At 63.2% G+C, this 115,343-nt stretch carries 81 protein-coding genes and 8 pseudogenes (1 of these 89 running past the window's edge); 31 read left to right on the forward strand and 58 right to left on the reverse strand.

Annotated features, from left to right (window positions below; translation table 11 throughout):
• From AC07PQ_RS00005 to AC07PQ_RS00015, 3 genes and pseudogenes are all read left to right on the forward strand, one after another.
• On the forward strand, positions 1 to 313 hold a 313-nt coding region (locus AC07PQ_RS00005), incomplete at its 5' end, for an N-acetylmuramidase domain-containing protein (protein ID WP_493184845.1).
• Between the two features lie 319 nt (positions 314 to 632).
• On the forward strand, positions 633 to 4,529 hold the full coding sequence (locus AC07PQ_RS00010; RefSeq protein ID WP_493184844.1) for a hypothetical protein: 3,897 nt from the start codon (positions 633 to 635) through the stop codon (positions 4,527 to 4,529).
• A 105-nt stretch (positions 4,530 to 4,634) separates the two neighbouring features.
• Positions 4,635 to 4,682 (forward strand): annotated as a pseudogene (locus AC07PQ_RS00015) (hypothetical protein); the annotation flags it as partial.
• 60 nt (positions 4,683 to 4,742) lie between these two features.
• Here the strand turns inward: AC07PQ_RS00015 and AC07PQ_RS00020 are convergent.
• Positions 4,743 to 5,133, reverse strand: a pseudogene (locus tag AC07PQ_RS00020) (IS5 family transposase); the annotation flags it as partial.
• Positions 5,134 to 5,642: 509 nt separating this feature from the next.
• A complete protein-coding gene (locus AC07PQ_RS00025; RefSeq protein WP_007929051.1) occupies positions 5,643 to 6,590 on the reverse strand; it encodes an ABC transporter substrate-binding protein in 948 nt (315 codons plus the stop codon).
• Positions 6,591 to 6,925: 335 nt separating this feature from the next.
• Between AC07PQ_RS00025 and AC07PQ_RS00030 the strand changes: the two genes are divergently transcribed.
• The 5 genes from AC07PQ_RS00030 (at position 6,926) to AC07PQ_RS00050 (ending at position 10,513) form a co-directional block, all read left to right on the forward strand.
• The gene (locus AC07PQ_RS00030) at positions 6,926 to 7,930 is read left to right on the forward strand and encodes an aliphatic sulfonate ABC transporter substrate-binding protein (protein WP_493184843.1); all 1,005 of its coding nucleotides are present in this window, start codon (positions 6,926 to 6,928) and stop codon (positions 7,928 to 7,930) included.
• A 64-nt stretch (positions 7,931 to 7,994) separates the two neighbouring features.
• The gene (locus AC07PQ_RS00035; protein WP_007929056.1) at positions 7,995 to 8,843 is read left to right on the forward strand and encodes an ABC transporter permease; all 849 of its coding nucleotides are present in this window, start codon (positions 7,995 to 7,997) and stop codon (positions 8,841 to 8,843) included.
• Between the two features lie 18 nt (positions 8,844 to 8,861).
• Positions 8,862 to 9,575, forward strand: coding sequence for an ABC transporter ATP-binding protein (locus AC07PQ_RS00040; protein WP_493184842.1), 714 nt, complete (start codon positions 8,862 to 8,864; stop codon positions 9,573 to 9,575).
• Between the two features lie 132 nt (positions 9,576 to 9,707).
• Positions 9,708 to 9,869: a hypothetical protein gene (locus AC07PQ_RS00045; RefSeq protein ID WP_007929067.1), complete on the forward strand. Its 162-nt coding sequence runs from the start codon at positions 9,708 to 9,710 to the stop codon at positions 9,867 to 9,869.
• Positions 9,870 to 9,922: 53 nt separating this feature from the next.
• Positions 9,923 to 10,513 (forward strand): helix-turn-helix domain-containing protein, encoded by a 591-nt coding sequence (locus tag AC07PQ_RS00050; RefSeq protein WP_371860905.1) that lies wholly within the window; start codon positions 9,923 to 9,925, stop codon positions 10,511 to 10,513.
• Between the two features lie 138 nt (positions 10,514 to 10,651).
• Here AC07PQ_RS00050 and AC07PQ_RS00055 read toward each other — a convergent pair whose 3' ends face one another.
• Positions 10,652 to 11,647 carry an NADP-dependent oxidoreductase gene (locus AC07PQ_RS00055; RefSeq protein ID WP_007929072.1) on the reverse strand — a complete coding sequence of 332 codons (996 nt, stop codon included), beginning with the start codon at positions 11,645 to 11,647 and terminating at the stop codon, positions 10,652 to 10,654.
• Positions 11,644 to 12,600: an SDR family NAD(P)-dependent oxidoreductase gene (locus AC07PQ_RS00060; RefSeq protein ID WP_493184841.1), complete on the reverse strand. Its 957-nt coding sequence runs from the start codon at positions 12,598 to 12,600 to the stop codon at positions 11,644 to 11,646. Before AC07PQ_RS00060 ends, AC07PQ_RS00055 begins: the two co-directional genes overlap by 4 nt.
• Before the next feature lie 123 nt (positions 12,601 to 12,723).
• Between AC07PQ_RS00060 and AC07PQ_RS00065 the strand changes: the two genes are divergently transcribed.
• Complete coding sequence (locus AC07PQ_RS00065) at positions 12,724 to 13,674, forward strand: AraC family transcriptional regulator (protein ID WP_493184840.1); 951 nt, start codon at positions 12,724 to 12,726, stop codon at positions 13,672 to 13,674.
• 59 nt (positions 13,675 to 13,733) lie between these two features.
• Here AC07PQ_RS00065 and AC07PQ_RS00070 read toward each other — a convergent pair whose 3' ends face one another.
• Entirely contained in the window at positions 13,734 to 14,243 is a 510-nt protein-coding gene (locus AC07PQ_RS00070) for a hypothetical protein (protein ID WP_492571343.1), read from the reverse strand.
• Between the two features lie 380 nt (positions 14,244 to 14,623).
• The gene (locus AC07PQ_RS00075) at positions 14,624 to 14,839 is read right to left on the reverse strand and encodes a TOBE domain-containing protein (protein ID WP_009044054.1); all 216 of its coding nucleotides are present in this window, start codon (positions 14,837 to 14,839) and stop codon (positions 14,624 to 14,626) included.
• A 205-nt stretch (positions 14,840 to 15,044) separates the two neighbouring features.
• Between AC07PQ_RS00075 and AC07PQ_RS00080 the strand changes: the two genes are divergently transcribed.
• The 3 genes from AC07PQ_RS00080 (at position 15,045) to pvrR (ending at position 20,014) form a co-directional block, all read left to right on the forward strand.
• Positions 15,045 to 15,866 carry an aldo/keto reductase gene (locus tag AC07PQ_RS00080; protein WP_007929086.1) on the forward strand — a complete coding sequence of 274 codons (822 nt, stop codon included), beginning with the start codon at positions 15,045 to 15,047 and terminating at the stop codon, positions 15,864 to 15,866.
• A gap of 148 nt (positions 15,867 to 16,014) precedes the next feature.
• Positions 16,015 to 18,837 (forward strand): response regulator, encoded by a 2,823-nt coding sequence (locus tag AC07PQ_RS00085; protein ID WP_493184839.1) that lies wholly within the window; start codon positions 16,015 to 16,017, stop codon positions 18,835 to 18,837.
• 34 nt (positions 18,838 to 18,871) lie between these two features.
• A complete protein-coding gene (gene pvrR / locus AC07PQ_RS00090) occupies positions 18,872 to 20,014 on the forward strand; it encodes a response regulator cyclic di-GMP phosphodiesterase PvrR (protein ID WP_495072383.1) in 1,143 nt (380 codons plus the stop codon).
• Positions 20,015 to 20,038: 24 nt separating this feature from the next.
• Here pvrR and AC07PQ_RS00095 read toward each other — a convergent pair whose 3' ends face one another.
• Positions 20,039 to 20,320, reverse strand: coding sequence for a hypothetical protein (locus AC07PQ_RS00095; RefSeq protein WP_238543445.1), 282 nt, complete (start codon positions 20,318 to 20,320; stop codon positions 20,039 to 20,041).
• Between AC07PQ_RS00095 and AC07PQ_RS00100 the strand changes: the two genes are divergently transcribed.
• The 3 genes from AC07PQ_RS00100 to AC07PQ_RS00110 all read left to right on the forward strand — a co-directional run bounded on the left by AC07PQ_RS00100 (position 20,300) and on the right by AC07PQ_RS00110 (position 24,513).
• Entirely contained in the window at positions 20,300 to 23,338 is a 3,039-nt protein-coding gene (locus AC07PQ_RS00100) for a hybrid sensor histidine kinase/response regulator (protein ID WP_493184837.1), read from the forward strand. The genes AC07PQ_RS00095 and AC07PQ_RS00100 overlap by 21 nt on opposite strands.
• Positions 23,339 to 23,412: 74 nt before the next feature.
• Positions 23,413 to 24,060: a response regulator gene (locus AC07PQ_RS00105; protein ID WP_007929094.1), complete on the forward strand. Its 648-nt coding sequence runs from the start codon at positions 23,413 to 23,415 to the stop codon at positions 24,058 to 24,060.
• 39 nt (positions 24,061 to 24,099) lie between these two features.
• The gene (locus AC07PQ_RS00110) at positions 24,100 to 24,513 is read left to right on the forward strand and encodes a TIGR03067 domain-containing protein (RefSeq protein ID WP_493184836.1); all 414 of its coding nucleotides are present in this window, start codon (positions 24,100 to 24,102) and stop codon (positions 24,511 to 24,513) included.
• A gap of 25 nt (positions 24,514 to 24,538) precedes the next feature.
• Here AC07PQ_RS00110 and AC07PQ_RS00115 read toward each other — a convergent pair whose 3' ends face one another.
• Positions 24,539 to 25,165, reverse strand: a complete 627-nt coding sequence (locus tag AC07PQ_RS00115; RefSeq protein WP_493184835.1) for a TetR/AcrR family transcriptional regulator — start codon at positions 25,163 to 25,165, stop codon at positions 24,539 to 24,541.
• A 72-nt stretch (positions 25,166 to 25,237) separates the two neighbouring features.
• Here AC07PQ_RS00115 and AC07PQ_RS00120 point away from each other — a divergent pair, with 72 nt between their 5' ends.
• Positions 25,238 to 26,446 (forward strand): serine hydrolase domain-containing protein, encoded by a 1,209-nt coding sequence (locus AC07PQ_RS00120; protein WP_493184834.1) that lies wholly within the window; start codon positions 25,238 to 25,240, stop codon positions 26,444 to 26,446.
• On the opposite strand, the gene AC07PQ_RS00125 is transcribed toward AC07PQ_RS00120, so the two are convergent.
• Positions 26,431 to 28,719 (reverse strand): ATP-dependent DNA helicase, encoded by a 2,289-nt coding sequence (locus AC07PQ_RS00125; RefSeq protein ID WP_493184833.1) that lies wholly within the window; start codon positions 28,717 to 28,719, stop codon positions 26,431 to 26,433. The two genes, AC07PQ_RS00120 and AC07PQ_RS00125, sit on opposite strands and share 16 nt — an antisense overlap.
• Complete coding sequence (locus AC07PQ_RS00130) at positions 28,716 to 30,368, reverse strand: VRR-NUC domain-containing protein (protein ID WP_493184832.1); 1,653 nt, start codon at positions 30,366 to 30,368, stop codon at positions 28,716 to 28,718. The genes AC07PQ_RS00125 and AC07PQ_RS00130 overlap by 4 nt, the downstream gene beginning before the upstream one ends.
• Before the next feature lie 218 nt (positions 30,369 to 30,586).
• Here AC07PQ_RS00130 and AC07PQ_RS00135 point away from each other — a divergent pair, with 218 nt between their 5' ends.
• Positions 30,587 to 30,811 (forward strand): YgdI/YgdR family lipoprotein, encoded by a 225-nt coding sequence (locus AC07PQ_RS00135; protein ID WP_493184831.1) that lies wholly within the window; start codon positions 30,587 to 30,589, stop codon positions 30,809 to 30,811.
• A 20-nt stretch (positions 30,812 to 30,831) separates the two neighbouring features.
• On the opposite strand, the gene AC07PQ_RS00140 is transcribed toward AC07PQ_RS00135, so the two are convergent.
• The 12 genes from AC07PQ_RS00140 to AC07PQ_RS00195 form a co-directional block, all read right to left on the reverse strand.
• Positions 30,832 to 31,224: a hypothetical protein gene (locus AC07PQ_RS00140; protein WP_493184830.1), complete on the reverse strand. Its 393-nt coding sequence runs from the start codon at positions 31,222 to 31,224 to the stop codon at positions 30,832 to 30,834.
• Positions 31,225 to 31,535: 311 nt separating this feature from the next.
• The gene (locus AC07PQ_RS00145) at positions 31,536 to 33,389 is read right to left on the reverse strand and encodes a polyurethane esterase (RefSeq protein WP_007922769.1); all 1,854 of its coding nucleotides are present in this window, start codon (positions 33,387 to 33,389) and stop codon (positions 31,536 to 31,538) included.
• A gap of 107 nt (positions 33,390 to 33,496) precedes the next feature.
• The gene (locus tag AC07PQ_RS00150; protein WP_493184829.1) at positions 33,497 to 35,197 is read right to left on the reverse strand and encodes a polyurethane esterase; all 1,701 of its coding nucleotides are present in this window, start codon (positions 35,195 to 35,197) and stop codon (positions 33,497 to 33,499) included.
• A 37-nt stretch (positions 35,198 to 35,234) separates the two neighbouring features.
• On the reverse strand, positions 35,235 to 38,318 hold the full coding sequence (locus AC07PQ_RS00155; RefSeq protein ID WP_493184828.1) for an autotransporter domain-containing protein: 3,084 nt from the start codon (positions 38,316 to 38,318) through the stop codon (positions 35,235 to 35,237).
• Positions 38,319 to 38,515: 197 nt separating this feature from the next.
• The gene (gene eprS / locus AC07PQ_RS00160) at positions 38,516 to 41,503 is read right to left on the reverse strand and encodes an autotransporter serine peptidase EprS (protein WP_493184827.1); all 2,988 of its coding nucleotides are present in this window, start codon (positions 41,501 to 41,503) and stop codon (positions 38,516 to 38,518) included.
• Positions 41,504 to 41,575: 72 nt separating this feature from the next.
• A complete protein-coding gene (locus AC07PQ_RS00165; RefSeq protein WP_277588719.1) occupies positions 41,576 to 42,931 on the reverse strand; it encodes a TolC family outer membrane protein in 1,356 nt (451 codons plus the stop codon).
• 2 nt (positions 42,932 to 42,933) lie between these two features.
• On the reverse strand, positions 42,934 to 44,250 hold the full coding sequence (locus tag AC07PQ_RS00170; RefSeq protein ID WP_492571372.1) for an HlyD family type I secretion periplasmic adaptor subunit: 1,317 nt from the start codon (positions 44,248 to 44,250) through the stop codon (positions 42,934 to 42,936).
• A gap of 14 nt (positions 44,251 to 44,264) precedes the next feature.
• Positions 44,265 to 46,076, reverse strand: coding sequence for a type I secretion system permease/ATPase (locus AC07PQ_RS00175; protein ID WP_007922779.1), 1,812 nt, complete (start codon positions 46,074 to 46,076; stop codon positions 44,265 to 44,267).
• Between the two features lie 240 nt (positions 46,077 to 46,316).
• On the reverse strand, positions 46,317 to 46,700 hold the full coding sequence (locus AC07PQ_RS00180) for an AprI/Inh family metalloprotease inhibitor (RefSeq protein ID WP_493184826.1): 384 nt from the start codon (positions 46,698 to 46,700) through the stop codon (positions 46,317 to 46,319).
• A 105-nt stretch (positions 46,701 to 46,805) separates the two neighbouring features.
• The gene (locus tag AC07PQ_RS00185; RefSeq protein WP_007922785.1) at positions 46,806 to 48,254 is read right to left on the reverse strand and encodes a serralysin family metalloprotease; all 1,449 of its coding nucleotides are present in this window, start codon (positions 48,252 to 48,254) and stop codon (positions 46,806 to 46,808) included.
• A 296-nt stretch (positions 48,255 to 48,550) separates the two neighbouring features.
• The gene (locus AC07PQ_RS00190) at positions 48,551 to 49,654 is read right to left on the reverse strand and encodes a DmpA family aminopeptidase (protein WP_007922786.1); all 1,104 of its coding nucleotides are present in this window, start codon (positions 49,652 to 49,654) and stop codon (positions 48,551 to 48,553) included.
• A gap of 9 nt (positions 49,655 to 49,663) precedes the next feature.
• Entirely contained in the window at positions 49,664 to 51,019 is a 1,356-nt protein-coding gene (locus tag AC07PQ_RS00195) for an APC family permease (RefSeq protein ID WP_493184825.1), read from the reverse strand.
• Positions 51,020 to 51,250: 231 nt separating this feature from the next.
• Between AC07PQ_RS00195 and AC07PQ_RS00200 the strand changes: the two genes are divergently transcribed.
• Positions 51,251 to 52,054 (forward strand): response regulator transcription factor, encoded by an 804-nt coding sequence (locus AC07PQ_RS00200; RefSeq protein WP_007922792.1) that lies wholly within the window; start codon positions 51,251 to 51,253, stop codon positions 52,052 to 52,054.
• A 56-nt stretch (positions 52,055 to 52,110) separates the two neighbouring features.
• Here the strand turns inward: AC07PQ_RS00200 and feaR are convergent, their stop codons facing one another.
• The 4 genes from feaR to AC07PQ_RS00220 form a co-directional block, all read right to left on the reverse strand.
• Positions 52,111 to 53,049: a transcriptional regulator FeaR gene (gene feaR, locus AC07PQ_RS00205; protein WP_493184824.1), complete on the reverse strand. Its 939-nt coding sequence runs from the start codon at positions 53,047 to 53,049 to the stop codon at positions 52,111 to 52,113.
• A gap of 148 nt (positions 53,050 to 53,197) precedes the next feature.
• Positions 53,198 to 53,791 carry a DUF3156 family protein gene (locus AC07PQ_RS00210; RefSeq protein ID WP_493184823.1) on the reverse strand — a complete coding sequence of 198 codons (594 nt, stop codon included), beginning with the start codon at positions 53,789 to 53,791 and terminating at the stop codon, positions 53,198 to 53,200.
• Complete coding sequence (locus AC07PQ_RS00215; RefSeq protein ID WP_053261378.1) at positions 53,757 to 55,286, reverse strand: APC family permease; 1,530 nt, start codon at positions 55,284 to 55,286, stop codon at positions 53,757 to 53,759. The genes AC07PQ_RS00210 and AC07PQ_RS00215 overlap by 35 nt, the downstream gene beginning before the upstream one ends.
• A gap of 216 nt (positions 55,287 to 55,502) precedes the next feature.
• Positions 55,503 to 56,990 carry an aldehyde dehydrogenase family protein gene (locus tag AC07PQ_RS00220; RefSeq protein WP_007923743.1) on the reverse strand — a complete coding sequence of 496 codons (1,488 nt, stop codon included), beginning with the start codon at positions 56,988 to 56,990 and terminating at the stop codon, positions 55,503 to 55,505.
• 435 nt (positions 56,991 to 57,425) lie between these two features.
• Here AC07PQ_RS00220 and AC07PQ_RS00225 point away from each other — a divergent pair, with 435 nt between their 5' ends.
• The 6 genes from AC07PQ_RS00225 (at position 57,426) to AC07PQ_RS00250 (ending at position 64,576) form a co-directional block, all read left to right on the forward strand.
• Complete coding sequence (locus AC07PQ_RS00225; protein ID WP_493184822.1) at positions 57,426 to 58,757, forward strand: aspartate aminotransferase family protein; 1,332 nt, start codon at positions 57,426 to 57,428, stop codon at positions 58,755 to 58,757.
• Positions 58,758 to 59,180: 423 nt separating this feature from the next.
• On the forward strand, positions 59,181 to 59,858 hold the full coding sequence (locus AC07PQ_RS00230) for a helix-turn-helix transcriptional regulator (RefSeq protein ID WP_493184821.1): 678 nt from the start codon (positions 59,181 to 59,183) through the stop codon (positions 59,856 to 59,858).
• 90 nt (positions 59,859 to 59,948) lie between these two features.
• The gene (locus AC07PQ_RS00235; RefSeq protein ID WP_493184820.1) at positions 59,949 to 60,764 is read left to right on the forward strand and encodes a molybdenum cofactor biosynthesis F family protein; all 816 of its coding nucleotides are present in this window, start codon (positions 59,949 to 59,951) and stop codon (positions 60,762 to 60,764) included.
• A 222-nt stretch (positions 60,765 to 60,986) separates the two neighbouring features.
• Positions 60,987 to 62,369 carry an aspartate aminotransferase family protein gene (locus tag AC07PQ_RS00240; protein WP_493184819.1) on the forward strand — a complete coding sequence of 461 codons (1,383 nt, stop codon included), beginning with the start codon at positions 60,987 to 60,989 and terminating at the stop codon, positions 62,367 to 62,369.
• The gene (locus AC07PQ_RS00245; protein WP_493184818.1) at positions 62,366 to 63,130 is read left to right on the forward strand and encodes an SDR family oxidoreductase; all 765 of its coding nucleotides are present in this window, start codon (positions 62,366 to 62,368) and stop codon (positions 63,128 to 63,130) included. Before AC07PQ_RS00240 ends, AC07PQ_RS00245 begins: the two co-directional genes overlap by 4 nt.
• A gap of 243 nt (positions 63,131 to 63,373) precedes the next feature.
• Entirely contained in the window at positions 63,374 to 64,576 is a 1,203-nt protein-coding gene (locus tag AC07PQ_RS00250) for an MFS transporter (RefSeq protein WP_493184817.1), read from the forward strand.
• A gap of 67 nt (positions 64,577 to 64,643) precedes the next feature.
• Here the strand turns inward: AC07PQ_RS00250 and AC07PQ_RS00255 are convergent, their stop codons facing one another.
• The 8 genes and pseudogenes from AC07PQ_RS00255 to AC07PQ_RS00290 all read right to left on the reverse strand — a co-directional run bounded on the left by AC07PQ_RS00255 (position 64,644) and on the right by AC07PQ_RS00290 (position 80,845).
• The gene (locus AC07PQ_RS00255; RefSeq protein WP_493184816.1) at positions 64,644 to 65,540 is read right to left on the reverse strand and encodes a hypothetical protein; all 897 of its coding nucleotides are present in this window, start codon (positions 65,538 to 65,540) and stop codon (positions 64,644 to 64,646) included.
• 52 nt (positions 65,541 to 65,592) lie between these two features.
• A complete protein-coding gene (locus tag AC07PQ_RS00260; RefSeq protein ID WP_495072384.1) occupies positions 65,593 to 70,371 on the reverse strand; it encodes a YadA-like family protein in 4,779 nt (1,592 codons plus the stop codon).
• Positions 70,372 to 70,386: 15 nt separating this feature from the next.
• A pseudogene (locus tag AC07PQ_RS00265) lies at positions 70,387 to 70,491 on the reverse strand (hypothetical protein); the annotation flags it as partial.
• A gap of 228 nt (positions 70,492 to 70,719) precedes the next feature.
• Positions 70,720 to 73,509, reverse strand: a pseudogene (locus AC07PQ_RS00270) (ESPR-type extended signal peptide-containing protein); the annotation flags it as partial.
• A 316-nt stretch (positions 73,510 to 73,825) separates the two neighbouring features.
• Positions 73,826 to 75,031: an EAL domain-containing response regulator gene (locus tag AC07PQ_RS00275; RefSeq protein WP_493184815.1), complete on the reverse strand. Its 1,206-nt coding sequence runs from the start codon at positions 75,029 to 75,031 to the stop codon at positions 73,826 to 73,828.
• Positions 75,032 to 75,142: 111 nt separating this feature from the next.
• A complete protein-coding gene (locus AC07PQ_RS00280; protein ID WP_493184814.1) occupies positions 75,143 to 78,823 on the reverse strand; it encodes a transporter substrate-binding domain-containing protein in 3,681 nt (1,226 codons plus the stop codon).
• Positions 78,824 to 79,450: a response regulator gene (locus tag AC07PQ_RS00285; protein WP_493184813.1), complete on the reverse strand. Its 627-nt coding sequence runs from the start codon at positions 79,448 to 79,450 to the stop codon at positions 78,824 to 78,826.
• A gap of 153 nt (positions 79,451 to 79,603) precedes the next feature.
• The gene (locus tag AC07PQ_RS00290; RefSeq protein WP_493184812.1) at positions 79,604 to 80,845 is read right to left on the reverse strand and encodes an EAL domain-containing response regulator; all 1,242 of its coding nucleotides are present in this window, start codon (positions 80,843 to 80,845) and stop codon (positions 79,604 to 79,606) included.
• A gap of 522 nt (positions 80,846 to 81,367) precedes the next feature.
• Here AC07PQ_RS00290 and AC07PQ_RS00295 point away from each other — a divergent pair.
• Together AC07PQ_RS00295 and AC07PQ_RS00300 are read left to right on the forward strand one after the other, a co-directional pair.
• Positions 81,368 to 81,622 (forward strand): annotated as a pseudogene (locus tag AC07PQ_RS00295) (amidase); the annotation flags it as partial.
• Between the two features lie 338 nt (positions 81,623 to 81,960).
• Positions 81,961 to 82,170 (forward strand): annotated as a pseudogene (locus tag AC07PQ_RS00300) (Tn3 family transposase); the annotation flags it as partial.
• Here the strand turns inward: AC07PQ_RS00300 and AC07PQ_RS00305 are convergent.
• The 10 genes and pseudogenes from AC07PQ_RS00305 to AC07PQ_RS00350 all read right to left on the reverse strand — a co-directional run bounded on the left by AC07PQ_RS00305 (position 82,167) and on the right by AC07PQ_RS00350 (position 92,570).
• The gene (locus tag AC07PQ_RS00305; RefSeq protein WP_493184811.1) at positions 82,167 to 82,706 is read right to left on the reverse strand and encodes a flavin reductase family protein; all 540 of its coding nucleotides are present in this window, start codon (positions 82,704 to 82,706) and stop codon (positions 82,167 to 82,169) included. The pseudogene AC07PQ_RS00300 and the gene AC07PQ_RS00305 overlap by 4 nt on opposite strands.
• A 24-nt stretch (positions 82,707 to 82,730) precedes the next feature.
• Positions 82,731 to 83,966 carry a cation:proton antiporter gene (locus AC07PQ_RS00310; protein WP_493184810.1) on the reverse strand — a complete coding sequence of 412 codons (1,236 nt, stop codon included), beginning with the start codon at positions 83,964 to 83,966 and terminating at the stop codon, positions 82,731 to 82,733.
• Complete coding sequence (locus AC07PQ_RS00315; protein WP_493184809.1) at positions 83,963 to 84,121, reverse strand: flavin reductase; 159 nt, start codon at positions 84,119 to 84,121, stop codon at positions 83,963 to 83,965. The genes AC07PQ_RS00310 and AC07PQ_RS00315 overlap by 4 nt, the downstream gene beginning before the upstream one ends.
• Positions 84,121 to 85,212, reverse strand: coding sequence for an aminopyrrolnitrin oxygenase PrnD (gene prnD / locus AC07PQ_RS00320; protein ID WP_101338135.1), 1,092 nt, complete (start codon positions 85,210 to 85,212; stop codon positions 84,121 to 84,123). The genes AC07PQ_RS00315 and prnD overlap by 1 nt, the downstream gene beginning before the upstream one ends.
• Before the next feature lie 7 nt (positions 85,213 to 85,219).
• On the reverse strand, positions 85,220 to 86,923 hold the full coding sequence (gene prnC / locus AC07PQ_RS00325) for a monodechloroaminopyrrolnitrin halogenase PrnC (RefSeq protein WP_493184808.1): 1,704 nt from the start codon (positions 86,921 to 86,923) through the stop codon (positions 85,220 to 85,222).
• Positions 86,924 to 86,965: 42 nt separating this feature from the next.
• Positions 86,966 to 88,051 carry a monodechloroaminopyrrolnitrin synthase PrnB gene (gene prnB / locus AC07PQ_RS00330; RefSeq protein WP_493184807.1) on the reverse strand — a complete coding sequence of 362 codons (1,086 nt, stop codon included), beginning with the start codon at positions 88,049 to 88,051 and terminating at the stop codon, positions 86,966 to 86,968.
• Entirely contained in the window at positions 88,051 to 89,667 is a 1,617-nt protein-coding gene (gene prnA / locus AC07PQ_RS00335; RefSeq protein ID WP_493184806.1) for a tryptophan 7-halogenase PrnA, read from the reverse strand. The genes prnB and prnA overlap by 1 nt, the downstream gene beginning before the upstream one ends.
• A gap of 495 nt (positions 89,668 to 90,162) precedes the next feature.
• Positions 90,163 to 90,249, reverse strand: a pseudogene (locus tag AC07PQ_RS00340) (cupin domain-containing protein); the annotation flags it as partial.
• Positions 90,250 to 90,296: 47 nt separating this feature from the next.
• The gene (locus AC07PQ_RS00345; protein ID WP_493184805.1) at positions 90,297 to 91,703 is read right to left on the reverse strand and encodes an NAD(P)/FAD-dependent oxidoreductase; all 1,407 of its coding nucleotides are present in this window, start codon (positions 91,701 to 91,703) and stop codon (positions 90,297 to 90,299) included.
• A gap of 51 nt (positions 91,704 to 91,754) precedes the next feature.
• Positions 91,755 to 92,570: a helix-turn-helix domain-containing protein gene (locus AC07PQ_RS00350; RefSeq protein ID WP_493184804.1), complete on the reverse strand. Its 816-nt coding sequence runs from the start codon at positions 92,568 to 92,570 to the stop codon at positions 91,755 to 91,757.
• A gap of 287 nt (positions 92,571 to 92,857) precedes the next feature.
• Between AC07PQ_RS00350 and AC07PQ_RS00355 the strand changes: the two genes are divergently transcribed.
• Positions 92,858 to 93,127: a DUF1652 domain-containing protein gene (locus tag AC07PQ_RS00355; RefSeq protein ID WP_007924808.1), complete on the forward strand. Its 270-nt coding sequence runs from the start codon at positions 92,858 to 92,860 to the stop codon at positions 93,125 to 93,127.
• A gap of 84 nt (positions 93,128 to 93,211) precedes the next feature.
• Here the strand turns inward: AC07PQ_RS00355 and AC07PQ_RS00360 are convergent, their stop codons facing one another.
• A complete protein-coding gene (locus AC07PQ_RS00360; RefSeq protein ID WP_493184803.1) occupies positions 93,212 to 95,671 on the reverse strand; it encodes a UvrD-helicase domain-containing protein in 2,460 nt (819 codons plus the stop codon).
• Positions 95,672 to 95,948: 277 nt separating this feature from the next.
• Between AC07PQ_RS00360 and AC07PQ_RS00365 the strand changes: the two genes are divergently transcribed.
• Positions 95,949 to 96,644, forward strand: a complete 696-nt coding sequence (locus tag AC07PQ_RS00365; RefSeq protein WP_493184802.1) for a pirin family protein — start codon at positions 95,949 to 95,951, stop codon at positions 96,642 to 96,644.
• 212 nt (positions 96,645 to 96,856) lie between these two features.
• Here AC07PQ_RS00365 and pgm read toward each other — a convergent pair whose 3' ends face one another.
• The gene (pgm, locus tag AC07PQ_RS00370; RefSeq protein ID WP_009044098.1) at positions 96,857 to 98,500 is read right to left on the reverse strand and encodes a phosphoglucomutase (alpha-D-glucose-1,6-bisphosphate-dependent); all 1,644 of its coding nucleotides are present in this window, start codon (positions 98,498 to 98,500) and stop codon (positions 96,857 to 96,859) included.
• 238 nt (positions 98,501 to 98,738) lie between these two features.
• The gene (locus AC07PQ_RS00375; RefSeq protein WP_007924812.1) at positions 98,739 to 99,761 is read right to left on the reverse strand and encodes a zinc-dependent alcohol dehydrogenase family protein; all 1,023 of its coding nucleotides are present in this window, start codon (positions 99,759 to 99,761) and stop codon (positions 98,739 to 98,741) included.
• A 270-nt stretch (positions 99,762 to 100,031) separates the two neighbouring features.
• Between AC07PQ_RS00375 and AC07PQ_RS00380 the strand changes: the two genes are divergently transcribed.
• Complete coding sequence (locus AC07PQ_RS00380; RefSeq protein ID WP_493184801.1) at positions 100,032 to 100,946, forward strand: LysR family transcriptional regulator; 915 nt, start codon at positions 100,032 to 100,034, stop codon at positions 100,944 to 100,946.
• A 208-nt stretch (positions 100,947 to 101,154) separates the two neighbouring features.
• Here the strand turns inward: AC07PQ_RS00380 and AC07PQ_RS00385 are convergent, their stop codons facing one another.
• The 3 genes from AC07PQ_RS00385 to AC07PQ_RS00395 are packed head-to-tail and all read right to left on the reverse strand — an operon-like array spanning position 101,155 to position 105,261.
• Positions 101,155 to 102,495, reverse strand: coding sequence for an MFS transporter (locus AC07PQ_RS00385; protein ID WP_493184800.1), 1,341 nt, complete (start codon positions 102,493 to 102,495; stop codon positions 101,155 to 101,157).
• Between the two features lie 43 nt (positions 102,496 to 102,538).
• Complete coding sequence (locus AC07PQ_RS00390; protein ID WP_493184799.1) at positions 102,539 to 104,080, reverse strand: class I adenylate-forming enzyme family protein; 1,542 nt, start codon at positions 104,078 to 104,080, stop codon at positions 102,539 to 102,541.
• 2 nt (positions 104,081 to 104,082) lie between these two features.
• On the reverse strand, positions 104,083 to 105,261 hold the full coding sequence (locus AC07PQ_RS00395; RefSeq protein WP_493184798.1) for an acetyl-CoA acetyltransferase: 1,179 nt from the start codon (positions 105,259 to 105,261) through the stop codon (positions 104,083 to 104,085).
• 148 nt (positions 105,262 to 105,409) lie between these two features.
• Here AC07PQ_RS00395 and AC07PQ_RS00400 point away from each other — a divergent pair, with 148 nt between their 5' ends.
• Positions 105,410 to 105,982 carry a LuxR C-terminal-related transcriptional regulator gene (locus AC07PQ_RS00400; protein WP_007924818.1) on the forward strand — a complete coding sequence of 191 codons (573 nt, stop codon included), beginning with the start codon at positions 105,410 to 105,412 and terminating at the stop codon, positions 105,980 to 105,982.
• A 4-nt stretch (positions 105,983 to 105,986) separates the two neighbouring features.
• Here the strand turns inward: AC07PQ_RS00400 and AC07PQ_RS00405 are convergent, their stop codons facing one another.
• From AC07PQ_RS00405 to AC07PQ_RS00415, 3 genes and pseudogenes are all read right to left on the reverse strand, one after another.
• Positions 105,987 to 106,127, reverse strand: a complete 141-nt coding sequence (locus tag AC07PQ_RS00405; RefSeq protein WP_157173148.1) for a hypothetical protein — start codon at positions 106,125 to 106,127, stop codon at positions 105,987 to 105,989.
• Between the two features lie 139 nt (positions 106,128 to 106,266).
• Positions 106,267 to 107,277, reverse strand: a pseudogene (locus AC07PQ_RS00410) (chitinase); the annotation flags it as partial.
• Between the two features lie 37 nt (positions 107,278 to 107,314).
• The gene (locus AC07PQ_RS00415) at positions 107,315 to 107,950 is read right to left on the reverse strand and encodes a lytic polysaccharide monooxygenase auxiliary activity family 9 protein (RefSeq protein WP_007924820.1); all 636 of its coding nucleotides are present in this window, start codon (positions 107,948 to 107,950) and stop codon (positions 107,315 to 107,317) included.
• A 351-nt stretch (positions 107,951 to 108,301) separates the two neighbouring features.
• Here AC07PQ_RS00415 and AC07PQ_RS00420 point away from each other — a divergent pair, with 351 nt between their 5' ends.
• Positions 108,302 to 109,213, forward strand: a complete 912-nt coding sequence (locus AC07PQ_RS00420) for a LysR substrate-binding domain-containing protein (protein WP_007924821.1) — start codon at positions 108,302 to 108,304, stop codon at positions 109,211 to 109,213.
• Between the two features lie 238 nt (positions 109,214 to 109,451).
• Here the strand turns inward: AC07PQ_RS00420 and AC07PQ_RS00425 are convergent, their stop codons facing one another.
• The 5 genes in view from AC07PQ_RS00425 to argE are tightly spaced (at most 57 nt apart) and all read right to left on the reverse strand, a layout consistent with a single transcriptional unit that may run on beyond the window.
• A complete protein-coding gene (locus AC07PQ_RS00425; RefSeq protein WP_493184797.1) occupies positions 109,452 to 110,492 on the reverse strand; it encodes an ABC transporter substrate-binding protein in 1,041 nt (346 codons plus the stop codon).
• A gap of 53 nt (positions 110,493 to 110,545) precedes the next feature.
• Positions 110,546 to 111,928, reverse strand: coding sequence for an aspartate aminotransferase family protein (locus AC07PQ_RS00430; protein ID WP_101338148.1), 1,383 nt, complete (start codon positions 111,926 to 111,928; stop codon positions 110,546 to 110,548).
• Positions 111,925 to 113,361: an APC family permease gene (locus tag AC07PQ_RS00435; RefSeq protein ID WP_007924825.1), complete on the reverse strand. Its 1,437-nt coding sequence runs from the start codon at positions 113,359 to 113,361 to the stop codon at positions 111,925 to 111,927. The genes AC07PQ_RS00430 and AC07PQ_RS00435 overlap by 4 nt, the downstream gene beginning before the upstream one ends.
• 57 nt (positions 113,362 to 113,418) lie before the next feature.
• Positions 113,419 to 114,912, reverse strand: a complete 1,494-nt coding sequence (locus tag AC07PQ_RS00440) for an aldehyde dehydrogenase (protein ID WP_493184796.1) — start codon at positions 114,910 to 114,912, stop codon at positions 113,419 to 113,421.
• Between the two features lie 33 nt (positions 114,913 to 114,945).
• Positions 114,946 to 115,343, reverse strand: the end of a protein-coding gene (gene argE / locus AC07PQ_RS00445; protein ID WP_493184795.1) for an acetylornithine deacetylase. 763 nt of this gene lie beyond the right edge of the window; only the last 398 of its 1,161 coding nucleotides appear in the window; its start codon lies beyond the right edge, outside the window — the gene reads right to left on this strand; its stop codon occupies positions 114,946 to 114,948.

Raw genomic sequence — 115,343 nt, forward strand, 5'->3', positions numbered from 1 at the left:
CGCGGGTTGCTCATGGCACCTCCTGATTGGCCTCAGTTTAAGGCAAAGAGGTGTCTACGAAACCCGGGGCGATTCAGGCTTCAACTATCCCACATGCGGCTTTTCGACAGTGCGCGACTTCGCCGAAGCACATCGTGCAGGAGCAGATGAACAGCTGGCGGCATTCGTGCAGTTCATCGATCGGCCTCCGTTCCGCGACGCGTTGAGGACGAAGGACTGGGCCGTTTTTGCAGCTGCCTACAACGGACCCGATTACGCAAAGAATCAATACGACATACGGCTGGCCACTGCTTATTCGCAGCACTGCAGATAAGTGGCCTCTGTGTACTGGGGCTCAGACGGCTGCACGCCCTCGCATTATTAGTGCATTGGACATGGGCTTCTTCATCGACCTCTGAACGGTGTTCGTCGAGGACCGCATCAATCATGCGGAAAGAGAGTTGTAACGAGTGGGCACGGTAAGTACACCCCAGAAGTAGGCGTACGGATCATGGTAGGCAGGCTCTGTGATTGAAGGTGATGTAACACTTTGATCTTTTCGCCTGCACGCTAGATTGCCGAAGCAACATTATGACGGCCACGGACGGGTGACGCAAAGTCCATTGGCTCTTGCGAAAACAAGGAGAAATATCATGGCATTTGGTATCACGGCGACAGTCACTGTGGCGGAAATGGTGGCCGCAGACCTGGGTTTCGTATTTATTGATGGTGGTGAAAGTGCGGCAGTGACAGCAGGGAAAATTAGTTTTGGCATCGTGAAATCCGAAGGCACGGATGCCGCTAAAACATGGGGTATTGGCCCAGCAATGGAGGGCCTAGAGTTGGCTAACGCGATAACGGATGCCCCGTCAGCCGTCAACTACAACAACGTGAGTTATGTTTTCACCCAGAGCGGGGGAATACTCCAGTATTCTACCTGCAGTGGGAGCGGCTGGTCCGCAAGCACGACGTTGGTTCAGTCTGGCCTCTGCCTCACCGATACACCAGAACCCACCAGATTCACCCCAGAGTTCGGGCCCTCCGCAGTCGTGTTCAACGATCTGTTGTATGTCTTCTACCAGGGCACGCCTCTCGGGAGCACCACCACCGGGCTCTATTACAGTGTGTTCAATGGAACAACCTGGTCTGACGCCATTCAGGTTGATAATGTGGGTATTTCCTGTTCGCCATGCGCCGTCGTGTTCAACTACCAGCTCTACGTGTTCCACCAGGGCGGGGGTAATAATGGACAACTGTGTTACAGCGTGTTCAATGGCGCCAGCTGGGCGGCCGACAAGCAGGTAGCGGGCGTTGGTATGTCTGTTTCGCCGGCCGCCGCGGTGTACAACGGCGAGCTGTATGTCCTGTACCAGGGCAGTGGTAACGATGGGCAACTGTGGTACAGCACGTATAACGGAAACTGGAGCAGCTCCAATAACACCGACAGCAGTGGGGGCATTAGTGCCGAGCCATGCGCCATCGTGTACGACGGTGAACTGCTTGTGCTCCATCAGGGCTCTGGAAACTCTCGGAATATCTATGTCAACGCTTTCAATGGCAGCAGTTGGGTCGGCGACACCCAAATGGCCCCGATAAGGATCTCAAACTCCCCCGCCCCCGTCATTTTCAACGATGAACTGTATTGCTTCTGGCAAGGCCCAGGATCAAATGGACAACTGCAATATAGTGGAAGTGATAGCAGCAACTGGATGCCAACTACGACGCTGAGTGGCGCCCAAATGTCGTGCAGCCCGAGCGCCACGGAATTCAACAATCAGCTGTATTGCATGTATCAGGGCTCGTGGCAAAGCGGCTACCTTTACCAAAGTGTTGGCACTGTCCAATCGACCTGGTCTTCGCCAAGCACCGCAAGCCCGATTAGCCTGTCCGCGTCACCTTCTGTGGTCGCCGTCTCCGACACGCTGCTTTACTCCTTCTTCCAGCAGGAGGGGCAGCTCTGCTATACCACCTGTACCAGCACCAATGCGTGGACATCGCCCTACCTTGTCGGGTGGTCGTCATCGGCCACCCAGCTCAACACCATCGGCCTCATGTACACCCCCTCGACCGTCATGTTCACACCGAGCGGGGCCACCTCGGCCCAGCTCTACATCTTTTACCAGACCGCCGATAACACCGTCTCCGGACAGCTTTGGTATGTGATCTTCGATACCGCCACGGGAACCTGTTCGCCCCCGATTCAGGTAGCCAACGTTAGCCTGTCGTACTCACCTTCGGCAGTTGTTTTCAATAAGCAGCTCTACGTCTTTTACCAAGGCGGCGCGGGTGGGCAGGGCAATAGCGGGCTGTACTATGACTGTCTGTCGACTGCAGGAGCCTGGTCCGGCAGCCAACAAGTCCCCGGCGTTGGAATTGCATACTCGCCGGCGCCTGTCGTCTACAACAATCAGCTCTACGTCTTCCACCAGGGCGAAGGAGGCGGACAACCCGACAATGACCTTTTCTACGACTGCCTGTCGAGCGCTGGCACTTGGTCTGGCGACACCCAGGTTTCTTGGGTCAACCTCTCGTACTCACCATCGGCCGTCTTCTGCGGCAATCAGATCCTTGTCTGCTACCAAGGCGAAGCAAATGGTCAACCCGATGGCTGCACTTACATCGCATCGTTGACAAGCTCCGGGGGTACCTCGCTTGAGGGCTACGTCGATATAGTACCTGCGACCCCCCCGGTCATGAATGGGCCAGGGACGGCAGCCGCGCCCATTACCTATGCACCCGCGGTCGCTGTGTGCAACGACAATCTCTATATCCTGCACCAAGGGGGCGGTGCTAGTGGCCAGCTCTGGTTCAACGTGATGAACAGCACCAGCTGGAGCGGTGCTACCCAAGTGAATCCGCAGGTACTGTCGGCATCGCCGTGTGCGGTGAACTTCGGCAATGTGATCTACAGCTTCTACAATCAAGGTGGTCAACTGTGGTGTAACGGCAACGCCGGTGGGGCGGCCACCTGGTTGCCTGAAACCCAGATCCCCGGTGTCATGCTCTCCGGGACACCGTCCGCGGTCGTGTTCAATAACGAGATCTACGTTTTCTACCAGGGGGCCAGCAATAACGGGCAGCTCTGCTACGTGACCTACAATCCGAGCACGAGCAGTTGGGCCTCGCCAGTCTGGATAAACTCTGCGGGCGAAGTACTGATGGAAAACTCGCCGTCCGCGGTGGTTTTCAACAATGTACTGTACGTCTTCTATCAGGGTGTTGGCGTAAGTTGGTGCTACAACACCTGCAGTGACGGGTCGACGTGGGGCGGGCAGGTCCAACCGTCCATTGGTGGAGGGGAGGCTTCACCGTCTGCCGTCGTGTACAACAATCAGCTCTATCTCTTCTACCAGGGCGGAGATGACTGGGGGGTGTATTACAATATATTCGATGGGAGCAGTTGGACTCCTGACGCCCCTATACCAGACTATCCCGTCATCTCCGCTTCGCCGTCAGCCGCGGTCTATGCAGGTGAGCTTTATGTCTTTTACCAGACCTCGGCTAATAGTGGCGGGCTCGACTACTCCGTGCTTAACGGAAGTACTTGGAGCTCAACCCTTGAGGTGATGCCCACTGGCTCCATGTCCGGATCGCCGGCGGCGGTCCTACTCAACAACTACGCCCTTTGGGTCTTGTATGAGGGCCCTGGCAATAACGGCGAGCTGTGCTACGTAGCCTACAACGGCCAACTCAGCTGGAGCACGCAACACCAGGTGGTCCCCGCCGTCTCCTCAACCTATTACTCCGGTCAGAATGCCATTCTGTCGTGGTGTCCGAATCTGTTGGTCTCGGACAACCTCCTCTATGTATTCATGCCCGCATCGAAAGAGGCAGATGTCCCCTACTACCTGTGGTCTGCCGACGGAAGCAGTTGGAGCACCCTGTACAAGGTCCCCGGTACGGGCATTTGGGATTCCCCATCGGCCGTCGTGTTTAATAACACGATCTACCTCTTCCACACGGGCACCAGTGGCACCTCATCCGGCACTGACAGTCAGCTTTGGTGCAACAGCGCGCCCTGCAACCCTGCCGGCCCACTGACCTGGTCCGGCGACAAGCAACTTGTGAACGGGGCCACAGGGCAAGCTATGGGGCTGATGGCTAACCAGTCACCTTCTGCGGTGGTGTTTAACAACAACATCTATTGCTTCTTCGCGTCACCGAACAATACGCTCAGCTATGTCATATTTAATGGCAGCAGCTACAGCCCAGGCATTAATTATATTATTCCCAGTTCGGGCTCAAACGAGATAGCGAGTTCGAGTCCGGCGGCGATCGTTTACAACAACCAGCTTTACGTCTTCTTCCAGGGCGTTGGTCGTAATAGCCAGCCGGATGGGCAACTTCTGTACGTTACCTCCTCTAACGGATCTAGCTGGTCTGGTGTCCAACAAGCTGGGTACCTGCAAGCGGCGACCGGACTCTCCGTTTGGAATATCCTGTCGACTCAGGTTCAGTCCTTGATCCCTCCAGTGATGACGAACCTCAAGGGCCAAGGCCCCGTTGATGACAAGGATATTTTTGGACCAAACCTGTTTCCAGCGCCTTGATGAAACAGAACTCCTCGATAGATAGAGAATGCATCTATCGAGGCGTTTTTCATGACCGACAAACGCAGAACATTCAACGACAGCTTCAAGCTGGAAGTCATGAGGATGATCAAGGACAAGGGCCTGGGCGTTTCACAGGTTTGTCGTGATCTTGATATTGGTGATACGGCCGTTCGGTGCTGGGGACAACAGTACAAAGCCGAGCAGTTAGGGCTCCTTCAGCCATCCGAACATACGCTCGATAATATTGCGCCGCCGGTATTTGGGCCGATCAAACAACCTGGGCAAACCCGGTCGAGGCTTTCGCTTCATGCTTCGCAACGGGATCACTGGCTGCATCCGATAACGATCGCAGTAACGGCGCAAGGCCAATGCGTCATAACCCTTGTCAGCCAGCAGCCATCGACAGCGTGCAGGGACGGCCGCGCAGGCTTGAAATGCAAGCCTCATCCAGCAGCGGCTGGGCATACGCGATATCGCTGACCTGCCCGCCTGAAAGTAGGAAGTGCAAAGGCACGCCATTGGCATCGCACAGCATGTGAATCTTGGTCATCAGGCCGCCCCGACTGCGTCCGAGCGCGTGGTCTTGCGGCTCTTCAGGCCCTCTTTATATCTTCTATCAAGGCGGCAGCAATGACGGTGCGCTTTGGTATGTAACCTCGACTAATCCGTCCAACTCACAAAGTTGGTCTTCACCCATCAAAACTCCTGGAGTGAGCATTGCTCAATCGCCATCCGTGGCAACTGTTGGTAACCAGATTTACGTTTCGTACCAAGGTGCCGGCACCAACTCCGGGCAGTTCTATTATATAACTTCGTCCGATGGACACACCTGGAGCGCTCCAACGCAAGTCACAAGCCCGAACCCTCAGTTTTCTGGCAGCCCTGTAGCGGCGATTGCATTGATACCAGATGCTTTGGCCGTGCCCTTCCTGCAGTAAGGGAAGCTCCGAGAAGGTCAACCCGGCCATATCCTGTCTAGGGAAACTCCGAATAGGCCGGCTACGGGTATCCGATTGACGACCTCATCGCTTTATAGGTTGCTCTTGGACGTGTGTCACCAGAAACCAGGGGCTTTCCCTGGTTTCTGCGTTTTACAGACGAACTTCGCCTTCACTGGCTCAGCGCCTGGGTAAAGGAGCGGTCGACCACCGTGGCAGTGGCCAGCGGCGCCGGCAGCGCCTTGACCTTGAACAGGAAGTCCGCGGTGCTTTGCAGGTCGGCGGCGGCCTGCGGGTCCACCGGGCCGACGCTCATGTGCGCCTGGCGCAACCAATGGCGCGAGACGTTCGGGTCGAGGTTGGCCTTTTTCGCCCACAGGTCGGCGTACTGGTCGGTGTGGCTGTCGACCCAGGCACGGGCCAGCTTCAGGCGGCCGAGGAAGTCGGCGATGGCTTCACGCTTGCTGTCGATGGCCGGGGTCGAGGCGGCGATGGCGCTGAGACCGGGCATCAGGTTCTTCGCGGTGAGGATCGGCCGCGCGCCGGAGAACAGGATCTGCTGCGAGATATAGGGTTCCCACACCGGGAAGGCGTCGATGCTGCCCTGGGGCAAGGCCGCGGCAGCGTCGATCGGCATCAGCTTGATGAACTCGACATGGTCCTCCGGCAGGCCAGCCTGCTCCAGGGCGCGCAGGGTCAGTTGCTGGCTCCAGGCGCCGGGCCAGTAGGCGACCTTCTTGCCCTTGAGGTCGGCGATGGTCTGCACCGGCGAGTCCTTGGGCACCAGCAAGGCGATGGTGTCCGGGTTCTGCCGCGAGACGCCGATCAGCTTCACCGGCGCCTGTTTCGCGGCGAGGAACAGAAAGCCCGAATCGCCGAGAAAGCCCAGGTCCAGGGCGCCTGTGTTCAGCGCTTCTGCCAGGGGCGCAGCGGCCTGGAAGTGTTTCCAGTCGACCTGGTAGGGCGCGCCTTCGAGCACTCCCGAGGCCTCCACCGAGGCTCGCACGTTGTAGTAGTTCTGGTCGCCGACATGCAGCACCAGCGGCTCGGCGGCCTGGGCCAGGGGCGCCGCGAACAGGGTGCTGAAGAGCAGACGGCGCAAGCGTCGGGAGAGCGTCATGGGAAATTCCTGGATGATTGGAAAAGCGGATTTTCTAGAACATAACGCTCTTAGAATCCGATTTTGAAATTCTGTTAATGCATAAGCTCATAGCCGCTCTGGCATCCGCAACCGGGGCTGTTGGCGGAGAAACAGCGCGGCAACAGACTGTCGGCCAGGCAACATCGCCAGAGGCTTTTTTCCTGTTGGAACACCTTGCAACCGCCCTTCCCCAGCTATGGCATAGAGCCTGCAATATTCCTTTCCGACAGGATTTATTCCTGCCTTCCGCGACTTTTGAAATAAGGAGCGGAAATAACAACATTGCCCTCTCGCCGCCTTGTCCGGAGCCATCCATGAAACCCGTCTTGCGCTTCCCCCTGGCCCGCGCCAGATACCTGTTCAGCGCCTGCGCCCTTGCACTGTTCCTGAGTTCGAGCCTGCAACCCCTGGCCCAGGCCGCGGAAAACCCGCCGGCCGAAGTGCACCTGGACTACGCCTATTACTCGCCGGTCAGCCTGGTGCTCAAGCACTTCGGCTTTCTCGAAAAGGCCCTGCCCCAGACCAAGGTCGGCTGGGTCCTCAGCCAGGGCAGCAACCGCTCCCTGGAATACCTCAACAGCGGCGGCGTCGACTTCGCCTCCTCCGCCAGCCTGGCGGCGGTGCTGAGCCGGGCCAACGGCAGCCCGATCAAGTCGGTGTATGTCTACAGCCGCGCCGAGTGGACCGCCCTGGTGGTGCGCAAGGATTCGCCGTACCAGACCGTCGCCGACCTCAAGGGCAAGAAGATCGCCGCCACCAAGGGCACCGATCCCTACCTGTTCACCCTGCGCAGCCTGCAACAGGCCGGGCTGAAAAAAGACGATGTGGAACTGGTGCACCTGCAGCACCCGGACGGTCGCACCGCCCTGGAGAAAGGCGACGTCGACGCCTGGGCCGGCCTCGATCCGCATATGGCGGCCAGCGAAGTACAGGCCGGGTCGCGCCTGCTGTACCGCAACACTGCTTTCAACAGCTACGGCGTGCTCAGCGTCACCGAGCAGTACGCCAAGGAGCATCCGCAGACCATCGCCAGCGTGCTCGCCGCCTATGAGCAAGCCCGCGAATGGTCGGTCAAGCACCCGGACGAGCTGGCCAAACTGCTGGCCGACGAATCCGGCCTGCCGCTGGAAGTGGCCCGGCTGCAACTGTCGCGCACCGACCTCGGCAACCCGCGGTTGAGCGCCGAGGATGTGCTGGCCTCCAAGGCCGCCGCGCCGATCCTGGTGTCCGAGGAACTGGTACGCCGCGGGGTCAACGTGGACCAGGTGATCGACCAACTGCTCGACACCGACGTCAAGCAGGCCGTGGCCCGTCAATAACCCACCGCCCAGGCGACGACCGAGTCCGCGCCTGGCGCGGATTCGGTGTTGCTGGAGAATCGCCATGAGCAGCGACAGCAACGACCTCTCGACCCGCCTGGCCCTGTCCGCGCCGGGCAAGCTCCCAGGCTTCAACCCCGCCCGCTGGCGCCTGCGCCTCAAGGGCCTGGCCCTGCCGGTAGTGATCATCCTGCTGCTGGAGTTCGTGGTGCGCATCGGCTGGCTGCCGTCGTACCAGATGCCGGCCCCCAGCGAGATCGCCCTGACCCTCGGCGACCTGGCCGAAAGCGCGCTGTGGAAACACATTGGCGCCAGCCTGCTGCGGGTGCTGCTGGGCTTTGCCATCGGCGCCGGCCTGGCGCTGGTCTTCGCCGCCTGGGTCGGCCTGAGCCGGGAGGCCGAAGCCTACCTGGAGCCGACCTTCGCCGGCCTGCGTTCGATCCCCAGCCTGGCCTGGGTGCCGTTGCTCCTGCTGTGGCTGGGCATCGACGAAACTTCGAAGGTGGTGCTGATCGCCATCGGCGCCTTCTTCCCGGTGTACCTCAATGGCGTGGCGGCGATTCGCGATATCGACCGCAAGCTGGTGGAGGTCGGCCACATGTACGGTTTCGGCCGGCGCCGGCTAGTGCGGCGGATTCTCCTGCCGGCCGCCCTGCCCGGTCTGTTCACCGGCCTGCGCAGCGGCATGAGCCTGGCCTGGATGTTCCTGGTGGCCGCCGAACTGATCGCCGCCACCAAGGGCCTGGGTTATCTGCTCAGCGACGGCCGGGAAACCTCGCGGCCGGACATCGTGCTGGCGGCGATCATCGTCCTCGCCGTGCTGGGCAAGCTCAGCGACGGCCTCCTCGCCGGCCTGGAAAAACGCTGCCTGGCCTGGCGCGACACCTTCAATGGCCAAGGCGGCAACGACTAACGCACAGAGGATCGAGCCATGACCCAAGCCCTGCTGTACATCCACGTGGAGCGCAAGACCTTCGCCGCCACCACCGTCCTCGACGATATCCACCTGCAACTGCAGCCGCGGGAAACCGTGAGCCTGCTGGGCCCCAGCGGCTGCGGCAAAAGCACCCTGCTGCGCATCGTCGCCGGCCTGGAGAAGGACTTTCAGGGGCAACTGCTGAGCCACACCGAACGCCTGGCCTTTGTCTTCCAGGAACCGCGGCTGATGCCCTGGCTGACGGTGGAACAGAACATCGGCTTTGGCGACGACGAGCATTACGACCGGGCCTGGGTCGCGCAACTGATCGACGAAGTCGGCCTCGCGGATTTTGCCCAGGCCCTGCCCAAGGCGCTGTCCGGCGGCATGGCGCAGCGGGTGGCGATCGCCCGCGGCCTGTACTCGCGGCCGCAGGTGCTGTTGCTCGACGAGCCCTTCAGCGCAGTGGACGCCTTTACCCGGATGAAACTGCAGGACCTGCTGCTGCAACTGGCCGAGCGTCACGCCATCGCCCTGCTGCTGGTGACCCACGATGTCGACGAGGCGCTGTACCTGAGCGACCGGGTGCTGGTGATGGACAACCGCCCCAGCCGTATTCGCCAGGAACTGGCGGTGCAACTGAGCCACCCGCGGGACCGCCGCGACCCGCTGCTGGCACGCCTCAAGGCGTTGGCCCTGACCGAATTGCACAAGGCCCATGTGATTTGAGCGGGCTTTGCCACGGCCCGGCACTTAAGAACACAAAGGAATTAATAAATAAATAATCAGTATTTATGGTTATAAAAATAACCACGTACTCTCACCTCATCCCGCCCATTGGTCACGACAGTGAAGTGCCTTATGAAACCGACCGACAACGTTATCGACTTCGCCCAGTTCCGCAAACGCAAGCAGGCCCAGCAACTGGCCCGGGCCATGTGGGAGATGTACGCGCGCAATGCCGGTTACCAGGCGTTCCAGTGGGTTCAGGCGGCCCGGCCGACCAGGACCTACCACGCGTGAGCGCCCAGGAACCCTCGCGCTTTCTGGCGAGCGCCGACGAACCCGACCTTGATTTGACCCCTCTGGAAACTCAGGAAGAAGACCCCATCAGCGAACGGGTCGCGCAGAACCTGCAACGCCTGCGCAGCAAGCGTCATCTGTCCCTGGATGCCCTGGCCCGCCAGTGCGGGGTCAGCCGGGCGATGCTGGCGCAGATCGAGTCCGGGCGCAGCGTGCCGTCGATCAAGGTGCTGTGCAAGATCGCCAAGGGCCTGAAGGTGTCGGTCGCGGCCTTTCTCGAACACCGCGCCTTCGAAGGCGTGGCGGTGCTGCCGTCGAGCCGGAGCAAACGCCTGGTCAGCGCCAACGGCGCCTTTGTCAGCCGCGCCCTGTTCCCCTTCGACGTGGCGCGCCAGTCGGAATTCTACGAACTGCGCCTGAGCCCGCTCGGCGAAGACCAGTCCGAAGGACACGGGCCGGGGGTCCAGGAAAACCTGGTGGTGTCCCAGGGCGTACTGGAAATCAGCGTCAACCAAGAACGCTACCTGCTCTCCACCGGCGACTCGATCCTGTTCTACGCCGACCAGCCGCACCGCTACCGCAACCCCGCCGACAGCGAAGCGGTGGCCTACCTGGTGGTGACCTACCCGGAACGCCTGGACTGAATCCGTGCGCGCGTCATGCCAGGCGTGAAGGCGAATACGGATTGAACGGCCGGGGAAACGGCCAAACGGCAGTGTGCCGGCCTTGCGGGTTCCATTCGAGACAGGCGATGTCGAGCTTCGATGTCGTGACAACGGATTTCATAGGACTTTCACCATTCGCTTACCGACGTTCTCTCCCCCCAGCAAACCGATCAACCCAGCCGGCAAACTGTCCAGCCCCTCAAGCACATCCTCGCGCACCCGCAACTGGCCGGATTCGACCCAGCCTTTGAGTTCGAGCATCGCCTGCTCGCGGTTCTCCAGGAAGTCCGCCAGCAGGAAGCCGCGCAATGTCAGGCTCTTGATAATGACCATCCCCGGCACCGCGAGCGATCCGGAGCCCGCTACACCGCCGTCGTATTGTGAAACGGCGCCACAACAGACGACTCGCCCATGGTTCGCCATATTCGACAGGCAGGCATCCAGTATGCGGCCCCCGGTATTGTCGAAATAGACATCGATCCCGTCCGGGCATGCCGCGCGCAGATCGTCGAGCAGGTTGCCCGCCTTGTAGTCGAGCGCCGCATCGAACCCCAGTTCACCGGTGAGCACGCCGCACTTGGCGGCGCCACCCGCAATGCCGACCGTACGGCAGCCCTTGAGCCTGGCGATCTGCCCGGCGATCGAGCCAACCGCCCCCGCCGCCGCGGAAACCACCACGGTGTCACCGGCCTTGGGCCGGCCGCATTCGAGCAGGCCGAAATAGGCCGTCAGGCCCGGCACGCCATAGATGCTGAGCAGATACGTCAGTGGTTCGATCCGCGGCAACCTGACCAGACCGTTGGCAGCAACCGCGGCGAAGGCCTGCCAGCCCGTCTCGGCAAACACCAGGTCGCCGATCACCAGGTGCGATGAGCGTGATTCGATCACCTCTGCCAGCGCCATGCCGGCCATGACCTCGCCGGCCTCAAGGCCTGCCCGATAGGTAGCGCCCTGCATCCAGGCCCTGCTGGCGGCATCCAGCGATACGTACAGGGTGCGAACCAGCACCTGGCCCTCGGCCGGTACTGGACGCGCGGCTTCCTCGATACGGAAGTGTTCAGGCCCCAGCTTGCCCTGGGGAAGCGCAGCCAGGATGACTTGACGATTGCTCATGAGAAGGCATCCACCCGGGTCAGTTCGGCCGACAGGCGCCAAAGACGTTCGGCCTGTTCCGGATCGACGGCATGGGGCCTTACGCCAACGAACGACGCCGGCTCGCTCTCGTCGAGCATGGCCACCTCGCAGTCTTCGCAATACAACCCACCCAGGCCATCCAGCTTCGGCGATGTCGCGGCCCAGACCTGGGTGGCGGCGCCTTGCCGAGTGCTCTTGAAGGCCGGGTTCGCCGGATTGCCCTCGGCGTCTATCCAGCCCAGGGCGACCATTTCTTCCTTGGGCAGGTAACGCTGCAGAGGCGTGGCGATCATGCCGGGGTGCAGGGAGAACGCCCGCACGCCCTGCTCGCGCCCCAACCGGTCCAGGTGCACGGCGAACAGCGCGTTGGCGGTTTTCGACTGGCCGTAGGCAAGCCACTTGTCGTAGCCCCGATCGAACTGCGGGTCATCCCAGCGAATGGCGGATGAGTGATGGCCCGCGGAGGACACCATCACCACCCTGGCCCCGCCTTGCAACGCCGGCCAGAGCCGGTTGACCAGCGCATGGTGGCCCAGGTGATTGGTCGCGAACTGCGCCTCCCAACCGGGTCCCACTCGGGTTTCAGGGCAAGCCATGATGCCGGCGTTGCCCATCAATATGTCCAGGTGCGTGCCGCTCGCCAGAAACGCCTCCGAGAAATGCTTGATGCTCGCCAGGTCGGCCAGGTCCAGCCCATGCACCTCGACATTGGCGAGACCTGCAACCCGGGCCTGGGCCGCCTGGCGATCGCGGGCCACCACTATGACCCGTGCCCCGGCGCCGGCCAGCGCCCGAGTGGTTTCCAGGCCCAGGCCGGAATGCCCTCCCGTTACCAGGGCCGTGGTTCGGGAAAGATCGAGACCTTCGAGTACCTCGGATGCCGTCGAAGCTGCGCTGAAACCGGAATGAACAGGCGTCTGTCTATGGGTCATTGCAATGTCCTTTACGAATGGAAACCAAGCTGCCAATTTGAAGCGCTTTCATTCTGCGAGCCCGAAGCTGGAGCGTGAATGCAATGGCGTCCTACTTTCTATCGAGAGCGTCCGGTTTGACACATGGATCCCCTATCAGAAGTCCTCACCCAGCTCAGTAGCCAGCATTCCTTTTTCGGTGGTTTGAAAGCCGGCGGCGACTGGGCCGTGCGCTTCCCGGCGCCGGAAGGCATCAAGTTCAACGTGCTTGTGCGGGGGGCTTGCTGGCTGGCCGTGGAAGGAGAAGCAGAGCCGATATGGCTGCAAGCTGGCGACTGTTTCCTGCTATCCCGTGGGCGCCCCCTCTTGATTGGCAGCGATCTTTCGCTGCCAGCGATCGCGGCCGAGGCGATCTATCCTCACGCCGTCAACGGCGTGGCGCACTGCGGCAGTGATGAAGATTGCTTTCTGGTCGGCGGGCGTTTCGCCTTTGGCGACGAAGCCGAGCTTCTGTTCGACAGCCTGCCACCGGTCGCGGTGATCAAGAACGAGTCGGACCAGGCATCCGTATTGCGCTGGGCCTTGCAGCGGCTGGCGCACGAACTCTCCACCCCATCCCCGGGCGGCGCCCTGATGGTCCAGCACCTGGGCCACATCATGCTGGTACAGGTACTGCGCATTTACCTGGAGCAGGAAGGAGGCAATACCCCGGGTTGGCTCTCGGCGCTGTCCGAACCGCGTATCGGTGCCGCCGTCCAGGCCATTCACTCCAGCCCTGCCCAACGCTGGACGGTCGAGGCCCTGGCCCAAGTGGCCGGTGTCTCGCGCTCGACACTGGCGCTGCGTTTCAAACAGGCCGCCGGCTTTTCGCCCCTGGAATACGTGTTGCGTTGGCGCATGCAACTGGCGACCCGGTCCTTGCGCAACACCCACCTGACGATTTCCTCGATCGCCCAGGCCCTGGGCTACGAGTCCGACAGCGCGTTCAGCAATGCCTTCAAGCGCATCATCAAATGCTCGCCACGGGAGTACCGGGAACGAGCAAGGGCCGTCGCCCAACCCCAGGGGGAATCCGAAGTTCGAGTGGGTGCCTGAAATAAAAAAAACCCGGCGGGATCGTCCCGGCCGGGCTTGTTGGGTGCCGCTGCGAGGAATCAGCAGGTGCAGCACATCATCGGCATGCCGTTGCAGCTCATCATCATCGGCATGCCGCAGTCGTTCATCATCTTCATCATCAGGGCGCAGCAGCTTTTCATCATGTCCATGTTCATGCCGGCCATTGGCATGATCTTGCACATCATGCAGTCGGCTTCGACTGTGCACTCCATCACGCACTTCATCGACGGCATCGGCATGCCCATCATCGGCATTGGCATCATGGCGCCCATCATCGGCATGGCCATGCTCGCCCGGGACATGCACATCATGCTCATGTTGGCGCAGTGCATCATCATCGGCATGCCGCAGTTCATCATCATCTGCATCATTTGCGCACTGTTCTTGAACATGGCCATGTCCATGCCCGCGGCCGGCATCATCTTGCACAGCATGCCGTCGTCCATCATTTCGCAGCTCATGGTCGCCATCATCATCGGCATGCCCATCATCGGCATCATCGGCATGTTGGCGTTCATCGGCATTTGCATCTGCATGGCATTCATCATGGTGAAACTCCCTAAGCGATTCGATAGTTGGACGAAGCAGATGGGGCGGATTCTAGGGAGTGGCGAACGCCGCACAAGATGCCGATCGAACAGCAATCGCGGCTGCCGGGACAGCTTCAGCGCAGCCGCTCGTGCGGGATTTTCCGCTTCAGCAGCCGGATGGATTTCATGGCGGACGGGAGCAGGACAACAGCGTGTTTTCCGCTGCGATGGATATGCGCGAATCAGCGCATCCCATAACCCAAAGAAATAATCATTCTAAAGAGGCCCGACTTTTCTCGGGAAAAGGCCCCTTGCCAGCCTCGCCGGTGCCCTGTGGCAGGATTCGGCGAGGGTCGCTAGCGCGGTGCGGGGCATGACGCGGGCTCGGACCGCGGGTCTCAAAGCTTGGCGATCGACACCTCGGTGGATTTGACGAAGGCGATGACCTCGCTGCCGACCTTCAACTCCAGGTCGCGCACCGAGCGCGTGGTGATCACCGAGGTGACGATGCCCGAGGCGGTCTGCACATCGATCTCCGAGACCACCTGGCCTTCATGGATCTCCTTGATGATGCCCTTGAACTGGTTGCGAACATTGATTGCCTTGATGGTCATGATGGGCCTTCCTGTCTGGGGTGGGCACTGGCGCATCGCCGTGCAGGCCTCTAAGGTGCCCTGTGTTTTTTCATATTAAAAGGAATAAATAGTAGTTATTTTATTCCTTAAATGAATATAAAAATTTTCCCCCGTCCCCTTCGTTACCTTGACCGAGCACCGCGCCTTTGCTTCTCTGGATCCCTAACCCTTTCAGGAGATTGTCATGCGAACACTCGAGCTGGCGGGCGTGCCCGTCCCGGTGATTGGCCAGGGTACCTGGCGCATGGGCGAGGAGCGCCACCAGCGCAACGCCGAGATTGCCGCGCTGCAGGCCGGTATCGAACGGGGCATGAGCCTGATCGACACCGCCGAGATGTACGCCGAGGGCGGCGCGGAGGAAGTGGTTGGTGCCGCCATCACCGGCCAGCGCGACCGGGTGTTCCTGGTCAGCAAGGTGTACCCACACAACGCCAGCCGCAAAGGCATTCCGCAAGCCTGCGAGCGCAGCCTGCGGCGCCTGGGTACCGACTACATCGACCTGTACCTGCTGCACTGGCGTGGGCAGTACCCGCTCGAGGAAACGGTGGAAGCCTTCGAGCGCCTGCGCGAAGACGGCAAGATCGGCCGCTGGGGCGTTTCCAATTTCGACCTCGATGACCTCGAGGAACTGACGAGCCCGGCCTGCGCCACCAACCAGGTGCTGTACAACATCGAGGAACGCGGCATCGAATTCGACCTGCTGCCCGCCGCGCGACAACAGCGTTTGCCGCTCATGGCTTACTGCCCTATCGCCCAGGCCGGCAAGCTGCTGCGCCACCCTACGCTGCAGCAGGTCGCCGACCGCCATGGCGTGACCACGGCCCAGGTCTTGCTGGCCTGGGTCCTGCGCCAGGACGGCGTGATCGCCATTCCCAAGGCGGTACACCCCGAGCATGTCCGGCTGAATGCCGAGGCGGCCGGGTTGCGCTTGCACGACGAAGACCTGGCGGCCATCGACCAGGCCTTCCCCGCGCCACTGCGCAAGCAGCGACTGGCGATGGTCTGAGCCGGCTATCGCGAGCTGCGCCACCCCGAAAAACCTGGCACCCATGCCAGGTTTTTTTCGTCGTGGACCAGGCTGGAAGCGGCGAAATACCAGCGACTTTAAGGATCGTCCTATCCCGGATTTTTGAGGGTTTATTTAGAGTGGGTCAATGAGATTAAAGACCTACCTTCATCAGATCAGTCCCCTATTTTCCAGTCCTGAAGCCGCCAGCAGGTTGCTGCGTCTTTTCGCACTCATTCTTTTGGTCGGCATCCTCGGCGCCGTCTACAACTTCCTCAATTCCACCCTCAGCAACGATATTTCCCGGCGCCGCGGCTACATGAGCAGCGCCATCGCCGAAGCCCAGACCTTCTTCACCAGCCGCGAGGCCTTGCTGGAAAGCCTCAGCCTGTCCGCGGTACGCCGATCCAGGCAGGTCCAGGGGTATCCGCCTTCCAGCGAAGAACTGCACCTGCAACTGGGCGACATCGATGATCCGTGGAGCATCTGGCTGAGCCAGCGCATGCGCGAATACTTCAAGGCCAAGCAGGTCAACCTGCTCTATGTAAGCCCTGGCCCCGAGGCCCGGGTCATGCGCCTCTACAGCAGCAACCCGACCTCCCCCAACCTGCCCAGGACCATCCTCTCGAAGCTTGAGGTCCTGAACCATGGGGAGCATCCGGACACCAACGAGCTGTGGCTGACCGACCCGTCCACGCAGACTTCGCAGCTGTACATTTTCACCCGGCTTGACGAGCGCACCAATGACTCCGGCTGGCTGGGCCTGGAAATGGATGGGCGGGAAGTGCTCAAGGCCCTCAGCGACCAGAGCGCCGGCGAGTTCATGATGTTCAACTCCGAAGGCGCGCTGCTGTTCACCAACACCCCGGCCGGGCGCCTGGGGCAGGCCCTGCAGCAACTGCAAGGCAGCAACTTCTTCGGTTTTGTCGGCAGTGGCTGGTGGCCCGATCACCTGGTGATCCGCAAGCAACTGATGACCTCCGACTGGCAACTGGTCTACTCCTTCAGCCTACAGTCCCTGCTGATCGCGCTCTGGCCGCAGCTGGCCGGCGCCCTGGCGTTCTGCCTGTTCAGCATCAGCCTGATCTGCCTGCTGACCCGCCGCATCGAGCACCGCTTCATCACCCCTGCGCTGAGCCGTATCCAGGCGCTGGTCGAGAGCGAGCTGTTCAGCCGCGACGTGATCCAGACCGCGCCCGTGGCCTTGTGCGTGCTGCGGCGTACCGATGGCCGAGTGGTCCTGGAAAACACCCTGGCGCAGCAGTGGCTGGGCGATGGCGTCGAACGGGAAATACTCTGCGCCGGCTGGATCCAGCAAGCCTTCAAGAGCCACGAACCGAACCGCTTCGACTACTTCGAGACCACTGACGGGCGCCATCTTTACCTGAGTTCCGCACCCACCCGCTACAAGGGTGAGGACGTGTTGTTCTGCGCCTTCAGCGACATCAGCGCGCGCAAGCAGGTGGAAGCCGCGCTGGAAGAAGCCCGGCAGATGGCCGATGCCGCCAACGAAGCCAAGACCCTGTTCCTCGCCACCATGAGCCATGAAATACGCACCCCGCTGTATGGCGTGCTGGGCACCCTGGAGCTGCTCGCGCGCACTCAACTCGATACCCAGCAGCGCGATTACCTGCGCGCCATCGAGTGTTCTTCCTCGACCCTGTTGCAGTTGATCTGCGATGTGCTGGACGTGTCCAAGATCGAGGCCGGGCAACTGGCCCTGGAACTCAATGAGTTCTCACCACTGGACCTGGTCCACGAGCTGATCCAGGGCTATTCCGCGGCGGCGTCGAACAAGGGCCTGCTGCTGTATTCCTGCGTGGACCCGCAAATCCCCGAGCGACTGATCGGCGACGTCACCCGGATCCGGCAGATCCTCAGCAACCTGCTCAACAACGCGGTGAAGTTCACCGACCTGGGGCGCATCGTGCTGCGGGTCAACCTGCTGAGCCGCGATGGCGAGCGCTCCAACATCCTGTGGCAGGTCTCCGACACCGGCAAAGGCATTGCCCAGGATCATCAGCCGTTGATCTTCGAACCCTTCTATCAAACCGGCGGCAACGCCAACGTGGTGGCGGGCACCGGCCTGGGCCTGCCTATCTGTCAGCGTCTCACGCAATTGATGAACGGCAGCCTGCGCATGGTCAGCGAACTGGGGCTGGGCAGCAGCTTCTCCCTCACCCTGCCCCTGGAAGCGGCGATCGATGGGCCGGTCACCCTGCCCGCCACGCAGCTGCTGCCGGAAACCATCTATGTGATGTCCAGCGTCCGCGAGCTGGCGGAATCCATCGGCGGCTGGCTGCGCCAATGGGGCGCGCGGGTGCAACTCTGCCATCCCTCGAAGATCGCCCCGACCAGCGATTGCCTGCTGGTCGAGGTTCACCCCGGCGAACTGGAACAACGCCTGCAGCCCGACTGGCCAGGTCCGCTGATCCTCGCCACCGGGACCGGCAATAACCAACCGCAGGTTCGTGCCGGATGCTGGCACGTGAACCTGAACCACCTGCGTTCCATTCATCAGGCGGTCAGCCAGGCCCAGGGGCTGTGGGTGGCCAAGGCCGAGAATCACAACGAACACTGGACGTTGAAGCAACTGAACCTGAACGTGCTGGTGGCCGAAGACAACGTCATCAACCAGCTGATCCTCAGGGATCAGCTGGAAGAGCTGGGCTGCAGTGTGGAGCTTGCGTCAAACGGCGAGGAAGCCCTGTCGATGTGGAACCCCGAGCGGTTCGATCTGGTCCTCACCGACGTCAACATGCCCATGATGAATGGCTATGAACTGGCCAAGGAGCTGCGACGCCGTGGCTGTACGGTCCCGATCATCGGTGCCACGGCCAACGCGATGCGTGGAGAAGAAGAGCAATGTCTGGCGGCCGGAATGAACCATTGCCTGGTCAAACCTTTTGCATTACGCGCCCTGTTCAATTACCTAGCGCCCTATGAAAGAGCGAAGAATGAAGCCCTGTAGCATATTGATCGTTGAAGACCATCCCTTCCAGCACATGTACCTGCAGCATCTGTTCGGTGAGCTGGGCCCCTACTACCTGGAAGGCGCACGGGATGGCGAAGAGGCGCTGGAACGCTTGAAATGGCGCAAGTTCGACCTGGTGCTCACCGACCTGTTGATGCCGGGAATGGATGGCGTGCAGTTCATCCAGGGACTGGCGGCCCTGCACTCCAAGCCGGCGCTGGCGATCATGAGCTCGGCTTCGCGGCGCATGCTGATGAGTGCCAGCCTGGTTGCCAAGAACCTCGGGGTGAAAGTCATCGGCCTGATTTCGAAACCGGTGAACCTTGCCGCCTTGCAGACCCTGACCACGCAATTGAGCATTTCGCAGCCGAGCTCGCCGCGCCCCTTGCCCGCCTCCATGCTCAGTAGGAGCGCGCTGCTCCAGGCCATCGAGCAAGAGCAGTTCGAAGCCTGGTTCCAACCCAAGAAATCACTGTTCAACGGCCGCATCGTCGCCGCCGAAGCCCTGGTCCGCTGGATGCATCCGACACAGGGCATGCTGCTCCCCGACACCTTCCTGCCCGCCCTCAAGTCCTTCGATCTCGAGGAGGACCTGCTGTGGCTGGTCCTGCGCCAGGCGATCCAGGCCCAGGCTCGCTGGCGCCAGCAGGACTACGACATTCCGGTGTCGATCAATCTGCCGACCCATCTGCTCAACAGCCACGACCTGGCGGACCGCCTGTTCGACTTTGTCATGGAACACCAGGGAGTGCCGGGGCAGATCTGTTTCGAACTCATGGAATGTTCGGTGCCCCAGGACATCAGTAACTTCTATGCCGGTGCCTGCCGCTTGCGCATCAAGGGCTTCGGCCTGTCCCAGGACGACTTCGGCAAGGGCTACAGCTCGTACATGAACCTGGTTTCCACCCCGTTCACCGAACTGAAGATCGATCGCGCCCTGGTCCAGGGATGCCACGCCAGCGAAGAACTGACCAAGGCCCTGACCAGCATCATTGCCCTGGGTCGCCAGCTGGGCCTGACCGTGGTGGCCGAAGGCGTGGAAAGCGCCGAGGAGCTGGCGTTGCTGCGCAAGATCGACTGTAGCCAGGTGCAGGGTTTCCTGATCTCTCGCGCAGTCCCCTCCGAGCAGTTTCAACAGTTGCTGGTGAACGACGGTCCAGCCGCCAGTTATTGAACCGAGGACATCCACCCTTCAGGATTACATGCCCCACATCACTGACAAGTCGTTGTTTAAAGGTAAAATCCTCAAGGCTTCGACTTTTTCATGCTTTTTTGGATACCAGTGATGAACCACCAGGACACGCTCATCGAGAATCTGAAACGATACTCGACTCGCCTGAACAAGGGATTGTTGATTTTTCTCGGCTTGACCCTGTTGTTGATCGCCATCAGTTACTGGTCGTCGCACAAACTGCTCGAAGAACAACACGGCAGGTTCAAAGCGCATTTTGCGCGGATGATGGAAGACATCCGCGAACATGAAGACTTCCTCCGGGGCGTGGCCGTACAAAGTAGCAAGATCCCCCTTCACGCCAACGATTCGGTTTCATACCTGAAAAGCGCCTTGCCCGAAGAGGGGCCGCACAACTACCTGGGCCAGGAGTTTGCCTTTTCCACGCCCTTCAGCCTCTCTGTCGATCACCAGAGCGTCGAGCCTGACACCTTGGCCAGGCTGGCCGACCTGGGAGAGCACCTGACCGACTATTACAACGCCTTCTGGTCCACTTCCCATTACCAGTCACCGCCGTTTTTCCTGTTCGATGCCAAGGGCAACTTCAATATCGGCATTCCGGCCGCCGGGCATTCACGCGACCCGCTCTGGAAAAACGACACCCCCAACAAGACCCTCGTCCTGCAAACGCTCAAGCGTCTGCTGGCGAAAGATTCGGCACGGGCCGATGGCGCGGTCGATTGGGAGCCCCTCGTCCCCCATCAGACCAATGAGGCCCCCGTCCGGCTGCTGGCTTATGTCAGCACCCATCTCGGGCCGCAATGGTCACGAGTCCAGGACAGCGGCAACCAGATCGGCGTCGCGTCGCTGTTCAGCATGGATCTGGTCAATGACATCAAGCGACTCATGCCGTGGTCGACCTATGACCATGTCGCCCTGGTCGCCCCCTCCGGAAAGGTGCTCAGCGGTTCGCTGCAACCGGGCGTCGTGCTGCATGACGGGCTGAACATCACCGGCGACGGTATGGTCTTCAAAGTCTCGAGCCATTCCGCCGAGCCCTGGACCGCTCTCTATACCATCGGTTTCAAGAGCTACTTCAACTACACCCTGTGGCCCTTGCCGGTCTTGCTGGCCCTGCTGATCGGCGGCATTGGCTGTGGCTGGCTGGTCAGTCGCCGGTATCAGTCACGTATCGTCAGACCGGTCTACGAGGCTTACCAACGCACCGCCGAGAGCGAGGCCTTCAGCCGGGCCGTGATCGATTGCGCGCCCACTGGCCTGTGCGTGGTGCGTCGCTCGGACTTCAAGGTCCTGCTGGAAAACCGCAAAGCCCAGCAATGGCAAGGCAGCACAAAACTGCGGATGGCCCTGGAGAGCCGGCAGGACCTGTGCGTCGCCGGTGAAACCCGGCTGGACATCGACGGTACTCACCTGCAGGTAGGGTTCGTGCCCACCCGCTATCAGGGAGAGGATGCCTTGCTCTGTGCCTTCCACGACGTGACCAGCCACATCGAGGGCGCGGCCATGCTGGAGCAGGCGCGACGCTCCGCCGATGCGGCGAGCGAAGCCAAGACGCTGTTCCTCGCCACCATGAGCCACGAAATACGCACCCCGCTCTATGGCGTACTGGGCACCCTGGAACTGCTCGGGCTGACGCGCCTGGATGCCCGCCAGCGCGAACACCTGCAAACCATCCAGCGCTCGTCCAGCACCCTGTTCCAATTGATCAGCGACGTCCTGGACATTTCCAAGATCGAATCCGGGCAGATGGCGATCGAGTCCCAGGCGTTCTGCCCGCTGCAGATGATCGAGGACACGCTGCACGCCTACAGCGTCTTCGCCGAAAACAAAGGCCTGCTGCTGTACGCCTGTATCGATGCGGCGTTGCCCGACCAGTTGCTGGGCGACCCGGTACGGATCCGGCAGATCCTCAGCAACCTGCTCAGCAACGCCATCAAGTTCACCGACACCGGGCGCGTGGTATTGCGCGTCAAGCTCCTGCACTGCGTGGATGGCCAGGCCAGCCTGGAGTGGCAGGTCACCGACTCCGGCATTGGCATTTCACCGGCGCAACAGGAACGCCTGTTCGACACCTTCTACCAGGTACGCGACGCCTCCAGCGAGGCCGGAGCCGGACTCGGCCTGGCGATATGCCGCTGGTTGACGGAAATGATGAACGGCCAGATACGCGTGGTCAGCGAGCCCGGCCTGGGCAGCAGCTTCTCGCTCCAGCTGGGGCTGAAGGTCATGCCCGGCGCGCTGGAAGGTTGCGCGGACATCCTGCCGAGCACCCAGGCGGTGTATGTGCGGGCTCCCGCCGTGGAGCTGGCGCAGAGCACCTGTGACTGGCTGAATCGCCTCGGCGTGGTCGCCAAGCCATTGCCGGCCTTTGTCGAAGAGTCGCGCCAGGCCAACCTGCTGATCGATGTCCTGCCCTCCGACAGCCTGCCGGCCTGGGCCGGACCACGGGTCCTGTGCGTCGCCGGCGAACACCCGGCACCACCACCGCGAGGTTGCACCGTGGATGCCCATGATGTGCGGGCCATCGCCAGAGCCGTGTCCCTGACCCTGCACGGGAAAACCATCGCGCCCGCCGCTCCCGAATGCGACCTGAGCAACAGGCTCGGCCTGCATATCCTGGTGGCCGAGGACAACGCGATCAATCAGGCGATTATCAAGGAGCAACTCGAAGCCCTGGGCTGTACGGTGACGGCCGCCTCCAATGGCGAAGAAGCCTTGCAGCTCTGGCAGCCGCAGGTGTTCGACCTGGTGCTGACCGATGTGAACATGCCGCTGCTCAACGGCTATGAACTGACCCGCGCCCTGCGTGAGCGTGACCGGGAGACTCCAATCGTCGGGGTCACGGCCAATGCCATGCGCGAAGAAGGCGCCCGCTGCATGGCTGTCGGCATGAATGCCTGGCTGGTCAAACCCTTGAGCCTGCAGACTCTGCACCACTACCTGTCGAATCTCTGCGCGAATGCGCCTGCCCAGGAACCGCAACCGATGATCGATGCAACGCCTTCCCCCACGACCGGCGACACAATGATCGAGCTGTCCCCAAAAATGCGTGAGCTGTTCATTACCACCATGCGCCAGGATGTCCAGAGCGTGACCGACGCCCTCGACGCCCAGGATGCCAAGCGGCTCGCCGAACGGCTGCACAGCGCCGCCGGGGCGCTGGGTGCCGTGCAGCTGAGCGGGCTGGCGAAAAACTGCGCCGAACTGGAGTCCCGGATACTGCAAAGCGCGATCACCTCTTCCGTGACCCTTGAGGTGAAAAGCCTGATACAAAGCTTGACGGATATTCTTAATGCACTTGAATGAGACGCGACAAGATTTGATGAGCGCAATCCTTTACTCTTTCTCCTTACCAACCGGCGTATTACGAGTGGCTAGTCATGGAAAAATTTAAAGTAGTCATCGCCGACGATCATCCGATTGTTCTGCTCGGCGTTCGCGAGTTGATGGAACGGGAAAGCAACTTTGAAATAGTCGGTGAAGCCATCAGCTCACAGGGCTTGATCGAGATCCTCGAACAACAGCCGGTCGATATCGTCATTACCGACTACAACATGCCCGGGGACTCTCCCTACGGCGACGGCCTCAAGCTGGTCGAGTACCTGAAGCGCCACTTCCCGCGCCTGCAGATCCTGATCCTGACCATGATCTCCAACCAGTTGATCCTCACGCGCCTGCATGAACTGGGGGTGGTCGGGGTGATCCAGAAAAGCCAGCTGCACAATGAAATCCAGGTGGCGCTCAAGACCATTGTCGAAAGAGGCTCTTATCAGAGTCTGGAACCTGCGCCGAGCTCGGTCATCGAATCCAACGCCAGTATCGACGACCGGATCTCCATGCTCTCGCCCAAGGAGTTTGAAATCCTGCGGCTGTTCGTTTCCGGCAAGAGCGTCAGTGACATTGCCCGCAGCCAGAACCGCAGTTCGAAGACCATCAGCGCGCAGAAAATCTCCGCCATGCGCAAGCTGGAAGTCGAGAGCGACCAGGACCTGCTGACGTACTGCATCGGGCGCAACATCTTCAATTGACCCCCTCTTATCCAGCGAAGACAGAAGGCTCGAACGACGATGACCTGCGGCGACCAGTTCGACCTGCAACAGCTTCAAGGTGCCTGGGAACAGGTGGAATACGAGGACAACGGGGTCAGCAACCCGCCTGACGAACATGGCGCCCCAGGAGCTCTTACCCTGATCCAGGGGCAAGGGTTCCGCGTCGTGACGCTCGAAGGCGAGCTGTTGCTCGCGGGCAGTTTTACCCTCGATACCCGGACCACGCCGAAATCCATTACCTGGGTCGACTCCATGGGCGCCGACACCGGCAAGCACTTGCCTGCCAGCTATCGACTGGACGGCGATGACTTCGTCTTCATCGCCGCGGACGAGGGCCGCCCCAGGCCCACCGAGTTCCGCACCGGGCCAGGTGAAACCCTGCGCCGGTTCATCCGCGTTTCACAGGATGGAACAGGCCTCGGCAGCCGCTGAGGTTCGCTCGTTGGCCGGCATGCCGTCAGGCCCTGGCCCGCTGTATTTCCTGCCCCGCCAACTCGCCGATGGCCAGCAACGCTGCGCAATCCGCACCATCCTGGGCCTGTACCGACATGCCTTGAATGATCGCCCCGATATACCGGGCCAGCGCCGCTGCCTGGGTATCGGCGCGCAGTTGCCCGTTGGCGATGCCCTGCTCGATATGCGCTTCAAAGGCCTTGAGGGTGTTGGCCCTCAGGGCACTGACGAACTCCCGCAGCGCATCGTTTTCCACCGCGCAGGTCAGGGTCGCGGTGGAAATCATGCAGCCCCGCGGCCGCCCGGGCAGGCTGTATTCATGGGCCGCCTCGCACAGCAGGCGGAGGAAACCGTCCACCACATCCGCCTCCTCGCGCAGTGCCCGCTCGGCAAAGGCGCCAGTGCTGCGCTGGTAATGCGCCAGCGCCTGCTGGTAAAGCTCGGCCTTGGACCTGAACGCGGCATACAGGCTTTGCACGGTGATGCCCATGGCCGCCGACAACTCCGGCATCGAGGCGCCTTCATAGCCCAGGCGCCAGAACACCTCTGCCGCAAGGCCCAGGACCTGGTCGCGATCAAAGGCAATCGGCCGTCCACGACGGCGCACCACGGCAGCAGGATTATTTATCATAGTGATCACTATTGAAATTAGAACGAATGCCGGTTAATCATAGCGGACATTGTGATTATAGAGGCTCTCCCCATGGATCTACCCCATAAAGGTCTGCTCGCCCTGGCCGCCACCCTCGGCGCTTCGCTGGCCAGCGCCGCCACGCCGGACGAGGAACTCGGCAGGCGCATGGACACGGCCATCGAACGCGCCATCGGCGAACAGCGGATCGTCGGCACCGTGGTGGTGGTGATGCGCGACGGCCAGGTGGTGTACCAGCGCGCCGCCGGTTTCGCCGATCGGGAGGCGGCCCGGCCCATGACCGGCGACACCATCCTGCGCCTGGCCTCTATCACCAAGCCCATGGTGTCCGTGGTCGCCATGCGCCTGGTGGAACAGGGCACGCTGTCCCTGGACGATAGGGTCAGCCAATGGCTGGCGGATTTCCGCCCAAGGCTGGCCGATGGCACCCGCCCGCCGATCACCCTCAAGCAATTGCTCACCCACACCGCCGGCCTGAGCTATGGCTTTCTCGAGGCCGAGCATGGGGCGTATCGCACGGCCGGGGTGTCGGATGGCCTGGCCGAGCCGGGCATGAGCCTGGAAGACAACCTCAAACGCATTGCCAGCGTGCCCTTGAGTTATCCGCCGGGTACGCAGTGGCGCTATTCCATGGCCATCGACGTGCTCGGCGCCGTGCTGGAAAAGGCCAGCGGCAAAAGCCTGCCGGCCCTGACCGAGGAACTGGTCACCCTGCCTTTGCACATGAACGACACCGCGTTCTCGGTCAAGGACCCTGCCCGCCTCGGCGCGGTGTACCGCGATGACCGTCCGCGGCCGAGCCGGATGCAGGACGAGGCGGCGATCAGGGTCGGCGAAAGCACCACGCTGTTCTCCCTCAAGCGGATCTTCGACCCGCGCGCCTACCCTTCCGGTGGCGCCGGCATGGCCGGTACCGCCATGGACGTGGCGCGTTTTCTCGACACCTTGCGCCAGGGTGGCGGCCCGCTGCTTTCCGCCCGCAGCGTGCAGGCGATGATGACCGACCAGGTCGGCGCCCAGGCGCAGACCCAGGGGCCTGGCTGGGGCTTCGGCTACGGCTGGGCGGTACTGGACGATCCGGCCCTGGCCGGCACCCCGCAATCCCGGGGCACCCTGCAATGGGGCGGCGCCTACGGCCACAGCTGGTTTGTCGACCCGCAGGCCAGGCTGACCGTGGTGGCGCTGACCAACACCGCCTTCGAGGGCATGTCGGGAGCTTTCACCCGGGAAATCCGCGACGCCGCCTACCCGGCGCCCTGAAGCATCTCGCCGCCCGGAGCGTCGAGCGCCCACCAGCCCGGCAGCAATTGCCGGACCCGGGGATCGGCGAACCGGTCGTCGATCAGCATCACCACACCGCGGTCCTGCTGGCTGCGAATCACCCGGCCCGCGGCCTGCACCACCTTCTGCAGGCCGGGATACAGGTAGGTGTAGTCGTAACCGGCGCCGAAAATCGCCGCCATGCGCTGTTTCATCTGCTCATTCACCGGGTTCAGCTGGGCCAGGCCGAGGGTGGCGATAAAGGCGCCGATCAGCCGCGAACCCGGCAGGTCGATGCCCTCGCCGAACGCCCCGCCCAGCACGGCGAAACCCACCCCCTGGCCATCGGCGTCGAAGCGCTCGAGAAACCCCTGGCGTTGCCCTTCATCCATCCCGCGCGACTGTTGCCACAGAGGAATATCCGGGTGCTGTTCGGCCAGCAGGCTGGCCACCTGCTGCAAGTAATCGAAGCTGCTGAAGAACGCCAGGTAGTTGCCAGGGCGCTGGCGGAACTGGCTGGCGATCAGCTCGACGATGGGCGCCAGGGACGCCTGGCGATGGGCGAAACGGGTGGAGATCCGGCTGACGATGTGCACGTCCAGCTGCGCGGCACTGAACGGCGACTCCACGTCCACCCACACCGTGGTCTCCGGCAGCCCCAGCAGGTCGCGGTAGTAATGCCAGGGGTTGAGGGTCGCCGAGAACAGCACCGTACTGCGCGCGGCGCTCAGCCGCGGCGCGAGGAAACCCGCCGGCACCACGTTGCGCAGGCACAGCTCGGACAGGCTGCGCCGGGCATTGAGTTCGCGCTTGCTGATATCGAACAGGAACTGCCCATCGAACAGTTCGGCCACCCGGGCGAATTGCAGGGCATCGAAATAGAAGCCCTGCAACCGGCTGTCCAGCCCTTGCGGGTGGTCGCCCAGGTAATCGCCGATCGCCGAGATACACAGCGACAGCGCCTTGAGCAACGGGGCCGGCGCCTGATCGTAGGCCTGGTACGGCCGCAGCTGTTCCTTGTGCAGGGCATTCCATTCGCGGTTGAGCCGTTGCAGCGGCTTCTTCAGCGGCTCCGGGGCAACCTGGCGCACGGCGTTCAACTGGTACTGGTCGAGGCTGGCGCTGTACATCGAGCGCCCGCGCTCCACCAGGTTGTGCGCTTCGTCCACCAGCGCGGCGACCTTCCATTGGTTGGCCTGCGCCAGGCCGAACAGCAAGGCGCTGAAATCGAAGTAGTAGTTGTAGTCCGCCACCAGCAGATCGCTCCAGCGGGCCATTTCCTGGCTCAGGTAATACGGGCACAGCCCATGCGCCAGGGCGATCTCGCGCAGCGCCTGCTGGTCCAGCAAGGACCGCTGGCTCGCCGCCTGCCGCGCCGCCGGCAGACGGTCGTAGAAACCCTTGGCCAGCGGGCAGGACTCGCCATGACAGGCCAGCTCCGGGTGCTCGCAGGCCTTGTCCCGCGCCACCAGTTCCAGCACCCGCAACGGCAACCCGGGGCTGCGTTCGAACAGCACCTGGGCGGCATCCAGCGCCAGTTTGCGTCCCGGGGTCTTGGCGGTGAGGAAGAACAGCTTGTCCAGCTGCTGCCCCGGCATCGCCTTGAGCATGGGAAACACCGTGCCCAGGGTCTTGCCGATCCCGGTCGGCGCCTGGGCCATCAGGCAGCGCCCGGTGCTCACCGCCTTGTACACCGACTCGGCCAGCGCGCGCTGCCCAGGGCGGAAGTCGGGATGGGGGAAACCCAGCGCCGCCATGGCCTGGTCGCGGGCGTGCCTGTGGGCCAGCTCCTGCTCGGCCCACTGCAGGAACAGGCTGCATTGGCGGTTGAAGAACTGCTCCAGGGCCTGGGCCTCGTGCTCTTCCACCAGCGACGTCTCGCGCTCGCTGAGGATGTCGAAATACACCAGCGCCAGACGGATGCTGCTCAACTGCAACTGCTGGCACAGCAGCCAGCCATAGACCTTCGCCTGGGCCCAATGCAGCTGGCGATGGTTGGCCGGCATGCGCTCCAGGTCGCCGCGGTAGGTCTTGACCTCTTCCAACAGGTTGGCGTCCGGGTCGTAGCCGTCCGCCCTGCCCTTGACCGTCAACGCGCCGAAGCTGCCTTCGAGGGGCACCTCGCTCCGATAGTTCGCGCTGCGCCGCGCCGCCACCGTGCGATGGCCCTGGATGCCTTCCAGCGCGGTGGGCGACGGGGTGAAGCGCAGATCGAGGTCGCCGACCTTGGCGGTGAATTCGCACAGCGCCCGTACCGCGATGCGGTAGTTCACCCGTCCTGCTCCGCCCATTGCACGTAGCAGACCGCCACCGGCATCTGGTGCTGCCGGCAGAACTCCAGCCAGCGCAGTTGGTTGTCCTGCAGGCGGTCGCCAGGGCCCTTGACCTCGATCATCCGGTAGGTTTTCTGCTGCGGCCAGAACTGGATCAGGTCCGGCATGCCGGCGCGGTTGGCCTTGATGTCCTGCAGCAGGCGCTCGAACCAGTGCTTGAGGTGCTCGGCCGGCAGACAGGCCAGTGCCTGCTCCAGCAACTCTTCGTCGAGGACGCCCCAGAACACGAAAGGCGACTGCACGCCCCACTTGTCGAGGTAGCGCTGGCGGATGGTCTGCGCGTAACGCCCGTCATCCAGCTCCGCCAGGCAGGCCTGGAACAGCTCGGCGCGACGGCTGTGGAAGTCCTCGCTCAACAGATCCGCCGGGCCGCGCTGGAACGGATGGAAGAACGCCCCGGGCAGCGGTGCGAAGATCGCCGGCCAGCAGAGCAGCCCGAACAGCGAATTGATCAGGCTGTTCTCCACGTAGTGCACCGGCGCCTGCTCCTCGTGGAGATGGGCCTGCACATGGAATTCCACCGACAGCGCCGGATCGACCCGCGGCAGGCTGAGGTCCAGGCGCAGCGTCGGCTGGGTGCCGCCGCGCGGCGTGGCCGGGCCGCCGAGCTTGCGCCGCAACCTGGGCAGCAGCCGCAGCAGTTGCTGCTGCTCGGCCGCGTTGTGCGGGGCCAGTGCCGCCGCCTCGGCCAGGGCCAGCGCCTGCGGGTAATCGCCGCTGCGCTCGAAGACGCGGATCAGCCGCGCTCTCGCCCCGGGATCGGCGCAGGCCTGGTAGATGGCGGCCGCCAGCGGCCATTCTGCTAGCCGCTCGCAATGCTGCCCCAGCAGGAACAGCAGCTTGGCCCGGCGCCGCTGCAACCAGGGATTGTCGCTGGCGAACGCCTGGATGCTCGCCAGCACCTCCTGCAGCGCCGCGCCGTTTTCAAAATGCTGCCGACAGTCCTCCAGGTACAGGAAACCCTCGACGTCGGCGCGGCTGCGCAGCGCCCGGGCGTCGTCGCGAAACTCGACCTTCTCGTAGGTGAAGATGCCCAGGTCGGCCAGCACGAACTCCGACCAGTCCTGGTGCAGGTTGCCGAAGAACATCAGGCGCAGGCGATCGCACAGCGCCATGACCGTCAGGCTGCACACCCCGTCTTCCAGATCCGGGCACCATTGGCCCAGGCTCCGCGGCTCGTCGAACAACGGCGCCAAGGCGGCCAGCCAGTCGGACTTGCGGGCCTTCGGCTGCTCGATTTGCGCGCGAAAAACGTGGAGGATCTCCGCCTTCTGCAACAGGTTGAACAGCTCTTCCAGGGTCAGCGGCGCCTGCTCGTCGACCCAGCCCAGGCGCACCAGCGGCGCGACGGCCGCGCGAGTATCGCCAATTTCTTCATAGACCAGTCGGGACGTGCGAAAATGACAGCCTTTGCGCATGATCATGCGCACCAGCAGGGCCTGGGATGGCTGGGCCAGCGTCGAGAAGTCGTCGATGAAGCTACGCTCTTCGGGTGACAGCACATCGGCGTAGCGCAGCTTGAGCCACGCCAGCACCTGCTGGAAGTTGTGCAGGTAATAAAGAGGGTTTTCCAGAGGGTTGGAAGTCACAGGACAAGCGCGCCGCAAAGAGGTTGATACTGGTTATGCATACAGATAACAGCTGCCGACCTGCCCTGGCAAACACTATTGGATAAGTGGCGTTACAGGTTTTTTTACGGGGCCGCAGAACTTTCTTGCGGTTAATCACACCAAGGGCGGATAGCCATATAGTCGCGAGCCGCCAATCATGGGTGGACTCACAGAGATTCATGAAGAGAGGTTTGTCTATGAACGTCAAATACCTGGGCCTGCCGTTGGCCGTCACAGCCTTCCTGGCACTGGGCGGCTGTGCCTCGCCAACCGTGGTGACACTGCAGAACGGCACGCAATACCTGACCAAGGACATGCCTAACGCCAAGACCGCCGACGGGTTCTACGAATTCGAAGACATCGCCGGCAAGAAAATCCGCATCAAGGCGGCCGATGTCGCCACCGTCCGCCAAGAAGACTGACCGATCGAACCCGGTCGCCCTCAGGGCGACCAGGGTGCCGAGTTCTGCCCCGGCACGCTGTTATCGCAGGAAATGTAGTGCTGTTCCCCGCGCTTCTGCAGTTCGCCACGCACCCGCTGACACCGCTCGAACTCCCGGGCCGCCGCATTATCGATGCTGATATTGCCGGTGGCTTCAGGCTTTTTACCCTCCCCCAGGGTCACGCTCGCCCAAGGCCGCTCCGCGTCGATATGAAAGCGGCTGCCCGGTTCGGGCTGCACTTCTTTTTCGGTGGCCTGCGCGGCGGCCGGTAGCTGGTCCGGGGTCACGCCGTAGCGCTTGAGGATCGACTGCTGAGGCAAGTCCTCGGCCATTGCGCTGCCCGCCATCAGGACCAGCGCCAGACCGATGACATACCTCTGGTTATCACTCACCTTGTGTTTCTCCTACTGTTCACTGTTGCCATTGAATGAGCCTCGGCAGCGGCTGCCTGCCTTGATAACGCGCAAGCCCCCGCGGACTTTAAGGGCCCGGAGCGCGCACGCGGCATCCACCCGCCTGGCGACAGGCCGATGTTTTATCGAGCGCTGTGTCACAGGGGCAGGTATTGGAGTCACTTCCAGGCTGGCGGGTCACCCTTTGGGCAAATACCCTTGGTTTTGGCGAAAAAAGTGCGGTCGAGGGACACACAAAGGCAAACCCGTGACCGCGCGAGGCAAAACTCGCCACCCCGCGCGGTCGGGCTTCAGGCGATGGTGATGCTCGCACCGTTGAGGCTGTCCAGGCTCACCCCTACCAGGGTCACCGAGTCGCCGCCAAAGGTCAGCAGGGTATCGTTGCCCACGGTGCTGGCGTGGGCGCGGAAGTCGTCGTTGGCGACCACGCCTGCGACGCCGAGGAACACCAGTTTGTCGCTGCTCTGGTAACCCAGCACCCGGTCCTGGCCGAAGTTGCCGCTGAACAGCAAGGTATTGCTGCCCCCGCCCGCCTGCAGCAGGTCGTTGCCCGCGCCGCCGACCAGCACATCGTTACCCTGGCCGCCAATCAGGTGGTCATCGCCGTCCAGGCCGAACAGCCAGTCGCCGCCGGCGTGGGCGGTCAGGGTATTGGCCGCGGCGTCGCCCTTCACCGAAGCGGCGTACTGGGTCAGGTTGCTCCCCGCCAGCAGGCCCTTGTCGGTGACGCTGTGGGTCACATCGTCCTTGAACAGGCCCCAGAGGAACCCCGGCTCCTTGCTGGTGATCGCGCCGATATCGCGGGTGATGCTGATGCCGCCATTGGCATCGCGCACATACAGGGTGCCGGCGCCGTCGTTGGCGAAACTGAAGTTCTTCACCGACTGCTGCAGGTCCAGGGTGTTGTGGCCCTGCCCGCCCAGCAGGATGTTGTAGCCGCCGGCATCGCGAAAGGTATCGTTGCCGGCGCGGCCTTCGAGGTAGTCGTTGCCCTGGCCGCCCTGGATCAGGTCGTTGCTGTCGGTGCCGATGATAAAGGTGCTGCCCTTGTGGGTTTCGGCATTGCGGTTGAGGTCCTGGACCCAGGTGGTGGCCCGCGCCGGGTCCGACAGGTTGGCGACGATGATGGTCGAGTCCTTGCTCGTCAGGTCGTAGAACTTCGACTCGAGGATCCGTGTCATGCCGTCGCCGTAGCCGGTGGGCAGGTGCGACAGCCAGGTCGGGATATTCAGGATGGAGAACGGCAGCAGGTTCCAGGCCGCCGAGGCGTAATGGTCGTTGAAACTGACGATGTTGTTGGTCGCCGACTCCTGCGCCGTGTCGTGCACGCCGAGGGATGCCAGGTTGAACGAAGAGCCGTCGAGGGCGCGGAACACCGGATCGTTTTCGTAGCCGATATTCAGCACCTTGTCCCCCGCGCTCTGGGTCGGCGAGGCGTAGGCGACGTAGCTGGCATCCTGGTAGAACCCCGACCAGTGATCGCCACTCAGGTCCGCCAGGCTGTTGACCGCCAGGCCGCCGAGGCTGTGGCCGCTGACCAGGATGTCCTTGCCCGTCAGGCCATTGGCCTGGGCGAAGGCCGCGACATCGGCGAGCAGTTTGCCGAAGGCTTCGCCGGCGTAGTTTTTCGCGTAGTCCCTGGGCCCGAACGCCGCCAGCAGGTCGTTGATCACATCGCCGATGGAGTCGCCGATCACCGATTCACGGGGACCGCTGGTGCCGCGAAAGGCAATGCCGATGGAGGTCAGGTGGCCCTGATCGTCGTACTTGCCGAGCACTTCCGCCTGGGCGGTGGTGTAGCCGGCCTTTTCCCCGTAGTAGGTGCCCCTGAAGTCGGTCTTGCCGTCGTAGCCCAGCTGGGAAGCGCCGATCGGTGTCCAGCCGGCCTTTTGCACCGCCTCCAGCGCGGCCTTCTCCGAGTCGGGGTTCCAGGGCAGCCCGGGAATCACCCCTTGCGAGTCGCTGCTGCCGATCAGCCCCGTCACCAGGGTCGCCGGCAGGCCGAGGCCGAAGCCGTACTGCTGATAGCCGGCGGAAAAACCGTTGTCGAGGTTGTGGTAGGAATACAGCGTGATCGCCAGCGCATCGGAAAACAGCGCCTTTGAGTCTTCTGTGCCGAGGTTCTTGTAGTCATACACACCCATGGTATTGCCTCTCTTTGTTGTTGAACTTTATTCGAGATAGCTCACGCGGACGGGACGCCTTCAGCTGGCGCCCCGCCCTTAGTGCAATGCCTCCTTGCGTTTTTTATCTAGGCGAAGACGATCCCCCCTGCAGAGAGGTTGTCCGGCGCGACCCCGACCAGCGTCACGGCGTAGTCGCCGACGCTGAGCAAGGTGTCCTGGCCGCTCTGTGACAGGTGCTGCGTGTAGTCATAGCCCTGCCCCGCGCCCGCCACGCCCATGAACACCAGCTTGTCGCTGCCCTGGTAGCCATGGATCGCGTCGAAGCCGAAGGCGCCGCTGAACAGGAAGGTGTTGGCCCCGCCGCCGCTGGAGTACATGACATCGTTGCCGGCGCCGCCGACAAAGGTCACGTCGCTCTTGTCGCTGCGCAGCACATCGTCGCCGCCGTGACCGAACAGCCAGTCGCCGTCGACGCTGGCCACCAGCGCATTGCCGTAGGCGTCGCCATTGAGCGAATGGTTGTAGTGAGTCAACTGGTTGCCGGCCAGCAGGCCCTGGTCGGTCACGCTGTGGGTCACCTCCTTGCTGAACAGGCCCCAGGCGAAACCCGGCTCCTTGCTCACCAGCGCGCCGATATCGCGGGTCATGCTGATGCCGCCATAGGCATCGCGCACGTACAGGGTGCCGTCACCATCGTTGACCACGCTGAACTTGCCCAGCGACTGCTGCAGGTCGAAGACGTTATGCCCCTTGCCACCCAGCAGGATGTTGTAGCCGCCTGCGTCGCGGAAGGTGTCGTTGCCGTCGCGGCCCTCGATGAAGTCGTTGCCGCGTCCGCCCTTGAGCAGGTCGCTGCCGTCGGTGCCGAAGATAAAGGTGCTGCCCTTGTGCGGTTCGGCGTTGCGGTTGAGGTCCTCGACCCAGGTCTTGCCCCGATTGGCCTCGGACAAGGTGGAGACGATCAGGGTCGAGTCCTTGCTGGTCAGGTCGTAGAACGCCGAATCCACCACCCGGTTCAAGCCATCGGCGTAACCTGCGGAACCGTGGGCCTTCCACGACAGCGGGTTGAGGATGCTCTGCGGCAGCAGGTTCTCCAGGGTCGACGCGTAGTGCTCGTTGAAGTTGACGATGTTGTTGGTCGCCGACGCCTGGACCTTGTCATGGCTGCCCAGGGACGACGCGTTGAAGGTGGTACCGTCAAGCACCCTGAACACCGGATCGTTTTCGTAGCCGATGTTCAGCACCTTGTCCCCCGGGCTCTGGGTCGGCGAGGCGAACGCCACATAGCGGGCGTCAGCGTAGAAACCGCCCCAGTGCTCGCCGCTCAGCTCGGCCAGGCTGTTGACCCCCAGGCCGCCCAGGCTGTGGCCGCTGACCAGTACATCCTGGCCGCTCAGGCCCTGGGCCTTGGCGAACTCGGCGACGCTGGCGAACAGCTTGTCGAAGGCATTCTTGCTGTAGTTCGCCGCGTAGCCCACCGGCCCGACCGCCGCCAGCAGGTTGTTCTTGATGTCGCCCAGGGTATCGCCCAAGCCCAGGCCGCCAGTGCCGCGAAAGGCGATGCCGATCGACAGCAACTTGCCAGCCTCGTCGTAACGCCCCAGCACCTCCACTTCGGCGCTGGTAAAGCCTGGCTGCTCGCCGAAGAAGGTGCCCTGGGGCCCGACCTTGCCCTGGTACCCCAGCCGCTCGGCACCAATCGCCGTCCAGCCCGACGCCAACGGCTGCCCGGTGGGCGTGTAGGCGTAGAGCGTCAACGCCAGGGCATCGCTGTACAGCGCCTTGCCCGCCTCGCCCTTGAAACTCCGGTAATCGAATACACCCATGTTGTGTCTCACTCTTATGGTCATTGGCCCGCAGGCCTCAGAACTGCCAGTCCAGGGTCAGGCCGACCCCGTGACTCTTGTCCCGAGAACCCAGCAGGCCGTTGTAGTCCAGGTTTACCCGGGTATCGCGCCCCAGCAACAGGCCGGCGCGAGCCCCGACCACAGCGGCGTTACGATCCAGCGCAACGCTCTGTATGTTGAACGAACCACCATTGGCAAAAGCCAGGTGCTGGTCCGAATGGGTGTCGCTCAGGTTGTGCTGCCAGCCGAGGGTGCCGGCCAGTTCCAGCTGCCGGGCATCGGACAGGGCGAAGCGTTTGCTGGCCCGCAGGCCGAGGGTCGAGAGCACCGCGTCGCGGTTGTCATCGCCACTGCGCAGGGCGGTGGCCCCGCCTTTTTCGCGGAAGCTGTCGCTGCCCACATGCACGTAGGCCAGGTTGACGAAGGGCTCCAGGGCCACACCTGGCAGCGCCACTTGCCACGCTGCTTCGGTGAACAGCTGGGCGGTCTGGGCGTCGCGCTTGACCTTTTGCCGGTCCGAGAACTCGCCGTATTGCAGGTCACGCTTCACATCGATGCGATGCCAGCTGTAGGAACCACCGACGCTCAGGCGCACGGCATCCAGCTGATGGCCCAGGTAGGCACCCAGGTGATAGCTGTCCACCGAGGCCTGGGAATGGGTGCCGTCGCCCATGCTCAGGGAACTGTCGCTGTAGCCGGTGAACAGGCCAAGACGGGTGTCCTCGGCGATCAAGCCATCGACCCCGGCGAGCAGACCGCCGATCGAGGTGGTGTAGTCGGCATGGTCATAACCGCCATCGGCCTTGCCCCAGGCCCCCAGCACCTTGAACCACACATTGTTGTCGCTGGCCGCGGGCGCCGACGAATCGAGCAGGCCGTCCTGACGCAGACGGTCGCCCACCGCATCGCGCAGCTGGCGACTGTCGTTGATCAGCAGCGTGCCGATGGCTGGATGGATCTCCCCGGTCAGTTGCTGGAAGGCTTGTTGCGCGCTGGCGGCGTTCTCCGACAGCAGCAGGCTTTCGTACACCGGATTGCTCGCCCCCAGTCTCTCGGCGGCAGCCGCCACGGAACGCTGGTTCGGGGTCAGGCCGACGTCGCTGAAGGACGTGGCGTTACGCGCGACCTGCAACTGCACGCCGGTGGCGGTGTAATCGAGGTTGCCACCGAGGAACAGGTAGTTCGGCGCGATCGAAGCGAAACGACCGTCGATGCCACCGGCCGCCTGCAGGATGTTGTATTGCCGGCCGAGCAGGCTTTGCGCCTCGCGGGCACTGAGCAGGGTCGGGCTGTTCTCCAGGGCCAGGGTCACATTGGCCCCTTCGACGGTGGCCTTGCCGCCAGCGACTATCTGGTCGCTGCTGGTGGGCGACAGCTCCACCGCGTAGGTCGAGCCCGGTTGCAGGGTCACGTCGCCCGCCACCTGCAAGGTGCCGATCGAGTTGCCCGGCGCCACGGTACCGCCACGGTTGGCGGTCAGCGCGGCGATGCGCCCGTTGCCGCCGAGAATGCCGCTGTCATTGACCGTCACCGCCGAGGCCAGCGAACCGTTGATGGCCAGGCGTCCCTGATTGACCAGGGTCGGGCCGCTGTAGCTGTTGTTGCCGGTCAGCACCAGGGTGCCGATACCCTGCTTGGTCAGGCCGCCGTGTCCGGAAATGTCGTTGCGCCAGACATCCAGGCCGCAAGACAGGCCAGTGCACAGGCGTTCGGTGGGTTTGCCGGCATCCACCACGGCGCCGATGCCGGGCAGGTCGACCACGAACTGGCCGGAGCCGTAGGCGCCTTCGACCCTGAACTCCTGGGGGATGTCCGCTTCGGTGACGAACATGCCCGGGCCGTCGATGCCCTTTTGCAGGTTGATCATGCCCCAGCCGTACAGCGCGTCGATGCCCGGATCGCCCATGTCGGTGGCGGTGGTCCTGAGCACCGTGGCGATCTGCGAAGCGCTCATGTACGGAAAGCGCTCCATCAGCACCGCCGCCGCGCCCGCCACATGGGGCGCGGCCATCGAGGTGCCGCTCTTGTTGGCGTAGCCGATGGTCATGTCGTCCAGGTTGGTGCCGCCGATCACCGCGCTGTAGATCCGCGTACCCGGCGCCGAGACGCAGAAGCTCGCGGTATAGCCGCAGCGCGAGGAGAAGGTGCTGAGGGTGTAGGGATTGGGGCTGGCGGTGTCCGGGTTCTTCTGCAAGGCCGCCACCGTCATCCAGTTCGGCGCGATTTCCGGCACGAAATAGGCCAGGCCGGCGATGGCGTCCGGGTTGTTCAGGTTGTAGTCGTTGCCGGCGGCGAAGATGGTCAGCACACCACCGCGGGCCGCGTCGATCGCCCCGCTGTAGGCGCCGCCCTGGCGGGTGCCCAGCAGCGGCTGGATCTGATCGAACTGCAACTGCGCGTCCTGCACGGTGAAATGCGGAAAGGCCGGGTCGCGACCGCCCTGGTCGAAGCGGTCGGTGATGCCGATGCCCCAGCTGTTGTTGATGATCCGCGCGCCGCTGTTCACCAGGGCATCCCAGCCGGCCCGGTAGACCGCGCCGTCGTTGCCGAGAATGATCCCGTCCTCGGGGCCCGGGTCGCCGTTTTCGGCGCTGATGATCTGCGCGTCGAAGGCCACGCCATGCATCGGCCCGCCGTCGCGGCTGCCCGCGGCGATCCCGCCAACGTGGGTGCCGTGGGAGCCGAGCTTGCCGTCGGAGCCCACCGAGGGCGTGCCGTCATAACGGAAGGCATCGCCGGCTTTGACCGGAATGTAAGGGTCGGTGTATTCGCGGATGCCGCTGGTGACCAGGGTGATCACCTTGTTGCTGCCGCTGAATTCCGGGTGCTGGGCATACACCGGCTGGTCGAAGATCCCCAGCTTGACGCCCTTGCCGGTATAACCGGCGGCATAGGCCTGCTCGGCATGGATCGCCCCCAGGCCCCATTCGGCGTTGAACTCGGCACTGCGCCAACTGCCGGGATCGCCCGGCTGGCCGCTTTCGACATAAGGCGCGGCCTGGGCGTTACCCGCCACGGCCAGGCCACAGATCAAAGCGCCGCAGGAGGCGCGCACCAGGCTGTTGGCCGCCGGAGCAGCCCCCGTAAATCTGTATTTCATCGGTACCTTCCTTAGTTGCCTTGCTAGAAATAGTTGCCTTGCTGGAAATAGTTGCCTTGCTAGAGGAAACGCCGCGCCAGACCCGGCGCGGGTGGTTTTACCGAACAGCCGGCCCGCCAACGACGAGCCGTGCTGTACCGATAGCGGCTGCCGTGTCGACGCGACCTTGCGTCGACACGGCGCTGTCAAAAGCCGGGTCAGAACTGCCAGTTCAGGCTCAGCCCCGCCCCGTGGTTCTTCTCACGGCTGGCCAGCTGGCCGTTGTAATCCAGGCTCAGGCGCAGGTCCCGGCTCAGCGCCAGGCTGGCATGGGCGCCGACCAGCGCGGCATTGCGCGGCAGCGAGGTGCTTTCGACGCTGAACGGCGTGCCGCCGGAAGCAAAGGCCAGGTGTTCCTCGGCCCGGGTATTGCTCAGGTTGTGCTGCCAGCCCAGGGAGCCGGAAAGGTCCAGGCGGGTTTGCCCGGACAGCTCGAGGCTTTTCAGGGCGCGCAGGCCGAGGGTACTGAGTGCGGCTTCGCGACTGTCGCTGCCGCCTTTCAACGCCGCGGCGTCGCCCTTCTCGCTGAAGCTGTCGCGGTGCAGGTGCACGTAGGCCAGGTTGGCGAACGGTTCCAGGGCCAGCGCCGGCAGGTCGAGGCGATAAGCCGCCTCGCCGAAGACCTGGCTGGTGCGGGCATCGACCTTGGCTTTCTGCTTGCCGCTGACTTCGCCGAACTGCAGGTCGCGCTTGACGTCGGCGCGATGCCAGCTGTGCGCCGCGCCCGCGCTCAGGCGCCAGGCGCCCAGCTCGTGGCCGAGGTAGGTACCCAGGTGATAGCTGTCCACCGAGGCCTTGGAATGGGTACCGCCGCCCATGCTCAGGGAGCTGTCGCTATAGCCGGCGAAGGCGCCCAGGCGCGTGCTGTCGCTGAGCGCGCCATCGGCTCCCAGCAGCAACCCGCCGATGGACGTGTTGTAGCCCTCGGTGTCGTGGCTGCCGTCGTTCTTGCCCCAGGCGCCCAGCACCTTGAGCCAGAGGTTGCCCTCGCTCTGCACCACCGCGCCCGGGACCTGCAGACGCTCGCCGACCGCATCGCGCAGCTGCCGGCTGTCGTTGAGCAGCATCGAACCCAACGCCGGGTAGATTTCCCCGGACAGCTGCTGGAACGCCTGTTGCGCCACACCGGCGCTCGGCGAGCGCAGCAGGCTTTCATACACCGGGTTGCCCGCCCCCAGCTGCTCGGCGGCGGCCGCCACCGAGCGCTGGTTCGGGGTCAGGCCGACACTGGCGAACGAGGTGGCGTTACGCCCGATGCTCAGCTGCACGCTGCTGGCCGAATAATCGAGGCTGCCGCCGAGGAACAGGTAGTTCGGCTCCACCGAGCCGAAGCGCCCGTCGATGCCGTTCGCCGCCTGGAGGATCTGGTACTGGCTGCCGATCAGGCTTTGCGTCTGCTCCAGGCTGAGCAGCTGCGGGCTGTTTTCCAGGGCCAGGGTGACCCCAGCGCCGTTGAGGGTGGCCTTGCCGCCAGCGACGATGCGGTCGCTGCTGGTGGGCGACAGCTCCACCGCATAGGTCGAGCCCGGCTGGAAGGTCACGTCCCCCGCCACCTGCAAGGTGCCGATGGAGTTGCCCGGCGCCACGGTGGCGCCGCTGTTGGCCAGCAGCGCGCCGATGCGGCCGGAACCGCCGAGGGTGCCGCCGTCATTGACCGTGACACTGGAAGCCAACGAGCCATTGACTGTCAGCAAGCCGCCGTTGACCGTGGTCGCGCCGCGATAGCTGTTGTTGCCGCTGAGCACCAGCCAGCCGGCGCCGGACTTGATCAGGCTGCCCTCGTACACCCGCTGCGCGGCGGCCGCGTCGCGGGCCATGCCGACGGCGTAGTCGGTCTTGTCCTGCTGGCTGGCGCCGGCGCCGAGGCCGTTTTCCCAGCCCTTGTCCTTCAGGGTCTGTTGCCAGGCCGCGTGTTCGGCGGCGTCCTCGCCCTGGCGCTGCAACAGCGCCTTGTCCGAGATGTCGTTGCTCCAGACATCGCCCTGCCCGGCACCCAGGTTGGCGTCGAACGATCCCAGCAACTGCCCGGGACCGTGCATGGCCCGCTCCAGGTTGGGCACGCCCCAGCCGACCAGGCTGGTGGGCGCCTCGGTGATCGAGCCGTCCAACTGGGTGGCGGTGGTCAGCAGCACCTCCAGGGCCTGCTGGTTATTCATGTAGGGATAACGCTCCATCACCAGGGCCAGCGCGCCCGTGGCATGGGGTGCGGCCATCGAGGTGCCGGACTTGGTGGCGTAACCGCCGCCGGGCACGGTGCTGGAGATCAGCCGCCCGGGCGCGGCCACGCACCAGTACTTGGCGATGCCGCACTGGTTGTAGCGCTGCTGGTTGTTCGCATCCAGGCCAGACACCGCCAGCCAGTGGCCTTCCAGCTCCGGCTGGAAGTACGGCAGCGCCGCGCGCACGCTGGCGTTGGCGTAACCGCTGTTGCCGGCGCTGAACACGTTGATCACGCCCTGGCGCGAGATATCGGCCGCCGCGTCCAGCCAGGTGCCCTGGCCATAGTGCTGGGCATAGGCGGCGTGCAGGTCGCCCAGGGTCTGGTAGCTGACACCCGGCGGCTGGCTGCCCCAGCTGTTGTTGATGGCGCGCACCCCGGCATCCGCCAGGGCGCCGTACACCGCCTTGAAGTACTGCGGGTCCGGGGTCGGGCCGAACAGGAAGCTGTCGTTCTTGTTGGTGTTGCCCACGTAGACCTGGGCATTGAAGGCCACGCCGTGCATGCCAACGCCGTCGCGGGCTGCGCCCATGGTGCCGGTGACATGGGTGCCATGGCTGTCGTTGTTGCCGTTGAGCACCCCGGAGACGCTGAACGGCGTGCCATCGACATAGGTGCCGGTGGCGGTGACCCCGTGGAAGCGCTCGGGCGAGGCTTCGCCATGGCTGGCGTCGAAGCCCGAGTCGAGGGCACCGATCTTCACCCCGCTGCCGGTGATGCCGGCGGCATAGGCGGAGCTGGCGCGCATGCGCTCCAGGCCCCAGTCCTGGGTGTATTCGGCCGATTGCCAGCTGGCCGGCACCCCCAACTGGCCGGTTTCCTGGTACTGCGCCTGGGCCATACCGGGCAGTGCTACCGCCGACAGCGTGGAGCAAGCGAGCAACGAGCGGCGACTCAGCGCCTTGAGCTGATAAAAGCGTCTATCCATGTGATGACTTCTCGTTTTTTGTTTTTGTCGAAAATGTCAGGTCGGGCCGCCCGCGGCCGCCTTTTTGTCAGTTCATGAGCCGGGCCTGAAGGCTTCGTCGACCCGGGCCAGGTCGTCTTCACGCAGGGTGCCTGCGTAGTAGTGCAACTTGGTCCAGGCCATCAAATAGTCGTAACGGGCCTGCGCCAGGTCGCGGCGCGTGGTGTACAGCTGCTGTTCGGCGTTCAGCGCGTCGAGGTTGACCCGTTCGCCGCCGAGGATGCTCTGCTTGGTCGAGACCACCAGGGCCTCGGCCGAGGTCAGCGCCTTCTGATAAGCCCGCAGCTTGCTGACCCCGGACAGGCAGGCGCTGAACTGGCGCCGCAGTTCGATCAGGGTGGTGCGGGTCTGCGAATCCAGTTCGTACTCGGCCTGTTCCATGGTCCGGCTGGCCTGGCGGGTGGCCGCCGAGACCCCGCCACCGGCGTACAGCGGCATGCTGATTTCGATGCCGATGGTGTTGGTGTCGTAGCGCTGGTTGTAGGTGTTGCCGCTTTCCGACTCGACCCGGCGCGAGGTGGCATAGGCGCTGAGCCGCGGCAAATGGCCGGCGCGGTTGCGCTCGATCTCGTAACGCGCCACTTCCACGGCCTGGCGCTGGGAGGCCAGGTTCGGGTTGTTGCTGATCGCCAGCTCATGCCAGGCGTCGTAGTTGGCCGGCGACAGGGTGAAGGACTCGAAACGCTCGCGCAGTGGGTCGAGGTCGCGGATGTCCACGGTCGGCACGCCGATCAACGCACCCAGCTCGCGCAGCGCCGCGTCCTGCTCGTCGCGGGCCTCGATCTCCTCGGCGGTGGCCAGCTCGTAGCGCGACTCCGCTTCGAGGATGTCGGTGCGGGTGCCCTCGCCCTGGCGAAACATGTGCTCGTTCTGCTGGAACTGCTGCTCGAAGGCCTTCTTCTTGGCCTGGGCGATCTCGATCTGGTCCTGGGCGAACAGCGCCTGGGTGTAGTAGGTCAGCACCCGCACCAGCAGCTCCTGGCTCTTGCCACGAAAGTTCTCGTCGGCGAACAGCGCCTGGGCCACGCCCTTGCGGTAGGAGGCATAGGCCTCGTAGTCGATCAGTGGCTGTTGCAGGGTGAAGGTGGAACCGTAGCTGTCGTAGTTGCGGTCATCGTGGCTGGTGCCGCCGCGGCCGTCGGGCACGGTGGCCTGGGAGTTGTTGCGGCCCTTGTTGTAGCTGTAGTTGAGTTTCGGCAGCAGCCCGGCGCGGCCAATGATGCGGTTCTCCAGGCCGGCATCGCGCTCCTTGATCGCGCCGAGGAACACCGGGTCGTTGCGCAAGGCCTGTTCATAGACCTGGAACGGCCCCATGGCCTGGGCGTGGGTGCATACCAGTAAAGCGACTGTGGCTCCGAAGATGGAAAACTGACTCATGCGACGGAACATCCTTATTCCTCGGTCAATGCGGAACCCGCCCGGTCGAGCAGGGGTTTGAACAGGTAGTTGAGCAGCGAGCGCTCGCCGGTACGGACGAACATCTCCGCCGGCATGCCCGGCTTGATCACCAGGCCATTGAGTTTTTCCATGGCCTGGTCGCTGACGCTGCTACGCAGCACGTAGTACGGCACGCCGGTCTTTTCATCGACCATCTGGTCGGCGGAGATCAGGCTGACCTCGCCGGACACCCGCGGCGTGCGGCTCTGATTGAAGGCGGTGAACAGGATGTCCACCGGCAGGTGGCTGCCAACCTTGTCAATCAGGTTCACCGGCAGGTGCCCTTCCACTTCCAGGCGAGTGCCCTGGGGCACGATCTCCAGCAGGTTTTCCCCGGGGCGGACCACGGCGCCCTCGGTGTGTACCCCGAGGTTGACCGCGATGCCGTCGGCCGGGGCGAGGATTTCGCTGTGCTGCAGGTCGAAACCGGCCGAGGTCAGTTGCTGTTCCAGGGTCAGGCTTTTCAGCTGGGCTTCGGCCAACTGGCTGCGCACTTCCTTCTGGTACTCCTCGCCGTGCTGTTGCAACTTGAGCCGCGACTCGAGAATGCCCTGCTCCACCCGCCCGCTTTCGCCGGTATTCTGCGCCAGTTCCTGCTGCACCTGGGACAGCTGGCGCTGGTACTCCATCAGGCGGTTGCGCGGGATGTAGCCGTTGTCCGCCAGGGGCTGCAGGTTGGCCAGCTGCTGGCGCAGGGACTCGGCCTGGTTGTTGAGGTCGGTACGCGCCCGGCGCATCCCGGCCAGTTGCGCGGTGGCGCCTTCGATACTGGCGCGGATCCCCGCCTGCTCGCGGGCGAAGGCTTCGCGGCGGCTGCTGAACAGTTGCCGCTGGCCTTCCAGCACCAGGGCCAGGCGTGGATCGGGATCGGCGCTCAGGGCCTCGGGGAAATTCACCTGCTTGAGGTTGTCGCGTTCGCTCTGCCAGCGCGCCAGGCTGGCCCAGGCCATGCGGTACTGCGCTTGCAGCGACTGCACGTCGGCTTCGACCTGGGTCTGGTCCAGGCGGAACAGCGGCTGGCCCTGCTTCACCGCCTCGCCTTCACGCACCAGGATCCGGCTGACCACCCCGCCGCTCATGGATTGCACGGCCTTGCGCTTGCCCGAGACCACCACCGTGCCTTGCACCGGGATGCCCTGGTCCAGCGGCGCCAGGGCCGCCCAGAGAAAAAAGCTGCCGGCGCCGGCCAGTGCCAGGACCCAGCCCATGCGCGCGAAAAACCGCGCATCGCGCTCGGGACGCTCCGGCGCGTAACCTTGTTCGATCATCATTTCGCTGTCCTTGCTCATGCGCCTGGGTTCCGTGTCGGGGCCTGATACTGGCGGCTCATGCTCAAGCCGCCCGGGGCCGTCGGGGCCGAGGTTTTTTCTCGCTGCTGCTGTTCCTGGTTTTGCGCCTGGTTTTGGTGTTGTGCCTGGGCACCACTGGACAGCGCCTTGAGCACTTCCTGGCTCGGGCCGAAGGCCTGCAGGCGCCCTTCGTTGAGCACCAGCAGCTTGTCGGCCTGGGCCAGCGCCGAGGAGCGATGGGTGACCAGGATCACGCTGGTGCCCTGGGCCTTCATCTGCGCGATGGCCGACGCCAGGGCGCTTTCGCCCACGGTGTCGAGGTTGGAGTTCGGCTCGTCGAGCACCACCAGGCGCGGCTGGCCATACAGCGCCCGGGCCAGGGCCACGCGCTGCTTCTGGCCGCCGGACAGGCCGCTGCCGTCATCGCCCAGCAAAGTGTCGTAGCCCTGGGGCAGGCGCAGGATCAGTTCGTGCACGCCGGCCTGTTGCGCGGCCTGCACCACCTGCTGCGGGTCGGCTTCCTGAAAGCGCGCGATGTTCTCGGCGATGCTCCCGGAAAACAGCTCGATGTCCTGGGGCAGATAACCGATGTGAGGCCCCAGTTCGTTGCGGTTCCAGCGATGGATATCGGCGCCGTCCAGACGCACCGTGCCGGCCAGGGTCGGCCATACGCCCACCAGCACCCGGGCCAGGGTGGATTTGCCGGAGCCGGAAGCGCCGAGCACCCCCAGCACCTCCCCCGCCCCGAGGTTGAAACTGACCTGCTGCAAGGTCGCCATGCGCTTGCCCGGCGGGCCGGCGCTGACCTGCTCGAAGCTCACCTGGCCCTTGGGCGCCGGCAGCGACATCGCCGTGTCGCTCGGCGGGAAGGCCTGCAGCAGCGAGTCCAGGCGCTGGTAGGCCAGCTTGGCGGAACTCCACTGCTTCCAGACGGCGATCAACTGGTCGATCGGACTCAGCACCCGGCCCATCAGGATCGAGCCGGCGATCATCATCCCGGCGGTCATGTCGCCCTTGATCACCAGCAAGGCCCCCAGGCCCAGCACCAGCGATTGCAGGCACAGGCGCAGGGTCTTGCTCAGCGAGCTGATGACCGCACCAGTGTCGCTGGCCTGGTTCTGCAGGCCGAGAAAACGCGAATGCACCTCGAACCAGCGCTTGCGCAGCGCGCCGAGCATGCCCATGGCCTGGATGGTCTCGGCATTGTGCAGGTGGCTGGTGGCCAGTTGCGTGGATTTCTGCGAATAACCGCTGGCCTCGCCCAGAGGCTTCTTGGTCATGGCCTCGTTGAGGTACGCCAGGGCGATCAGCAATACCGCGCCCGCGGTGGCGAACACCCCCAGCCAGGTATTGAACAGGAAGATCACGAACAGGTAGACGGGGAACCAGGGCGCGTCGAAGAACGCGAACAGCGCAGGACCGGTGACGAACTGGCGGATATGGGTCAGGTCGCCCAGGGACTGCCCGGCGTGGCCTTCGCCGCGAAACAGGTTGCGCTCGAAGGCCGCCTGGTAGACCCGCAGGTTGAAACGCCGCTCCAGCTGGCTGCCGATGCGAATGACGATGAAGCTGCGCACCACCTCCAGCAGGCCGATGAATGCGAAGAACCCGACCACCATCAGCGACAGCATCGCCAGGGTGGTTTCGTTCTGCGAGGAAAGTACCCGGTCGTAGACCTGGAGCATGTAGATCGAGGGGACCAGCATCAGCACGTTGATCAGGGCGGTGAAACACCCGACGCTGATCAGAATGCCTTTGTAATCGCCCAGTGCCTTGAACAGCGGTGCAGTGGTCTTCGCCATCTTCATTGGTCTTTCCTGAGCTGTAATATCCCGTGCCAGGGGCGCAGGACAAATAAACCGCCCGTACTTGAGTCGGGACATTATTGGATTTATTGCGGCGGACAGGCGAAAGAACTCTACCGTCAGACGAAACGGAGTTCTAGTTATTTAGTTGTCTTTAATCGAACGAAGGACATCGCGTATATGGCACTGCCTTATACGCTTATCCATACAGATACATTTAAAGATGCATACAGCCGCGATTATTCAGGGCGTACGCTGCAATATAATGGTTATGCCTGATTTCAAAGTGCCTTGATATAAGCCTTCTTTCTGACGACTTAGAAAGATGATCTTCGAACCCTCTTTGCCGGTCACGGCAATACCGTCCGGCTCGGGAAACCAGCCAATGGCCGCATCGCCCAACCAGGCGGAAAAACACTCGGCGCCGGCGCCCAGGGTGCCGTTCAGCTCGAGGTCCAGGGCACAGTGGTTGGCAGGTTGCGCCGGCTGCGACAGCTGCCAGTGCCCGGCCAGTTCCGCGGGGTCCGCCAATATCAGGCTGCTTGCCATGCTTGTCTCTCCATAAAACATCATCAGCGTCGCGATCAGGTACGCGCCGGCCTTAGCGATCAAGGCAGTTCGAATCATAAGGGGTTAGCTCCGGGCCACAGCCTCAGGCAGTTCGCCTGTCAATGCAAGGTCAGAGGGCGGCGTCTGGGCGCCACCCTCCTTCTTTTACCTTACCGCAATGACTCAGGCGACGATGTCGGTGTAGGCCGCCTGGCCGACGGTGCTGACCAGGAAGTCCGCCACGCCGTGCCCGGAGAAGTCCACCGACAAGGTGCTGTTGCCAGCCGAGGTGCTGAGGATCGCGTCGCCGGCGTTACCGGTGAATGCGTTCACGAAGTGCAGTCCAGCGCCCTTGGTGATGCCGGTCAGATCGATCTTGTCCAGGCCGCTGACAAAATCCAGGATCTGGTCGGCCGCACCCGGAGCAGAGTCCGAGCTCGCGCCGAAGACGAAGGTGTCGGCACCCGCGCCGCCCCAGAGCTTGTCCGCACCGCCGGCGCCGTAGAGGATGTCGTTGCCGGCACCGCCCTTGAGCTCGTTGGCCACCTTGTTGCCGATCAGCAGGTCGCTGCCCGAACCGCCGATCGCATTCTCGACGGTGACGCCCTTGGCGATGGACACGTTGCCCACCAGGCCGCCAACGTCGGAGAACGAGGTCTCATTGAGGTTGATCTTCTGGTTTTGGGTAAAACCGGAGAAGTCCAGGGTGTCCTTGCCGCCCGCGTCCCATACCGAGAACACCAGCTTGTCCGCCGACGAGGTCGCGCTGAGGAAATCGCGACCGGTGTTGGAGTTGAAGCCGTAGGTGGTGTCGCCGGTACGGGTGGTGGTGTTGGCCCCGTAGAGCTTCTGGATCGCCGCGATATCGTCCATCAGCGGGCCGGACGAATAGGCTTCGACGCCGGCCTTGCTGAAGTTCTGGCTGGTATTGCTTTCGCTCCAGTAGCTCATGACGCTGTAACCGCGCGTGTCCTGTCCATAGACCGCGTCGTTATAGGTCGGGTTACCATTCCCAGCGTTGTAGTCGCCAGGGTGGGCCAGGCCCAGGGTGTGGCCGATCTCGTGGGTCAGCGTCTGCCGGCCGTAGTTGTTCAGATCGGGGGTCTTGTTCTGGGTGTAGCTGCTGTTGATCAGGTACCAGGACGTACCGTCGTAGCCAGCACCGGTGCCCGGCAGGTAAGCGAAGGCCGCCGCGCCGTCCTGGCCGCCGCTGTAGTTGCCGAAGGTCATGTGACCGTCACCACCGGAAGCCTTTTCGGTGAAGGTGACATTGGCCACATCGGCCCAGGATTGCATGGACAGCGCGGCCTGGGCTTTCTGCTGGGCGCTGAACTGGCTGAACCCGGAGATGCCATGCTTGTACATGGTGCTCGAGGAGGCCGAGGTGAGAAAGGTATAGGTCAGTTCGATCTTGCCGTTGCCGTTGAGATCCTGGTACGCGGCACCGTCGCGCAGCAGCTGGGTGGCTGCCTGATCGACCGAGTAGGAGGGTTTGCCATTGACCGTCAGATTGCCACCCCGGTCATACTGATGGCTGAAGCTATTGATCTGGTTGTAAGCCGAACTTGCCGCGGCCAAGGGCACGAGTTCTTGTTCGGCGGTCACAATAGCTTTCGCTTTAACTTTCGACATAAACACACTTCCTTGTAATCAATGGAACAGTTTTTGTCCGATAGCGACAATCCCTGGCGAGATCGTCCTATCACTCGCCCTATCCGGGCGTAAGCAACCTGACACAATTTGAAATCAGGCGTCCACTACTTTTTGACGCCTGATTTTCGCTGTTCCAGCAAACTCCCGAAAACAATGACTGGTGAGTCGAAATATTCTTTAAGCCTCAATACCCGCTGATAATTGTCGGACAATCTCGAATTTAAATATTAAATAGCAGTACAGATAGTTTTGCCGACTACGTCGCAGTTTTTAGTTCATGCAAGTTTGTTCCATCCGGTTAGTTTCATCGCTTGCAGCAGGGTTTCCCCGGTCAGCGCCGGAACGCTCGCGCCACTGTCCGCGGTCATCGGCTCGCCCGCCAGCAAGGCATTGACAATGGCCTCCTCCACCGCTTCGGCGGCGGCGCTGAACAGGGCCGAGATGTAATCGTTGTTGAGCATCGCCAGGGGTGTGCTGAACGGCACGCCCTGGCGCCCGTAGGCGGAAGGCGGCAAGTCGCGGTTGCCGGTGGCGAAGGCCAGGAAGATATCGCCGCTGGAGTCCTCGGTGCCGCCGCCGGTGCGGGCGATGCCGATCGACGCGCGCTGCGCCAGGCGCTGGCACTGGTGCGGCAGCAAGGGCGCGTCGGTGGCCAGGATCACCACGATCGAACCCATGCCCGGCGTACCGCGCCGGGCGAAAGGCGACGGGATGCCGCTCAGTTGCCGCCCCACCGGGTAGCCATCGACCCGCAACTCCTCGCGCTTGCCGTGGTTGGCCTGCACCAGCGCGCCGACCGTGTAGCCGCCCTGCTCCCCCGGCACCCGGCGCGAAGCCGTGCCGATCCCGCCCTTGAATTCATGGCAGATCATGCCGGTGCCGCCGCCCACCGCGCCCTCGCGCACCGGCCCGGACTCGGCATTGGCCAGCGCCTCGCGGACCTGCTGCGGGCCGACATGCTGGCCCCAGATATCGTTGAGCAGGCCGTCATAGGTCTCCATCACCACCGGCATGCACCAGTATTCCGCGGGGTCCGCCAGGCTGGCGTGCTCCTCGGCGATCAGTGCGTCGCGCACCACGCCGACGCTGTGGGTGTTGGTGATGGCCAGCGGCGTGGTCAGCAGGCCCGCTTCGCGGATCCACTCCAGGCCGGTGGCATCGCCGTTGCCGTTGAGCACATGGCAGCCGGCGAAACAGGGTTGCAGCCGGGCAAAGCCCTCGCGGGGCTGGATCAGGGTCACCCCGGTACGTACCTGCTTGCCGTCGACCGTGGTCCTGAGGGTGCTGTGGCCCACCCGTACCCCCGGAACGTCGGTGATGGCATTGAAGGGGCCGGGAGTACCCAGGCCCAGGCTGATCCCCAATTGACGTGCGCGCATGACTTCTCCTTAGAGTTTCTGGAACGCCGGGCTGAACCGGCCGTTGGTGCCATACAGGATCACCGACAGCGCCAGCAGGCCGACGATCACCATGATGTCCCTGAGCGAAGCGTCCAGGAACAGATTGAACAACAGATACCCGGCGCCGATCACCGCCAGCAGCGCCGGCAACGGCCACAGCGGCATGCGGTACGGGTGGGCGCGGTCGCGCAGCAGCACCCGGCTCATCAGCGCGCTGAGGGCGACGATCAGGTACACCAGCATGATCAGCAGCACGCTGAACGAGGTCAGGTCGGCCAGGTTCGAGCTGAAACTGAGCACCGCCGAGGGAATGGCCAGGAACAGCGTGGCCAGCCACGGCGAGTCCCAGCGCGGATGAATCCGCGTGAACAGGCGGTTGATGCCCGGCGTCCACAAGGCATCGCGGCCGCTGGAGAACACCACCCGGCCGATCTGGATCACGATGGCGTTGAACACCGAGAGGAAGATCCCGGCGCTGACCACCCGCGACAGGGTTTCGTTGCCGTGGCTGGTGAGCAGGTAGCCGATGGGGTCGGGACTTTCGAGCATGGCGCTGAGGGACGGCGCGCCAATCAATAGCGCGGTCAACGGCACCAGTTCGATGATCACCACCAGCACCAGCGACCAGAGCACCGCCTTGTGCACGCCCTGCCCCTTGCATTTCATGTCTTCGGCCAGCAGCACCGCCGGGCCGTAACCGTTGTAGGAAAACAGGCCGATGCCGACCGCGCCGATCACCAGGGCCCAGGGCGCCATGTGTAATACGCCGTTTTCGACGATCTGCGGTTGCAGCAGGATGCTCGCCGGCTGCGAGGCATTGCCAAAGCCCAGGAACACGATCACCAGCAACGCGGCAATTTCCAGCAGCAGACAGGTGCCGGTGATCCAGGCATTCAACTTGATGTTGAGGATGCCCAGCGCATAGCTGCAGATCACGATCACCAGGGCCACGGTCTGCGAATCGAAGCGCGTGCCCAGGGCATTGTTCAGGTAAGTCGCCGCGCCGGTGGCCAGCACCGGCGGGATGAACAGCAACATCACCAGCACCGTGAGAAAGGTCGCGTACCCGGCCATGCCGCCGAACACCCGCTTGGCGTACACATACTCGCCGCCGGCGCTGTTGTGGGCGCGGCCCAGCTCGGCGTAGCAGAAGGCGAACATCAGCGCCAGCAGCCCCGCCATGACAAAGGCCAGGAACACCCCGCTGCCGGCCTGGTGAATGGCGAACGGCGCGATAACGAAGACCGAACTGGCCGGGGTCACGCCCGACACGGTAATGGCCACCACATCGAACACACTCAGCGTGGGTTTCAGGGCGCCTTGCGGCGCGCAGGGAGAGCTCATGTCGTTATCCTCGTGGTTATTTTTGGTTTGAGGCAGAAACGAAGAACGTCGGGCGGATGCGCTCTGGGGCGCACTTGATGGAGGCCACTTTAGGCAGCCGGGGGTACAGGGCCAATTCCCCTATTGGAGTACTCCCCCTTGACGTCGCCGGGCAAATCGCCGAAACCTTGCTGCCACCTGGCGAGAAAGCAACCCGCCAGACCACAGCGGCATCGACGCGGAGCCACCTATTTGATCACTCTGTTCAGGGAAATCGGCATGCATGCCGGACTCGGGCGCACCCTCTCGCAGATCGGCGGCGAGCGCTTCTGGAAACAACTGGTGCTGTTGCTGCACCAGGCCTTGCCGTTCGATAACGCCCTGGCGATCTTCTACCCGCGCAACGGCCTGCCCATCGCCCTAGAGGAATACGACGCCGAGCCCTCGGACAAGCCGGCGTCGATGCTCACCTACCTCAATGGCCTGTACCTGCTCGACCCGTTTTTCCAGGCCTGCCGCGAGGGTTATCCCAACGGCCTGTACCGCCTGGAGGAAGTGGCGCCGGACCATTTCCGCCAGACCGAGTATTTCTCCAGCTACTTCCACGACAACGTGCTGGAGGACGAACTGCAGTTCATCCTGCAGATCCCGGAGGCCGGCACCCTGTCCCTGTCGCTGGGCATGCAGCGACCGTTCAGCGCCGAGGAGATCGGCCAGCTCACCACCTTCTCGGCCTGGGTCCTGCCGTTGATGCAGCAGCATTGGCAGCAAAGCAACCAGCGCCCGCAGCCACCCGCCGGGGAAGAAATGGCCAGCCAGATCCGCGATGCCCTGAGCCATTTCGGCTGTGGCGTGCTGTCGGATCGGGAAGTGGAAATCGCCCGGCTGATCCTGCGTGGGTTCTCCTCCAAGGCCATGGCCGAGCGGCTGAAGATCTCGCCGGACACCATCAAGGTGCACCGGCGCCATCTCTACGCCAAGCTGGATATCTCCTCACAGCCGGAGCTGTTCTCGCTGTTTATCCAGTCCCTGGGGCACGACCTGGAAAACCCTTGAACCCGGTCCTTGCGCCGCGCGGTGCCGGCACCGCGCCATCGCGAGCAAGCTCGCGCCTAAACGTTCAGCGAACGGGCGCGGTAATCCCGCGGCGATTGCTCGAAATGCTTCTTGAAGGTGCGGCTGAAGTGCGCCGAGTCGGTGAACCCCCACTTGAAGGCAATCTCGGTAATCGACGCGTGGCGCAGGCGCGGGTTGCTCAGGTCCGCCGCGCTGCGCTCGAGGCGCGCGCGCTGGATGAAACGGCAGACACTGTCGCCCTGCTCTTCGAACAGCCGGTACAGCTGGCGCACCGAGATATTCATCTGGCTGGCCAGTGACACCGGGGTCAGGCTGGGTTCGGTGAGGGACTGGTTGATCAACTGCCGGGCCTGGCTGCGCAGGCAACCGCCGTGCTGGCTGTCGTAGCCGTCGAGATGGGCGCTGGGCGTCTGGCGCAGGGTCGGGCCGAGCAAGGCGATCAGCGCTTCCTGCAACGCCTGGCCTTCCTGCGGGTCGGCGCAACCTGGCAACGGCTCGCCGCAGATCTGTTCCACCAGCAGGCGCATCAAGCGGCCACTCGCGCACTGCTGCGAGAGCTTGCCGAACTTGCGCTGCTGCGCCGGCAGATGGCGATACACCTCGTCGCGGGACAGGTGCAGGGAGGCATGTTCGATCAGCCCGTGGGGGACGATTTCGCAGGCCCCGGCGGAATCCAGCAAGGCCATTTCCCCCGGTGCCAGTTCGATGCGCTCGCCGCCCTGGCTGATCTGGGCATGGCCGCTGCGCTGCATGATCAGGAAACAGTGCCGGTCGTCTTCATGATCGACGCTGGTGCCTTTGCGCGAGATCAGTCCGGCATTGGTGCGGATCTGCGCCACCTCGAGGCCGGCGTAGTCGCGCAAGCCGACTTCGCCGATGAACAACGCCGAGTTCAACGCCTGGCGGGCGTCGAAGCGACCGCAAACCCCCTGTAATGCGCCGATCCAGGAACCGAAACTTTGCGAAGCAAGCACTGTGCACCTCCAGAAGCCGGCTGAGACCGCCTTTGTTGTTATGGCGATATCATTAACATGTTATCTATTTGCCGGGCAAGGAAGCGCGGCGCAATGGATAGTCCGTTATAGCCTAAGCACGGGTTGTGCCAGCGCGGGTGGGAATAGTTCAGTGATCGCGCAGCAGTGAATCCAGGCGCTTGAACGTTGCCAGCAAGGCGCCGCGTTGCTCGGCGCTCAGGCGGATATAACGGCGGAAGCCGGGCAGCCGGTTGACCACCTCGCTGGCGCCGAAATGCTCCAGGCGCACCTGCCAACCCTGCTCGTCGCGCTGCAATTGCAGGCGCTTGAAGTCCAGCGGCAGCAACGCCGCCAGTAGCTGCGGGTCGCTGTGCAACTGCTGCAACAGCCCAGCCCACTCATCCTGCGCGCCCTGCTTCAGGCCGGCGGCGACGCCCTGGCGGCGGATCGCGCCGGTATGGCGAATGTCGATCTGTGCCTGCGGCCCCGGCGAACCGGGAACCCGCAGGCGAAACTCGCAAACCACCAGGTGCATCAGGAACTGCGCCTGTGGCAGCTCCTCGACCTCGAAGTCCAAACCCTCCTCGGCCCAGGTGAAGCGCGCCAGCCCGGGCGCCTGCGGCGCACAGTCGAGCCCCGGCAGGTCGCGACGCAACTGGTTCAGGGTCACCCCCGGGCGATAGCCCGAGGGTGGCCGCCGCCAGAACTCAGAGAGGTTTTGCCGCCAGCTTGTACTGCTCATCGGGCTTGGCTCCAGGCAGGGTCTGCGCTTGGGTTTCAGTGGGGGATTGCAGGTTGAAGGCGTTTTCCAGCACCTCCTCCACCGGCACCGGGCGGAACGGGTTGACCTTCTGCACGAAGACCGTCCAGACCAGCGCATAGATCGCCGTCAGGCCGAGCATGCTGCCAAAGGGCACGTAGATGTCCCGCGGGTTCATGCCCGGCGGCGTGATGAACCACATGCCCAGGAGGATGCCGATGGACGAGACGATCTGCGGCAGCGGGAACCAGGGCGACTTGTAGGCCCGCGGCAGGTCCGGGCGCCGGATGCGCAGCACCACCACCGCCAGGGTCACCAGCAGGTAGGCGGTGCTCCAGGCACAGACCGCGGCCAGCACCAGGTGCATGATGTTGTCGGTGCTGCCGCCCAACCACCAGGCGTGCAGACATGGGATCAATACCGCCACGGCGATGCACAGCAGCGGCGTCTTGAAGCGTGGGTGCAGGTAGGTGAAGGCCTTGGGCAGCGCGCCGTCCAGCGCCATGCCGTAGAGAATGCGCGGCAATCCGGCCATCAGTGTGTTGATGGTCGCCGCTCCGGCGAACAGCAGGCCGACGCCCAGCCAGATCCGCCCGTAGGGCCCCATCACCTGCTCGGCGAACTGCGGGATGGCCATGGGCGTGTCCAGCAGGTGCACGCTGCCGTCTTCGTTCAGCGCGATGTTCGCCACCTGGCGCTTCATCGCCGCGCCATAGATGAACATGCAGGTGGCTACCCCCACCAGGCCCAGGGCCATGGCCCGGGGAATGGTTTTCGCCGCCTTGCGCACCTCCGGCGTCAGCGGGGTGACAAACTCGCACCCGACGAACATGAACATGGCCATGCCCACCAGCGAGAGGATGGTGGTCAGGTCGGTGCCGACCATCGACTCGCCGAACCAGCCGCTCAGTTCCACCGCCGGCGCCTTGAACACCCCGACCACGCCGAAGATGATCAGGGTGGTCCACATGCCGAAAGTCAGGATCACCTCGGCGCGGCTGAACGCGGTGATGCCCACGGCGTTCAGCAGTCCGAAGAAGATCACCAGCCCGACACCCACCAGCCAGGCGCTGCCGCTCTGCTCCAGCAGGGTGTTGAGGGACTCGAAGTTCACCAGGGCCATGACGCCGCTGAGGATGGTTTCCGCCGTGCCGGCGAACACATGCACGATCAGGTAGGCGGAGATGGTCCCGGTGATCGCGAAGAAGCGCCCCAGGCCGCAGGCCAGGTAGTCGTACACCGAGCCGGTGGTGGGGATCATGCAGGCCGCTTCGGCGAAGGTCGTCGATTGCGCGAGCATCATCAGCATGGCGATCAGCATGGCCGCGGCGAACGCCCCGCCGCCGATGCCGAAGCCGGTGGTGGCGGTGAGGATCACCGGGCTGGCCATGATCAGGCCGACGGCGCTGGCCAGGGCCGTGGGAAAGCCGACCACGCCCTGGTTCAAGTGGCGGGTGAGTCTGTCGTTGAAAGACATGGTGCTGGACCTCGAAAGCATGGGTGATGTTGTTGTTCTAGGCATTTCAAGGGCACGCCGGGCGGGCGTGTTTTACCTGGCTGTCTGCGCAGCCTGGCCGGTTGCATCCGACTGTAGCCGCTGCCGCAGGCTGCGATAAGGCCGAAGGCCTTCGGCGATCTTGAGATCTTGCGCACCCTGCGGGCGCGATCGCAGCCTGCGGCAGCGGCTACGGGATCAGAACGCGATGCACACCGACTTGTTCTCGGTATACGCCTCTATCGCCGCGTGGCCCATCTCGCGGCCGATGCCCGATTGCTTGTAGCCGCCAAACGGCATCGACGGGTCGAGCATATTGTGGGTGTTGACCCAGACCGTACCGGCCTTGATCCGCGGGATCAGGTCCATGACCTTCGCCAGGTCGTTGGACCAGATACTCGCCCCCAGCCCGTACTGATTGTCGTTGGCCAGCGCCACCACCTCGTCGATCTCGTCGAAAGGCGTGGCCACCACCACCGGGCCGAAGATTTCCTCGCGCACCACCTGCATGCCTGCGTGCACGTCGGCCAATACCGTCGGGCGCACATAGAAGCCCTGCTCGCCATAGGCGACCCCGCCGCACAGCACCCGGGCGCCGTCGGCCACGCCCTGGCCGATCATGTCCAGCACGCGCTTCTGCTGCTTGGCGGAAATCAGCGGGTTGATCTGCGCCTGTTCGTCGAGCCCGGGGCCGATGCTCAGGGAGCCGGCGATGGCCGACAAACGCTCCAGCACCTGGTCGAAGATCGCCCGCTGGATATACAGCCGCGAACCGGCGGTACAGACCTGGCCCTGGTTGAAGAAGATCGCCCCGGCGGCACCGGCGGCCGCGGCCTGGGGGTCGCAGTCATCGAGTACGATCACCGGCGACTTGCCGCCCAGTTCCAGGGAAAACCGGGTCATGTTGTCCACCGCCGCATGGCCGATGACCTTGCCGATCTGGGTCGAGCCGGTAAAGGCCAGCTTGTCGATGCCTTTGTGCGCGGCCAGGGCCGCGCCGGCCTGGGCACCGCTGCCGGTGACCACGTTGACCACCCCCGGGGCAATCCCGGCGTCCAGGCACAACTGGCCCAGGCGCAAGGCGGTCAGCGGGGTTTCATCGGCCGGCTTGAGCACCACGGTGCAGCCGCAGGCCAGGGCCGGGACGATTTTCCAGATGGCCATCAACAAAGGGAAATTCCACGGCACGATGGCGCCGACCACGCCCACCGGCTCCGGAACCGTGTAGGCACGGTACCGCGCGCCCGGGACGGCGGCGATGGACAGGTCCAGGCTCTTGCCTTCGATCTTGGTCGCCCAGCCCGCCATGTAGCGGGTGAACTCGGCGGCGGCGCCGACTTCCAGGGCCCGGGCCAGGTGGATCGACTGGCCGTTGTTGAGGGTTTCCAGCTGCGCCAGCTCCTCGCCATGGGCTTCCAAGAGGTCCGCAAGCTTCAGCAGCAGGCGCTCGCGATCCGCCGGGCGCTGCGCCGCCCAGGGGCCCTCGAAGGCTCGCCGCGCGGCGGCCACGGCCAGGTCGATATCGGCGTCGGCACCGGCGGCAACGCGGGTCAGTTCTTCGCCGGTGGCCGGGTTGAACACCGGCATCTGCGCACCGGACAAGGCCGGCTGGCTGCGCCCGTCGATCAACAGGCCGTGCTGGCTGTCGATAAAGGCGGCGACACGTGGGTCGATGGCAATACTCATGGGCAATCCTCGCTAGTTGGCCTCATGGATCGAACTCTGAGACCAATGCCGGCCAGCGTCTTGATCCTGGCTGCCGCGAAACTTGCCACTGGCTGCCAGGGAACCGCGACACACGCTTTTTCCGCCGCTGGCGCGTCTATCCAGATAAACCGCGGACTCAGCATTTGCGGTTGCTTCGCAACCGTTCGCAGCCTCGCGGGCTCGGCAGCGGCTACAAAAACACCGCGTGCCCGGTAGCCGCTGGCGCAGCCTGCGATCGGCGGCGCAGCCGTCGCCAAGCCTGCGAACGCATTTTTACAGGCAGATCGGCAATGCACGGGACGCCGGGTCGATGGCAGTGGCGGTCAAATGCCTGGCACACAGAGGCAAGCAGGCATCCGGCAAAGGGCGCACTACTATGTCCCACGCTGTCTGTGCGTTTTCAGGAGATTCAACGTGAGCGAACCAAGCCGTTTCTGGCATCCCATGCTGCACCCCAACGAAATGCAACAACGCGAGCCGATCCGCATTGTCCGTGGCGATGGCTGCTACGTGTACGACGACCAGGGCCACCCACTGGTGGATGGCGTCGCCGGGTTGTGGAACGTCAACGTCGGCCACAACCGCAAGGAAGTGAAGGCGGCGATCACCGCCCAGCTGGACGAACTGGAATACTTCCAGCTGTTCGACGGCGTCAGCCATCCGCGCGCCGAAGAGCTGTCGCGGGTGGTGATGAACCTGCTGGAGCCCGAGGGCATGCGCCGCGTGGCCTTCAGCTCCGGCGGCTCGGATGCCATCGAGACCGCGCTGAAACTGGCCCGCCAGTACTGGAAACTCGAAGGCCAGGCCGACCGCACCAAGTTCATCTCGCTGCGCCAGGGCTACCACGGCACCCACTTCGGTGGCGCTTCGGTCAACGGCAACACGGTATTCCGGCGCAACTACGAGCCCCTGCTGCCCGGCTGCTTCCACGTCGACACCCCGTGGCTGTACCGCAACCCCTACAGCCAGGACCCGGAAGAACTCGGCAAGATCTGCGCCGACCTGCTCGAGCGGGAAATCCAGTTCCAGAGCCCCGACACCGTCGCGGCCTTTATCGCCGAGCCGATCCAGGGCGCCGGCGGCGTGATAGTGCCCCCGGCCAACTACTGGCCGCTGATCCGCGAGGTCTGCGACAAGTACGGCGTACTGCTGATCGCCGACGAAGTGGTGACCGGCTTCGGTCGCAGCGGCTCGATGTTCGGCAGCCGCCTGTGGGGCGTGAAGCCCGACATCATATGCCTGGCCAAGGGCATCACCTCCGGCTACATCCCGCTGGGCGCCACGGTGGTCAACGAACGGATCGAGTCGGCGTTCAGCAAAAACGCCAACTTCACCGGCGCAATCATGCACGGCTACACCTACTCCGGGCACCCGGTGGCCTGCGCGGCGGCCCTGGCCAGCCTCGACATCGTGGTCAAGGAAGACCTGCCGGCCAACGCCGCGAAGATGGGCGACTACATGCTGAACAAGTTGCTGCCGTTCGCCGAGCGCTTCGACAGTGTCGGTGAAGTGCGTGGCAAGGGCCTGATGATCGCCCTCGACCTGGTGGCTAACAAAACCACCCGCGAGCCGATCGACCCCATGGGCGGCTATGCCAACCAGGTGGCGCAGATCGCCCGCGACAACGGGGTGATGGTGCGTCCGGTGGGGACCAAGATCATCCTGTCGCCGCCGCTGGTGATCCAGCCGCCGCAGATCGACGCCATCGTCTCCGCCCTGGAGCTGGGTTTCACCCAGGCCCGTTGAGCCTGACGCCGCAGCCTTGAAACCCGGACCGCGCTGGAGCCGATATCAGCGCGGTCTGCATGATCGCGGGAAGCCCCTGCGGGGCTTTTCGCAGCCTGCGGCAGCGGCTACAAGGAACGCGGTGCCCGTGTAGCCGCTGCCGAGCCCGCGAGGCTGCGATCGGCAACGCAGTTGCCGCAAAACCTGGGCTCGCAATCTGTCTGAAATACCGTGGCATCAGGTTTGGCGCCCGCTACGCGGTCGTTCGCAGCCTGCGGCAGCGGCTACAAGGAATGCGGTGCCCGTGTAGCCGCTGCCGAGCTCGCGAGGCTGCGATCGGCAACGCAGTTGCCGCAAACCGGGGTTCGCGATCTGTCTGAAGTACCATGGCATCAGAGGGTTACGGCCCTCTTTACCGGCCGTTCATGAAGAGGGAGTCGTCCCATGCATACGCCAACCGCCCTGCCGGATGCCCAACAGCTTGGCCAACGCTGCATCAGCGCCTTTACCCGGGTGGTGCCGGCGACCCTGTGCGCCTTCTACCGCATCGACGCGCAACTGCAGGCCGAGCATTTCTCGCTGTACCACATGAGCCCGCAGATGCATGAGGCCTACCTGCAACGCTACCGGCATTACGACCCGCTGCGGCCGCGCAACTGCGTGGCGGCGGGCCGCCCGGTGCTGTCGCTGCACATGGGCATGGCCCAGCAGGGGCGGCACGAAACCGAGGTCTTCCAGGGGTTCCTGCAACGCCATGGGGTGCTGGATGTGGTGGAAATCCTCGCGCGCAATGCCGGCGGCAGCCCGATCGCCGGCCTGTCCCTGCTGCGCGATGCCAGCCTGGGCCCGTTCCGGCCAGACGAACTGAGCACCCTGCAGGCGCTGCAAGGCCTGTTGGAAATCGCCGCCCAGGCGCCCTATTCGCGCCACGACGAACGCCTGCAGGCCCTTACGCCCCGGGAGCGGCAGATCGCCTTACTGGTGCGCGACGGCGCCTGCAACAAGACCATCGCCCAGCAGTTGGCGCTGGGCCTGCCGACGGTCAAGACCCACCTGATCAACCTGTTCCGCAAGGTCGGGGTGAACAACCGCACCGAGCTGGTGAGCGTGCTGTTCCTGTAAAAAACCGCGCGCCTCAACCATTCGGTTGATGGGCAACAACGGCTTGCGCGATGAACATGAGGTTCTCCTTCATCGACAAGGTCCGCCCTCATGAACCTGCAACCCGAATGGATTACCGTTGGCGCCCTGGCCGAAGGCTTTGCCGCCGATAACCATATCCTGCCCAGCCTGGATGACCTCAACGGCCGCAGCCTGACCCTGCATTTCGCCAATGGCTGGCGCATCGAACACCTTTTCGGCTCACGCTCGCTGCATTGGCAGGACACTGAAAGCCAAGCCAGCGGCGAGACGACTTATCGAGCCACTTCAATACGTTCCGGCATTTACCTGGTGGACTTTCTCAAGTCGGAGAACCACCAGATCCACTCGGTAAGCCTGATCCTCGACCTGGGCCGGAACATCTTCACCGCGGTGATCGGGCAGATGCCGAGCCAGGCCGAGACCCGGGTCGATCTGTTCAGCCGCGCCCTGTCCGGCCGCGAGCTGACCAGCGTCCAGGCCCAGTTCATCCACGGCAGCATCGACACGCCACTGACCGCCAGCAGCCCGCAACACGCGCTGACCGAAGAGCTGGTCGGCCTGCGCAACCAGTACGTCTACAGCGCCACCGAGGCCTACGAGCACGTCTACCTGAACCGCAACTTCTACAGCTGGCAGTGCCTCAAGGGCGTCGAGCAGGGCCTGGCGGACACCGACCGCTGCCATTACTACAAGCTCGCCGAACAGCTGTACCTGTTCGTCTGGCGCGAAAAGATCGTGCCGACCCTGGGCCTGGTGCTGATCGACCTGCAAGCGGGCAGGACCGATGGCAAGATCTTCGGCTACCAGGGCAGCGACTTCGCCGCGCCCAGCAACTTCCCGGTGGGCGCCCTCGCCCATGTGCTGAACCGCACCGCTTACATCTGATACTACCTGTCGCGATCCGCAAAACGCGCTCGGCCTGACACACCGCAAGCGCAGGTTTCGCGGCAACTGCGTTGCCGATCGCAGCCTCGCGTTGCTCGGCAGCGGCTACCCAGACACTTGCTCCTGTAGCCGCTGCCTTTACCGCCCTTCGGGCCGATCGCAGCCTTCGCCAGCGGCTACAAAAGCCTGTCAGCGACAACCCTCTATCCCAGGACTTCGACCATGACCCTCGGCCTCAACCTCGACCGCGTCGCCAGCCGTTACCAATCAGAGCTGCAACTGTTCGCCGAACGCCACCCGCGTTCCGCCGGCTTCTACCGGGAAAACCTCAAGCACTGGCTGTACGGCGCGCCGCTGCACTGGATGCAGCAATGGCCGGGGCTGTACCCGATCCTGGTGGCCGACGCCCAGGGCGCGACGCTGACCGACTGCGACGGCAACCGCTACGTCGACTTCGCCCTGGGCGACACCGGCGCCATGTTCGGCCATGGCCAGCCCGCCGTGGCCGAGGCCATCGCCCATCAGGCCCGGCACGGCTCGACCCTGATGCTGCCGACCGCCGACAGCCTGTGGGTCGGCCAGGAACTGGTGCGGCGCTTCGGCCTGCCGTTCTGGCAAGTCACCACCTCGGCCACCGACGCCAACCGCTTTGTGCTGCGCCTGTGCCGGATGATCACCGGGCGGGAGAAAGTGCTGGTGTTCAACTGCAACTACCACGGCAGCGTCGACGAGTCCCAGGTCGAATTCGACGCCAGCGGGCAGATGATTCCCCGCGAAGGCGTGCACGCCAATGGCCTGCGCCACGACGCCACCACCCGGCTGGTGGAGTTCAACGACCTGCCGGCGCTGGAAGCGGCACTGGCCCACGGCGACGTGGCCGCGGTGCTGACCGAGCCCTTCATGACCAACGTCGGCATGGTCCCGCCCGCCCCCGGCTTCCACGACGGCTTGCGCGAGCTGACCCGGCGTTTCGATGTGCCGCTGATCATCGACGAAACCCACACCATCTCCTGCGGCCCCGCCGGCTACAGCGGCGAACATGGCCTGCAACCGGACTTCTTCGTGCTCGGCAAGTGCATCGCCGGCGGCATCCCGACCGCGGTGTGGGGCGCCAGCCAGGCCATGGCCGAGCGCATCTGGCAGGTGCTGCCGCATTTCCAGCCCGGCCAGGCGATCAACCACTTCGGCTTCGGCGGCACCCTGGCCGGCAACGCCCTGCAGATGGCCGCCATGCGCGCCACCTTCGGCGAGGTCATGAGCGCGGCCAACTACGCGCACATGATCGCCCTGGCCGAACGCCTGCGGACCGGGGTCCAGGCGCTGATCGCCAAGCATCGCCTGCCCTGGCACGTGACGCGGATCGGCGCCCGGGTCGAATACCTGTTCATGGACCACGCGCCGCGCAACGGCGGCGAAGCCCACCATGCCCGTCATGGCCTGATCGAGGCCTACCTGCATCTCTACCTGCTCAACCGCGGGGTGTTGCTGACCCCGTTCCACAACATGGCGCTGATCTGCCCGGCGGCCACCAGCGACGACGTCGACCTGCACAACCGCCTGCTGGACGAATGCCTGGGCACTGTCACTCAAGGAGAACATCCATGATCCTCGACCTCAGCGGCCGTATCGCCCTGGTCACCGGCTCCGGCCAGGGCATTGGCCGCGCCATCGCGCAAGTCTTCGCCGCCCAGGGCGCCAAGGTGCTGCTCGCCACTCGCAGCGAAGCCTCGGGCGCCGAAACCCTGCGCCTGATCCGTGAAGCCGGCGGCAGCGCCGAGCTGCTGGTCGTGGACCTGAGCACCCGGGCCGCGGCCAACCAGGCGGTGGCCGCCACGCTCAGGGCCTTTGGCGGGCTGGACCTGCTGATCCACAACGCCGCAGTGTTCCCGATGGAAAACCTGCGCGACCTGAGGGATGAAATCCTCGAGTCGACCCTGGCGGTGAACCTCAAGAGCTGTTTCTGGCTGACCCAGGCGGCGCTGCCGGCGTTGTGCCGGGCCGAGCATCCGCGCATCGTCATCACCTCCTCGGTGACCGGGCCGCGCACGGCGATTCCCGGGCTGTCCCACTACGCCGCGTCCAAGGCCGGGGTCAACGGTTTCATCCGCGCGGCGGCCCTGGAACTGGCCGAACACCGGGTCACCGTCAATGGCGTCGAACCCGGGCTGATCGCCACCCAGGCCATGGCCAGCCTCGGCGACTCCCCGGCCCTGGCCGCCAGCATCCCGCTCAAGCGCCTGGGCAGCCCGCAGGACATTGCCCACGCCATGCTGTTCCTCGCGTCCGAGCAGGCCGGCTATATCACCGGGCAGACCCTGATCGTCGATGGCGGCGCCCTGCTGCCGGAGAATACGCAGCTCATCTGACGGCAGACGCCCTCCCTCACCCACGGCGCCCCACCGGGCGCCGCCACGCCAACCCCGACAGCACCGTTCGCCTGGCTCCTTCGTCCAGCGAGATCAACGGCTCAATGGTGCTATGGGTAGAACGCTGCATCCCGTTTTTACCGATTGACTTGAAGTTAACTTTAACTTTTAGAGTCGGCTCCGACCCATTGGCGCGCCTCACCCCGGCGATCCTCGCCCGCCCGCCTGCTTTCGGAGAAGCCCATGACCTCAACCAAGCCCGACACCCTCAGCTACGCCGTCGCCGATACCGGGTATTGGCCCGCCGTGTTCAACGTGCTGTTTGCCGGCATTGCCGCGGCGCTGCATATCGGCAAGGCCACCATCGCCCTGCCGCAGCTGCAGCAGGAATTCGGCCGGTCCCTGGAATCCCTGAGCTGGGTCATGTCAGCCTTCCCCTTGGTCGGGGTGTTCGGTGGCATCGCCGCCGGCATCCTCGTGCAGCGCTGGGGCGACCGCTATCTGCTGGCCCTCGGCCTGCTGATCATGTGCGCCGCCAGCGCGCTGGGCTCCAGCCTGCACGACTTCCATGGGCTGCTGGCCACGCGTTTTGTCGAAGGACTGGGCTTCGTCATCGTGGTGGTCGCGGCGCCGGCGGTGCTCAATCGCCTGGTCCCGGCGCACAAACGCCACCTGGTGTTCGGCATCTGGAGCACCTTCATGGCGTTCGGTATCGGCACCTCGATGCTTATCGGGCCGCTGCTGGGCGGCTGGCAACAGAGCTGGATCGCCGGCGCGGCCTTGACCCTGCTGGCGGCGCTGCTGTTGCCGTTGACCACGCCCAGGGACCCGCTGGCGCTGCGCCGCCAGGCGCAATCCGCTTTGCGCCACTCGCTGAGCAGCGTGCTGCGCGCCCGCCAGCCGCTGCTGATGGCGCTGATGTTCACCGCCTACAACCTGCAGTTCTTCGCAGTGATGGCCTTCCTACCGGTGTTCCTGATGCAGCGGGTCGGGCTGTCGATCGCCAGCGCCGGGGTGGTCAGCGCCGCGGTGGTGGCGGTCAATATCGTCGGCAACCTCAGCGCCGGCCTGCTGCTGTCACGGGGCGTCCGCCCACAAGCCCTGCTCGCCGGCACCAGTATCGTCATGGGGCTTTTCGGGATGGGGATCTTTCTTTCGGTCACGCCGACCGGCCTGGTAATCCCTTTGTGTTTCTTCTTTTGCGCAGTGGCCGGCATGCTGCCCGCCACCCTTCTCGCCAGCACCTCGCTGACCTCGCCGGAGCCCGCGCTGATCCCGCTGTGCCTGGGCCTGGTGATGCAAGGCAACTATCTGGGCCAGGTGCTCGCGCCCATCGCCCTGAGCGCCGCCGTCGCCTATGCCGGCTGGTCCGCCCCGGCGGCGCTGGTGCTGGCCGCCGCAGTGCTAGGGGTGATGCTGGCGATGCGCCTGAAGATAAAGCAATAAAAACGCCGCTCCCCGACGGCGGTCGCCAGATCAGGGAGCGGTGGCGTTGATATGTGTCATCCCGCCTTCACTGGATCGAGGTGGTCAGTTGCGGCGCAGGCGATGTCAGCAACCCTTTGACGGCCGCCGAGAAACACTCCACCTGCAGCGGGTATTCCTGCCCCATCAACCGGCCTTTGCCATACCAGACGATACCGCCCTGACTCAGGACCAGACCGTTGCGGCCGAACTCGAACACGCTGCCGACGGAACTGCTGAAGACGAAGCGGCTGTCGTCCATTTGCAGCAGCTTGTACTGCGTGTTCGCGGGCGGCAGTTGCTCCTTGATGCGCTGCAGGTAAGTCGGGGCCAGACGGGTAAACAACTGCCCGGCCTGTTCACGGTATTGCGGTATCGTCAGACCTGGACTGCGTTGCAACTCGACGGCGATCAAGGCGAATACATCGGCGTTGGCACGCGCCACGGCCAACTTGACCGACAGCGCCGACGCCAGCAAAGCGTTATCAATCTGCAACGACGATTTCTCTGGCTGGCCGTTGGCGGCGGGTTCGGTGACGGGGCGCATGAACTCGGCCACATTGACAGTCGACAGTACCGTCGTCGCCAGATACGCCGCACAGGCCGAAGCTTGCCCAGGCTGATCAGCATTGACCAACAACGAGTACGGACTGCCCTGTCGAGGCAAAGTCTGCGCGTCGATCCCCTGCTGCTTGAGAAAGGCGTTGACCTGTTCCTGTTTCACTTCGCCTCGCGCCAACGCGCAAAGCTGTTCCATCATGAGAGTTTTACGCGGCTCGTCGAACCTGGGCGACAGCTGGAAAATCGCGTCCTGTATTACGGGTAACGCGGGAACGCGCAACCAGATTCGCGGGGTATCCGTCGGCTTGTCTGCCAGGAATCTGTCGTAACCGGCCAGCGCCACCAGCATGATCAGGAGAGCGACGGAAATGGATTTCATGTTCATGGTTTTTTGCCCGAAAAAGTTGGATTAAGACTGCACAAGACCCATCTGCGGATCACCACTGATAACCGATCCCCACCGCCACCCCCACTTTGCGCTGGGTATCCGTACTGCCCTGCAACTTGGTCACCCACCGGCCATTGCCGGACATATGCGATACACCGAAAGCGAGCGACGACTGACCGCGGTAACTGCTTACCGCCGCCACTGTCATGCTGGAACCCGGCGAGTACGACTGCGGCAGACTGGCCATGGCCATCGCACCGGCAATCCCCGCACTGAGAATTTCGTCTTGCTGCTTGAGGTCGTTTTTCAGCTCCCTATAGCGCTGGTCGGTGTAGGCATTGGCACTGGTGGTGATGTCCGCCACGCTTCGGGTCAACTGGTCGAGGTTCACCGCATCCGTGCCGTGGGTACCCGCCGCGAGGTGGGTGATCTGCCGCTCATTGCCAGTGCTGCCGACCGACACGCTGCTGTCGCGATCCGCCACCGAGTTGGCACCCAGTGCCGTGGCATTCCTGGCCGAAGCCTTGGCCCCGTTACCCAGGGCAACCGAGTTTTCCCCGGTGGCCTGAGACCCTGTGCCGACCGCCGCGCTGTTGTTGCCCGAAGCCACCGCTCCCGCCCCCCCGGCGATCGAGTCGACACCTGTGGCTTTCGGTTTGGCCGCCGCGCTGCGGTTGTTCACCTGGAACATGCCGTCGGTGCCGTTCTTGATGTTGGAGACATCGTCTGCGACGGCGGTAATGCGGCCCTCCTGCTGACCTGCATTCGCCCCCAGATTGGCAATCGAGTCGTCCGTGTATTGCTTGGCTTCAGCCACCGCACCGTCGAGTTGGCGCACGTTGACCGCATCCTTGGCGTCCTTGCCGTCGGCAACGTTGCTGACCGTTCGGGTTTCACCGGTGGTGGCATTGCCCACCGACACCGTGCCCGCGGTCGCGTTATTCGCCCCCGAATACTTGCCGCTGTAGGTTTCTGCACCGCGTCCGTCATCACTGGAACCGCTGCCCACCGCGACGCTGCCATCGGCGGACGCCGTAGCACTGGCGCCCATCGCCACCGAGCCATTGCCCGAGGCCTGGGCCTGGGCACCCAACGCCATGGCGTCAGTGCCGGTGGCGGCGGAGTCGGCCTTGGTCGAGTTGACGTGCAGATACTTGATGCCACCGCCCGCGCCGATCAGGGTTTCAAGCCCTCCGACTCGACCGCCGAGGTTAGTGATGTCCGTGGTGTTCTGATCCACCTGATCGCCGACCACTTTCAGTTGAGCCACGTTGACCGCATCGTTGTCCTGCGAGCCAGCCGCCAGCCCGGTGAGCTTGCGATTGCCCAGTGCCGTGCCGATGCCGATCTCACCAACTGACGTCTGCGGTGCTGCCAGTCGATAGGCGCTGTAACCCGTCTCGGCGCCGACCGTGGTCAGCGAACTCGAACCCAGCGCCACGCTCATGGCGTGGCTGGCACTGGCCCCGGCGCCCAACGCAACCGATTGCTCCGCCGCTGCCTGAGCCGCGCTGCCCACAGCGATGCCGGACGCCAGTAACACCTGGGTATCGCGACCGATGGCGATGCCACCGACGGCGGCCTGACCGACCTTGGCCTGATTGCCAAGACCAATGCCGTTGTCGCCATTGACCACGGTGCCCGGACCGACAGCGATCGACTCCGCGCCGCTGGCGAGCGAGTCCACCGGGTTCGTCGAATTGGCGTGGAAGTACAGGGTGCCGGTTGAGCTCAACGAGCCCATCGCACCGGTCAGTTGACGCAGGGTCACGGCATCGTGATCGTCGGTGGCGTCCGCCACGTTGGTGATTTGCCGGTAGCTGCCGGCCTTGCCCACCGAAACCGAGCCAAGCAAGGTGGCATCCGAAGTGTCGTAGATGATCGCCCCGCTGCCGGCTGCAATCGACCCTGTCGTCGGCGCCAGGACACGGTCGGCAACCGAACCTTCACCCAGTGCGATACCACCCGCCACCTGAGCCTGGCTCAGATGCCCCAGCGCGAGACCGCCATCAGCCGTCACGTTGGCGCCCGAGCCGACGGCGAACGAATGGGCGCCAGCGGCAATGGACTGTGGCCCGATGGCAACGCTGTCCAGACCTGTGGCTTGCGAGTCGGCCAATACCGAGTTGCTGTGGAAGTACTTGATGCCCGCGCCGTTGTTGACGAGGTTGTCGACGGTCTGGTTGGTCGCGAACAGCTGCGAGCCATTCACCGCGTCGGTGCTGGTGGCATTCAAGGTTCCGGCCGCGACATTGGTCAACTTCACCGAGCTACCCGCCGGGTTGAAGGTCACCTGATTTTTAGTCGCGGCATCGTCATATTTCACCGCCACGGCTGCCGTGTTGGTCACGCTGGTATTGAGATTGCTCAACGCTGCGCCGACGTTACTGCTGACCAGCGGGCCGGTGTTGGCACCGGTTGCGCTGATGCTGTTGGTGGAATAACTGGGCGCTGTCCATACGCCGGTGGTTGCATCAAGTGCTGCACCGCCGCCCAGGGCGGTCGCGGTGTCTAGGCCTGCTTTGTTCAGTTGGCTGACGTTGACGGCATCGGTCGCGCTGGAACCGGCAGCCAGGCCAGTAATACGACGACCATCAGCGCCATTGGCGATGTTCACTTCACCACCTGTCGCGGCGCCACCGACGCCGTAAGCCGCATTGGCCAATGTCGCGCCCGTGGCGGACGAGTTGGAGCCCAGCGCCACAGCATTGGCAACGGTCGCGCTCGCGAGTGGGCCGATGGCTACGCTGTCCAGACCTGTGGCTTGCGAGTCGGCCAGTACCGAATTGCTGTGGAAATACTTGATCCCGGCACCGTTGTTGACGAGGTTGTCGACGGTCTGGTTGGTCGCGAACAGCTGCGAGCCATTCACCGCGTCGGTGCTGGTAGCGTTCAAGGTTCCGGCCGCGACATTGGTCAACTTGACCGCCGTACCTGCCGGGTTGAAGGTCACCTGATTCTTAGTCGCGGCATCGTCGTATTTCACCGCCACGGCAGCGGTGTTGGTCAGGCTGGTATTGAGGTTGGTCAGCGCTGCACCGACGTTGTTGCTGACCAAAGGCCCGGTGTTGCTGCCTGTCGCGTCGATGCTGTTAGTGGAGTAACTGGGCGCCGTCCATACGCCAGTGGCTGGATCGAGTTGTGCGCCGCCGCCCAAAGCCAGTGCCGCGCTTTGGCCGATCAGATTGAGCTGACTGACGTTGACCGCATCCGTCGGACTGGAACCGGCGGCAAGACCGGTAATGCGACGGCCGTCGGCGCCGTTGGCAATGTTCACTTCGCCCCCCGTCGCCGCCCCGCCGACGCCATAAGCCGCGTTGGCCAGTGTCGCACCTGTGGCGGATGAACCGGCGCCCAAGGCGATGCTGTTGTCAAAGCTGGCAGCAGCGCCATTGCCCAGCGCAACGCTGTTGGCACCACTGGAAACAGCGGCCGGCCCCATCGCCACGCTGTCCTGGCCGCTCGCGGTGCTGTCGGCGAGAACCGAATTGCTGTGGAAATACTTGATGCCAGCGCCATTGTTGACGAGGTTGTCGACGGTCTGGTTGGTCGCGAACAGCTGCGAGCCATTCACCGCGTCGGTGCTGGTGGCATTCAAGGTTCCGGCCGCGACATTGGTCAACTTCACCGAGCTACCCGCCGGGTTGAAGGTCACCTGATTTTTAGTCGTGACATCGTCGTATTTCACCGCCACAGCCGCCGTGTTGGTCACGCTGGTATTGAGGTAGGTCAGCGCTGCTCCGACGTTGTTGCTGACCAGCGGGCCGGTGTTGCTGCCGGTCACGCTGATGCTGTTGGTCGAATAACTCGGTGCCGTCCATGCACCGGTGTTCGAATCAAGCGCTGCACCGCCGCCCAGAGCGGTCGCCGTATCCTGCCCTGCTTTATTCAGTTGGCTGACATTGACGGCATCGGTCGCGCTGGAACCGGCGGCAAGGCCAGTAATACGACGACCATCGGCGCCGTTGGCGATGTTCACTTCACCACCTGTCGCCGCACCGCCAACACCATAAGCCGCATTGGCCAAAGTTGTGCCAGTGGCGGACGAATTGGAGCCGAGAGCCACACCATTGGCAACGGTCGCGCTCGCGAGTGGGCCGATGGCCACGCTGTCCTGACCCGTCGCGCTGCTGTCAGCGAGGGTCGAATTGCCGTGGAAATACTTGATCCCAGCGCCGTTGTTGACGAGGTTGTCGACGGTCTGGTTGGTTGCGAACAGCTGCGAGCCGTTCACTGCGTCGGTGCTGGTGCTGTTCAAGTTACCGGCCGCGACATTGGTCAGCTTCACCGCGGTACCCGCTGGGTTGAAGGTCACCTGGGTCTTGGTGGAAGCATCGTCGTACTTCACCGCCACGGCAGCGGTGTTGGTCACGCTGGTGTTGAGGTCGCTCAGTGCCGCGCCGACGTTGTTGCTGACCAGCGGACCAGCGTTGCTGCCGGTCACGCCGATGCTGTTGGTCGAATAACTCGGTGCCGTCCACACACCGGTGGCTGGATCGAGTTGAGCACCACCGCCCAAAGCCAGTGCCGCGCTTTGCCCGATCAGATTGAGCTGGCTGACGTTCACCGCATCCGTTGCGCTGGAACCGGCGGCAAGACCGGTGATGCGACGGCCATCAGCGCCATTGGCGATGTTCACTTCACCACCCGTCGCGGCGCCACCGACGCCGTAAGCCGCGTTGGCCAACGTTGTGCCTGTGGCGGACGAGTTGGAGCCCAGCGCCACACCATTGGCAACGGTCGCGCTCGCGAGCGGGCCGATGGCCACGCTGTCCTGGCCCGTCGCGGTGCTGTCGGCGAGAACCGAATTGCTGTGGAAATACTTGATGCCGGCACCGTTGTTGACGAGGTTGTCGACGGTCTGGTTGGTCGCGAACAGTTGCGAGCCGTTAACTGCATCGGTGCTAGTGCTGTTCAACGCACCGGCTGCGACATTGGTCAACTTCACCGCCGTGCCCGCCGGGTTGAAGGTCACCTGGGTTTTGGTGGAAGCATCGTCGTACTTCACCGCCACAGCAGCGGTGTTGGTCACGCTGGTGTTGAGATTGCTCAGCGCTGCACCGACGTCGCTGCTGACCAATGGACCGGTGTTGGCACCGGTTGCGCCGATGCTGTTGGTGGAATAGCTAGGGGCTGTCCATGCTCCGGTGGTCGCGTCAAGTGCTGCGCCGCCGCCCAGGGCGATCGCGGTATCTTGGCCTGCTTTGTTCAGTTGGTTGACATTGACTGCGTCTGTCGCCGAACTGCCGGCCGCCAAACCGGTGATGCGCCGGCCATCAGCGCCGTTGGCGATGTTCACTTCACCACCTGTCGCCGCCCCGCCGACACCATAAGCCGCGTTGGCCAATGTCGCGCCCGTGGCGGACGAGTTGGAGCCCAGCGCCACACCATTGGCAATGGTCGCGCTCGCGAGCGGGCCGATGGCCACGCTGTCCTGGCCCGTCGCGGTGCTGTCGGCGAGAACCGAATTGCTGTGGAAATACTTGATGCCGGCACCGTTGTTGACGATGTTGTCGACGGTCTGGTTGGTCGCGAACAATTGCGAGCCATTCACCGCGTCGGTGCTGGTAGCGTTCAAGGTTCCGGCCGCGACATTGGTCAACGTCACCGAGGTGCCCGACGGGTTGAAGGTCACCTGCGATTTGGTCGTGGCATCGTCGTATTTCACCGCCACGGCTGCGGTGTTGGTCACGCTGGTATTGAGGTTGTTCAGTGCTGCGCCGACGTTGCTGCTGACCAACGGACCGGTGTTGCTACCGGTCGCGTCGATGCTGTTGGTGGAATAGCTTGGTGCCGTCCATACGCCGGTGGCTGGATCGAGTTGTGCGCCGCCGCCCAGACCTATTGCTGCGCTTTGACCGATCAGGTTGAGCTGACTGACGTTGACCGCATCGGTTGCGCTGGAGCCCGCAGCGAGGCCAGTGATGCGCCGGCCATCGGCGCCGTTGGCGATGTTCACTTCGCCACCCGCCGTCGCCGCCCCGCCGACACCGTAAGCTGCATTGGCCAGCGTCGTGCCAGTGGCGGAAGCGCCGCTGCCCAGGGCCACAGAGTCAGCCGATCCTGCCGTAGCGCCCTTGCCCAGGGCTACAGCGTTAGTAGCCGTGGAGCTGGCGACAGGTCCCACTGCGACGCTGTCGGTACCTGTGGTGGTGCTGTCGGCCAGGGTCGAGTTGCTGTGGAAGTATTTGATACCTGCGCCGTTGTTGATGTTATTAACGGTGGTGTTGGTGGCAAACAGCTGCGACCCGTTCACCGCATCAGTACTGGTGGCATTCAATGTCGCCGGTGCCAGGTTGGTGATCGTCACCGGAACACCTGCTCCGGCGCCGCCAGTCGCACCCAAAGTGATCCTGGTGCCGCCGGTGGCATCGTATTTGACTGCGATATTGGCCGTGTTATTCACATTGGTGTTGAGCGCTGTCAAGGCAGATGCAACATTCGCCTGCGCCGTAGGCCCGGTCACTGCACCGGTAGCGCTGATACTGTTGATCGGCTGGCTGAAGCCGCTGATATTGCCGGTCGCCGGACTATAGGTCGCGCCACCGCCCAACGTGCTGGCGGTTGTTGTGCCCACATTGTTGACGCCGGTGACGACCGAATTCAGCTGAGAGCCGTTAATTGCGTCGGTGCTGGTGGCAGAAATCACGCCTGCCGCAACGTTCTGGATCTGGCGCTCAGTACCTGCCGCACCCACCGACACCACACCATTGGTCGAAGCTGCTGCTTCCACGCCAGCTGCAATACCACCAAATTGCGCAGTAGTACCGGTATGCGGTGCAGCTGTAGTTGACTTCGAACCTAACGCCACATCGTTGGTATTGTTAGCCATTGCGGTATCGCCCAGCGCCACGGCGCCTGCTGCAGCCGCATTGCTAGTATTTCCCAGTGCTACCGAACCTTGGCCAGTGGCCGTATTGGTGTTACCCAGCGCGACAGCCCCTTGGCCGTTCGCAGTGTTGTCGGCACCCATAGCGACAGCCCCTGTGCCCGTGGCGGCGTTCGGATCTCCGATAGCCACTGCACCGTTCCCCGTCGCAGTGTTTCCGGCACCGATCGACACGGCTTTGCCACCCTGGGCCAGCGCGCTATCACCGATTGCCACGGACGAAGCCGAACTGGTGGTTGCCCCCTTACCTATAGCCACGCTGTTGGTGGCGGTGCCGGTTACGGATGCTAGAAGCCCAATTGCAACACTGGAAGTAGCAGTCGCCGACACCGTTGATTGACCACCCAGAGCGATAGAATCGTTGGCCCCAGCCTGGGCCCCACGGGTGGTGTTACTACCAATGGCAACGGCACCCGCGCCGGACGCTGTGGTGGACTGTACTACTGTAAGCGAAGTAGTGCCGGTCCCGGCGGAACCACCGATGGCCACGCTATTAGTCTTATTCGCAACGCTACCGTAACCCAAAGCGATACTTGCAGTACCCGATGCATTGGACTCCAACCCTATCGCAGTGGCCCATTTGACGGCGTTGGCAGAGTATCCGACTACTGTTCCACCGAGCCCGGTCACGGTAGAAAAGCTGCCAAAAATAGTGGCTCCATCGAAGGATCCAGCGGATGAATTGCAACCGGCAACGTTTATATAAGAGCCAGAGCCGGCAGTCGGATCTACAATTGCCCCCGAGACGGCAGTCCGACCCACGGTACCAGTAGCGGTGCCGGTGCAGGAACTAGCAGAACTGTTAGCAAAATACAGCCATGCGTACCCTGGCTCAGACCATCCAACAGTCAGACTCAAAGCCACCGCGAGCACACTCAACGCTCGCGATTTCCCCTTCAGTACAAAAAGTAGGTTAACCCCCCGCTTACGCTGCCCCGCCGACCCACTCTTTGTCTTCTTGCTGGCAAGTTCCGAAGCAACTACCCAGCAACCGATCGAAGCGTTCCAAACCACAGAGTAAATTTTGTTCATTTGTAAATTTGGCGAGAGCCAACCTCCGAAATACGCGTCATCCATGGCGTGATGACTTTCGCCTTCAATTCGATTGCGGATCCAGGACCTTGCCGGCAAGCATCGAATCCTGTCAGTAATCGACAAGACTCGAACTTCGCTTCACGTAGCAAACAAGCAGCACAATGGAATCAAGTGAGCGTATTTTCTCGACTGTCCCTACGGATTAAGCTAGGAAATTTCCTGCTGTTTGTAGGAAATTTCCTAGCTAACAAACATCAGAAATCCGCCCATAAAAAAACGCCAAAGAACATGTAATAAATGTCTTTGGCGTTATGCGTTTTCCAAATGTACTCATGCATTGCGTACTTGAATAAGCCGCTCAATAACTGGCCTCTGCCCCCCGCTGAAGATCCAGCCAATTCAACAAACTGGCCGCCGACATCGGTCGCGCGCACAAGTAGCCCTGCCCCTGTTTACAGCCAAGTTCCAACAGCACTTTGCGTTGTTCTTCGGTTTCGATTCCTTCCACCACCACCGACATGCCCAACGCCTCGCCCAGTGCCAATGTGCTGCTGATAACTGCGCGACGGCGCGGCTCGTGCTTGAGACCACGCACGAACTCGCCATCGAGTTTGATTTCGTTGAACGGCAACTGACACAGCCGCTGCAACGAAGAAAAACCGGCGCCGAAATCATCGATAGACAGGCTGCACCCCATCATTCTCAGTCGCACCAGGCTTTCCAGGCTGATGGCCGGCGCTTCGAGCAACCCCGTTTCGGTCAGCTCGAAGGTCAGCCCGGAACCGGGTAGATCATGAGCCGCCAATATGGTCTGAATCCGGCCCGTGAGGTCCGGGTTGACCAGTTGCCCCGCATGCAGATTGAACGCGACATTCAGGGCAAACCCTTGATTGAGGGCCTGGCGCTGGAGCTTCAGCCCTTGTTCCAATTGAAGGAACAGCAACTCATCCAGCAATCCGCAACGCTCGATAACCGGCATGAACACCGAGGGCGGCAAGACACCTTTGAAGGGATGGTGCCAGCGCGCCAGCGCTTCGATACTGCATACATCCCCCGTCCGCAGATTGAACTTGGGCTGAAAGTAGGTGTGCAACTGATGGCCGGCGAGGGCCCGACGAACCTCTTCTTCGGTGGCCGGTACGACAGGCAGCACGCCCGATTCATTGATGGGTTCGTTCAAGTGCTTGGCCAGCAATAGCTGCAATGCCCCGGGCTGCAAAGGCTTGCTGACATCGCCCAGCAGCGCCATGCCCAAAAGCGAAACCAATGACCCCAGCACACTGCTGGCATCGGCCAATAGTGTGCTGCTGATGATGATCGATCCTGCCAACCACCCGAATCGGTCCATCCCCTGCAGAAAGTCCAGGACGCCCGCATTCTCCATGCGCAAGTCGCACAGCGTAATATCCACTGGACCGGTCTGTTCGAGGATCGCGAGGGCTTGCACGCTCTCGGTGGCAACAAAAACTTCCTGGCAACCGGCTTGTCGCAGCCTGTTGGCCACCCTTGAAGCACCGGATGCCGTGTCGCCAAGAACCAGAATACGCAAAGGGAGCATGGACATGGACGCAGCTCACAAGAAAGGGAATGAGCCAATTGTCCGGGCTTGGCCAGCGGGCATCTTTAGGAAAATTCCTTGTCAATGTAGGACTTTTCCCAAAGTCGCGACCGGCGTCTAATCGACGGCGATGCCGGCCCCTATCTCGACAGCGTCTGGATCAGCCATGTGCCGCTCCAGCGTCTGCGCCAATTGCTCCATCGCTTGTTGCAACGCATCCACCGCTTCTGTCAGGGCGGCAGAGTCAGCCCCCATACAGACGGTTTCCAACTGCTCGCAGCACAGGATCAGACTGCCGGCCTTGATGAGCCGCGCCCCGCCCTTGACCCGATGGGCCAGACCGGAAAGCCCCGACAAGTCATGCTCGCCGAACAGCTTGATGAGCCGCAACATATCCTCTTCATTACTGCTGGCCAGATTCCCCAGCAATTTCCTGATTGCGTTGTGATCACCATGGGTCAATTGCTGCAGGCTGCTCAGATTGATCTCGCCCTCGACAACAGGGCTCAGGGCGCCATGCGTAGATGGCTCCACTCCGGACTGCACCGAGGCAAGTCGGGCACTCAGGTCACCCAGGCTGATCGGTTTGAACAGGCAGTCGTCCATCCCCTCTGCCAGACAGCGGTCTCTTTCCTCTGGCTGAGCATTGGCGGTCAGGCCGAGGATCAAGCAAGGCTCGGCCCCCGAGGACTTTTCTTCGTCACGGATGGCCCGCGTCAATTCATAACCGTTCATGACCGGCATGTTGCAGTCGGTGATCACCACATCGAAATGGCCATTGCGCCAGGCGCGCAGGCCATGGGCGCCGTCCTCCGCGTCGCTGACGCTGTGACCGAGGTAAGACAGTTGCTGAGAGAGCAGCAATCGGTTGGCCGGGTAATCGTCGATCACCAAAATATTCAGCACACTCGCCTGATCCGTGAGCACGGCCGCAGGCGACTCGGCAGCGGGCACAGGTTGCAGGATCAGAAGATCAAGGCGGATATCAATCTGTGTGCCCTTGCCCGGCACGCTGGTCAGGTGCAATTGCCCGTCCATCATTTCACACAAGGTGCGGCTGATGACCAGCCCCAACCCCGAACCACCCCGCGCCGACTGATGATTATTGCGGGCCTGGCCGAACGGGTTGAACAACAGCGCCTGATCTTCGGCCGAAATGCCGATGCCCGAATCCTTCACCTGGACATGAATCGCCAGGCGCTCGCCGCACACGCCGAGTACAGTCTGAACGCTCAAACGCACTTCGCCCTCGTCGGTGAACTTGATCGCGTTACTCAGAAGGTTGGACAGGATCTGTTTGAAACGCAGGGGATCGATCAGGACATCGCGACTGGCCTTGAGGTCGAAATCCAGCAACAGCCGCACCCCCTTCTGCCGCGCCACACCTTCGAACATGCGCACCACCGATTCGACCAACTCACGCAGGCTGGCCCGTTCCGGGGTCAGGGACAGGCGGCCGGATTCGATTCGTGCGATGTCGAGAATGTCGCCTATCAGATCCAGCAACCCCCGGGCCGCACCTGAGGCCACTTCGATTGCGAACCGGTCCATGATGCCTTGATCGGCCTTCTTCATCGCCAGTTCGAGCATGCCGATCACGGCATTCATCGGCGTGCGGATTTCATGGCTCATGGTCGCCAGAAAGGTGGTTTTCGCCCGGTTGGCGTCGTCGGCGCTTTTCTTGGCATTCTGCAATTGCTCCATCAGGCGCTGACGGTCGCTGATGTCGATCCAGCCGGCAATGATGCCCATCACCACGCCTTCACTGGTGTGATACGGCAGCATCCAGTGATACACCGTGTGCACCACGCCATCGGTGTGGATGTAGGTGCGATCCTGGAGCCATCGCGTGCCGCTCTCCATGACCTTGACGTATTCGGCCTGGAACGTCTGAGCATCGGAACGCCCAACCACCGGGCTGTCGATCAGACGCTTGCCCATCACGGCTTCGCGCGGCAGGCCCAGCGCGTCCAGATAGGCCGAGTTGCAGCTGATCAGTCGACCTTCACGGTCGCGCACGTAAATCGGATGGGGCGTTCCATCGATCAAGGCCCTCATGAATTCCATCTGATCATTGAGCGCCCGTTCGGCCTTTACACGGATAGACACCAGTTTGCGCAGATGAACGATCCACACCAGCGCCAGAATCAGCAACAGCGCGAAAATGACAAACCCCTGGATGACCGCCGAGCGATGGTGCAGCCAGCTGTCGTTATCGATCACCACGTCGTGGTGCCACCGGCTCGTCAGTTCATCCAGTTCCTCCGGAGGAATGCTTTGCAGGGCCTTGTCCAGAATCGAGTACAGCTCCAGCGCCCCACGATCGGTGGCGAACCCGGTCGGTGCCGACAGCGGACCGACCACACTAGCCACCCGCAGACGGTCGCGGTACTGCCGCAGAATCATGTAGCGCCCGTTGATCAGCGAATTGAGTGCACCGTCCGCTTCGCCTTTGTCCACCGACGCCAAGGCCTCGGCTGACGTCGTTGTCTCGACCAACCGGATACCCGGGAATTGCTCACGAATGTACTCGCTCAGCGCATTGCCGCGCCGCATCGCCAGTCGCTTGCCAACCATGCCTTCCAGCGATTGTGGTCTGCCCGCCCCGTCCTGCGTGATCAGGACAAACGGGCTGGTCAGATAAGGCCGGGTGAACCGCAGTTCGCCTTCACGGACAGTGCTGGGGGTGAAGGCCGCGATCAGATCCGCATTGCCGGCCCGGATCTGCTCGATCAACTTCTCCATCGAGCTGCTGCGCAGGACATCGAATTTCAGACCGGTGCGCTGGCTGACCTTGGCCAGCACCTCGGCGCCGATACCCCGGAATTCACCCTGCTCATCAAAAAAGGAGACAGGCGGAAGACTGTCATTGACGGCCACGGTCAGGCGAGGATGTTTTTGTATCCAGCGTTGTTCGGCTGCGGTGAACTGAAGCGCGTCAAGGCCGGCAACGTTGAGGTCCCCTGCTCCCCACCGACGCAGAATCGTCATGCGATCGCTGATCGGAATCACCTCCAGCGCTGCATTGATGATATGCAGCAGCTGACTGTTGCGTTGATTCAGGGCGAACGAGAAATGCGTGCTGAACACGCCCGACAACGTCGTCAGGTAGACGTCATTGAGGAAGTATTTGCCGACCAGATAATGCGTACTGACGGCATCGCCCAGATAAGCATCCGCCTGATCGAATGCCACGGCGCCAATCGCGCTCTGGGCCGATGAGTGCAACTGCAACACAGCCTTGGGGTAGTTCGCGGTGACCGCATCCGTCGGCTGGACGTGATCAACGATGGCAAGCCGGCTGCCGACCAGGTCTGGCGCCAGCAGCTTGCTGGTGCCACTGCGCGTCACCAGCACCGACGGTGCCTGCACATAGGGACTGGTGAGCACCAGCTCCTGATCTGTCCCATCGAAACTGTTGACGGTGCCCACCAGATCCAGTTCACCGTCCCTGAGCGCCCGCATCGCCTCGGCTCGGGAATCATAACGAAGCACTTCGATCCTGATGTGCAACATGCCGGCCAGCAGCGCGGCATAATCGGCCGTGATGCCCTCGTAATCCTGGCCCCCGGTGATCATGCCGAAGGGCGCGCTGTCCGGCAGCGATGCCCCCAGGCGCAGTGATCCTTTATCGCGCAACCAGCGCCAGTGCGCCTCATCCAGAACGACCGAAGGCAGTTCACCATTCGAACGACCAAAGAGGTTCAGGGTTTGCACCGCAGCCTGTGCCGGCGAAACACTCCCCAACTGACCGAGCAAACAGGCGGCCAGCCCAAAGCAACGCAGAAGAATTTTCATCTAAATCAGGTTATTGCGCTTGGCAAAGTCGGCCAGATACACCACCGACTTCACATTGAGCTTTTCAATGAGGCGGGTTTTATAGGTACTGACGGTCTTGTTACTCAACAGCATGGCATCACCGATTTCCTTGTTGCTCAGGCCCCGGGCAAGTTGCTGCAAAATGACCAGCTCTCGATCGGACAGTCCGCGGATCATCTCCAGTTCGGTGGAGTCGATATCGCTGCGGCGTACGGAGTTTCCGGCAAGGTTGGGAAAAAAGGTATAGCCGGCCATCAGCGCCTTGATCGCTTTGCTCAGCTCGCTCAATTCATCGGTTTTCGAAATATAGCCGGCAGCACCCGCCTTCATGCAGCGCATGGCATAAAACGCCGCGGACTGAGAGGTCAACACCAGGATCTTGCTCGACAGTTTCAGAGCACTGATCCGATTGATGACTTCCAGACCGTCGAGGCTGGGCATGGCGATATCCAGCAGGATCAGTTCCGGCTCATACTTGCGAGCCATTTGCACGGCATCGGCGCCATTGTCGGCCTCGGCAACGACTTCGAATTGCTCACGCTCAAGCAACACCTTCACCGTCGCCCGAATGAATGGATGATCGTCTACAATCAACGCTTTATGCATTTGAACCTCACTGCAATACGCACAGGAAAATACCAGTGACGAAATGGGCCATGCATCAAAAAAGTATGGAACAAATCACCGGTTTATGCTGCCCGGATCACTCAGTAATCAGGCAGTTATATCGAGCTGTTTGAGGAACCGAGACTGACGCTTTCAAACGGGTGAATCAGATTCCTGCAACCACCGCAGGAACCTCTGGGCCTCCATCGGACGCGCCAGGTGGAAGCCCTGGCCAAATGAACACCCCATTTCCACCAATCCGTCGCGGATAACGTGGCTACCGACACCTTCGATCACCAGGCTCATGTTCAGCGCGCGGGCCAGTGCCACGGTGCTGGTGACCAGCGCATGGGTCCGTGGGTCCTCGATGGATCGGACGAGTTGGCCGTCGAGCTTGAGCTGGTTGAACGGCAGTTGGCTGAGCAACGTCAACGATGAAAAGCCCATGCCGAAATCATCAATCGACAGACCGCACCCCAGCATGCGCAGGCGTTGAAGGTTTTCCCATGTCGTGCGAGGAACATCCAGCAAGCCGTTTTCAGCCACTTCGAACAACAACGTCCATCCTGGGAAACCGTGACGCTTCAACAGATGTTCAATGTGCTCGATCAGGTCGTTGCGGGCCAATTGCGAGGCGTGAAGGTTGAACGCCAACTCCAGGCTCAGACCGGATCGGCGCAAGGCATTCAGCAAACTCATCCCTTGCTCCAACAGTTGCTTGAGCATTTCGTCGATCAGGTCATAGGCCAATACGGCCGCCAGAAAGTCCTTGGGCAACAACAGGCCTCTGACCGGGTGCTGCCAACGCACCAGCGCCTCTGCCCCGGCCACCGCGGAAGTTTTCAAATCGAACTTGGGTTGGAACCAGGCCTTGAACTCCCCCTGGGCCAGGCCCCGCCGCACGTCCTCCTCGCTCGGAAGCCTGGAGTGAGGCGACGACTCGACGTCCGGTGCCGGCCGCCGGCGAGAATAGCGACTGAGGATTTCCTGCAATGTATACAGCTGCGTGGGTTTGCTCATGACGCCGAGCATCTGCAACCCCGAAAGGCAGGTCATCTGTTCGACTGCACGGCGCAATTCCGGCTTCAGCTCGCTGCACAGCGCAACCGCACGAGCCATGCCGTTCTCTGCGACCTGGGTCAGAAAGTCCAGACAGTCGACGGCCGTATTGCTCAGGTCACAAAGCACAATGTCAACGCCTCCCGCCCGGTATATTTGCGTCAGGGCCCGCTCGCTGTCATCCGCCTGCAAAATATCGTCGACCCCCAGATGCTGGAGAGCCGTAACTAACGCGCCACGCTGAAACGTTTGTTCTTCTAAAACCAGGACGCTAGGGGAGCACATCTCGCCAGTTACTCTGCCAATGACTTGAGGGGAAAATTCTGGCAATTCCATTTCACTGGAAGCGAAGGATTTATCCCGGCAACTTGTAGGAAATTTCCCAAGCACTAGCTTGAAGCGCTTTCGACCAAGGGCGTTCTTACATCGGGATTTTAGATTCAAGTAAAGCGATGCCTTTATGTAAAAACGCCTTTAGCCGCGCCGCACTCGCATCCGAAAGGTAAACGTTTGCCAGCATTTTTCATGGTGCTTGCGTTGTCTGTAGCAACGGCACCATGACGTGTAAATGAGTAGTGAGCTAACTTTCTAATTATTACCTTCAGGAAAGACAAGAGCAGTTACTTGCATGCGGAACCATAGCGCCCCTCGCAGTCATCAAAGCTTTAATTATGTTTTAAATCGCCCCACACCTAGTACGGTCAGGCATTGGGAACAAGACAGAGAGAAGAGTAAAAAGTAGACCGGTGGCTGTACATACAACTATCGGGGTAGTCGTTAACCCATTACCAGTCGGCAACGAAAGTGCCCCTCTAATGACCGGTCACGATAGTCTGACCGGGTGTGGAAAATCGGGATCCGCAGTCAGCGGACATCGCCTGGAGCAATGGCGTCTGGGTCGCCAACGGCAACCTCGCCATCCGGCACCTGGGCGTGCCCACAGTCACAGTGCCTATGGGCGTTATGCCGGACATCGGCATGCCGGTTGGACTGACCTTTGCCGGCCGTGCCTATGACGACTCGACGCTGCTGCGTTTGGCTTCAGCGTTTGAGTCGACTGGTACGAAGCGCATGATCCCGCCTCGTACCCCGCCATTGTCCGCGGACAATTGACAGAAAGGTCGGGATTGGGGAGCTACCAACGCCAATCTCTCCCAAAGACGGCAAGCTTTAGTCTGGTTGGCCCTGTGAATCGTCCCTTTTTTGTAGACGCCTTGAAGGACCGATTCTGGCTGAGTCCTGCCATCGATGAATGACAACCAAAGTTCTGGCGGCACGGCTGAAGATAAACCAATGAAGGCAGCGCTCCCCGACGGCAGTCGCCAGATCGGGGAGCGGTGGCATTGCTTCAGTTGCCGGTGCGAAAAATGAACGACGTTGCTTGGTCATCAGACACCTCTATCTGGCGAGCATTCTCGCCTAAATGGGTGTCCGGTTTCATTGGACCACTACAGTTAAAACAGCACGGCTACCCGGTACAGGACGAGGATCTGGCTAGGTTGTCGTCGCTGATCTTCGAGCACATCAATATGTTGGGGCAGTACTTCTTTGCGGTACCGGAAGAAGTCGCCCGAGGTGAACTGCGGCCACTACGCAATCCAGACGAAGATCAGTGCCCCCTCCCGCCAAAAGATCACACAAACCGGGCTATTCGAGCTTAAGAGCACCTTCTGTTCCAGCTCCCCAGCCCCCGGTATTGGCCTGCATGGAAGACCAGCGGTTCTGCGTCGCTGTATCGGTATTGTTCGATCTCGCCAATGAAGATCAGGTGGTCACCGCCCTCGTACTGGGTGACGTTGCGGCACACCAGCACTGCCACCACATCGTCCAGCACCGGGGCTCCCGCCTTGCCATAGGAATGAGCTACACCGGCGAACTTGTCAGCGGCTGCCCGTGCGAACTGCTCCGACAAGTGGTGCTGGTGCACGCCCAGCACGTTGATGGCGAAGTGGCTCGCCGAGCAAAAAACCTTCAGGCTCGGTGCCGTGCGTGCCAGGCTCCAGAGCACCAGCGCCGGCGACAGCGACAGCGAGGAGAACGAGTTGGCGGTCACACCGACGTTGCGGCCGTCAGCGGTGCGCGTGGTGATCACGGTCACACCGGTAGCGAACTGCCCCAGCAAGTTGCGCAGTTCGCGGACACCGCGGCCCTCGGCATCGAGCAAATCGTGAGCCTTGGTTTCGGTGGCGGCATTCATGGTGATCTCTCCCCTCAAGCTGGCTCAGGCAGCCTGTTGGCTCATTGCGCGCGATTGCACGCGCAGCGTGAATCGAATCAACGGTGCGGTCAGCGCCGTGGTCACCAGCGCGAACACCACGAGGATCGTGTAGACCCTTGGCGGAAGGATCTGCATCTGCAGACCGATTGACAGGACGATCAGCTCCATCAAGCCGCGCGTATTCATCAACGAGCTCACCAGCATCGCATCGTGTGGCGCAAGCCCGGTGGCACGCGCGCCCAGATAGCTGCCGCCGAACTTGCCGATGAATCCGCCCGCGAGGAATACACCGAACCATATCCATGATGCTGCGTCGTCGATCGTGCCGATCGACGCATGCAGCCCCGCATACGCGAAAAACACCGGCATCAGCACAAGCTTGACGAAACCTTCGACGTTGTCGCGCCACTCCTTCGCGACGCCGGGCACGCGCCGCACGAACAGCGCCGCCGCAAGTGCGCCAAATGCGCTATGGAATCCGATCAGCGACGTCGCGAGTGCCGACGCTATTACGAAGCAGAACAACACGGCCAAGCGGTCGCGCGCCGCATGCGCAGTCGATGCGAGCCGCGCAAGCGTCGGTCGAACCACGAAGCGCACCAGGAGCGCGCACAGCACCAGATACGCGAGCAGGCTGAGGAGCATGCGCGCAAATGCCCAGCCAGGCCCGCTCGATAGCGAGGCAATCGTTGCAAGCAGCATCCATCCGAGCGCATCCGTCAGCATCGCGGCAGACATTGCGTGCCGTGCGCCCATCATGGCGCCGAGCTCCAGGTCGTCGATGATGCGCGCCATCACCGGCACCGCTGAGACCGCAAGTGCGACACCGCAGAAGAGTACATAGGGCAGCGCCGGTGCGTCGCTGGCGAGCGTGTCTTTCGAGACGATGGCGACGATCATGCCGATCGCGGCCGGTGCGACGAGCCCGCCCGCTGCGATCGCGACGGGCATGCGCCAGCGCTTGCCGCGCAGCGTCTCGCCCAATTCCATATGCAGACCGACCTGAAACATCAGCAGTATCAGGCCGACTTCGCTGACTTGCGCCATCGCTGACAGCGCACTTGGGCCGAACAACAGGTCGTAGAAACTCGGTGCGATCATGCCCAACAGCGAAGGCCCCAACAGCAGACCGGCCGCGATCTCGCCGACGACCGCGCACTGGCCGAGCCGTTCGGCAATGCGGCCGCAGACGTTGCAGAGCGCGATCACCAGCACGAGTTGCAACAGCCAGATAGTCATGAATACCTCGGCAAGAGCGACACCGACACGCAGCGGGTGGCCGCGAGCCCAAGCGGGCCCGCCGCGCCGTACGCCGTGATGACCGTGACGCCGCTCGCCAGCTTCGCGAGCGCCTGGCGCAGCGACGCGGCCAAAACCGGCTCGGCTTCACGCATCACCGCTCACTCGCGACGCGGTCGACCCAGCCCCGGTAGAACGCACGGTACTTGAGCACGAGCTTGTCGTACTTGCTGTACGCGCCGCCGCCGTCCGGCTTCATCCCGTTCCAGATTTTGACGTCGTACCCCGCCGCCTGCCTGGTCTGCAGCCCGAACAGCACGAAGTCGGTCGCGCGGCGCAGGATGCCGCCCACCTTCTTGATCGAGATGAGCATGTGCATGACGTTCTTGCCATCGCTCACCGGCGTCACACACTGGAGCAGCTTGTATTTGACGTCTCCGTCCAGGGCGACGGTCATGACGCACCCGCCGGGGTAGCCATCGAAATGCAGGTTCATCTGCGACATGTTCAGGCCGAGCGCGCGCGACAGCATGCCGAGGGGGCCGAAGTACCGGTCCACTGTGAAGTCGATCCCGGCACCGAACCACGCGCCCGCCCGGGCCAGCGACTCAACCTCCGGCCACTGGCGCCAATCGTCGAAGAGCTTGAGCTCGAAGGCCGAGACCGGGAGCGCGTGCACGGGGGTCGCGTGCTGCGCGTCGTAGAAGTTCTCGACGATCCGCAAGACCGCCGTCGTCGTCTCGAACGCGAAGTGCAGGTGCATAAAGTCGCCGTTGTCGACGTCGGCCGCGGCGATTTCGGGCAGCGGGTGCAGCGGCTGCGGGGAGCCGTACCAGACCCACACGTAGCCGTATCGCTCGACGGTGACCAACGTCGGCTGGCGCGCCCCGCGCGGCACGGGCTCCAGCCGGGGCACCGCCTGGCTGTGGCCGGGGATGTGAACGCACTGGCCCTGCTCGTCGTACCGCCAGTGGTGAAACGGGCACTGGAGGCACCCGTCCTTGACCCGCCCGTCAGCCAGGTTCGCGCCCAGGTGCGAGCAGTGGCGGTCCATCACCACGGCCCGCCCCGTCGCTCCGCGCCACGCCACGCACGGACGGCCGAAGAGCGTCAACTCCGTCGGCTTGTCCTTGAGGTCGTCCGAGCGCATCGCGACGTACCAGCTCGCGGCCAGGCGCGTGGTCGCGTCGTACACGCCCGGGGGACGCTTCTTGACGCTCGCTTGATCCAATTGAATGTCGTTCATCGGCCGACTACTTCTTCAGCGCCAGGCCGATGCGGGTCGTGATGTACGCCTTGAGCAGCGCGAACATCGGGTTGTAGTCGAAGTACTTTTTCACCTCTGCCGGCGCTCTGGTTTGCGTCCAGTACATCAGCTTCATCGCCGGCAGCAGGCTGTACTTCGAGTTGTTGAGCTGCGGCTTGTCCCCGGTGATGCAGTACCCGAAGCCGAACATCGGCTTGGCGAAGTCTCGCTCGTCGATGAGGGCGTGAATCCGCGCCGCGGCCTCCTCCGCCGGCTTGAGCCCGGCGCTCACGGCTTCGACCTCGGCTTTGGCGTCGTTGAACAACTGGTAGTACTCCTCCATGTCCGCGCAGAGGTACCCGAGGTACGGGGGGTCGTTGTCGAGGTGATCGAGGTCGCCCTCGTCGCGCGACGCGCGGAACCTCGCGTGGGCTTGCACGAGCCGGAACTGTCCGAGGATTGTGCCGACCGCCCACAGCCTGTGGAACGCGTCCCATAGGCGGAAGTCCGAGAACGCCGTGTAGCAGCAGCTGACGAAGTCGTCGTTGTGGTCCAGAAGCTTTTGCTGCAGGCGCTCGATGTACTCGAAGCGCTCGGGGGAGAAGTCGTCGTCGCGTAGCGCCTTGATGAGGCGCGCCGCGAGCGCGTGGATGGTCACCGCGGTGTTCTCCAGCCCCCGGGAGAAAAGCGGGTCGATGAACCCGTTCGCGTGCAGCATCAGGCAGTAGCGGTCGCCGACGCAGGCGTTCGACGAGAACTGCAGGCGGTCGGTCTTGACCCAGTCGCGTACCGGCACGGCGTCCCGGAACTGCGCCGCGATGCTCGGAAATCGCGCGAGGAACTCGTCGAATTCCTGCTGCGCGCAGATGTCCGTTTTCGGGTAGACCCGCGGGTCGAGCTGCAGGCCGACGCTCACCAGGTTGTTGGTCGACCGCGGGTGGTTGTTGAACGGAATCACCCAGAGCCAGCCGCCCGTGAACATGTGGTGCAAGGTCCCTTCGTGCCAGCGCCAGCGCTGCCCCTTGACCTTGAAGATGTCGTCGAACGGCTTGACCCCGAGCATGTGCGTGTAGAGGCTGCGCGAGTGCGTCTTGAAGCGACACGGTTCTTCGCGGAGCCCGAACTTGGTCGCGAGCGGCGCGCGGGGCCCTCCGCAGTCGATCATGTACCGACCGGTGAACCGTTCGCCCTGGGCAGTGGTCACCGCGACGCCGTCTTTATCGGCGTGGTATTCGGTCACGGTAGTCTTTTGGTGGACCTTGCAGCCGTATTTAATAGCGGCTTGCAACAAGTAGGCGTCGACATCTTGCCGGTAATAATGGCTCTCCGGCCCCCACGGCAGCTCGGGAATGACGCACTGCGTGAACTCCTTCGGGTCGTGCTCCTGGCCGGGCTTGTGGAACACGAAGCCGAAGTTGCGCTTGATGCCCGTGCTCGACGCGACGTAGCGTTGCGTCGAGTAGAACGACGTGATGTGGTCGAGCTCCGGAATGCCGTAGCGATCGGCGATGATGCGGTTCATGAGAGACGTCTCGGGGATCGACGATTCGCCGATCGTGAACCGCGGGTGCGACGACTCCTCGATGATCAGCACGCGAAACTGTTGTTTGGCCAAGATGGCCCCCATCTGGGTGCCGGACATGCCCGAGCCGAGGATGATTACGTCGAAGTGGTTGCTATCGTGTCCGTTCGCGGGGCTCTTCTGAGTCATGGGGGCAAACTCTCCTTGTGAGATAACACTTGGTCGCGCGCATCAGGATTCGTCGAGCGCGGCGCGGATGCGGGACCGCGCGGCATACGTGAGCGTGAGTAGTTCACCGAGCATGCTGGGCGCGTACCCCCCGCTGCCGATTGTGGGGCCGCTTTGCCCGACTTCGTACGCCCGCTCCGCCAACTTGAGGTGAGGCGCCCGGAAGCGCAGCAGGACCTTGAAGACCCGCTCGAGGGCTGTCAGCCCAGCCCGGACGTGCTCGTCCCGCGCACCGACCGCTCGCGCCTCGTCGAGCGCGCGGTCGATGAGCGCCGGCTCTCCGGAGAACCGAGCGTAGACCGCCCTGTACGCGGGAAGCACGTAAGGCAGGTACGTCTCTTTGAATTCTCGATAAGCCTGGTCGTTCGATTGCGAGCCCCACAGCACGTGCTCCAGCACGAAGAGGGGCATTTCTACGGCACCGGGGCCGAGGTAGCTCTGGCCCCCGACTCGAATCGGTTCGTAGAAGGGGCGCAGCTCATCGTAGAAGACCTGCGGCGAGATGAAGCGGTACGCGTAGACGATCGATTCGACCATTTTCTGCAGATAGGCTTCCAGCTCGTCGCACCCTTGCGCGAACGCGGGCGACCGCAGGGATACATCGGACAGCTCGACGGTCACCGCGATGGCCGCCTCGAGGGCCGCCATCGAGATGCGCACGCTCTCGAGCAGGTGCGCTTCGTCGGGCAGCCCGGTGTAGCTGCGCTGCGCGTCGGCCGCCGTGGGGTTCCAGACCGTCACATGCAGGAGCGTCTCGCGCGGCGGCAGGTCGGTCGCGCGCGCCAGGTCGAGCAGCACCGGCTCAAGGCCGGGCACCACGTCCGCGGGCTCGTGTCCGTGCCGCTTGAGCGACCCCAGGAAGAACCCGATGTCCCGCATCGCGGCGGCGGCTTCGACGAAGCCCCAGCCGGAGGGCACGCCGCGCGCCGGGAGGAACTCGCGCAACAAGCCGACGATGCCCGGCACGTCCTTGTTACGGTTCAGGCCCGGCAGCTGCAGAACGAGCGAGCGCGCCTGTAGCGGATCGCAGGCCGCCACGGCAGCGTGGGTGGCCGCGAATGCGGATACCCGGTCCAAGGTGCGTTCCACTACAGGATTTCCTGCGCCGCGAGCGTCGGCCCGCGCTGGCCGCGAGACCGCCCAGCGTCGCCGTCACGCAGCGACCGCAGGTAGTCGTAGTTCGTCGGCAGGCTCGTGCGCAGACGCTCGGCCTCGCGCCGGATGTTGGCGAACATCGCCTCGGCCTTCTCGATCGACTCCGGCCGGTGCTGCAAGAGCGGCAGCGACCGGTCGGGCAGCATGCCCAGGCCGGCAAAGATGCAGTAGTAGTTGCCGTTCAACCAGAAGTTCTTGAATTCGTAGTCGAAGGTCTCGTAGTACGTGGAATCATCGAACGACGTGGTGGTCAGCGGCAGCCCCGCCTTGTAGCGCTGAACCTTCTCTTGGATGGCGTCCGAGAGCCGCAGGTCGTGCCGGTTCGCGAGCCAGAACGGCGTGTCTTCGCGCGACGTGGTGAAATAGTGCGCTTGGACGAAATCTCGGCAGTCGTCGAACATATAGACGATCTCGGCGTTGAATGCGTCGCTCAACCGCGGGTCGAACGAGGTGTCGGGGAAATGCTTCACGAGCTGGTAAAGCGCCGCGTAGATGAAGTAAATTCCCGTCGATTCCAGGGGCTCCAGAAAGCACGACGACAGCCCGATCGAGACGCAGTTGTTGACCCACGCTCGCTTGTTGCGCCCGACCCGGAACTTGATCTGGTTGAGCGGCTGATTGTCCGAGAGGCCCCAGAGGTTGAGGAAGTCGGCGGTGGCCTGGTCGCGCGAGGTGAACTTGCTCGAGAAGACGTAGCCACTGCCGAACCGGCCCAGCATCGGAATCTTCCAGGTCCACCCCGAGTTCATGGCGATCGCGGAGGTGTACGGCTCGACCCCCTCGCGCGCGTCGTCGTTGGGCACGGCGCTGGCGACCGCGCTGTCGCACAGCAGGTAGTCGGACATGTCGATGAAGGGCTCCTTCAGGGCCTGATTGATCAGGAGCCCCCGCATGCCGGAGCAGTCGATGAACAGGTCCGCCTCCAGCGTCCGTCCCTCCTTGGTGAACAGGCTGGAGATGTAGCCGCGCTCGTTCAGGTGAACGTCCACGACCTCGTCGACCACGCGCTTCACCCCGCGTTCGACGGCCCAGTGCTTCAAGAAGTCAGCCACCAGGTGCGCGTCGAAGTGCCACGCGTGGGACATCTGGCGGGTGCCGTCGGGCAGGCACGGCGCCAGCTTGCCGTCGAGCGCCGCGGCCTGCGGGTAGCACGCGTACTCCATCGGCTGCTGGAAGCCCTGTTCGCGCTTGCGCAGCCAGTAGTGGGTAAGCGGCACGCCGTCGCAGTTCGGCACGTTGCCGAACAAATGGTAGAAATGATCGTCGCGCGAGGAGTCGGGAGACTTCCTCCAGTTCACGAACTTGATCGCGGCCTTGAACGCGCCGTTCACTTGGGGCATCCACTCCCGCTCCGGTATCCCGAGGAAGTCGAAGAACACCTTCTGCAAACTCGGGATGGTCGCTTCGCCCACGCCGATCCGGGGGATCGCTTCAGACTCGATGAGCGTAATGTTCGCCTGCTGTTGGAGCGCCCGGACGAGGTACGAGGCGGCCATCCAGCCCGCAGTGCCGCCGCCCACGATGACGATATTCTTGATCGGCTTGTTCATAACACTCCCTGTTTCAAGGCGGCCTGCCTGTGACGAGGGGAAGGCCGCCAGTCTCCGTGCATCCGTGCAAGAGGCACATCAATGTGCTGTGAGATTTAGACTCTAGCCTGCCGGAAAAGCGACGCAAATTCCGTTTCCGAATTAACAAACTGAAACGCAAAGGCATTCGGTATAACGAAAAGTTTTGCGTACGGTTTTTTGCGCCTAATCAGCCCGCCGCTAAGGATGGTCTGAAGTAGCCATGTATTTTGAGCTGACTTCATCCACCGCCGATTTTGAAAGAGGCGAGCCGATCAAAAATGATCGGATCACTCGCTCATTTCGCTGTTTGCAGCCGTCGCGAGCCCCCCTGCTGCGGCCATTTTCCGCATCAAAGGCGCACCTCTCCTGCGCTGGTCAGCAAAATTTCGGCGGGCCATCCACAGATTCGACAGGGCAAACAGCGTCACCCTCTGTATCTCCCGCTTAGGGGATTCAATCTCCTCTATTGCCGCCAGCGACCGGGCTGCCCAGGGGCACGGCCACCGGAGTCGATTGCTCCAGGGTGGCGTGGGCGGTGTTCTTGAATTGAGTGATGCTCAGCTCATGGCGCTACCTGTCGATGGAAAAAACCGCTGTCAAAAACCTGGTTAGTGCATCAGGCCTTCCATGAAGCCCGCCACCCGGCTGGCCAGCCGTCGGCGCCAGGGCGGCGTGGCCGGGTTGGCCAGGGTCTGGTCTTCATGGACGAAGCTGCGAATGATCGTGTTGTAGCCCAGCCAGCGGCACGGCTCCGGCTCCCAGGCGCGCAAGGCGTCGAGGCCGCCCTCGGGGATCACCCAGGGCTGGCGCGTCAATTCGTTGTTGCTCTGGAGAATCAATGCGGCCAGGGTCCGCCCGCCGAGGTTGCTGGCGCCCACGCCTTCGCCGCCGTAGCCGCCGGACAAGGCGATGCCGCGCTGGGGGTCACAGAGCATGTGCGGCCGGAAGTGCCGGGACATGCCCAGGTTGCCGCCCCAGGAATGGGTGATCCGCACATTTTTCAGCTGCGGGAAAAGCTCGCTGAACAGGTAGCGCCGCAACTCGACTTCACTGCGGGTCAGGTCGAAGTCGTGGCGCAGCTTGCCGGCGAACTGATAGCCGCCACGGGCGCCGAACACCAGGCGGTTATCCGCGGTGCGCTGGCCGTAGGTCACCTGGCGACTGCTTTCGCTGAACGCCTGGCCCTGGTTCAGGCCGATCTCGTCCCAGGTCGCGGCCGACAAGGGCTCGGTGGCCACCAGCAGGCTTTGCACCGGCAACTGGTAACGGCCCAGGGGCGGCAAGGTCACCGAATAGCCCTCCACCGCCGGCACTATCCAGCGGCAACACACGTTGGCCTTGGCGGTTTGCAGGCTGCCGGCCTGCCAGTGGCTGACCGGGCTGTTTTCATAGATGGGCACGCCCAGGCGCTCCACGGCCCGGGCCAGGCCGCGCACCAGCTTGGCCGGCTGGATGGTCGCGCAATGGGGCGCGTAGATGCCGCCGTAGGCCTTGGCCACGCGGATCTGCCGGGCCAGTTGCTCGGGGCTCAGCCAGCGGTAGTCGCGCTCGTCGAGGCCCTGGCGGTAGAGCTTGTCCAGGTAGCGGCGCTGGGTGATTTCCTGCTCGGGGTAACGCGCCGCGCAGTACAGCACCCCGCCCTTGCGGTAGTCGCAGTCGATGCCTTCGCGTTCAAGGACGATGGCCACTTCATCGGGAATGCCGTGCAGCAGGTCGAAGGAGGCGCGGCGCTGTTCGGGGCTCAGTCTGGCCAGCAACCGATCCTCCCCCAAAAGGTTGCCCATCAGCCAACCGCCGTTGCGCCCGGAGGCGCCGAAGCCGGCGGTCTGCGCCTCGACGATGGCGATGTTCAGGGTCGGCGCCAGGCGCTTGAGGTAATAGGCGGTCCACAGCCCGGTATAACCGGCGCCGATGATCGCCACGTCGACATCCAGGTCCTGCTCCAGCGACGGCCGGGCCAGCAGCGGCTCGTCGAGCTGATCCATCCACAAACTGATATTGCGCCACGCTGGCATACACGCACTCCACCACCCGAACTTCGATGGCGCCGATCCTAGTGCCTGGGCTCAGGGGTTGTCTTGCGCGCGTGCACGCAAAGAAATTTGCTTGGCGTAGGCCTTGGGCGACAGGCCGGTGTGCTGGCGGAAACAGCTGTAGAACGCCGACAGCGAGTTGAAGCCAGCGGCGAACGCCAGCTCGTCGATGCGCACCGGCGGCGTCGCCTGGTCCAGCGCCGCCAGCAGATGCTGCAGGCGCGCCTGGTTCACATAGCGGTAGAAGCTCTGCCCCAGCACCTGGTTGAGCAGGTAAGAGATCTGGTTGCGGCTGTAGCCGCACTCCTTCGCCACCCGCTGCAGGTCCAGCTCGGGGTCGAGGTACGGCTGCTGGCGCTCGAAGTACTGCTGCAGGTCCTCGGCCATGAAACTCAACTGGCGCGGCGACAGCCCCAGGCGGCTGACCGCCGGCCGCGCGCTGCCTTGGGCCTTGCCCGGCGCGGCCTCACGCACCAGCGAGGCGTATTCATTGACGCGCCAGATCAGGCCGTCGCGCACGGTGATCGCCTCGCTGGCGCGAAACGACACCAGGCCCTGCCCGCCACGCAGCGTCACCTGGTATTGAATGAACGCGGTGTTGCCGTCCAGACGGATGCGGTCGCTGTGCTCCAGGGCCTCATCGGGTGCGCGCGGCATGCTGTTGCGCACGTATTCGCGCAACTCGTCCAGGCCCAGGGTGCGGTTCTGGAAAAAGTCGTTGTACTGGATTTGCGGGTGATACAGCGCCATGACGCCATCGAGGTCGCGGTGCTTCCAGCACAGGTGATAGCGCAGCACCGTCTCGCCGGTGGCCTGGGTTTGCGCCGGGCCATCATCAAGGAAAGACATAGGGGCAGATATAACGGTTCAGGGGACGGAAAGGCGCAGCTTGCCGAAGTTCGTCCAACGCTTCAATGGCCAATGCACGGCCCCTGGATACTGGCGTTTTGCCTAAACCGCGGGCGGAAATGACCTGCATCAAAAAAGTGCCAGACAATCGCCAAACGGCCTGAAAAAAACCGTTGAATGTCATATCCCGGTGCTATTTTTAAAAGCTCCACAGGTTGGTCCAGTGACGGCCCTTCCGTACCTACCGCGAGCACAAGGAAGCGCTCAATGATCAAGGTGGGCAATCCATGAATAGAGTCTCCGCCAGCAAAGTCACCTTTCCCAACGCCTGCCAGCTGATGCGCTGGCATTTTCACCCCATGGGCTTCGAGGCCAGCATGGATGCACCCGGCAGCATGATCGCCCGGCTCTTCGATCGTGCCAGCGGCGAGACCATGATCGCCATTGCCGGCATCCCCTGCGCCACCGTGATGAACGCCACCGATGTCGAGCGAATAATCGAGGCGGTGGAAGACGAGCTGGAGGCTTTCATGCCGCCACTCGCGCTGAAAGCCTGAGGTCGCTCTGAAAGCCTAGAGTCGCTCTGCTCCTGGCCCCGGCCACTCCAGACTGTTTTCAAGCCCGCCATCGCGCGGGCTTTTTCAGGCCCGCAGGTCGGCGAAGAACGGCTTGCCCTGGGGAACCCGGTCCGACGCCTTGGGTGCATTGGCCGCCTGGGTGTCCGGACGGTCCACATACCAGTAGCAATGTTTCACCGCCCGGGTGATTCCGACATAGGCCAGGCGCAAGGTCTCGTCCTTCTGCGCATTGTCGTAGGGCTCGCTGTCGCCATCCTTGCCCAGCCCGGCCATGCGATAGACCTGGTTCTTGTAGGGCGAACTGGTCAGATGCTGGCAATCGCCCAGCAGGAACACCGCATCCGCCTGCAAGCCCTTGGAGCTGTGATAGGTCAGTTGCTTGAGGCGTCGGTCCTCGGCCGGCAATCTAGAATCAACATTAACTATTGGTAAAATATGCTCTTCAATCAATGATTTATCGCTACTTTTTCGAAATAACATCAAAATCGAATCGCCATTGCGATAGTGCTCCGCCAGCCGTGCTGCAAGCCCCTGGTCGTCGCGGTCCAGCACATTCACCGGCAACACTTCCTTGGGTTCGCCGCTGGCCTTGGCCTTCTTCCCGCCAATCGCCGGCGCCGCGCGGACGATATGTTCCGCGGCGTCGATGATGTGCTGGTGGCTGCGATAGTTCTCGCTGAGCATCACTCGGGTGGTGGCCGGCGACGGGAATTCCTTGTTGAACTCCATGAAGAATTTCGGCGAACTGCCACGCCAGCCGTAAATCGACTGCCAGTCGTCCCCTACGCAGAGCAACGACGAGCGCTGTGCCCCGCGACCGACATGCATTGCCGGCCCGCGACTGCGGATTTCGCGCAGGCTGGCGCGAATCCACGAGACGATCTGCGGCGAGACGTCCTGGAATTCGTCGATCATCAGGTGCGACATCGGCCGCAAGCACTCATCGCTGAGCAGCTTGAAGTTCTCCGGGGTGTTCTCGCCGAACAGCGCGAACATGCGGTTGTAGCTCATGATCGGCGGCGACTGGTCGAGCAGATGATCATCCAGCGCCCGCCAGAACAGGCTCAGTGCCTCGAAGAAAAAGCGGTCCGGGTCGTCCCGGGCAAACACCATCTGGCCCACGGCCACCGAGACGTCCAGCCCGAGGTTCTCGATAAACCCGGCCGCGGCGACAAAACAGTCCAGCAACGGCGCCGAAGCCAGCTCACCCTTGACCTTGTAATCGAAGCCCGGCCCGGCACTGGCATCCCCGGCCAGGGACGACAGGACGCGCTTGGCCGAATCATAACTATCCAGCCAAATCATTGGCTTACGGCAGAAAGCTTGAAACAGGGTGCGCTTTACCGCCCACTCCGCGCGCACCGAAAGCTTCGATCCGGGGCGACTCAACTGCGGGTTTTCCCGAGGGTCGAACCCCAGCACCACCCAGGCATCCAGCTCGGCGACGTAGCCATGGCAATGGAACTGCGAGCCGTTGATCTCGACCGTCTGCCGGTTCGGCTCGATGCCCTTGATCGGCCAGGCTCCGGCACGAAACCACAGGTCTTCCAGGGTGTCGCACAGCTCTTCGTCGCGCTTGGCCGCCAGTTCGGTCACGGCCATGCGTTTTTGCACGTCCGGGTGATCGCGCTCCAGCTCCTTGAGTTGCAGGGCATGGCGCAGCAACGGCTTGATCGCTTCGCGAAAACGCCCGTCACGCCGGTGCAGGGCGTGGTAACAGGCATTCAGGTGCTTGCGCTGGGCGTCGTTGATCCGCAGGTCGAAGGGATTGCTGTCGACCTCCAGATCCCCCGCCACCGGACGATCGCTGAGGTTCTCGAACGCCTGCAGGCGCTCGAAACCCGGCAGGCTGCGGACCATCGGCAGGATGCGCGAGTGGAAGGTGCGCACCAGCTCCCGCGCCTGCTTGAGGCCCAGGGGCCGGCCCCAGAGTGCGAACACCTCCATCAGCTTGTTGATGAAGTCCTTGCGCGACTCGCGGGTGAAGGTCACCACGGTCATCGAGTCGAGCTCGAAGCCCAGGTAATGATTGAGCAGCAGGATGCGCAGGACCAGGGAAGTCGACTTGCCCGCGCCAGCGCCGGCAATCACCGAGGTGGACGGGGTTTCGCTGAAGATCATCTTCCATTGCGCGCTGCTGGGTTGGGCATGGGCCGGCAGCAGGCGGCCAACATCGGCCTTGATGCGCTTCTTCAGTTCGGCGCTCAGCGGCAGGCGCCAGTCGTCAAACAGATAATCGTCTACCCCGGGCGCCGGATGCTCGGTGGAGCGGCTGTCGCGAATCAGCAGGACCTGACGACCCTGCTCCAGACCTTCGGCCTTGCCCTCCTGGTAACCGTATTCCACCCCGGCGGTATGCCCGCTGCGAAAGCCGTCCGCCTGGCCATGCAACCAGGACGCGCGATGCTGGGCGCGCAAGCGACTGAGGCCATGACCGAAGAACCTGGCCGCCAAGCGCTTGAGCAGCGGCATTTCGGCCAGGGGCAAGAGTTCGGGAGGAAGATCGGGGGTGTGTTGCGGCACGCTGACTCCAGGGTGTGAGGCTGTGTGGGACGGTATGGTCGCTTCATTCGTCGATGACTTCTAGTGAAATGCTTACAGGTCATCCACTTAAGCCCCGAACTGAATGTTTGGAAGCAGAAGAAAGACCACAAAATATATCTATTTATTAGATCTGATAACGGCAGTTTTTGCGCTTTTTATCGATGCTTTGCTGATGGATGATGAGCGCCATCAATCACCGGTCTCGTTCTGCGGCTCCACCAAGGCGCCCCATGACGAACCCTGACAGGAGACGATCATGCTTGAACTCAGACCCTTCAAATCCCTGGGCGGCGCCCATCATGGCTGGTTGGATGCCCACCACCACTTTTCGTTCGCCGAGTACTACGACCCCAAACGCATGAACTGGGGCAACCTGCGCGTGTGGAACGACGACGTGATCGCTCCCGGCAGCGGTTTTCCGCAGCACCCGCACCGGGACATGGAAATCATCACCTACGTCCGTGAAGGTGCTATCACCCACCAGGACAACCTGGGCAACCATGGCCGCACCGAGGCTGGCGACGTGCAGGTGATGAGCGCCGGTACCGGGATTGCCCACAGCGAATACAACCTGGAAGCCGGCGAAACCAGGATCTTCCAGATCTGGATTATCCCCAACGAGGCCGGCTCCGCGCCGTCCTGGGGTGCCAAGCCGTTCCCCAAAGGCCAGCGCGAAGGTTTCGTGACCCTGGCCAGCGGCAAACAAGGCGATGACCAGAGCCTGCGGATTCGTGCCGACGCGCGCCTGGTAGCCGCCAACCTGAAGGCCGGCGAGTCCGCCGAATACCCGCTGGACAAGGGCCGTCGGGCCTATCTGGTCCCAGCGACCGGGGTGATTGAAGTCAATGGCTTGCGCGCCGAAGCTCGAGACGGTGTCGCGATCGAGGACGAGCGCCTGCTGCGGGTCACTGCCCTCGAGGACAGCGAAATCGTCCTGGTGGACCTGGCCTGAGACAGCGAAGCAATGCTCCGTTTCTGTAGGAGCGAAGCTTGCTCGCGATGGGTAGCAAAGCAGCCCTGAAGCTGACTCCGCTCCAGTTGAAGATGGCTGTCGCTCAAACGGCAGCCAGCGCGGGCAAGCCTCGCTCCTACAAAACACAGCCGCAATAAAAAGGGGCGACCTTCTGGTCGCCCCTTTTTCATCTGCCGCGAAACGCCGCTGGATCAGCCGCTGATCGCGCCGTCCACCAGGGTCTGCGCTTCCTGCACCAATTGCTTCAGGTGATCGTCGCCGATAAAACTCTCGGCGTAGATCTTGTAGATGTCTTCGGTGCCCGATGGACGCGCGGCGAACCAGCCGTTCTCGGTCATGACCTTGAGGCCACCGATCGCCTGGTCGTTGCCCGGCGCGTGGCTGAGGATCTTCTGGATGCTTTCGCCGGCCAGCTGAGTCGAGGTCACCTGCTCCGGCGACAACTTGCCGAGCAGCGCCTTCTGCTGCGGGTTGGCCTTGGCATCGACGCGCACCGAGAACGGCTCGCCCAACTCGTCGCACAAGGCACGGTAGGCCTGGCTCGGGTCACGGCCGGTGCGGGCGGTCATTTCCGCGGCCAGCAAGGCCGGGATCAGGCCGTCCTTGTCGGTGCTCCAGACGCCGCCGTCCTTGCGCAGGAACGATGCACCGGCGCTCTCTTCACCGCCAAAGCCCAGGGAGCCGTCGAACAGGCCGTCGGCGAACCACTTGAAGCCCACCGGCACTTCGTACAGGCGACGGCCCAGGCGCGCCGCCACGCGGTCGATCAGGCCACTGCTGACCACGGTCTTGCCCACGGCCGCGTCGGCGCGCCAGTGCGGGCGGTTCTGGAACAGGTAGTCGATGGCCACCGCCAGGTAATTATTCGGCGCCAGCAGGCCGCCAGTCGGGGTCACGATACCGTGGCGGTCGTGGTCCGGGTCGCAGCCGAAGGCCACGTCGAAACGATTCTTCAGGCCGATCAGGCCTTGCATCGCATAGCTGGACGACGGGTCCATGCGGATCTGGCCATCCCAGTCGACGGACATGAAACGGAAGGTGGCATCGACTTCCTTGTTGACCACTTCCAGGTCCAGGCGATAGTGCTCGGCAATCGCCGACCAGTAGCGCACCCCTGCTCCGCCCAGCGGATCGACGCCCAGGCGCAGCTTGGCGTTGCGGATAGCGTCCAGGTCGATGACGTTGATCAGGTCGGCGACATAGCTGTTGACGTAGTCGTGACGATGGGTGGTGTCGGCCTTCAGCGCCTGCTCGTAGCTAATGCGCTTCACACCGGCCAGTTTGTTGGCCAGCAGCTCGTTGGCCTTGGCTTCGATCCACTTGGTGATGTGGGTATCGGCCGGGCCGCCGTTGGTGGGGTTGTACTTGTAGCCACCGCTTTGTGGCGGGTTGTGCGACGGGGTGATCACGATGCCGTCGGCCAGGCCGCTGGTGCGACCACGGTTGTAGCAGAGAATCGCATGGGACACCGCCGGCGTCGGGGTGTACTCGTCACCCGCGGCGATCATCACGGTCACGCCGTTGGCGGCCAGCACTTCCAGGGCGCTGGCACCGGCCGGGGTGGACAGGGCGTGAGTGTCGATGCCGACAAACAGCGGGCCATCGATACCCTGGGCCTGGCGATACAGGCAGATCGCCTGGCTGATGGCGAGGACATGCCATTCATTGAAACTCAGGTCGAACGAGCTGCCACGATGCCCCGAGGTACCGAAGGCGACCCGCTGGGTAGAGATGGCGGCATCGGGCTGGCCGGTGTAGTAGGCCGTTACCAGTCGCGGAAGATCGACCAGCAATTCTGTCGGCGCCGGTTTGCCCGCAAAAGGACTGAGTGTCATGCAAAACCTCGGGAAATGGATGGTTCGGTGAGTGCTGCGCAGTTTACTGGCAGTTTGACCGCAACGCGACGGGATCTATCCGTGGAGGCTTGCACAATCGGCAGGTGCAGCGGCCAGCTCGACAGGCCATGCTCGGCAACTGCACAGAGGCCACTCAGGATCGAGACGGGAATAAAGAAGGGAATGACCGCGAGGACAGAAACGCCAGAGTGCGCGATGGCGAACCCTGGCGTCAGGATCAGGCCGGTTCGACCTGCAGTGCGACCCGTTCGCGGCAAGGACACTCGTCCATGTAGCGGTGGGCTTCGACGAACTCGTTGAACGGGAAGATCCGGGTCTTGAGCGGCAGCAGCACACGGTCCGCCGTCAGCTGGTTGATGTCGCGCAAGGCGCGCTGCAAGGCCACCTGGTCCTGGATGATGCCCAGCTCGGGCTTGCCGGTGAAGTTGCCGATGCAGTGCACGAAGAACTGGATGTTCTTCTGGAACGCCGCGCAGGCCGGGAACGGCGTCTGGTTGCCGCCTTGCAGGCCATACAGCACCAGGCTGCCGCGCGGCGCCAGGACGTCGCCGAGCATCGACATCTGCGGACCGCCCAGGCCATCGAACACCACGTTGACACCACGATTGTCGGTGTATTTGTTGATCTGCATGAGCAGGTCCTGCTCTTCGGTGACGATGACTTTCTCGGCCCCCAGGGACAGCAGGTACTCACGCTCTTCAGCGGTCTTGGTCGCGGCAATCACCCGCACTCCGAGCGCCTTGCCCAGCTGGACAAAGGACGGACCGGCGCAGTGGCTGGCATCGGTGACCAGGGCGAACTGCCCGGGCTTGACCCGCGCCAGGTCGACATAGGCAAAGTAGGCCACCAGCAGCGGCGTGTAATGCACCGCGGCCTCCACCGGGCTGAGCACATCGGGATAGCGGGTCAACGCCGAGCGTGGCAGGACAATCAGCTCGCCATAGACCGGATAATCGTTCGGGCTTTCGGCCGGGAAGCTGGCAACCTTGTCGCCAATGGCCAGGTCGTCGACACCTTCGCCGACCGCAGTCACCACGCCGGCCATCTCATGGCCAAGGCCGGAAGGCAGGCGGGCATGGGAAGACGCCAGGTTCTGGCGCCAAAGGACGTCGTACCAACTGATGCCGATCGCTTCGACACGCACCTGCACTTCGCCTGGCGCAGGCAGAGCGGCCGCATGCTCTTCGCACTTGAGCACCTCGGCCGGACCAAACTTGTGAAAACGGATCGTGCGGGACATCGCAAACCTCGTCAAAGTAACCTCTAATGCCCTGAACTCTATCTGGGCTTTCCGGCCAAGACCATCAGTGACTATTAATAGTCGACATGCCTGTCATTGATTCCGCAGCACCTGCAACAACGGGGAAACAGCGTGCCAGAGCGAAGGGTTCCTTACAGGAAAAAACAATTAGCCGGTGCAGAGTAGCAGCCTTTCCCCGTAAGATTCATGCCGGCCATTGTTCTCATATGGCCGCTCTCGTCAAGTTTGCTGACTCTGCCAGGACTCAAGATGAATCGTAATGACCTGCGTCGTGTCGACCTGAACCTGTTGATCGTGTTCGAAACATTAATGCATGAACGCAGCGTGACCCGGGCGGCGGAGAAACTCTTCCTCGGCCAGCCGGCCATCAGTGCGGCGCTGTCGCGCCTGCGCAGCCTGTTCGACGATCCGCTGTTCGTGCGCACCGGGCGCAGCATGGAGCCGTCGGCCCGGGCGGTGGAAATCTTCGCCCTGCTCTCGCCCGCCCTCGACTCGATCTCCACCGCGGTCAGCCGCGCCGCCGAGTTCGACCCGGCGACCAGCACCGCGGTGTTCCGCATCGGCCTGTCCGACGACGTCGAGTTCGCCCTGCTGCCGATGCTGCTCAAGCGCCTGCGCGCCGAAGCGCCGGGGATCGTGCTGGTGGTGCGCCGTGCCAACTACCTGCTGATGCCGGCCCTGCTGGCCTCCGGTGAGATTTCCATCGGCGTCAGCTACACCCAGGACCTGCCGGCCAACGCCAAGCGCAAGGTGCTGCGCCGCAGCCTGCCCAAGCTGCTGCGGGCCGACAGCATGCCCGGCGCCCTGAGCCTCGATGACTTCTGCGCCCGCCCCCACGCCCTGGTGTCGTTCGCCGGCGACCTCAGTGGTTTTATCGATGAAGAACTGGAAAAACTCGGGCGCAAGCGTCACGTGGTGCTCGCAGTGCCGCAGTTCAACGGCCTGAGCACCCTGCTCACCGGCACCGACATCGTCGCCACCGTGCCGGACTACACCGCCGAAGCCCTGACCGCCGCCGGCGGCGTGCGCGCCGAAGACCCGCCCCTGCCGGTGCAGACCTTCGAACTGCACATGGCCTGGCGCGGCTCCCAGGACAACGACCCGGGGGAACGCTGGTTGCGCTCGCGGATTCAGATGTTTTTTGGCGACCCCGATAGCCTTTGATCCCTACACAAACCGGATCGTCTGCCATAGGCAAAAGGGCCAGTCCTGACTGGCCGCTCGCGAGACTTTCCTGTTTCCGTGCTGACACCGAGCGTTGCAGCTATGCGCTCGACCCGCCCGACGCCATTGCCCACCACTGACCCATACCGACGTCCTGGCCGCCAGGCCGCGATACGCGGCCGGGTGGGGCCGGCGCTGACAGGTGGGCTCAAGCTTGCGGATTGACCAGGAGTTGCGCAGCCCCATGCCCCTGGTGCCGGACGTCGTGGGTACAGGCGACGAAGTCCTCCTTGCGCAGCACTACCAGGGCCAGCAGCGACGCGATCCCGGTCGCCACGTAGAAGTACCAGGGCGCGGTGATGTCGCCAGTGAGCTTGATCAGCCAGGTGGAAATCAGCGGCGCGCTGCCGCCGAACACCGCCACCGGGATGTTGTAGGCCACGGCGATGCCGGTGGAGCGGATGCGGGTCGGCAGCAGCTCGCTCATCAGGGCGTAGGTCGAGGACGCATAGAGCCCGAACAGGATCGCCACGGCCATCAGCGGCCAGAACAAGGTGGCCGGGGTCGCGTTGGGCGCGGCCTTGAAGAACCAGTACATGGCCAGGGTCGCCAGAGTACCGATCACCATCAGGAACGGCTTGCGCCCGTAGCGATCGGTGAAGGCACCGCCGAGGGGCATGACCACCGCCGCCGAGAGACTGGCAACGAATACATAGAGCAAGGTCGTGCCACTGTCGAACTTGAGGGTGTTGGACATGTAGGTCGAGGCGAAGGTCAGCACCAGGTAGAAGATCGAGCTGTGCAGGGTAATGATGAAGAACACCAGGGCGATCGAGCGCTTCCACTGCCAGACCTCCCGCAGCGGCGCCTTGGAGGTCTGCCCGGCCTGCACCAGGGCCAGGAACTCCGGGCTGTCCTCCAGCTTCAGGCGGATATACAGCGAGATGAAGCCCAGGGGGCCTGCGATCAGGAACGGGATCCGCCAGCCCCAGTCCTGCATCAGTTCGGCGCCCAGGGCCCAAGTCATGCCGTTGGCCACGGCGCCGCCCAGGAGCAGGCCGAGCACAGCGGTGACCATCAGCCAGCAGGTGGCGAATCCCCGGCGCCCTGGGCTGGCGTATTCGGAAATGAAGCTGGTGATGGTGCCGATCTCGCCACCGGCAGAGAAACCCTGCACACAGCGGACCAGCACCAGGATCACCGGCGCGGCGATGCCGATGCTCGCGTAGGTCGGTAACAGGCCCAGCAGGCAGGTGGAGCCGGCCATCATCACCAGCACCGTGATCAGGGTCTTGCGTCGGCCGATCTTGTCGGCCAGGGGGCCGAAGAACAGGCCGCCCAGGGGCCGGATGAAGAAGCTCAGGGCAAAGGCTGCGAAGCTTGCCAGAAGGCTGCTGGTGGGATCGTCGGAAACGAAGAAGGCCTTGCCGATGTACAAGGCCAGGAAACCGTAGACGCCATAGTCGTACCACTCGATCAAGTGGCCGGAAGTGGCGCCGATGAAGGCCCGGCGCCGCTGGCGCTGGGGGTTGGAAGGTGGCACGCCCATCGTGGGGACTCCTGTCGTAGTGCTATCCATGAAATGCCGCGCTTCAGAGGTTGCTCAAGGGCCCGGTGGGGTCCTGCAACCACTGGCGTAAGCGGGTCTTGAGAATCTTGCCATAGCTGTTCTTGGGCAGCTCGGCGCAAAACAGGTACTTCTTCGGCTTTTTGAACGAGGCCATGCGCGCCAGGAACCAATGGTTGAGCGCCTGCGCATCGAGGTTGCCGGGCGAACGCAGGACCACGAAGGCCACCACCGACTCGCCCCACTGCGGGTCGGCCTCCCCCACCACGCACACTTCGAATACCTCGGGGTGCTGGATCAGCACTTCCTCGACTTCCCGCGGGTAGATGTTACTGCCGCCGGAGATGATCACATCCTTGCTGCGATCGGTCAGGGTCAGGTAACCCCGCTCATTCAGGAAACCGATGTCACCGGTGAGCAGCCAGCCGTCCACCAGGGCCTCCCGGGTGGCTTGCGGATTATCCCAGTACCCCTGCATCACCACAGCCCCGCGCACGGCGATTATCCCCCTCTCTCCGGCAGCCAGGGGTTGGCCCGCCGTATCCACCACGCGCACCTCAACGCAGGCGTGGGCACGCCCTACCGAGGCAGCAATGGTCGGCCAGTCAGCATGGCCGCGGTCGGCAATGGTCTCCCTGGACAGGGCGCTGATGGTCATTGGGCATTCGCCCTGGCCGTAGATCTGCATCAGCCGCGGGCCGAAGGTGTCCAGGGCCTGGGCGAGATCCGCCAGGTACATCGGGCCGCCGCCGTAGACGATGGTCTTGATCCCTTCGCCGCAATAGCCCTGCTGCCGGGCCTGCTGCACCATGCGCTTGAGCATGGTCGGCGCGGCAAACAGGCTGACCTGGCCCAGCGCCTGCGCCAGCTCGAACAATTCCGCCGCCTGGAACCCCTGGGACGTCGGCACCACATGCCGCGTACCACAGCGCACATGGATGAAGTTGTAGAGGCCGGCGCCGTGAGACATCGGCGCGGCATAGACCACTGCGTCATCAGCGGCCACCGGGTCCACGTCCAGCGGATAGCACAAGGACATGGCGATCAGGTTGCCATGGGACAACATCACCCCCTTGGGGCGGCCAGTGGTCCCGGAGGTGTAGAACAGCCAGGCCAGGTCGCTGTCCTCCCGCAGGTGCGGCTCTACCAGTTCATCACCCGGCACCCGGCCTTGCACGGCCAGCCCGGGCGCGGCCAGTTCGCGGCAGCCGGCCGGCAGGGTCGCGGTGTCGAAGCTCTGGCCCTCATCGGTGTAGATCAGCCGGGCCCCGGCATTGCCGGCAATCCAGGCGGCTTCCAGTGCATGCAACTTGCTGTTGATCGGAACCGCCACCGCCCCGCTCCACCAGATGGCGTACAACAGTTCGAGATAACCGCAGCTGTTCTTCAGCAGCAGCGCCACTCGGTCGCCAGGCTCAATGCCGTACTCGTGGCGCAGTTGCAGGGCGCGTGCCCTGGCCTGCTCGGCAAACGCCTGGTAGTCGGCGACCTGGCGGCGGCCCTCGAACAGAGCTCCCCGCCGCGGCCAGCGCTGGGCCGCATCGCGCAGCCAATGGGCGATGTTCATCCTCAGACCTTGACCGCTTGCAGGACGCTGGCGTAGTTGGCCACCGCCATGCCGCCCATGTTGAACAGCAAGCCGAACTCGGCACTGGGCACACCCAGGCCGATGGGTTTGCCGATCAGTTGGGCAAAGCCCAGGGCATGCATCGATACCCCGGTGGCCCCCACCGGATGCCCCTTGGCCTTGAGCCCGCCGGACAGGTTCACCGGCAGGCGTCCGCCCTGGCGCACGGTGCCGTCGTCGAGGGCCCGGTGCCCCTCGCCCCTGGGCGCCAGGCCCATGGCTTCGTAGATCAGCAATTCAGCGATGGTGAAGCAGTCGTGTACCTCAGCGAAACTCAGGTCGCCGAGGGTCACGCCGGCCTGGCGCAGGGCCCCGTGGATAGCCCGTCGCGGCCCCTCGAAGGCCAGCATGTCGCGGCGCGACAAGGGCAGGAAGTCGTTCACCTGGGTCATGGCACGAATCGCCACCTGGCGTCGCATCGAACGGGCGCGCTGGGGCGAGGCCAGGATGATCGCCGCCGCACCGTCACTGATCAACGAGCAGTCGGTCAGGCGCAGTGGCGGCGCGATCAGCGGGTTGCCCTGGGAAACGTTGTTGCAGTGTTCAAAATCCATCACGCGGTGCATCTGTGCCAGGGGGTTGGCCATGGCATTGGCGTGGTTCTTCACCGCGATCATGGCCATCGAGGACAACGGGCTGTGGTAGCGGTCGGCGTACTGCTGCGCCACCCGGCCAAAAAGCTGGGCGAAACTCATGCCGGCCTCCTGGAGGGCGTTCTGGTAGCCGGCGCCGGCCAGGGCCCGGGTGACTTCGACGGTACTGTTGCCGGTCATTTTCTCCGCGCCGACCACCAGTACCAGTTCGGCGGCGCCGCTGCGGATCGCGTTGATCCCGGCCTGGATCGCCGCCGAACCGGAGGCGCAGGCATTCTCGCAGCGAGTGGCGGGCTTGAAGCGCAGTTGCGGATCGGCCTGGAGCATCAGCGAGGCGGGAAAACCGTCCGCCACCAGGCCGGCGTTGAAGTGCCCGAGAAACAGCGCGTCGATTTGTGCAGCCTCGATCTCAGCGTCTGCCAGGGCCTCGCGGGTAACCTGGACGATCAGGTCCTCGAGGTTCAGGCCGTCCAGACGACCGAAAGGACTATGGGCGGCAGCGACGATGGATACGGAATCATGAACCATGTGATTTTCTTCTTCCTTGAAGCGGGTATTCCATACAATGATTCAACACCCGAATCACACGCTAGTTGGGGGAACTACGTACGGCAGTAAGTAGTCCCCCGCCCCCCCAAAAAAGGGGCGCGCCGATAAACCCGAGGCAGGATGCCTGATGACCCTACACGCCCAGCAATTCCAGGACCTCGAGCGCCTGGCCTTCCAGGTTTCCCCCGCACCGCAGATGATCACCGGACATCGCCGGATGCTCGACTGCAACCAGGCCTTCGTACGCCTGTTCGGCTACGAGCGCGAACACTTGCAAGGCCACCTGACCCTGCTGTTGTACCCCTCCCAGGCCGACTACCAGAGCATCGGCGAACGCAGCGAGCACTGGCTGCGCAACGGACCCGGCACCTTCTACTCCGATGAACGCTTCATGCAGCATCGCAACGGCGAGGTGTTCTGGGCCCGCGCCCACGGTTTTTCCCTGACGGCCGAGGACCCGTTCAAGCTGATGGTCTGGCATTTCGAGCGCCTGGACCGCCAACCGGCGCCGATGATCCAGTTGACCCCACGCGAACGGGAAATCTCGCTGCATATCGTCAATGGCCTGACCTGCAAGGAAGTGGCACGCAAGCTGGGCATTTCCCACCGCACCGTGGAAGTCCACCGCGCCCGGCTGATGAAGAAACTTCAGGCCAAGAACAGCGCAGAACTGGTGTCGAAGATCATCTTCATCAGTTGAGCGCCTAGGCAAGCATGTCGCCGGCACTGATGCGCAGCAGTTGCAATGGCCCGATAGTCGGGCCCTCCACGCTGCCGTCCTCTGCCAGGACCTGGTGGATGGCCCCCATCTTGAAAGCCAAAAAAAATCCGATGCCTTGCGGCATCGGATTTTCATTGCTTGCCCTCAGCGATCAAGTCAACAGGCTTGACTGTCGAGCATCCGGCACGTCTGCCGGATGTCTCCTTGATCGAATGCTAGAGGGCGGTCTGTGGGTGGGACTCATCCTGGGTTGAGGAGGACAGCTTGCCACCGTTGATCAACGGCCCGTAGCGCCGGCTGAATTCCTGGTTGTAGGGCACGTGGTCCTTGTTGACCCCGCTGTCCCAGTTGACCGACCAGGTCATCAGGCCCTTGATCGACAGCCCTTTGGCATGGAGGCGTTTGAACGCATTGGCAACGGCCGCCGGGTTGACCACGTATCCGGTGGCCGCGGCATCGACGTTGGCGGGCAGGCCAATGACGAATTTGTCAGCGGCAATCCTGGTGAAACCGCGAGTACCACTCACCAGGCTTTCGGTCAGGTAATAGAGGAAGTCCTCTTTCATGGCGTCGTTGTTCTGGGCGATCCAGGCCCCCTTGCCGTTGTTGGCCTCCTGAACCCAGAGGCCATCGCCGCCCTGGTTGTAGAACTGCGGCGCGATGAAGTCGTAGTAGCCTTCCAGCGCCTTGAGGTAGTCGACGTATCGACCGGCAGCGGTCAGGTAGGGGAACTCCGGCGCCATGCTGATGATGAAATGCTTGCCCTCGGCAGCATAGTGATCCTTGACCAGCTTCAGCGCGGCCGGCAGGACGATCTTGTTGCTGGCAGAGTCAATCGCACTCTGTTCAAGATCGATGTCCAGCCCGTCAAAGCCGTAGGTTTCCACCAGGCGGATGATTTCATTGGCCAGGGGCTGTTCGTGGCCCGGGTTCAACGCGATATGAGCGTCGGCGCCCCCCAGGGACATCAGCACCGCCCTGCCCTGGCTGTTCAGCACGCCCACCTGGCGACGAAACTCGGCATCGGACAGGTTGTACGGCTTGAACGTCGGAATACCGCTGCCTTTCATGAACGCCACGGCCACCACGTTGTAGTCCCGGGGCACATCCTCCAGGTTCATATTGGCAAACTGCCCGCGCTGGTAGCCGTCCGAGGGGCCGGCCGGCCAGTTGTGCCAGTAGCCCATGAGGATTTTCTTGCCATCCAGGCTCGGCATCCGCGACGCGGCATCATCCTGCGTCGTTTTCAGTTGGGTAAAGTCAATCTGTGACATGTTCTAATCCTTCAGAACGTTTGGACGATCCGCAGACTTATTTGAAGTCGACGTCGAAGGCCTGATAGAAGGCGTTGCCGGTATTGGCCACGATCCACATCAGGACAATCACGTGACGGCCCTTTTTATTGGCTGGCAGCTTCACTTCGTGATCGACCTTGGCCTTCAGTTCGCCGGCATGGCTGTAGTAAGGCACCTGCGGATAGAAGTCCTCGGCGAAAGGTTGAGCCTCCAGTTGAGCGCGGGTGATGCGCTGTTTCGGATCCCAGCCGTCCTTGGTGATCAGCCAGCGATAACCACGGGTGGTGTGTGGCGCGGTGTACTGCCAGGTCACCTTGAAGATCTGGCCGGGGTTGACGTTGAGCGTCGGCCAGGTGAAGGCGCGGCCGAGCTTCTTGCTCATCTCCTCATCGCTGAAGTTGACGCAGTCCCGGGCATCGGTCTTGCCACCGCTGAGGATGAAGCCATCGGCCGGCGGCACGTCGCTTGGGTTGTCCGTGTTGAACGGTGCAGGGAACGGACCCGCGGCCAGGGCCGGGAAGTTCTTGCCGCCTTCCATCTCATTGACCTGCCAACCGCCCAACAGGCCCAGGTCGATGGCGACTGCGCCGCGGGAGGCTGGGGAGGTGACGCGACCGTGGCGAAGCGGTGATTGGGTTTGTGGTTTGTTCATGTTTATTGCTCCATTGATTTAAGAAACTCTCCCTTTCCAAAGGAGAGGTCTTCAAATTAACCGAGCTGGATTTTCTGTCCACGCACCCATTTTTCGCTCCGCATCACGCTGGCAGAGGAATCGCCCGAAAATACTGGATATATAACCAGTACCCCAAGATTTCTCCTACCCAACTTGAAGTAAAAGTCCTACATGTCCAGGCGGCACCTGGAAGCTGTACCTCTACCTGCAAGCCTTTGCGGCACTGCGCGCCTACCCAGCGAAAATATCCCCACTGCCGAGCAAAATCCGCTGCAGCGCCGGCCCGCGGAGCGGGTATCGTGGAGCAAAACCATCGGCCAGAGGTGCACTGTGGCGTCCTATTCCTTGCGTCAATTGAAGTATTTCGTCACCACCGTCGAATGTGGCAGCGTCGCCGAGGCGTCGCGCAAGCTGTATATCGCCCAGCCGTCGATCTCCACCGCGGTCAAGGGCCTGGAAGACAGCTTCGGCGTGCAGTTGCTGATCCGTCATCACGCCCAGGGCGTGTCCCTGACCCCGGGTGGCGCGCGTTTCTACCGCAAGGCCCAGGAACTGCTGCGCATGGCCCACGAGTTCGAGCAGAACGCCCTGGCCGACAACGATGTGGTGTGTGGGCAGATCGATATCGGTTGTTTCGAGACGGTCGCCCCGCTCTACCTGCCGCGGCTGATCGCCGGCTTTCGCCAGCGTTTTCCGGGGGTGGAGATCCGCCTGCAGGACGGCGAGCAGCAGGAGCTGGTGCAGGGGTTGACCGGCGGGCGCTTCGACCTGGCGATCTTCTACGAGCACGACCTGGACAGCACCATCGAGACCGAGGCGCTGATGGCGCCGCAACGGCCGTATGCCCTGGTGCCGGCCGGGCACCGTTTTGCCGGGCAGGCCCAGGTGTCGCTGCGCGACCTGGTCCTGGAGCCGATGATCCTGCTGGATGTGCAGCCCAGCCGCACCTACTTCGTGAGCATCTTCGAGGAGTTGCAACTGACGCCGAATATCGTCTTCGGCTCGCCGTCGATCGAGATGGTGCGCGGCATGGTCGGCCAGGGGTTCGGCTTTGCCTTGCTGGTGACCAGGCCCCATGGCAACAGCACCTATGACGGCCAGGAAGTGGTCTGTGTGGAGATTGCCGAGGATGTCACCGGCTCGGCGCTGGTGGCCGGCTGGCTGAAACGGGCGCAGCTGACCAAGCCTGCGCAGTTGTTCGTCGATTACTGCAAGGAGCAGTTCGCTGCGTGGTTGAAATAGCACCCCAGGTATAACCGGAGCGGGCTTGCCGGCGATGCGGCCAATGCAACCCGCCTATCCAGGGTTGAACAGGTTATGGGCCAGCCCCGGGCTCGCGGCCAATACCCAATCTGCATCTGTAGGAGCGCAGCTTGCTCGCGAAGCGTCGCATCAGGCATACCGCGTTGCCTCTATCGCCAGCAAGCTGGCTCCTACAAAGAGCGGGTGCCCTCCTTTACGAAGCTGGTGGCCATTGACCTCAGCGCGCCGCCCAGGCGTTGAAGCGCTGTTCCAGCTCCTCGCCATGGTCCACCCAGAACTCCGCGTCCACCGCCCGCGCCCCGGCCAGGTTGGCCTCGGCAGTGGGCAGCTGCCGTTGCACCGCCGCCGGCAGCAGCGCCAGCGCGTCACGGTGCACCGGCCCGTAGGGGATCTCCTCGGAGAACACCTTCTGGGTCTGCGGCTGGCTGGCGAAGGCGATGAAGTCTTCGGCCAGCGCCTTGTTCGGCGTGCCCTTGACCACCGCCCAGTACTCCGGGTCGTACAGGCTTTGCGGCCAGACGATGCTCAGTTTCATGCCTTCCTTCTGCGCCGAGGCGATCCGCCCGTTGTAGGCCGCGCTCATCACCACGTCCCCGGCGATCAGCCATTGCGGCGGCTGCGCGCCCGCCTCCCACCACTGGATATTGCCCTTGATCTGATCGAGCTTGGCGAACGCCCGGGTCACGCCCTCGGGAGTACCCAGCACCTGGTACAGCTGGTCCGGCTTGACCCCGTCGGCGAGCAAGGCGATTTCCAGGGTGTACTTGGCGCCCTTGCGCAAGCCGCGCTTGCCGGGGAAGTCGGCGACGTTCCAGAAGTCCGCCCAGGAGGTCGGCGCCTTGGCCAGCTTGTCCTGGTCGTAGGCCATGACCATCGACCAGACATAGGTGGCCACCCCGCATTCGCTCAGGGTCCCCGGCACGAACCGCGCCGGGTCGCCAAAGCGCGCCGGGTCGAGGCGTTCGAACAAGCCTTCGTCACAGCCGCGCAACAGCTCCGGGCTTTCGACTTCGACCACGTCCCAGCTGGTATGGCCGACATCGACCATGGCCTTGATTTTCGACAGCTCACCGTTGTATTCGCCGGCGACCACGCGTCCTGCGCCGCTGGCGGTGAAAGGCTGGAAGTAGGCCTTTTCCTGGGCCTGCTTGGTGGCACCGCCAAAGGAGATGACGGTGAGGCTCTGCGGTGCGGCCGCAACCGCGGTGCACAACAGGGCCAGGGCAAAGGGAACACAGCAACGCAAGGATCTGGACATGTAGCGGTTCCTCGAATAGGCCGACGCGCCCGCGCGCGCCGGCCGCTTTGGGCTTACAGGTGACCGTATTCGCGGGCGGTCCTGTCTACGGCGGTACGGGTCTTGTCGACCAGTTCATCAATGTCGGCGTGGCTGGCCACCAGGGCCGGGGCCATGATCATCCGGCCCAGGGTCGAGCGGATGATCAGGCCCTCTTCGAAGCCGATGGTGCGGCAACGCCAGGCCATGTCGTTTTCGTTGGCGAAGCGCTTGCGGCTGGCCTTGTCTTCGGCGAACTGCAAGGCGGCGACCAGACCTGCACCCTGCACTTCGCCAATCAACGGATGGTTGTCGAACACCTCGCGCAGGCAGCGCTGCAGATACGGCCCGGTCTCGTGCTTGACCCGGCTGACGATGCCTTCGTCGCGCAGGGCCTTGAGGTTGGCGATGGCCACCGCCGCCGCCACCGGGTGGCCGGAATAGGTCAGGCCGTGGGCGAACACCCCGCCCTGCTCCACCAGCACCTCGGCCATGCGCCTGGAGAGGATCAGACCGCCCATGGGGATGTAGCCGCTGGTCAGGCCCTTGGCGATCGACAGGGTGTCGGGCTCGAAGCCGAAATGCTGGTGGGCGAACCACTCGCCGGTACGGCCGAAACCGCCGATCACTTCATCGGCGCACAGCAGCACGTCGTACTGGCGGCAGATGCGCTGGATTTCCGGCCAGTAGCTTTCTGGCGGGAAGATCATGCCGCCGGCGCCCTGGAAGGGCTCGGCGACGAAGGCCGCGACATTCTCGGCGCCCAGTTCGAGGATCTTCTCCTCCAGCTGCCGCGCAGCGCGCAGGCCGAACTCGGCCGGGGTCAGGTCGCCTTCGTGGGCGAACCAGTACGGCTCGTCGATGTGCGCCACGTCCGGGATCACCCCGCCCATGTCGTGCATGAACTTCATCCCGCCCAGCGCCGTGGCGCCGAGGGTCGAGCCGTGGTAGCCGTTCCAGCGGCCGATCATGATTTTCTTCTGCGGCTTGCCGAGGATCTGCCAGTAGCGGCGCACGGTGCGGATCAGCACCTCGTTGGCCTCGGAGCCGGAGTTGGTGTAGATCGCGTGGCTGTAGTGCGCGGGCAACAGGCTGAACAACAGCTCCGACAGCTCGACCACCGCCGGGTGGGTGGTGTGGAAGAACATGTTGTAGTACGGCAGTTGCTCGAGCTGCTGGCTGGCAGCGGCGGCCAGGTCCTTGCGGCCGTAGCCGAGGTTGGTGCACCACAGGCCCGACATGCCGTCCAGGTAGCGCTTGCCGTCGTTGTCCCAGAGCGCCAGGCCCTCACCGCGCACGATCACCCGCGGCCCTTCGGCGTTCAGCGCCTTCTGATCGAGGAACGCATGAATGTGGTGCGCGGCATCCGCGGCCTGGTAGTCGCCGGTGCTGCGCACGGGTTTGATCTGAACGGTCATTGCGAGTCTCCTTGCGGGTTTTTATCGAGAGTGCCGAGCACGCTGGCCAGCGGCTCCGGCTTGAACAGTGGCTTGCCCATCACGCCCTTGATCCACAGCACGGCGATGATCGAGACGATCAGCAGCACGAGACCTGCGTAGGCAAAAATCGAAAAGGTCATCTCCGGGCTGGGCGAGACGTTCCAGATCGCAAACAGCATGCCGGCGATGCCGAACACCTGCGGCAAGGGGTAGAACGGCGTGCGGAACGGCCGCGCCACCTGCGGGTAGCGCCGGCGCAGGGCGATGACATTGACGTGGGTGATGATGTAGGCCAGCAGCCAGGCCAGGGCCGCCGAGAGCAACAGCTGGTTGATCGCATCGGCATGGTCGTGCATCAGCAGCAACGGCAGGCCAGTGACCGCGGCGATAAACAGCACCGCCACCCAGGGCGCGCCGGTGCGCTTGCCCTGGCGCTTGAACACGCCAAAGGCCTGGCCATTGCGAGCCATGCCGAACAGCATGCGCGGGATCGCTGCCAGCGAACTGTTGAGGGTGCTGCAGGTGGCGGTGATCGCGGCGGTCACCAGGAACACCTTGCCCGCCTCGCCGAACACCGTGGTGGCGAACAGGTAATGCGGCAGGCCGTTGCTGGCCAGTTCCGCCTGGGGCACGGTGAGCAAGGCGCCCAGGCCATACAGGCTGATGATCACGAAGATGATGGTCAGGCCGAGCATCATCGAGCCCGGGATATTGCGCTCCGGACGCCGGGTTTCTTCCACCAGCGGGCAGACGAACTCGGCGCCGACGAAGCCCCAGACCGCCATCGCCGTCAGGGCGACCACGCCCAGGCCCAGGGGGTTCCAGTGGGCGCTGTCGAACAGCGTCGGGTTGGGCGCGACGATGTCGCTGTTCATCGCGCTCAGGCCCATCACCAGCAGGACCACGGTCATCACCACCGCCAGCACCGTCTGCAGGCGGGCGAAGATGTCGATGTTGAACAGGTTGAGCACGGTGAACAGCGCCAGTACCCCCAGGGCCACGGTCAGCGGCGGCATGGAGTGCGGGTAGACCTTGTCGATGATGAACTCCATCAGCAACAGCTCGGCCGACAAGGCGAACATCGCTACCACGATGTAGCCGGAAAAGGTCGCCAGGATCGCCGGGAACTGGCCGATGGCGACCTCGGTGTAAGTGCTCAGGCTGCCGGCGCGGGGGATCATCAGCGCCAGTTCGGAGAACGAACAGGCGTAGCTCAGGGCCAACAGGTAGGCCAGGCCCAGGGGCACGATAAAGCCCAGGCCGGCGATGCCGACACCTTGCAGCATCAGCACCATCACGCCTTGTGAGACCACCAGGCCGATGGCCACCGCCAACAGCGCGGTGAGGCCGAGTTTCTTGCGACTCGCGGGCGGCGCCAGGGCGCCGGTTTGCACGCTTGCATTGCTGTTCATCGGTTGCTCCGTCTTGTTGTTCTATTTTTTTGAAGATCGGTGCCGCGCTTCGGGGCCTCAGCCGCGCAGTTGAATCCAGGTGGTTTTCAGCTGGGTGTACTTGTCGAACGAATGCAGCGACAGGTCGCGGCCAAAGCCCGACTGCTTGCCGCCGCCAAAGGGCACGGTGACATCCAGCGCATCGACGGTATTCACCGACACCGTCCCGGCATTCAGCCGCCGCGCCACTCGATGCGCGCGATTGAGGTCGTCGGTCCACAGCGAAGCGGCCAGGCCATAGATGTGCTGATTGGCCAGGGCCACCGCCTGGTCTTCGTCGTCGAACAGCGTGATCGCCAGCACCGGGCCGAACACCTCTTCGCGGGCCAGGGTCATGTCGGCGGTCACGCCCGTGAAGATGGTCGGCTCGATGAAGTTGCTCGAACCGTCGATGCTCAGTTGCCGACCGCCGCACACCAACTGCGCGCCCTCGGCCTGGGCCTGCTCGATGTACTGCTTGATGCGCTGCGCCTGGCGCGCATCGACGATGGCCCCGGCCCGGCTCGCCGGGTCCAGCGGATTGCCCGGCTGCCACTGGTGCGCCTTGGCCACCAGGCGCTCGATGAACCCATCGGCGATCGAGCGCTGCACCAGCAGGCGCGAGTTGGCCGAGCAGACTTCGCCCTGGTTGAAGAAGATGCCGAACGCGGCTTTCTCGGCCGCCAGGTCCAGGTCCTGGCAATCGGCGAACACCAGGTTCGGGCTCTTGCCGCCGCACTCCAGCCAGACCTGCTTGAGGTTCGATTGCGCGGCGTACTGCATGAAGTACTTGCCGACCTCGGTGGAACCGGTGAACACCAGGGCATCCACCTCCATGTGCAGGCCGAGGGCGCGACCGGCCTCCTCGCCCAGGCCCGGCACCACGTTGAGCACGCCCTTGGGAAGGCCGGCTTCGATGGCCAGCTCGGCCAGGCGCAGGGCCGAGAACGGCGACTGTTCGGCCGGCTTGAGCACCACGCTGTTGCCGGCGGCCAGGGCCGGGGCCAGCTTCCAGGCGGCCATGTCCAGCGGGAAATTCCACGGCACCACCGCACCGATCACCCCCAGCGGCACCCGGGTGATGGTCGCCAGGACATTGCTGGCGCTCGGCGCCACCTGGTCATAGAGCTTGTCGAGGCTTTCGCCGTACCAGGCAAATACATGGGCCGCGCCCGGCACATCGATATTCCAGGCATCCATCACCGGCTTGCCCATGCTCAGGGAATCGAGCAAGGCCAGTTCGTCGCGGTGCTCCAGCATCAGCTGCGACAGGCGCAGCAGAATCGCCTTGCGCTCGCCCGGCGCCATCCTCGCCCAGGGGCCCTGCTCGAACGCACGGCGGGCGCTGCGCACCGCCCGGTCGACTTCGACCGCGCCGCAGGCGGCCACCTGAGCCAAGCGTTTCTCGGTGGCCGGGTTGACCACATCGAAGCGCGCGCCGCTCTCGGCCTGGCACGCCTCACCGTCGATAAAGGCGCTGTCGATCAGGCGTTGGCGCTGCGCCAGGGCTGTCCACTCGTTGAAATCTTTCACCGCGGATTCCTTGTTCTTATTGAAAAATCGTTATCAATGCTTGCAGAGGTATTCGGCCAGGCGGTCCATCAGCCGGTCGCAGGCCGCCATCTGCTCGACGCTGACGAACTCGTCCGGCTTGTGGCCCTGGTCCATGCTGCCGGGGCCGCAGACCACCGCCGGGATGCCGGCCTGGTCGAACAATCCGCCTTCGGTGCCAAAGGCCACGGTGCCGAAGGCATCGCTCCCGCACAGTTGCGCCACCCGTTGCGCGGCGGCGCTTTCGGGAGCAGTCGCCAAACCTGGATAAGCCGAGATCGCTTCGAAGCGGATCGCCGTATCGGCCTTGACTGCCTGCATCGCCGGCAACAGTTCCTGTTCGGCATAGCCTTGCAGTTCGTCCACCACCGCCCGGGGTTCGAAGGCTGGCAAGGCGCGCACCTCGAAGTCGA

The organism is Pseudomonas sp. GW821-FHT09E12, assembly GCF_059416085.1.

Coding starts and splice junctions, on each gene's coding strand:
- AC07PQ_RS00220 (WP_007923743.1), bottom strand. CDS start 56,990: ATGAGTATTGCCATCGACCCACGTGTCGCCGCCTTTATCGACAGCCAG.
- AC07PQ_RS00285 (WP_493184813.1), bottom strand. CDS start 79,450: ATGCATAAAGCGTTGATTGTAGACGATCATCCATTCATTCGGGCGACG.
- AC07PQ_RS00215 (WP_053261378.1), bottom strand. CDS start 55,286: ATGTCTTTCAACGACAGACTCACCCGCCACTTGAACCAGGGCGTGGTC.
- AC07PQ_RS00315 (WP_493184809.1), bottom strand. CDS start 84,121: ATGCGTGAAGCCGAGCCGGTTTTGGCCGCGTCGCTGCGCCAGGCGCTC.
- AC07PQ_RS00310 (WP_493184810.1), bottom strand. CDS start 83,966: ATGACTATCTGGCTGTTGCAACTCGTGCTGGTGATCGCGCTCTGCAAC.
- AC07PQ_RS00350 (WP_493184804.1), bottom strand. CDS start 92,570: ATGTCTTTCCTTGATGATGGCCCGGCGCAAACCCAGGCCACCGGCGAG.
- AC07PQ_RS00110 (WP_493184836.1), top strand. CDS start 24,100: ATGACCTGCGGCGACCAGTTCGACCTGCAACAGCTTCAAGGTGCCTGG.
- AC07PQ_RS00030 (WP_493184843.1), top strand. CDS start 6,926: ATGAAACCCGTCTTGCGCTTCCCCCTGGCCCGCGCCAGATACCTGTTC.
- eprS (WP_493184827.1), bottom strand. CDS start 41,503: ATGGATAGACGCTTTTATCAGCTCAAGGCGCTGAGTCGCCGCTCGTTG.
- prnC (WP_493184808.1), bottom strand. CDS start 86,923: ATGACTCAGAAGAGCCCCGCGAACGGACACGATAGCAACCACTTCGAC.
- AC07PQ_RS00305 (WP_493184811.1), bottom strand. CDS start 82,706: ATGAATGCCGCCACCGAAACCAAGGCTCACGATTTGCTCGATGCCGAG.
- AC07PQ_RS00255 (WP_493184816.1), bottom strand. CDS start 65,540: ATGAACATGAAATCCATTTCCGTCGCTCTCCTGATCATGCTGGTGGCG.
- AC07PQ_RS00290 (WP_493184812.1), bottom strand. CDS start 80,845: ATGGAATTGCCAGAATTTTCCCCTCAAGTCATTGGCAGAGTAACTGGC.
- AC07PQ_RS00010 (WP_493184844.1), top strand. CDS start 633: ATGGCATTTGGTATCACGGCGACAGTCACTGTGGCGGAAATGGTGGCC.
- AC07PQ_RS00425 (WP_493184797.1), bottom strand. CDS start 110,492: ATGTCCAGATCCTTGCGTTGCTGTGTTCCCTTTGCCCTGGCCCTGTTG.
- AC07PQ_RS00045 (WP_007929067.1), top strand. CDS start 9,708: ATGAAACCGACCGACAACGTTATCGACTTCGCCCAGTTCCGCAAACGC.
- AC07PQ_RS00085 (WP_493184839.1), top strand. CDS start 16,015: ATGAGATTAAAGACCTACCTTCATCAGATCAGTCCCCTATTTTCCAGT.
- pvrR (WP_495072383.1), top strand. CDS start 18,872: ATGTACCTGCAGCATCTGTTCGGTGAGCTGGGCCCCTACTACCTGGAA.
- AC07PQ_RS00095 (WP_238543445.1), bottom strand. CDS start 20,320: ATGTTCGCGGATGTCTTCCATCATCCGCGCAAAATGCGCTTTGAACCT.
- AC07PQ_RS00235 (WP_493184820.1), top strand. CDS start 59,949: ATGAACCTGCAACCCGAATGGATTACCGTTGGCGCCCTGGCCGAAGGC.
- AC07PQ_RS00080 (WP_007929086.1), top strand. CDS start 15,045: ATGCGAACACTCGAGCTGGCGGGCGTGCCCGTCCCGGTGATTGGCCAG.
- AC07PQ_RS00345 (WP_493184805.1), bottom strand. CDS start 91,703: ATGCCAGCGTGGCGCAATATCAGTTTGTGGATGGATCAGCTCGACGAG.
- AC07PQ_RS00385 (WP_493184800.1), bottom strand. CDS start 102,495: ATGGGCGTGCCACCTTCCAACCCCCAGCGCCAGCGGCGCCGGGCCTTC.
- prnA (WP_493184806.1), bottom strand. CDS start 89,667: ATGAACAAGCCGATCAAGAATATCGTCATCGTGGGCGGCGGCACTGCG.
- AC07PQ_RS00210 (WP_493184823.1), bottom strand. CDS start 53,791: ATGAGCAGTACAAGCTGGCGGCAAAACCTCTCTGAGTTCTGGCGGCGG.
- AC07PQ_RS00230 (WP_493184821.1), top strand. CDS start 59,181: ATGCATACGCCAACCGCCCTGCCGGATGCCCAACAGCTTGGCCAACGC.
- AC07PQ_RS00365 (WP_493184802.1), top strand. CDS start 95,949: ATGCTTGAACTCAGACCCTTCAAATCCCTGGGCGGCGCCCATCATGGC.
- AC07PQ_RS00120 (WP_493184834.1), top strand. CDS start 25,238: ATGGATCTACCCCATAAAGGTCTGCTCGCCCTGGCCGCCACCCTCGGC.
- pgm (WP_009044098.1), bottom strand. CDS start 98,500: ATGACACTCAGTCCTTTTGCGGGCAAACCGGCGCCGACAGAATTGCTG.
- AC07PQ_RS00395 (WP_493184798.1), bottom strand. CDS start 105,261: ATGGTTCATGATTCCGTATCCATCGTCGCTGCCGCCCATAGTCCTTTC.
- AC07PQ_RS00115 (WP_493184835.1), bottom strand. CDS start 25,165: ATGATAAATAATCCTGCTGCCGTGGTGCGCCGTCGTGGACGGCCGATT.
- AC07PQ_RS00035 (WP_007929056.1), top strand. CDS start 7,995: ATGAGCAGCGACAGCAACGACCTCTCGACCCGCCTGGCCCTGTCCGCG.
- AC07PQ_RS00405 (WP_157173148.1), bottom strand. CDS start 106,127: ATGCCGCAAGGCATCGGATTTTTTTTGGCTTTCAAGATGGGGGCCATC.
- AC07PQ_RS00245 (WP_493184818.1), top strand. CDS start 62,366: ATGATCCTCGACCTCAGCGGCCGTATCGCCCTGGTCACCGGCTCCGGC.
- AC07PQ_RS00065 (WP_493184840.1), top strand. CDS start 12,724: ATGGATCCCCTATCAGAAGTCCTCACCCAGCTCAGTAGCCAGCATTCC.
- AC07PQ_RS00170 (WP_492571372.1), bottom strand. CDS start 44,250: ATGATGATCGAACAAGGTTACGCGCCGGAGCGTCCCGAGCGCGATGCG.
- AC07PQ_RS00060 (WP_493184841.1), bottom strand. CDS start 12,600: ATGACCCATAGACAGACGCCTGTTCATTCCGGTTTCAGCGCAGCTTCG.
- AC07PQ_RS00025 (WP_007929051.1), bottom strand. CDS start 6,590: ATGACGCTCTCCCGACGCTTGCGCCGTCTGCTCTTCAGCACCCTGTTC.
- AC07PQ_RS00055 (WP_007929072.1), bottom strand. CDS start 11,647: ATGAGCAATCGTCAAGTCATCCTGGCTGCGCTTCCCCAGGGCAAGCTG.
- AC07PQ_RS00275 (WP_493184815.1), bottom strand. CDS start 75,031: ATGTCCATGCTCCCTTTGCGTATTCTGGTTCTTGGCGACACGGCATCC.
- AC07PQ_RS00400 (WP_007924818.1), top strand. CDS start 105,410: ATGACCCTACACGCCCAGCAATTCCAGGACCTCGAGCGCCTGGCCTTC.
- AC07PQ_RS00390 (WP_493184799.1), bottom strand. CDS start 104,080: ATGAACATCGCCCATTGGCTGCGCGATGCGGCCCAGCGCTGGCCGCGG.
- AC07PQ_RS00355 (WP_007924808.1), top strand. CDS start 92,858: ATGAATAGAGTCTCCGCCAGCAAAGTCACCTTTCCCAACGCCTGCCAG.
- AC07PQ_RS00280 (WP_493184814.1), bottom strand. CDS start 78,823: ATGAAAATTCTTCTGCGTTGCTTTGGGCTGGCCGCCTGTTTGCTCGGT.
- AC07PQ_RS00195 (WP_493184825.1), bottom strand. CDS start 51,019: ATGAGCTCTCCCTGCGCGCCGCAAGGCGCCCTGAAACCCACGCTGAGT.
- AC07PQ_RS00150 (WP_493184829.1), bottom strand. CDS start 35,197: ATGGGTGTATTCGATTACCGGAGTTTCAAGGGCGAGGCGGGCAAGGCG.
- AC07PQ_RS00185 (WP_007922785.1), bottom strand. CDS start 48,254: ATGTCGAAAGTTAAAGCGAAAGCTATTGTGACCGCCGAACAAGAACTC.
- AC07PQ_RS00145 (WP_007922769.1), bottom strand. CDS start 33,389: ATGGGTGTGTATGACTACAAGAACCTCGGCACAGAAGACTCAAAGGCG.
- AC07PQ_RS00040 (WP_493184842.1), top strand. CDS start 8,862: ATGACCCAAGCCCTGCTGTACATCCACGTGGAGCGCAAGACCTTCGCC.
- AC07PQ_RS00430 (WP_101338148.1), bottom strand. CDS start 111,928: ATGACCGTTCAGATCAAACCCGTGCGCAGCACCGGCGACTACCAGGCC.
- AC07PQ_RS00100 (WP_493184837.1), top strand. CDS start 20,300: ATGGAAGACATCCGCGAACATGAAGACTTCCTCCGGGGCGTGGCCGTA.
- AC07PQ_RS00175 (WP_007922779.1), bottom strand. CDS start 46,076: ATGAAGATGGCGAAGACCACTGCACCGCTGTTCAAGGCACTGGGCGAT.
- AC07PQ_RS00435 (WP_007924825.1), bottom strand. CDS start 113,361: ATGAACAGCAATGCAAGCGTGCAAACCGGCGCCCTGGCGCCGCCCGCG.
- AC07PQ_RS00135 (WP_493184831.1), top strand. CDS start 30,587: ATGAACGTCAAATACCTGGGCCTGCCGTTGGCCGTCACAGCCTTCCTG.
- AC07PQ_RS00415 (WP_007924820.1), bottom strand. CDS start 107,950: ATGAACAAACCACAAACCCAATCACCGCTTCGCCACGGTCGCGTCACC.
- AC07PQ_RS00190 (WP_007922786.1), bottom strand. CDS start 49,654: ATGCGCGCACGTCAATTGGGGATCAGCCTGGGCCTGGGTACTCCCGGC.
- AC07PQ_RS00180 (WP_493184826.1), bottom strand. CDS start 46,700: ATGATTCGAACTGCCTTGATCGCTAAGGCCGGCGCGTACCTGATCGCG.
- AC07PQ_RS00380 (WP_493184801.1), top strand. CDS start 100,032: ATGAATCGTAATGACCTGCGTCGTGTCGACCTGAACCTGTTGATCGTG.
- AC07PQ_RS00155 (WP_493184828.1), bottom strand. CDS start 38,318: ATGAAATACAGATTTACGGGGGCTGCTCCGGCGGCCAACAGCCTGGTG.
- AC07PQ_RS00075 (WP_009044054.1), bottom strand. CDS start 14,839: ATGACCATCAAGGCAATCAATGTTCGCAACCAGTTCAAGGGCATCATC.
- AC07PQ_RS00375 (WP_007924812.1), bottom strand. CDS start 99,761: ATGTCCCGCACGATCCGTTTTCACAAGTTTGGTCCGGCCGAGGTGCTC.
- AC07PQ_RS00165 (WP_277588719.1), bottom strand. CDS start 42,931: ATGTTCCGTCGCATGAGTCAGTTTTCCATCTTCGGAGCCACAGTCGCT.
- AC07PQ_RS00105 (WP_007929094.1), top strand. CDS start 23,413: ATGGAAAAATTTAAAGTAGTCATCGCCGACGATCATCCGATTGTTCTG.
- AC07PQ_RS00250 (WP_493184817.1), top strand. CDS start 63,374: ATGACCTCAACCAAGCCCGACACCCTCAGCTACGCCGTCGCCGATACC.
- AC07PQ_RS00070 (WP_492571343.1), bottom strand. CDS start 14,243: ATGATGAATGCCATGCAGATGCAAATGCCGATGAACGCCAACATGCCG.
- prnD (WP_101338135.1), bottom strand. CDS start 85,212: ATGAACGACATTCAATTGGATCAAGCGAGCGTCAAGAAGCGTCCCCCG.
- AC07PQ_RS00240 (WP_493184819.1), top strand. CDS start 60,987: ATGACCCTCGGCCTCAACCTCGACCGCGTCGCCAGCCGTTACCAATCA.